At 65.2% G+C, this 115343-nt stretch carries 105 protein-coding genes and 1 pseudogene (1 of these 106 running past the window's edge); 55 read left to right on the plus strand and 51 right to left on the minus strand.

Annotated elements, in window-relative coordinates:
- Window positions 1-407: 407 nt before the first annotated feature.
- Genes terL through HUW53_RS10875 form a run of 3 tightly spaced genes read left to right on the plus strand, consistent with a single transcriptional unit; the run spans window position 408 to window position 5551 of the window.
- Entirely contained in the window at window positions 408-1055 is a 648-nt protein-coding gene (terL, locus tag HUW53_RS10865) for a phage terminase large subunit (protein ID WP_237345783.1), read from the plus strand.
- Window positions 1052-4723 carry an anti-CBASS protein Acb1 family protein gene (locus HUW53_RS10870; protein ID WP_237345784.1) on the plus strand — a complete coding sequence of 1224 codons (3672 nt, stop codon included), beginning with the start codon at window positions 1052-1054 and terminating at the stop codon, window positions 4721-4723. Before terL ends, HUW53_RS10870 begins: the two co-directional genes overlap by 4 nt.
- The gene (locus HUW53_RS10875; RefSeq protein WP_237345785.1) at window positions 4724-5551 is read left to right on the plus strand and encodes a phage head morphogenesis protein; all 828 of its coding nucleotides are present in this window, start codon (window positions 4724-4726) and stop codon (window positions 5549-5551) included.
- Here the strand turns inward: HUW53_RS10875 and HUW53_RS10880 are convergent.
- Window positions 5508-5789: a hypothetical protein gene (locus tag HUW53_RS10880; RefSeq protein WP_237345786.1), complete on the minus strand. Its 282-nt coding sequence runs from the start codon at window positions 5787-5789 to the stop codon at window positions 5508-5510. The two genes, HUW53_RS10875 and HUW53_RS10880, sit on opposite strands and share 44 nt — an antisense overlap.
- Window positions 5790-5883: 94 nt before the next feature.
- Here HUW53_RS10880 and HUW53_RS10885 point away from each other — a divergent pair, with 94 nt between their 5' ends.
- The 15 genes from HUW53_RS10885 (at window position 5884) to HUW53_RS10950 (ending at window position 18437) form a co-directional block, all read left to right on the plus strand.
- Complete coding sequence (locus HUW53_RS10885) at window positions 5884-7170, plus strand: DUF2213 domain-containing protein (RefSeq protein ID WP_237345787.1); 1287 nt, start codon at window positions 5884-5886, stop codon at window positions 7168-7170.
- Between the two features lie 16 nt (window positions 7171-7186).
- The gene (locus HUW53_RS10890) at window positions 7187-8128 is read left to right on the plus strand and encodes a structural cement protein Gp24 (RefSeq protein ID WP_237345788.1); all 942 of its coding nucleotides are present in this window, start codon (window positions 7187-7189) and stop codon (window positions 8126-8128) included.
- 11 nt (window positions 8129-8139) lie between these two features.
- Complete coding sequence (locus HUW53_RS10895) at window positions 8140-9243, plus strand: hypothetical protein (protein ID WP_237345789.1); 1104 nt, start codon at window positions 8140-8142, stop codon at window positions 9241-9243.
- Between the two features lie 66 nt (window positions 9244-9309).
- Window positions 9310-9738 (plus strand): hypothetical protein, encoded by a 429-nt coding sequence (locus HUW53_RS10900; RefSeq protein WP_237345790.1) that lies wholly within the window; start codon window positions 9310-9312, stop codon window positions 9736-9738.
- 1 nt (window position 9739) lies between these two features.
- A complete protein-coding gene (locus HUW53_RS10905) occupies window positions 9740-10150 on the plus strand; it encodes a DUF4054 domain-containing protein (RefSeq protein ID WP_237345791.1) in 411 nt (136 codons plus the stop codon).
- Complete coding sequence (locus HUW53_RS10910; RefSeq protein WP_237345792.1) at window positions 10150-10674, plus strand: hypothetical protein; 525 nt, start codon at window positions 10150-10152, stop codon at window positions 10672-10674. The genes HUW53_RS10905 and HUW53_RS10910 overlap by 1 nt, the downstream gene beginning before the upstream one ends.
- Window positions 10674-11045 carry a hypothetical protein gene (locus HUW53_RS10915; RefSeq protein WP_237345793.1) on the plus strand — a complete coding sequence of 124 codons (372 nt, stop codon included), beginning with the start codon at window positions 10674-10676 and terminating at the stop codon, window positions 11043-11045. The genes HUW53_RS10910 and HUW53_RS10915 overlap by 1 nt, the downstream gene beginning before the upstream one ends.
- On the plus strand, window positions 11042-11626 hold the full coding sequence (locus HUW53_RS10920) for a phage neck terminator protein (RefSeq protein WP_237345794.1): 585 nt from the start codon (window positions 11042-11044) through the stop codon (window positions 11624-11626). The genes HUW53_RS10915 and HUW53_RS10920 overlap by 4 nt, the downstream gene beginning before the upstream one ends.
- Window positions 11626-13107 carry a DUF3383 domain-containing protein gene (locus tag HUW53_RS10925; protein WP_237345795.1) on the plus strand — a complete coding sequence of 494 codons (1482 nt, stop codon included), beginning with the start codon at window positions 11626-11628 and terminating at the stop codon, window positions 13105-13107. Before HUW53_RS10920 ends, HUW53_RS10925 begins: the two co-directional genes overlap by 1 nt.
- Window positions 13108-13121: 14 nt before the next feature.
- Window positions 13122-13556 carry a tail tube family protein gene (locus HUW53_RS10930; protein ID WP_237345796.1) on the plus strand — a complete coding sequence of 145 codons (435 nt, stop codon included), beginning with the start codon at window positions 13122-13124 and terminating at the stop codon, window positions 13554-13556.
- A complete protein-coding gene (locus HUW53_RS10935; protein WP_237345797.1) occupies window positions 13553-14035 on the plus strand; it encodes a phage tail assembly chaperone in 483 nt (160 codons plus the stop codon). The genes HUW53_RS10930 and HUW53_RS10935 overlap by 4 nt, the downstream gene beginning before the upstream one ends.
- Before the next feature lie 14 nt (window positions 14036-14049).
- The gene (locus tag HUW53_RS22080; RefSeq protein ID WP_370877864.1) at window positions 14050-14211 is read left to right on the plus strand and encodes a DUF6889 family protein; all 162 of its coding nucleotides are present in this window, start codon (window positions 14050-14052) and stop codon (window positions 14209-14211) included.
- 1 nt (window position 14212) lies between these two features.
- A complete protein-coding gene (locus tag HUW53_RS10940) occupies window positions 14213-16003 on the plus strand; it encodes a M15 family metallopeptidase (RefSeq protein WP_237345798.1) in 1791 nt (596 codons plus the stop codon).
- A gap of 98 nt (window positions 16004-16101) precedes the next feature.
- Window positions 16102-17880 (plus strand): phage tail tape measure protein, encoded by a 1779-nt coding sequence (locus HUW53_RS10945; RefSeq protein ID WP_237345799.1) that lies wholly within the window; start codon window positions 16102-16104, stop codon window positions 17878-17880.
- Window positions 17880-18437 carry a phage baseplate protein gene (locus HUW53_RS10950; RefSeq protein ID WP_237345800.1) on the plus strand — a complete coding sequence of 186 codons (558 nt, stop codon included), beginning with the start codon at window positions 17880-17882 and terminating at the stop codon, window positions 18435-18437. The genes HUW53_RS10945 and HUW53_RS10950 overlap by 1 nt, the downstream gene beginning before the upstream one ends.
- A gap of 77 nt (window positions 18438-18514) precedes the next feature.
- Here the strand turns inward: HUW53_RS10950 and HUW53_RS10955 are convergent, their stop codons facing one another.
- From HUW53_RS10955 to HUW53_RS10970, 4 genes are all read right to left on the minus strand, one after another.
- Entirely contained in the window at window positions 18515-18820 is a 306-nt protein-coding gene (locus HUW53_RS10955) for a hypothetical protein (RefSeq protein WP_237345801.1), read from the minus strand.
- Window positions 18821-18886: 66 nt separating this feature from the next.
- A complete protein-coding gene (locus tag HUW53_RS10960) occupies window positions 18887-19948 on the minus strand; it encodes a hypothetical protein (protein WP_237345802.1) in 1062 nt (353 codons plus the stop codon).
- 129 nt (window positions 19949-20077) lie between these two features.
- Window positions 20078-20482, minus strand: coding sequence for a hypothetical protein (locus HUW53_RS10965; protein ID WP_237345803.1), 405 nt, complete (start codon window positions 20480-20482; stop codon window positions 20078-20080).
- Between the two features lie 131 nt (window positions 20483-20613).
- A complete protein-coding gene (locus tag HUW53_RS10970) occupies window positions 20614-21138 on the minus strand; it encodes a hypothetical protein (protein WP_237345804.1) in 525 nt (174 codons plus the stop codon).
- 559 nt (window positions 21139-21697) lie between these two features.
- On the opposite strand from HUW53_RS10970, the gene HUW53_RS10975 reads away from it, so the two are divergent.
- From HUW53_RS10975 to HUW53_RS11050, 17 genes are all read left to right on the plus strand, one after another.
- Window positions 21698-21883, plus strand: coding sequence for a hypothetical protein (locus HUW53_RS10975; protein WP_237345805.1), 186 nt, complete (start codon window positions 21698-21700; stop codon window positions 21881-21883).
- Entirely contained in the window at window positions 21883-22506 is a 624-nt protein-coding gene (locus HUW53_RS10980; RefSeq protein ID WP_237345806.1) for a Bro-N domain-containing protein, read from the plus strand. Before HUW53_RS10975 ends, HUW53_RS10980 begins: the two co-directional genes overlap by 1 nt.
- Window positions 22507-22957: 451 nt before the next feature.
- Window positions 22958-23710: a KilA-N domain-containing protein gene (locus HUW53_RS10985; RefSeq protein WP_237345807.1), complete on the plus strand. Its 753-nt coding sequence runs from the start codon at window positions 22958-22960 to the stop codon at window positions 23708-23710.
- A 68-nt stretch (window positions 23711-23778) separates the two neighbouring features.
- A complete protein-coding gene (locus tag HUW53_RS10990) occupies window positions 23779-24099 on the plus strand; it encodes a phage baseplate plug family protein (RefSeq protein WP_237345808.1) in 321 nt (106 codons plus the stop codon).
- Window positions 24096-25061, plus strand: a complete 966-nt coding sequence (locus HUW53_RS10995; RefSeq protein ID WP_237345809.1) for a phage protein — start codon at window positions 24096-24098, stop codon at window positions 25059-25061. The genes HUW53_RS10990 and HUW53_RS10995 overlap by 4 nt, the downstream gene beginning before the upstream one ends.
- 8 nt (window positions 25062-25069) lie before the next feature.
- Window positions 25070-25732 carry a Gp138 family membrane-puncturing spike protein gene (locus tag HUW53_RS11000; protein WP_237345810.1) on the plus strand — a complete coding sequence of 221 codons (663 nt, stop codon included), beginning with the start codon at window positions 25070-25072 and terminating at the stop codon, window positions 25730-25732.
- Window positions 25732-26085: a contractile injection system sheath initiator gene (locus HUW53_RS11005; protein ID WP_474001519.1), complete on the plus strand. Its 354-nt coding sequence runs from the start codon at window positions 25732-25734 to the stop codon at window positions 26083-26085. The genes HUW53_RS11000 and HUW53_RS11005 overlap by 1 nt, the downstream gene beginning before the upstream one ends.
- Before the next feature lie 67 nt (window positions 26086-26152).
- Window positions 26153-27322 (plus strand): baseplate J/gp47 family protein, encoded by a 1170-nt coding sequence (locus HUW53_RS11010; protein ID WP_237345812.1) that lies wholly within the window; start codon window positions 26153-26155, stop codon window positions 27320-27322.
- Window positions 27322-34146 carry a DUF2612 domain-containing protein gene (locus HUW53_RS11015; RefSeq protein ID WP_237345813.1) on the plus strand — a complete coding sequence of 2275 codons (6825 nt, stop codon included), beginning with the start codon at window positions 27322-27324 and terminating at the stop codon, window positions 34144-34146. Before HUW53_RS11010 ends, HUW53_RS11015 begins: the two co-directional genes overlap by 1 nt.
- A gap of 8 nt (window positions 34147-34154) precedes the next feature.
- Window positions 34155-34448 carry a hypothetical protein gene (locus HUW53_RS11020; RefSeq protein ID WP_237345814.1) on the plus strand — a complete coding sequence of 98 codons (294 nt, stop codon included), beginning with the start codon at window positions 34155-34157 and terminating at the stop codon, window positions 34446-34448.
- A gap of 57 nt (window positions 34449-34505) precedes the next feature.
- The gene (locus HUW53_RS11025) at window positions 34506-35786 is read left to right on the plus strand and encodes a glycine-rich domain-containing protein (RefSeq protein ID WP_237345815.1); all 1281 of its coding nucleotides are present in this window, start codon (window positions 34506-34508) and stop codon (window positions 35784-35786) included.
- Between the two features lie 2 nt (window positions 35787-35788).
- Window positions 35789-36301, plus strand: coding sequence for a DUF4376 domain-containing protein (locus HUW53_RS11030; protein WP_237345816.1), 513 nt, complete (start codon window positions 35789-35791; stop codon window positions 36299-36301).
- A 9-nt stretch (window positions 36302-36310) separates the two neighbouring features.
- Window positions 36311-36568: a spike base protein, RCAP_Rcc01079 family gene (locus tag HUW53_RS22085; RefSeq protein ID WP_419836126.1), complete on the plus strand. Its 258-nt coding sequence runs from the start codon at window positions 36311-36313 to the stop codon at window positions 36566-36568.
- A 51-nt stretch (window positions 36569-36619) separates the two neighbouring features.
- Complete coding sequence (locus HUW53_RS11035; RefSeq protein ID WP_237345817.1) at window positions 36620-38872, plus strand: glycoside hydrolase family 44 protein; 2253 nt, start codon at window positions 36620-36622, stop codon at window positions 38870-38872.
- A gap of 63 nt (window positions 38873-38935) precedes the next feature.
- Window positions 38936-39742, plus strand: coding sequence for a peptidoglycan-binding protein (locus tag HUW53_RS11040; protein ID WP_237345818.1), 807 nt, complete (start codon window positions 38936-38938; stop codon window positions 39740-39742).
- A 60-nt stretch (window positions 39743-39802) separates the two neighbouring features.
- Window positions 39803-40117: a Pam3-gp28 family putative phage holin gene (locus HUW53_RS11045; RefSeq protein WP_237345819.1), complete on the plus strand. Its 315-nt coding sequence runs from the start codon at window positions 39803-39805 to the stop codon at window positions 40115-40117.
- The gene (locus HUW53_RS11050; protein ID WP_237345820.1) at window positions 40117-40437 is read left to right on the plus strand and encodes a hypothetical protein; all 321 of its coding nucleotides are present in this window, start codon (window positions 40117-40119) and stop codon (window positions 40435-40437) included. The genes HUW53_RS11045 and HUW53_RS11050 overlap by 1 nt, the downstream gene beginning before the upstream one ends.
- A gap of 3 nt (window positions 40438-40440) precedes the next feature.
- On the opposite strand, the gene HUW53_RS11055 is transcribed toward HUW53_RS11050, so the two are convergent.
- Window positions 40441-40680 (minus strand): hypothetical protein, encoded by a 240-nt coding sequence (locus HUW53_RS11055; protein WP_237345821.1) that lies wholly within the window; start codon window positions 40678-40680, stop codon window positions 40441-40443.
- Entirely contained in the window at window positions 40677-40937 is a 261-nt protein-coding gene (locus tag HUW53_RS11060; protein ID WP_237345822.1) for a hypothetical protein, read from the minus strand. Before HUW53_RS11060 ends, HUW53_RS11055 begins: the two co-directional genes overlap by 4 nt.
- Window positions 40938-41078: 141 nt before the next feature.
- On the opposite strand from HUW53_RS11060, the gene HUW53_RS11065 reads away from it, so the two are divergent.
- Window positions 41079-41369 carry a hypothetical protein gene (locus tag HUW53_RS11065; protein ID WP_237345823.1) on the plus strand — a complete coding sequence of 97 codons (291 nt, stop codon included), beginning with the start codon at window positions 41079-41081 and terminating at the stop codon, window positions 41367-41369.
- Between the two features lie 2 nt (window positions 41370-41371).
- On the opposite strand, the gene HUW53_RS11070 is transcribed toward HUW53_RS11065, so the two are convergent.
- The 4 genes from HUW53_RS11070 to HUW53_RS11085 form a co-directional block, all read right to left on the minus strand.
- Window positions 41372-41764, minus strand: coding sequence for a hypothetical protein (locus tag HUW53_RS11070; protein WP_237345824.1), 393 nt, complete (start codon window positions 41762-41764; stop codon window positions 41372-41374).
- The gene (locus HUW53_RS11075) at window positions 41761-42069 is read right to left on the minus strand and encodes a hypothetical protein (protein WP_237345825.1); all 309 of its coding nucleotides are present in this window, start codon (window positions 42067-42069) and stop codon (window positions 41761-41763) included. Before HUW53_RS11075 ends, HUW53_RS11070 begins: the two co-directional genes overlap by 4 nt.
- 556 nt (window positions 42070-42625) lie before the next feature.
- A complete protein-coding gene (locus tag HUW53_RS11080) occupies window positions 42626-42817 on the minus strand; it encodes a hypothetical protein (RefSeq protein ID WP_237345826.1) in 192 nt (63 codons plus the stop codon).
- A 68-nt stretch (window positions 42818-42885) separates the two neighbouring features.
- Window positions 42886-43974: a hypothetical protein gene (locus HUW53_RS11085; RefSeq protein WP_237345827.1), complete on the minus strand. Its 1089-nt coding sequence runs from the start codon at window positions 43972-43974 to the stop codon at window positions 42886-42888.
- A 395-nt stretch (window positions 43975-44369) separates the two neighbouring features.
- Between HUW53_RS11085 and HUW53_RS11090 the strand changes: the two are divergent.
- A pseudogene (locus HUW53_RS11090) lies at window positions 44370-45320 on the plus strand (IS481 family transposase).
- On the opposite strand, the gene HUW53_RS11095 reads toward HUW53_RS11090, so the two are convergent.
- The 3 genes from HUW53_RS11095 to ssb form a co-directional block, all read right to left on the minus strand.
- Window positions 45317-45928, minus strand: coding sequence for a LysE family translocator (locus HUW53_RS11095; protein ID WP_237345828.1), 612 nt, complete (start codon window positions 45926-45928; stop codon window positions 45317-45319). The pseudogene HUW53_RS11090 and the gene HUW53_RS11095 overlap by 4 nt on opposite strands.
- Window positions 45925-48681: a DNA gyrase subunit A gene (gyrA, locus tag HUW53_RS11100; protein ID WP_237345829.1), complete on the minus strand. Its 2757-nt coding sequence runs from the start codon at window positions 48679-48681 to the stop codon at window positions 45925-45927. The genes HUW53_RS11095 and gyrA overlap by 4 nt, the downstream gene beginning before the upstream one ends.
- Before the next feature lie 172 nt (window positions 48682-48853).
- Window positions 48854-49417, minus strand: a complete 564-nt coding sequence (gene ssb / locus HUW53_RS11105) for a single-stranded DNA-binding protein (protein ID WP_237345830.1) — start codon at window positions 49415-49417, stop codon at window positions 48854-48856.
- 505 nt (window positions 49418-49922) lie between these two features.
- On the opposite strand from ssb, the gene uvrA reads away from it, so the two are divergent.
- The 4 genes from uvrA to HUW53_RS11125 all read left to right on the plus strand — a co-directional run bounded on the left by uvrA (window position 49923) and on the right by HUW53_RS11125 (window position 56770).
- Entirely contained in the window at window positions 49923-53039 is a 3117-nt protein-coding gene (gene uvrA, locus HUW53_RS11110) for an excinuclease ABC subunit UvrA (RefSeq protein WP_237345831.1), read from the plus strand.
- Between the two features lie 758 nt (window positions 53040-53797).
- On the plus strand, window positions 53798-53962 hold the full coding sequence (locus HUW53_RS11115; RefSeq protein WP_237345832.1) for a DUF1127 domain-containing protein: 165 nt from the start codon (window positions 53798-53800) through the stop codon (window positions 53960-53962).
- 294 nt (window positions 53963-54256) lie between these two features.
- On the plus strand, window positions 54257-55657 hold the full coding sequence (gene trmFO / locus HUW53_RS11120) for a methylenetetrahydrofolate--tRNA-(uracil(54)-C(5))-methyltransferase (FADH(2)-oxidizing) TrmFO (RefSeq protein ID WP_237345833.1): 1401 nt from the start codon (window positions 54257-54259) through the stop codon (window positions 55655-55657).
- A 9-nt stretch (window positions 55658-55666) separates the two neighbouring features.
- On the plus strand, window positions 55667-56770 hold the full coding sequence (locus tag HUW53_RS11125; protein ID WP_237345834.1) for a serine/threonine protein kinase: 1104 nt from the start codon (window positions 55667-55669) through the stop codon (window positions 56768-56770).
- Between the two features lie 73 nt (window positions 56771-56843).
- Here the strand turns inward: HUW53_RS11125 and HUW53_RS11130 are convergent, their stop codons facing one another.
- The 7 genes from HUW53_RS11130 to HUW53_RS11160 all read right to left on the minus strand — a co-directional run bounded on the left by HUW53_RS11130 (window position 56844) and on the right by HUW53_RS11160 (window position 63589).
- On the minus strand, window positions 56844-57752 hold the full coding sequence (locus tag HUW53_RS11130) for a phytoene/squalene synthase family protein (RefSeq protein ID WP_237345835.1): 909 nt from the start codon (window positions 57750-57752) through the stop codon (window positions 56844-56846).
- Window positions 57753-57845: 93 nt separating this feature from the next.
- On the minus strand, window positions 57846-58226 hold the full coding sequence (locus HUW53_RS11135; RefSeq protein ID WP_237345836.1) for an Mth938-like domain-containing protein: 381 nt from the start codon (window positions 58224-58226) through the stop codon (window positions 57846-57848).
- A 17-nt stretch (window positions 58227-58243) separates the two neighbouring features.
- Window positions 58244-59374, minus strand: a complete 1131-nt coding sequence (gene secF / locus HUW53_RS11140; protein ID WP_237345837.1) for a protein translocase subunit SecF — start codon at window positions 59372-59374, stop codon at window positions 58244-58246.
- Between the two features lie 13 nt (window positions 59375-59387).
- Entirely contained in the window at window positions 59388-60998 is a 1611-nt protein-coding gene (gene secD / locus HUW53_RS11145; protein WP_237345838.1) for a protein translocase subunit SecD, read from the minus strand.
- 18 nt (window positions 60999-61016) lie between these two features.
- A complete protein-coding gene (gene yajC / locus HUW53_RS11150; RefSeq protein ID WP_237345839.1) occupies window positions 61017-61364 on the minus strand; it encodes a preprotein translocase subunit YajC in 348 nt (115 codons plus the stop codon).
- Between the two features lie 195 nt (window positions 61365-61559).
- Window positions 61560-62831, minus strand: coding sequence for an alpha/beta hydrolase (locus HUW53_RS11155; RefSeq protein ID WP_237345840.1), 1272 nt, complete (start codon window positions 62829-62831; stop codon window positions 61560-61562).
- A 98-nt stretch (window positions 62832-62929) separates the two neighbouring features.
- Window positions 62930-63589 (minus strand): protein-L-isoaspartate(D-aspartate) O-methyltransferase, encoded by a 660-nt coding sequence (locus tag HUW53_RS11160; RefSeq protein WP_237345841.1) that lies wholly within the window; start codon window positions 63587-63589, stop codon window positions 62930-62932.
- A gap of 121 nt (window positions 63590-63710) precedes the next feature.
- On the opposite strand from HUW53_RS11160, the gene recG reads away from it, so the two are divergent.
- Together recG and HUW53_RS11170 are read left to right on the plus strand one after the other, a co-directional pair.
- A complete protein-coding gene (recG, locus tag HUW53_RS11165; RefSeq protein ID WP_237345842.1) occupies window positions 63711-65798 on the plus strand; it encodes an ATP-dependent DNA helicase RecG in 2088 nt (695 codons plus the stop codon).
- Window positions 65799-66063: 265 nt separating this feature from the next.
- A complete protein-coding gene (locus HUW53_RS11170; RefSeq protein WP_237345843.1) occupies window positions 66064-66429 on the plus strand; it encodes a YbaN family protein in 366 nt (121 codons plus the stop codon).
- Window positions 66430-66513: 84 nt separating this feature from the next.
- Here HUW53_RS11170 and HUW53_RS11175 read toward each other — a convergent pair whose 3' ends face one another.
- The 3 genes from HUW53_RS11175 to glmU all read right to left on the minus strand — a co-directional run bounded on the left by HUW53_RS11175 (window position 66514) and on the right by glmU (window position 71234).
- A complete protein-coding gene (locus tag HUW53_RS11175) occupies window positions 66514-67662 on the minus strand; it encodes a GGDEF domain-containing protein (RefSeq protein ID WP_237345844.1) in 1149 nt (382 codons plus the stop codon).
- A gap of 155 nt (window positions 67663-67817) precedes the next feature.
- Window positions 67818-69641 carry a glutamine--fructose-6-phosphate transaminase (isomerizing) gene (gene glmS / locus HUW53_RS11180; protein ID WP_237345845.1) on the minus strand — a complete coding sequence of 608 codons (1824 nt, stop codon included), beginning with the start codon at window positions 69639-69641 and terminating at the stop codon, window positions 67818-67820.
- 246 nt (window positions 69642-69887) lie between these two features.
- On the minus strand, window positions 69888-71234 hold the full coding sequence (gene glmU / locus HUW53_RS11185; RefSeq protein WP_237345846.1) for a bifunctional UDP-N-acetylglucosamine diphosphorylase/glucosamine-1-phosphate N-acetyltransferase GlmU: 1347 nt from the start codon (window positions 71232-71234) through the stop codon (window positions 69888-69890).
- Window positions 71235-71480: 246 nt separating this feature from the next.
- Here glmU and HUW53_RS11190 point away from each other — a divergent pair, with 246 nt between their 5' ends.
- Window positions 71481-71879 carry a hypothetical protein gene (locus HUW53_RS11190; RefSeq protein ID WP_237345847.1) on the plus strand — a complete coding sequence of 133 codons (399 nt, stop codon included), beginning with the start codon at window positions 71481-71483 and terminating at the stop codon, window positions 71877-71879.
- On the opposite strand, the gene HUW53_RS11195 is transcribed toward HUW53_RS11190, so the two are convergent.
- Window positions 71839-73464 (minus strand): glycoside hydrolase family 17 protein, encoded by a 1626-nt coding sequence (locus HUW53_RS11195; protein WP_237345848.1) that lies wholly within the window; start codon window positions 73462-73464, stop codon window positions 71839-71841. The two genes, HUW53_RS11190 and HUW53_RS11195, sit on opposite strands and share 41 nt — an antisense overlap.
- A gap of 216 nt (window positions 73465-73680) precedes the next feature.
- Here HUW53_RS11195 and HUW53_RS11200 point away from each other — a divergent pair, with 216 nt between their 5' ends.
- From HUW53_RS11200 to gltA, 4 genes are all read left to right on the plus strand, one after another.
- Window positions 73681-74169: a hypothetical protein gene (locus tag HUW53_RS11200; RefSeq protein WP_237345849.1), complete on the plus strand. Its 489-nt coding sequence runs from the start codon at window positions 73681-73683 to the stop codon at window positions 74167-74169.
- Window positions 74170-74407: 238 nt separating this feature from the next.
- The gene (locus HUW53_RS11205) at window positions 74408-77116 is read left to right on the plus strand and encodes a glycosyltransferase (RefSeq protein ID WP_370877855.1); all 2709 of its coding nucleotides are present in this window, start codon (window positions 74408-74410) and stop codon (window positions 77114-77116) included.
- 118 nt (window positions 77117-77234) lie between these two features.
- Window positions 77235-77861 (plus strand): molybdenum cofactor guanylyltransferase MobA, encoded by a 627-nt coding sequence (mobA, locus tag HUW53_RS11210; RefSeq protein ID WP_336885713.1) that lies wholly within the window; start codon window positions 77235-77237, stop codon window positions 77859-77861.
- A 102-nt stretch (window positions 77862-77963) separates the two neighbouring features.
- Window positions 77964-79274, plus strand: a complete 1311-nt coding sequence (gene gltA, locus HUW53_RS11215) for a citrate synthase (protein ID WP_237345851.1) — start codon at window positions 77964-77966, stop codon at window positions 79272-79274.
- 422 nt (window positions 79275-79696) lie between these two features.
- Here gltA and lpxB read toward each other — a convergent pair whose 3' ends face one another.
- From lpxB to dnaE, 16 genes are all read right to left on the minus strand, one after another.
- Window positions 79697-80857 carry a lipid-A-disaccharide synthase gene (gene lpxB, locus HUW53_RS11220; RefSeq protein ID WP_237345905.1) on the minus strand — a complete coding sequence of 387 codons (1161 nt, stop codon included), beginning with the start codon at window positions 80855-80857 and terminating at the stop codon, window positions 79697-79699.
- A 14-nt stretch (window positions 80858-80871) separates the two neighbouring features.
- Entirely contained in the window at window positions 80872-81720 is an 849-nt protein-coding gene (locus HUW53_RS11225) for an LpxI family protein (RefSeq protein WP_237345852.1), read from the minus strand.
- A gap of 80 nt (window positions 81721-81800) precedes the next feature.
- On the minus strand, window positions 81801-82607 hold the full coding sequence (gene lpxA, locus HUW53_RS11230) for an acyl-ACP--UDP-N-acetylglucosamine O-acyltransferase (protein ID WP_237345853.1): 807 nt from the start codon (window positions 82605-82607) through the stop codon (window positions 81801-81803).
- A 2-nt stretch (window positions 82608-82609) separates the two neighbouring features.
- Window positions 82610-83095, minus strand: a complete 486-nt coding sequence (gene fabZ, locus HUW53_RS11235; protein WP_237345854.1) for a 3-hydroxyacyl-ACP dehydratase FabZ — start codon at window positions 83093-83095, stop codon at window positions 82610-82612.
- Complete coding sequence (lpxD, locus tag HUW53_RS11240) at window positions 83092-84177, minus strand: UDP-3-O-(3-hydroxymyristoyl)glucosamine N-acyltransferase (protein ID WP_237345855.1); 1086 nt, start codon at window positions 84175-84177, stop codon at window positions 83092-83094. The genes fabZ and lpxD overlap by 4 nt, the downstream gene beginning before the upstream one ends.
- Window positions 84178-84252: 75 nt before the next feature.
- Complete coding sequence (gene bamA, locus HUW53_RS11245) at window positions 84253-86802, minus strand: outer membrane protein assembly factor BamA (protein WP_237345856.1); 2550 nt, start codon at window positions 86800-86802, stop codon at window positions 84253-84255.
- Between the two features lie 185 nt (window positions 86803-86987).
- A complete protein-coding gene (gene rseP / locus HUW53_RS11250; RefSeq protein ID WP_237345857.1) occupies window positions 86988-88145 on the minus strand; it encodes an RIP metalloprotease RseP in 1158 nt (385 codons plus the stop codon).
- A 59-nt stretch (window positions 88146-88204) separates the two neighbouring features.
- A complete protein-coding gene (dxr, locus tag HUW53_RS11255) occupies window positions 88205-89398 on the minus strand; it encodes a 1-deoxy-D-xylulose-5-phosphate reductoisomerase (RefSeq protein ID WP_237345858.1) in 1194 nt (397 codons plus the stop codon).
- A 10-nt stretch (window positions 89399-89408) separates the two neighbouring features.
- On the minus strand, window positions 89409-90203 hold the full coding sequence (locus HUW53_RS11260; RefSeq protein ID WP_237345859.1) for a phosphatidate cytidylyltransferase: 795 nt from the start codon (window positions 90201-90203) through the stop codon (window positions 89409-89411).
- Between the two features lie 53 nt (window positions 90204-90256).
- Window positions 90257-91024: an isoprenyl transferase gene (locus tag HUW53_RS11265; protein ID WP_237345860.1), complete on the minus strand. Its 768-nt coding sequence runs from the start codon at window positions 91022-91024 to the stop codon at window positions 90257-90259.
- Between the two features lie 43 nt (window positions 91025-91067).
- Complete coding sequence (gene frr, locus HUW53_RS11270) at window positions 91068-91631, minus strand: ribosome recycling factor (protein WP_237345861.1); 564 nt, start codon at window positions 91629-91631, stop codon at window positions 91068-91070.
- Between the two features lie 244 nt (window positions 91632-91875).
- A complete protein-coding gene (gene pyrH, locus HUW53_RS11275) occupies window positions 91876-92640 on the minus strand; it encodes a UMP kinase (protein WP_370877854.1) in 765 nt (254 codons plus the stop codon).
- 23 nt (window positions 92641-92663) lie between these two features.
- Complete coding sequence (gene tsf, locus HUW53_RS11280) at window positions 92664-93587, minus strand: translation elongation factor Ts (RefSeq protein ID WP_237345862.1); 924 nt, start codon at window positions 93585-93587, stop codon at window positions 92664-92666.
- A 111-nt stretch (window positions 93588-93698) separates the two neighbouring features.
- Entirely contained in the window at window positions 93699-94700 is a 1002-nt protein-coding gene (locus tag HUW53_RS11285) for a 30S ribosomal protein S2 (protein ID WP_237345863.1), read from the minus strand.
- Window positions 94701-94915: 215 nt separating this feature from the next.
- Entirely contained in the window at window positions 94916-95491 is a 576-nt protein-coding gene (locus HUW53_RS11290) for an arsenate reductase/protein-tyrosine-phosphatase family protein (RefSeq protein ID WP_237345864.1), read from the minus strand.
- A gap of 80 nt (window positions 95492-95571) precedes the next feature.
- Complete coding sequence (dnaE, locus tag HUW53_RS11295; RefSeq protein ID WP_237345865.1) at window positions 95572-99033, minus strand: DNA polymerase III subunit alpha; 3462 nt, start codon at window positions 99031-99033, stop codon at window positions 95572-95574.
- 331 nt (window positions 99034-99364) lie between these two features.
- On the opposite strand from dnaE, the gene glyA reads away from it, so the two are divergent.
- The 7 genes from glyA (at window position 99365) to thiL (ending at window position 105137) form a co-directional block, all read left to right on the plus strand.
- Entirely contained in the window at window positions 99365-100678 is a 1314-nt protein-coding gene (gene glyA / locus HUW53_RS11300; RefSeq protein ID WP_237345866.1) for a serine hydroxymethyltransferase, read from the plus strand.
- 26 nt (window positions 100679-100704) lie between these two features.
- The gene (gene nrdR, locus HUW53_RS11305; protein WP_237345867.1) at window positions 100705-101241 is read left to right on the plus strand and encodes a transcriptional regulator NrdR; all 537 of its coding nucleotides are present in this window, start codon (window positions 100705-100707) and stop codon (window positions 101239-101241) included.
- Window positions 101242-101249: 8 nt separating this feature from the next.
- Window positions 101250-102401, plus strand: a complete 1152-nt coding sequence (gene ribD / locus HUW53_RS11310) for a bifunctional diaminohydroxyphosphoribosylaminopyrimidine deaminase/5-amino-6-(5-phosphoribosylamino)uracil reductase RibD (protein WP_272904199.1) — start codon at window positions 101250-101252, stop codon at window positions 102399-102401.
- Complete coding sequence (locus HUW53_RS11315) at window positions 102402-103013, plus strand: riboflavin synthase (protein WP_237345869.1); 612 nt, start codon at window positions 102402-102404, stop codon at window positions 103011-103013.
- A 132-nt stretch (window positions 103014-103145) separates the two neighbouring features.
- Window positions 103146-103637 carry a 6,7-dimethyl-8-ribityllumazine synthase gene (ribH, locus tag HUW53_RS11320; RefSeq protein ID WP_237345870.1) on the plus strand — a complete coding sequence of 164 codons (492 nt, stop codon included), beginning with the start codon at window positions 103146-103148 and terminating at the stop codon, window positions 103635-103637.
- Window positions 103634-104131 carry a transcription antitermination factor NusB gene (gene nusB / locus HUW53_RS11325; protein ID WP_237345871.1) on the plus strand — a complete coding sequence of 166 codons (498 nt, stop codon included), beginning with the start codon at window positions 103634-103636 and terminating at the stop codon, window positions 104129-104131. The genes ribH and nusB overlap by 4 nt, the downstream gene beginning before the upstream one ends.
- A gap of 1 nt (window position 104132) precedes the next feature.
- Entirely contained in the window at window positions 104133-105137 is a 1005-nt protein-coding gene (gene thiL, locus HUW53_RS11330) for a thiamine-phosphate kinase (RefSeq protein ID WP_237345872.1), read from the plus strand.
- 460 nt (window positions 105138-105597) lie between these two features.
- On the opposite strand, the gene HUW53_RS11335 is transcribed toward thiL, so the two are convergent.
- The 10 genes from HUW53_RS11335 to HUW53_RS11380 form a co-directional block, all read right to left on the minus strand.
- On the minus strand, window positions 105598-106200 hold the full coding sequence (locus HUW53_RS11335) for a hypothetical protein (RefSeq protein ID WP_237345873.1): 603 nt from the start codon (window positions 106198-106200) through the stop codon (window positions 105598-105600).
- Between the two features lie 421 nt (window positions 106201-106621).
- A complete protein-coding gene (locus HUW53_RS11340) occupies window positions 106622-107458 on the minus strand; it encodes an energy transducer TonB family protein (protein WP_237345874.1) in 837 nt (278 codons plus the stop codon).
- On the minus strand, window positions 107455-107955 hold the full coding sequence (gene exbD / locus HUW53_RS11345) for a TonB system transport protein ExbD (RefSeq protein ID WP_237345875.1): 501 nt from the start codon (window positions 107953-107955) through the stop codon (window positions 107455-107457). The genes HUW53_RS11340 and exbD overlap by 4 nt, the downstream gene beginning before the upstream one ends.
- Before the next feature lie 12 nt (window positions 107956-107967).
- Window positions 107968-108684: a tonB-system energizer ExbB gene (gene exbB, locus HUW53_RS11350; RefSeq protein ID WP_370877853.1), complete on the minus strand. Its 717-nt coding sequence runs from the start codon at window positions 108682-108684 to the stop codon at window positions 107968-107970.
- Between the two features lie 757 nt (window positions 108685-109441).
- Window positions 109442-110134: an ABC transporter ATP-binding protein gene (locus HUW53_RS11355; protein WP_237345877.1), complete on the minus strand. Its 693-nt coding sequence runs from the start codon at window positions 110132-110134 to the stop codon at window positions 109442-109444.
- 38 nt (window positions 110135-110172) lie between these two features.
- Window positions 110173-111468: a lipoprotein-releasing ABC transporter permease subunit gene (locus tag HUW53_RS11360; RefSeq protein ID WP_237345907.1), complete on the minus strand. Its 1296-nt coding sequence runs from the start codon at window positions 111466-111468 to the stop codon at window positions 110173-110175.
- Window positions 111468-112790, minus strand: coding sequence for a proline--tRNA ligase (gene proS / locus HUW53_RS11365; protein ID WP_237345878.1), 1323 nt, complete (start codon window positions 112788-112790; stop codon window positions 111468-111470). The genes HUW53_RS11360 and proS overlap by 1 nt, the downstream gene beginning before the upstream one ends.
- A gap of 972 nt (window positions 112791-113762) precedes the next feature.
- Window positions 113763-114035: a DUF1467 family protein gene (locus tag HUW53_RS11370; RefSeq protein WP_237345879.1), complete on the minus strand. Its 273-nt coding sequence runs from the start codon at window positions 114033-114035 to the stop codon at window positions 113763-113765.
- Between the two features lie 10 nt (window positions 114036-114045).
- Window positions 114046-114450: a methylmalonyl-CoA epimerase gene (mce, locus tag HUW53_RS11375; RefSeq protein WP_237345880.1), complete on the minus strand. Its 405-nt coding sequence runs from the start codon at window positions 114448-114450 to the stop codon at window positions 114046-114048.
- Window positions 114451-114501: 51 nt separating this feature from the next.
- A protein-coding gene (locus HUW53_RS11380; protein WP_237345881.1) for a ribonuclease J crosses the window boundary here: on the minus strand, window positions 114502-115343 show its 3' portion. It continues 829 nt past the right edge of the window; 842 of the gene's 1671 nt are visible here — the last part of the coding sequence; its start codon lies off the right edge, out of view — the gene reads right to left on this strand; the stop codon is at window positions 114502-114504.

Genomic DNA, 115343 nt, shown 5'->3' on the forward strand with positions numbered 1-115343 from the left:
GCCCACTGCTCTTCGTTCAACCAGAACAACCGGCTCATGGCGAATCATCCTCCCATGAGCCAATTGAATCATTATTCAGCCGTTGAGTTTAGACCCTAGACCTCGGGATCATCGACGACCCGATAAAGGGACGTGAAGAGGCAAACAGCGAGACGATCCGAGAAAAGACGTGGGACTGGTTCAACGACGACTTCTTCACACGCTTTTCTGAACACGCCGGGCTGCTGTTCATTCTCACTCGTTGGCACATCGACGACCCTGCCGGACGCCTGATAGAAGCGAACCCCTCCGTAAAGGTCCTCAGGTATCCCGCCATTGCCGAGGTGGATGAAGCCCACCGGAGGGCAGGGGAACCGCTGTTCCCGGAGCACAAGAGCCTCGGTTTTTTGATGGATCGCCGGGCGCAGATGACGCCCGCGAGCTGGGAGGCCCTATACCAGCAAAACCCCATTGTCGCTGGCGGCAACCTGTTCAAATCGGAATGGTTCCTGGAGCACGACGAGCCACCTCGGATGAAGTGGCGCGCGATCTACGTGGACACGGCGCAGAAGACCAGGGAACGGAACGACTACAGCGTCTTTGAGCATTGGGGCCAAGGCATGGACGGGAAGGCTTATCTCTTGAGCCTGACCCGAGGCAGGTTTGAGGCCCCTGAGCTGGAGGCCACGGCTATCCGTCTATGGAGTGAAGCCGCCAAGCTCGACCGGGACCGATGGGGCGCGCTCCGCAAGATGGCGGTCGAAGACAAGGTCTCTGGGACTGGTCTCATCCAGGGCCTGCGGCGCAAGGCCATCCCTGTCGTCCCGATCCAGCGGGACAAGGACAAATTCACACGAGCCCAAGACATCGTCCCATCGGTGGCATCAGGGCTCGTGAGCATCCCCAAAACGGCACCGTGGAAGAAGGACTTCATGAGCGAAATTCTGTCCTTCCCCGATGGCGCGCATGATGACCAAGTGGACCCATTCATGGACGCCATTTCCGACATGTGCGGCGCCCCGCAGCTCATCATCCCCGATGGGGCTCTGGCGCGCTCGCGAGGATTCCGCCTGTGACGGAGGCGCAAGAGAAGCGCCGGGAGCGGAACCGGCGCTATTACGAAAATCAGAAGGCGAAGAAAGAAGCCGGCCGGTCCGTGCGCATTGGAGACGTGGCACTCGCGCGATCCAGGCAGAAGCCGGCCCGGATTGTCACGGACATCTTCGCCCCTTATGCCCCGCCGGCAAGCGTCGGCAAAGGCATGGCCCTAGACAGCTCCTATCAGGACACGCTTGGATGGGCATCCGGGGGGTTGACGCAGGACACTGGGAGCACCGGGTTCCTGGGCTACCCCGTCCTTTCTGAGCTTGCCCAGCGTCCGGAGTACCGCCGCATTTCTGAGATCCTCGCGATGGAAATGACGCGTGGATGGGTGCGCTTGAAGGCGGACGGCGACGAGGATAAGTCCGACAAGATCAAGTCTCTTGAAGAGGCCATGGGCCGGCTGCATGTGCGGGACGTCTTCCGCGAGGCAGTCGAGCAGGATGGCTTCTTCGGTCGTGGGCACATCTACCTTGACTTTGGGGTGACGGACGACCGCGAAGAGCTGCGCCAATCCGTGGGAGACGGCTGGAACGACATCAGCCGCCTCAAGGTCAGTAAGGGGTCTTTGCGCCGGCTCCGAGCGGTTGAAGCTGTCTGGTGCTACCCCAACGACTACAACAGCTTCGACCCTCTTCGTCCGGATTGGTTCAAGCCCACGACGTGGATGGTGCAGGGCAAGGAGGTTCATTCCTCCCGCCTCCTGACCATCATCGGGCGAGAAGTCCCGGATCTCTTGAAGCCGGCCTATTCATTCGGTGGGCTGTCGCTGTCGCAGATGGCGAAGCCGTATGTAGACAACTGGCTGCGCACCCGACAATCGGTGGCAGACCTCATTTCGTCGTTCTCGGTCTTCGTCCTCAAGACGAACCTTTCCGACAAGCTGTCGATGGACCCGAATGGGGACGCTTTGTTCGCCCGCGCGGACTTCTTCAACAACATGCGGGACAACCGTGGGCTCATGCTCACGGACAAGGAGCTTGAGGACTTCGCCAACGTCTCCACGAGCCTGAGCACCCTCGACGCGCTCCAGGCCCAGACCCAGGAGCACATGGCCTCCGTTTCGGGCATCCCGCTGGTGAAGCTCCTGGGCATCCAGCCGGCGGGCCTCAACGCCTCGTCCGAAGGCGAGCTGGAGTGTTTCTACACCTGGATCAACGCGCTCCAGGAGTCGATGCTGAGCGAGCCGCTCCGCACCGTTCTCGGGTTCATCCAGCTCTCCCTGTTCGGGGAGGTTGACCCTGCCATCACCTTCTCGTGGGAGCCGCTGAAGCAGGTCACGGAGAAGGAAGCCGCGGAGATCCGCAAGATCAACGCGGAGACAGGGCAGGTGCTCATCGCCGGAAAGGTCATTTCTCCGGAGGAGGAGCGCCAGCGCATCGCTTCGGATGACGACTCGATCTACGACAGCATCGATGTGGCCGCCGCACCGGCGGACCGCCTGACGCCAGTTGAAAAAGCGACGGTCGCGGTTGGCCTCACCGGGGCTATCGTCCAGGCGGAAAGCTCCGGGCTGGTGGATACGCCCCTCGCAATGGAGGAGCTGCGTAAGCTGTCCCAAGCGACCGGAGTGTGGACGTCCATCACCGAAATGGATGTGGTCGAAGCGAAGCTTGCCCCGCCGCCGCCTGAACCAGACTTCGCGCCCCCGACCCCAGGAGGCGAAAAACAGACCCGGCCCCCTTTTGAAGGCGGGCAGGACGAGGGCTTCAGCGAAGAAGACCATCCGCGTGATGACGATGGGCGGTTTTCCGGTGGGGCCGGTGGGGCGTCCCATGGGGACAATGACGAGGACGACGTGGATGGCGCCCCTCCGCCTCCATCCACGCTTTCACCTTCGGAGCGGGCGGCATCCGTCGCGGCAGCTCTTGGGGACCACGCTGACCCATATTCCGCCCTACAAAACGCTATAGGCGATGACCTGAGCGACGTGCTCTCGGACCAGGAGCGCGATCTGCACCGCGCCGCGCTGTTCGAGGCGCGGAACGCCCCGCTTGAGGAGAAGGTCGCTCGCGGGGCGACCATGGTCTTGGACGACTATGCCCCCATAGATCTGAGCGACCGGGATGTGGAGAAGTTGGACCGCTTCGTCGGCGCCCGCTTCACGCAGGATGATATGCGTGATGTCATCGGCACCCCACTGGCGTCTGTCGCTGAACGCCACGCAGATGAGCTGAAGGCATTGGCCCCGGCCTTCCGTGATCGCTTAGGGGGATGGGGGGAGGGGTACACTGGCAAGACGAGCCCGTGGGACCAGGACGATTGGGCGTCCGACCAATGGGCGAAGCACGAAGACGACGAGGATTACGCCGGGCCGACACCGGAAGAAGCTGAGGCCGCCCGCCGTAAGGTGGAGGACCAGTGGTTCGCGAAGACCTTTGGCGACGACCTCTCGCTGGGTCTCAAGGAGGCGATGGCCCGTTTGGTTCGCCCTTATGAGGTGCCCCCGGAGGCGTTCTTGGCGGACCTCCGGCAGATGGTCTCCGGGCTGTCTGGAGCGGACGCGAAATCCAGGATGGGAGCGCCCTTCTTCGACACCCTCGCGGGGATGCGCAGCGTGACGCGGGCGGATCTGGAGCGCGTGCGAGATGAGGGGGGTGAGGAAAGCAATCTCGCCCGCTATGCCCGCCTTGTCACATCCTCCCCCGCTGAGGCTGCGCGTGTCGCCCCGAAGCTGACGGAGCGCCTTTCGGCCTATCTGGAGCGGGCGCGCAAGGAGGGCGCCTCCCGCCCTTTTGATGGCGGCATGGACGCCGAGTGGGAAGAGAGCGATCATCCGCGCGATGACGCAGGCAAGTTTGCGGCCGGCGGCTCTGGCGGTGGAGGCAAGGTGAAGACGCAGGCTGAAACCTCCGCGGCGAACCCGCGCACCGATGGTGTCCCGCGCGAGGCGGGAGAGGTGGTCTCTTCCTTCACCAGCGACGCTGAAATGAAGGCCCACCCCGCCTATGCCGCAGCGAAGGCGGGCGATCCGGACGCGGCTGTGGAGATCGTGCGGGATCTCATGAAGCCAGAGGTGATCGCTAAGGCGGGCAAGAGGTTCGGCCCGGACGCCGTTTATGCTCCAGTCCTCGCCGTCGAGGCGACAGGACGGAACAAGATCCCGGTCATGATGGCCGCCCGCCTAGCCGAAGAGACCGGGGCTCAGGCAGACGCTTTGGTTGTGCAGTCGGTGAGGGCTTTTCACACCGGCGCGAAGGCCATGGACCGCATGATCTCCCGCCCGCTGTTCGAGGGCGAGGTGAAGGCTGGCGCCCAGTATGTGATCGTAGACGACGTGACGGTCATGGGTGCGACGGTGGCGGAGATGGCGCACCATATCCGGGCCGGCGGCGGTGAGGTGGCGGGCGTGGTCGCTCTTGTGAATGCGGGCCGATCCGGTAAAATGGCGGCCGAACCGCATCGTATCCGCGAGATTGAAAGGAGGTTCGGTGATGTCGTCCGAAAAGAACTCCACATCGAGCCCCGCGCTCTCACCGCGGACGAAGCCCAGTTCCTTCTCAACTTCCGAGATGCTGGCGCCCTCCGAGATCGAATCGCTTCGGCGCGAGATGAGCGAAGCGCTCGTCTACGGTCGAAAGATGTTCGCGGCGCCGAAGGCGAAGGAAGCCGACAAGGCGGCCTGACCGGGAAGGGGGCGTGAATGCTCCCCGCCCTGGAACTCGCATTCGACAAAGCCAAGCCGAAGACCCCCGAGCAAAAGGCATTCAAGCGCTCCAGGGTCACGGAGAATCGGTACGTGAAGACGCTGCGTTCCGTGGCGCTGCATGTCCAATCCATCGTCGATGCGTTCAATCCCACGCCAGTCGACCCGGAAGAGCCTGTCGACCCTGCTCTGACGGCACAGATTGAGACGGCGCTCAACCGCTATGCGCAGCAGCTTGACGATTGGGCCTTCGCCGTCGCGGACCGGATGGTCAAGGAGGTCGCGGCGCGGGACGAAAGCTCATGGTTTGAGGTGTCCCGCAAGATGGGCCGGGCTCTGCGCAAGGAAATTGCGGAGGCGCCCACGGGCCGGGTGATGCGCGAGCGCCTGGAGGCGCAAACGGCACTCATCACCTCCATCCCGAGGGAGGCGGCAGAGCGAGTCCGCAAGCTGACCCTGGAAGGCATTGTGCAGGGCACCCGGCCGGCGCAGGTCGCCGAGGAGATCATGCGTTCTGGTGAGGTTGCGGAGAGTCGGGCCATGCTCATCGCCCGGACCGAGGTGAGCCGGACGGCCACGGAGCTGACGCGGGCGCGGGCGGAACACATCGGGTCGCCGGGCTATTTCTGGCGCACGTCAGGCGACACCGACGTGCGCGAAGATCACAAGATCCTCGAGGGGCAATTCATCCCGTGGAACAGCCCGCCTATCGCGGACCGCCGCACCGGAGCGCGGGCGCATGCGGGGTGTATCTATCGGTGCAGGTGCTGGCCCGAGGTCGTTATTCCTGGGGTTCACGACCTATCGAAGTTCCGCGTGGATTGATGGCCAAAAGTTCGGCCTCAAGCTCATCGATACGCTTCACCAGCCGCTCAATGCAGTCTGCGGCGTCCCATTGCAGGGCGTCCTCAATGCGGTGCTTCTTGGCTAGGCCCAGCCTGAAGGCAGCCTCTGGCATGTCCTCGTTCAGCTCGTCTGTTTCATCCTGAGCGGCTTCTCGGAGCATTTCGACGAGGTCTTCCGGCGGTAGGGGTGGCAATCCATCAGTCGCGGGCTTCTGCATTCGTCCTCCTTGCGCGCCGGGGAGGGACGATAGCCCATTTCTCACGAGGTTCAATGGCATGAGCGGTGAGGTATACGCCTTCGACCGAGCATCCGTGCGCGCCTACGATGCAGACGGCCGGCTCCATGTGGAGCTGACGCCGATCAGCAAGGCCAACGTCTGCCCCTACTACGGGAAGGAAATCCCGGACTTCGAAGCCCTCGGGCTCGACCCGGACAAGGTCTATCAGCTCTACCGCGATCCGGATGAGCTGGAGAAGGCCGCCCCAAGCTTCAACAACTTGCCGCTGCTCTCCCGGCATGTGCCAGTGACGGCGGACAGCCACCAGCCCGACCTGGTGGTGGGCTCCACCGGCACCGATGCCGTGTTCGAGGCGCCATACCTGAAAAACAGCCTCGTTATCTGGGCACGCGACGCCATCGGCGGCGTGGAGAGCAGTGCCCAAAAAGAACTGTCCTGCGCCTATCGCTACCGCGCCGATATGACCCCCGGAGAAATCGACGGGGAAGCATACGACGGAGTGATGCGGGACATCATTGGAAATCATCTTGCAATCGTTTCCGAGGGCCGCGCCGGGCCTGATGTTGTAGTCGGCGACTCCAAGGAGAACTCACCTATGGCCAAGACTGTGCTGTCGCGCAAGGCCGTGCTCACGCAGGGGGCCGTGGCGGCATTCCTTGCGCCGAAGCTCGCTGCCGACGAAAAGATTGATATCGCCCCGGCTTTTGTCGGTGTGACCGCGAAGAATTACACGCATAAGAAGCCGTCCATCATCGCCGAAATCACCAAGCGTGTGTCCGGCAAGCTGGCGCAGGATGCCGACCTGGAAAACCTTCCGGGTGTGCTCGACAGCCTCGACAACATGACCCCGGAAGAGGAGCCAGCTCCGCTGCTTTCCGATCCGGTGAAGGACGCGGACCCGGTGGACCCCATCGCGGCCCTGTCCGCGAAGATGGATGCGATGATCGAAGCCATCGGCAAGCTCACGAAGGCGGAATCTGCCGAAGCGCCGGCCGCCCTCGACGAAGACCCTGACACGGAGGAAGACCCGGTGGACAAGCCCGCCATGGACGCGGCCATCACCGCCGCAGTGAAAGCCGAGCGCGCCCATGCGCAGGCGATCCGAGAAGCCGAGAAGGCGATCCGCCCCTATGTGGGCGAGCTGGCCATCGCTCAGGACAGCGCCGACAGCGTCTACAAGTCGGCGCTCGAAATGCTGGGTGTGGATGTGACCGGCGTTCACCCGTCCGCCTATCCCGTGATCCTGCATCACCAGCCCAAGCCCGGCGCCGCCCGAAAGCCCGCCGTTGCCCAGGATTCCGCGGTCGCGAAGGGCTTCGCGGATCGTTATCCGGGCCTCGCCCCCGTCCGCATCATCTGAGCCAGGAGAAATCACCATGGCCAACTTTCAAACCCAGGTGAACGTCGCCCAGGCTCCGGCCGTCGCGGGCGACTTCGCCTCCACCAATCCGCGTGCATCCGTCCTCGCTGGCCCCGGCGGTCTTGTCGCCGGTGTCGGCGGCGCCACCATCGGCCGGTTCGCGTGGCTCTCCTATGGGACGGACGATGCGGACGGCGCCCCGGCGGCGGTGTTCAACACCGGCCTGGGAGCCCCCGCCGGCATCATCCCCCGTGAGCAGCAGGCGCTTTTTACGACCTATCTCCAGGAGGCGGGCGTGGTCGTTCCCGCCGGCTTCCCGATCACGGTCCTGTCGTCCGCTGATCTGTGGGTGAAAAACGAGGGCTCGACTACGGCCCGCCCCGGACAGGTGGCCTATGCCGATCTGTCCAACGGAGCCGCCTCCTTCGCGGTCACGGGGTCGGCCGCGACGGCAAGCGTTACCGGCGCCATCGCTGCCAGCACCGCGTCCGTCACTGGATCGATCACGGACAATGTGCTGACTGTCACCGTGGTGTCGTCCGGCTCCATCGTGCCCGGCGGCACCCTGTCCGGCACCAATGTGGCGTCCGGCACCAAGGTGGTGTCGCAGCTCTCCGGCACCTCTGGTGGCGTCGGTACTTATGCTGTCGATCTCGCGGGGCAGACGGTGGAGTCCACCACCATCTCGGAGACCTACGGCACCCTGACCGTGTCCGCTGTGTCGTCCGGCACTCTGAAGGTGGGCGCTGTCCTGTCTGGATCCGGCGTGACCTCCGGCACCACGATCACCGCCCTGGGTACGGGCACCGGCGGCACCGGCACCTACATCGTGTCGCCCACGCAGACCGCATCCAGCACCACCGTCACCGCCACCTCCAATGTGGAGACGCGGTGGATCGCCCGATCGACCGCCGCCGCTGGCGAGCTGGTCAAGATCAGCACCCACTCGCTCGGCTAAGGAGCACACACATGACCTTCCACAATTTTCAGGACGCGAAGGCCGCGTGGGCTTTCGACGCCGCGCGCTTCGCGGAGGCCGGCGCCGTCCTTCCCGACGTCATGACCTATGTGACTGAGGAGGCCAAGCGCGACTTCACCCTCGCCATAGATGCCCAGCCGACGCTGAGCACCAGTCCGAACGGCGGCATCCCCGCCTTCCTCACCACCATGGTGGACCCGCAGGTCTTCAAAATCCTGTTCGCCCCCACCAAGGCAGCGGAGATCCTGGGAGAGGTCCGAAAGGGCTCCTGGCTCGACCAGACCGCGATGTTCCCGGTGGTGGAGCACGACGGTGAGGTGTCGAGCTATGGGGACCATTCCGAGAACGGGCGGTCCGGCGCCAATACCGCCTTCCCGCAGCGGCAGAGTTATCTCTACCAGACCATCGTCGAGTACGGGGAGCTGGAACTGGAGCGGGCCGGCCTCGCGAAGATCAACTTCGTGAGCGAGCTGGACGCGGCGGCGGCCAACAACATGAACCGCTTCCAGAACCTCAGCTACTTCTTCGGGGTGTCGGGCCTGGAGAATTACGGCATCCTGAACGACCCGAACCTGTCTGCCAGCCTCACCCCGTCCACCAAGGCGTCCCCGGCCTCTGGGAACACCTGGTTCAACAACAACGCGCCGAACTGCACCGCCAACGAGGTCTATAACGACATCCTGGCGCTGTTCACCCAGCTCGTGGCGCAGACTGGCGGCCTGGTGGATGCCTCGACGCCCATGGTGCTGGCTATGTCGCCCGCCTGCGAGGTGGCACTGTCCTTCACCAATTCGTTCGGCATCACCGCGGAGAAGATCCTCAAGCAGTCCTATCCGAACATCAAGGTCGTGACTGCCGTTCAGTACGGCGTCAAGAGCACCTCCAATCCGAATGGCGTCGTGGGCGGCAATCTCATGCAGCTCATTGCAACTTCCGTCGAGGGGCAGGAGACCGGATATTGCGCGTTCAATGAGAAGATGCGCGCGCATTCGATCATCCGCCAGCTTTCGAGCTATCGCCAGAAGCGCACCGGCGGCACCTGGGGAGCGGTCATCCGCCAGCCCATGGCCATCGCATCCATGCTCGGCATCTGAAGCATCCATCTCTCCCGCAACACGGCCGGCCGGGCATCCCGAGCTGGCCTTTCTTTTGGAGGCCCCATGGGCTCGACTGTCACCGTGGCGTGCAAGCTCCCGCATGGGCTCGTGCTGCGCACCTTCATCATGAACAAGCGCTATGAAGCCATCCTCGGCGGCGGCACGCGCGAGGTGGAAGAGGCGGCCCAGGTGGGCCACATGGTCACCATCAAGGGCTATGCGGCGCCCCATGGTCACGCGCCGAATGCGCCGGTCTCCGGCGGCTATGCGCTCACCTCTGGCGTGGACGCCGATTTCTGGGATGAATGGCTGCGCCAGAATGCCGAGCACCCGGCAGTCAAGGCCGGGCTGATCTTCGCCACCGAACGGGTGGACACCGCCAAGAAGCAGGCGGAGGAGCAGGCGGAGATCAAGAGCGGCCTGGAGCCCCTCAACCCGGACGGCGATGCCCGCGGGCGCGGCATCCGCAAAGCCGATCTGAAGGCCGCCTGAGATGGTCGATTACGCCACCTTCGTCGCGGCGTTCCCGGAGTTCGCGAGCACCATGACCTTTCCCGAGGCGCAGGTGGCGTTCTGGCTGGGGCAAGCCCCCAACCAGATCAGCGAGAGGCTGTTCGGCGCGAACTATAATCTCGCCTCGATGCTGTTCGCCGCGCACAATCTCGCATTGGGGGCGAAGGACGCGAAGGCGGCGGCATTTGGTGGAATCGGGGGCAGCTCCTCCGGCCTCACGTCCTCCAAGACCGTGGATAAGGTGACGGTATCCTACGATACCGGGAGCACCACCATCACCGGCGCCGGGGCCTGGAACCTGACCACCTATGGCACCCGGCTCTACAAGATGATGCAGGGCGCCTATTCCGGCCCGTTCTACGCGGCCAATCGCCGGGCGCGGATCACCTGATGACGGTCGAGATCAAGAAGCGCGGTATGCCAAAGGTGCTTGCCGCGCTACGGGGGCTCACCCACAACGAGGCCCTGGTGGGGGTGCCGGCCGAAAATGCCGGGCGCGAGCCGGAGCCGGGGGAGCGGCGCCCGGCTCTGAACAATGCTGAGATCGGCTACATTCATGAATTCGGCGCGACGGTGGATGATGGATATGGCGAGAGCTTCGACATCCCTCCGCGTCCACATCTGCGGCCTGCCATAGCTGGGGCAAGCGACGACATCGCAAAGGCGCTTGGAAATGGGGTACGGGCCGCGCTTCGCGGCGAGAAGGACGCGGCAGACAAAGCGCTCCACGCCGCGGGGATGATTGGTCAGAATGCTGTTCGGGACAGGCTGACCGAAGGACCATTCGAGCCTCTTTCTCCGATCACCCTAGCCAAGCGCCGGGCGCGTGGCCGCACCGGCGAGAAGCCCCTCATCGACACCGGTGCCTACCGGAATGCGCAGACCTACGTAGTCCGCCGAAAGGGAGAGGACTGATGCCGCTCCTTGACGTCTCAGAACTGCTCACCGACCCGGACTTCGCCGACACAATCACAGTCTATCGGCAGGCCGTCACCATCGGCGACACCGGACGGTCCGGGCGCGCGGAGACTGCCACATCCACCGTCGCCGTCGTCACCCCGGACCAGTGGAGCACTCTCCAACGTCAGGCTGAGGGCTCGAACGTCTCCGAGACCATCACCGTCATCACGCAATTCCGCCTCATTGCATCGATGGACGGCTACGACGCCGATGAAATCGCCTGGAACGGCAAGCGCTATGTGGTCCGCGCCGTGGGCGATTGCAGCCGATATGGGGCGGGATTCGTTGAGGCATCCTGCGATCTGAAGGGAATGTCCCCGCCGTGACCGATTCCGCGTCGGGCGGCTACCTCGCGCCCACATCCACTGCCCCGGCCGCCGATGACGCGCTCGAGGACCAGATCCAGGCCGCCATCGTCGGCGTCACAGCACTTCAAGGGAAGATGGTTCGCCCGGCGTGGCAACCGAACCCGCCAGCGAAGGAAGACCTCACCGTCAACTGGTGCTCGTACCGCATCACCACGAGCGATGCACACTGGCTCCCCTCCATCGTCCACCACCCGGATGGGGAGGGCACGGATGAAGCCACCCGCCAGGAAGAGCTGGAAATCCTGGCCTCCTTCTATGGGCCGGATGCCTTCGCTTATGCCACGCGCATGAGGGACGGGCTCGCGATCCCGCAGAACCAGGAGGCGCTGCGGGCGCAGGGGTTCGGGTTCCTGGAATGCTCCCGCATCTGGGCGGCCCCCGATTTTGTCAACAACCAGTGGGTCCGCAGGCAAGACCTGCGGTTCAAACTCAACCGCGCGGTGACCCGCGTCTATGCGGTCCGCAACCTCCTGTCGGCCGAAGGCTCCATCACGGAAGACGGCGGCAATACCACCACCTGGAACACGGAGAACACCTGATGGCTCAGGGTCTTGCCGTATCGGACGTCGTCAACGTCACGGTTACGATTTCCCCAACTGCGGCGACAACTCGGAACTTTGGCGCCGGCCTGCTCATTTCGACGCGAGATGTGGTCGATGTGGGAGAGCGCATTCGCTCCTACTCGTCCCTGGAAGGGGTTGGGGGAGATTTCGGATCGACCGACAGCGAATATCTGGCGGCCTCCAAGTTCTTCTCGCAGAGCCCGCAGCCGTCTCTCGTCTATATCGGGCGCTGGGCAAAGGGTCCAACGCCGGGGACGCTCAAAGGTGGGGTGCTGTCCACATCGGAACGGCGCATGTCGGAGTGGACCGGCATCACGGATGGGTCGTTCACCATTTCGATCAATGGCACCGCGAAGAACGTCACCGGCCTGAACTTTTCGGCCGCGTCCAACCTCCCCGCCGTCGCCGCGATCATCGATGCGGGGCTCACCGGCGCGTCCGTGACTTGGGATGCGAACGCAAACCGGTTCGTCGTCAAATCGGACACGACCGGAACCAGTTCCACCGTCACCTACGCGACGAACTATTCCACCGGGACCAGCGTCGCGACTGCCCTCAAGTTCACGTCGAGCACTGCGTCTGCTCCTGTCGACGGCATCGCGGCGGAAAGCCTTTCCGATGCCATTGAGGCATTCGTGGACACCTCCGGGGACTGGTATGCCGGCATCCTGGTCCAGAATACGGACGACAATCTAGACGACTTCTTCGCGGCGGCGCAGATCGTCGAGGGGCTCGGGAAAGCGCGCATGCTGGGGGGCACTGTGACCAGCAGCACGGTGCTCGACAGCACGAATACGGAGGATCTCGCCTCCCTATGCTCGGATGCTGGCCTCTCGCACACCTTCCTACAGTATTCATCACAGCCCTATGCGGCGGCCTCTTTCTTTGGCCGAGCGGCCACGGTGGATTTCACCGGGAGCGACACCACGCTCACGATGAAGTTCAAGACCGAGCCGGGGATGACAGCTGAGACTCTGACAGAGACACAGGCCTCCACGCTGAAGGCGAAGCACTGCAACGTCTTCGTGAACTACGACAATTCCACCGCCATCATCCAGGAAGGGGTGATGTCGAATGGCTATTTCTTCGACGAAGTGCACGGCCTAGACTGGCTGAAGGACTACATCCAGACTGATGTCTGGAACCTTCTCTACACCTCCACGACGAAGGTGCCGCAGACCAACGCCGGCAACTCTTTGATCGCGACGCGGATCGAGAAGTGCCTTCAGCAGGCGGTCAAGAACGGCCTCGTCGCGCCTGGGACCTGGAACGCGGCCGGGTTCGGGACCCTGAAGCAGGGGGATTACCTGGAGACCGGGTATTACGTCTACCAGCCCGACATTTCGGAGCAAGCGCAGGCCGACCGTGAGGCGCGCAAGTCGGTGTCCTTCCAGGTCGCCGTCAAACTGGCTGGCGCGATCCACAGCGTCGTCATCGCCGTGAATGTAAACCGTTGACATAGGAGGATTTATTGTCCGTATACAGTTTTTCCTCCGCCACGGGCTCGATCGACGGCCCTGGCGGTTCGTTCTCGTTCGGCTACGGCTCGGACAATGACGAGGGGGGCATCACCGTCACCTTCATCGAAGATAAGAACACCATGACCATCGGCGCGGATGGCGGTGGCATGCACTCGCTCCATGCGGGCCGGGCGGGCACCATCACCGTGCGCCTCCTGAAGACGTCGGCCGTGAACAAGTTGTTCACCGACCTCTACCGATACCAGACCTCTTCCCCGGCGAACCATGGGCAGAATACCATTTCCATCCGCGACACGGTCCGCGGGGACGTGGTGACAGCCCAGGGCGGCGCATTCAAGAAGATGCCCGACAACGCATGGGCCAAGAACGGCAATACGTTGGAATGGTCCTTCGACTGCATCACCATTGACCAGAAGCTCGGATGATGAACGCACCTGAAGACTTCGATCTGAACGGCGTGCTCTACCGGGCGCGCAAGCTCAACGCCATGGATCAGCTCTTCCTGGTGCAGAAGCTCACCCCGCTCGCGGCCTCGCTGGTGCCTGTGATCCAGGCCGCCGCGCGGGAAGCGTCGAATGGGCCGCTGGCCGGTGCGCTCCTGAAGATGGAGGTGGGCGACCTGATGCCCCTGGCGCAGGGCATCGCGAGCCTGCCGGAGGCGGACACCAAGGCCATCCTTGCCCGGTGCCTCTCCCATGTGCAGCGCGGCGTGACGAGTCAGGCCGGGACCTCCTGGGCCAATGTGTGGTCCACCTCCGCCGAAGCGCCGATGTTCGACGACCTCGACCTGTTCACCATGCTCACCATCGTCGCCCATGTGGTGAAGAAGGACCTCGCGCCTTTTTTCGGCGCCCTGTTCTCCGGTTCGACCGGAGCGGGGCTGCTCCGGACTGCGACCTCGTAAGCCTGCCGGACGGCATGGACTGGCTGCTTCAGCCTGTCGCGAGGGGCTGGTGCAAGTATGAGAGCTTGAAGGACGGGACCTTGGACCTCTGCGATATCGCGCTCATGAATGAGGCAATCGCGGCTGAGGCGGAAAACACCCGCCGCGTTCAGGCGACTATGAAGCAGGGGCAGTGACATGGCACAAACCATTGAGGAATATGTCATTGCCCTTGGCCTGAAGGTGGATAAGGCGCAGGAACAGCGCTTCAATTCTGCCCTGGACAATCTGGGCAAGACATTTGCATGGATGGCCGCCGGTCTTACAGCTGCAGCGGCCACGATTCAGGCCACGGTGGTCGCGGTATCCAAAAGCTTCGACAACCTCTATTTCGCGGCGCAGCGGACCAATTCGACGGTCGCGGGCATCAAATCGCTCAGCTATGCCTTCACGCAGATCGGCGGGACGGCAGATGAGGCAATGGGCGCCATCAGCGGTCTCGCGAAGGCGATGCGCACAAACCCCGGCGTTGAAAAGTGGCTCAACGCCCAAGGGATCAAGACGGCGGGTAAGGACGTCAAGCAGATCCTGATGGATGCTGCGGACGTGTTCGCGAAGAAGGACTATGCCATCTCGAACCAGTTTGCCGAGATGATCGGCATTCCGGAGGAGACATGGAACAAGTGGGTCAAGAACAAGGACCAGATCCGAAAGTTTGAAGCGGAGCAGGAGGCGGCCCAAAGGCGGTTTGGTGTCGATCCGAAAAAGGCGGCGGAAAGCTCCAACGAGCTGATGACGAGATTCCGCGGCCTCAAGATGGAACTCTGGGTCCTGTTCGAGAAAATCACTGTCGCGCTTCAGCCGCAGCTCAACCAGTTGATGGCGGACATCGCGAAATGGTTCGAGGAGCACCAGGAGCAGATCGTCAAGATCTTGAACCAAGTTCTGGAAGCGGTGAAGGGGCTAATCGCCGACTTCGGTGAGCTGCTTAAGGCCCTCCGGCCCGTGGTGGACAAGTTCGCGGAGATGGTGAAGCTCCTCACCGGAGATGAAAATAGCCTGAAGGTCGCGCTTGAGGTGCTCACTGGGGTGACCTTGGCCGCCTTCATCGCCAAGTGGGCGCTTTTCTTGGCGTCGCTCGCCGGGAGCTCTACATTTTTAGCTCTTGTCGCGCTCACTGGGGCGGGGGCCTATGGATATCTCATGGTGACGCGGCCTCAGCAGGAAACAATTGGCGCCTCAATCGGCGGCCCCGCGACAGAAATCGAGGGAGGAGGCACGCTATGGGGCAAATACGGACCGGGGGGATGGTATTGGAAAGGTAAGGGGAGCCCGACGAAGAGGAACCGAGGGCTGCATGGAGACGGGGGCGGTTCTGCGCCGCGTGCCGGGCTCGCGCCGGTCAAAACGAAGGATGGGCGTGTTGCCTGGGTTGATGAAAAATATCAAGGTCAATTCCAAGGGTTTGTCAATGACCTGGAGGAGACCGGCTACCAGATCAAGGACATCGGTGGATTTGCCGACCGCGCCAACGTGAACAACCCTAGCCAAAAGTCGAAGCACGCCTACGGCATGGCCATCGACATCAATCCAGATGCCAACCCAAATGGGAGCACGCGCACCGACCTCCCCTCAGGCACGGGGGCTCTTGCAGAAAAATGGGGTCTTGGCTGGGGGATGAATTGGAAGTCGACCAAGGACCCGATGCACTTTTCGACGGCACCCAACGAGGGCGGTCGTCAGATGAGCCCGGATGAATTGAAGGCTCTCCAGGACGAGCAGGCCACCCGCCTGAAGGACAAGCAGTCCGAACTTTTCGGCGCCCCCGCCCTCGGAGCGTCTTCAGCCCGGATGGCCTCGATCAACAATCGCACGTCGATCACGGTCTATGGGTCCTCTGACCCGGCCGGAACGGCCGCAAACCTCAATGGAGCGCAGAGCCGCGTTGCATCTGAATTGATCCGCAATGGGCAATCGGCGTTCGTCTGATGGAGACTATCCAAGAGTTCATCGTCTCCCTGGGCTACGAGATCAAGGAGAGCGAGGCGTCCGCCTGGGAGCGAACGGCTGAGAAGGCCCATGCCGCCGTGCTGAAGGCCGGGGCCTTCCTCGATCGGCTGGAACATAAAGCGAAGGAACTGTTCGCTTCCACGACGACGGATCTTGACCATCTGAACGCGGTCGCGAACCGAGCGGGCACCTCGATCGAGGAGGTTCGGGCTCTGGCTTATGCCCTCCAACAGACGGGCGTAAGCGGGGGGCGGGCTGAAGGCATCCTTGACAGCTTCGCCTCGCACCTGCGTCGGTTCCCGGCACTCACGGGTGTGCTGCACAATCTCGGGGTCAAAACGAGGCAGAATGGGCAGATCCGGGACACCGCAGAGGTGTTTGCGGATACCATCAAGGCCATCAACAAAATCCAGGACTACCCGACAGCTGTGCGCACCGCCGACCTCTTCGGGATCACGGAAGAGGACTATTACAACCTCCGGACCAATGCCGCCAAGATCGAGAAGTTCAAGGCGGACCAGAAAGACGCCTACAAGCGCTATGGCGTGAACGGCAAGGAGGCCGGCATCAGCTCCACCCTCGTCATGCAGGGCTGGCGCCGGATGCTCATGAACTTGGACGCCATGCTGGGGAAGATCGCCTTGGCGCTCGGGCCGGCGCTCATGCCCATTATCGACGACCTGAAGGCATGGCTGGAAAAGCACCAGGACAAGATCGTCGCCGTGTGCGTGGCTTTGGTGGCGGCCCTGTCCGATCTGGTCACCAAAGTTCAGGAATGGTCTGTGGCCGTGTTCGGGAGCGGGCAGGGGCTCTTGGATTTTCTCGAATGGATGACCAGCGGGAACGGGCTCCTTCGCGCAATCGAGATCATCGGGGGTGGCTGGATGGCGATGACCGTCGCCGGCATACTCGGGCCTCTCGGCCTGGTCATCGCGGGCATTGTGGCCCTTATCGCGGCGCTGATGCCCGGAAAGGCTGAGGCTGCACCGGCGGGAGGTGGTCAGGCCCAAGGCGGGCAGGCCCAGGCCGCGCCGCAGAAGCAGGGCTTCCTCGGCCGGGCGAAGTCCTTCATCGGCAAGCTGTTCGGCTATGGTGGCGCGGAAGGCGAGGGTGGGGCCGGCGGCGGCACGGATCAGGCAGCAGCGCCCACCTCCACCGAGCCCGCCATGTCCCTGTCCGACGCGCGCAAGCGGTTCGCCAAGGAGATGGAAGACCCAGAGGTGGCGGCGCGGTTTGCCGGATATATCGAAGCCGAGACGGGCGGTAATGGAGCCAAGGCGCAGCAGGCATTCGCGGAAAGCGTGTTGAACCGTGCCGCGTCGCGGCGCCAGACCCTCCGCCAAGCACTCGATGAAGGGTATTTTCCAGGCACGACCCATCGCCGGGCCAGCGGATATATGCGCGATCCGCGTTATCTCCAAAAATACCGCAAGATCATGGATGCAGTACTGGGAGGCTCGAACATCTCGAATTACGCCACCGGCAATGCCTCGGAAGATGTGCAATTCAACAAGGGCTATCAGACCCTCGAATCCGGGGGCGAGCGGTTCGGCGTTGAGGGGCCTGATCGCGGCTGGGTCGGGCGCATGAAGGAGTTCGACGAGAGCACGAAGACCAAGGAACCGGAGCGGCCGAAGATCATCATCGACAAGCCCTTCGCGGCACCCGACCAGAAAAGCCTCTACGCGCCGCCGCTCGGGTCCACCACGGACACCTTCGCCTTGGCCGCCGACCAAGAGACGGAAATCGTGGTGCATGGTGATCCGGACCCATCACGGACCACCAGCGAGGTCAGTGCGGCGCAGCTCAGGGTGAACAGAGGCCTGACGGATCAAGTCGAAAGGGCTGTGGCCTGATGGCAAACATCGTCGAGGCCGTGCTCGGCACCGTGGACCAAATCCTGGTGTCGGCCGGCGCCTCCATCGGTGGCATCGTCCCCAATGTGGTGGTTGAGGAGATCAGCCGGGACAGCCTGTTCATCACCAACCATCCGGTGGAGAAGGGGGCGGCCATCTCCGATCACGCCTTCATGATGCCGAAGGAAGTAGAATTGCGCTGCGGCTGGTCGGACTCGGGCAATTTCCAGGGCTACTCCAGGCTCATCCAGGAGGGATTGCTTGCCCTCCAGGCGCAGCGGGAGCCCTTCACAGCGGTCACATCGAAGCGCGTCTACTCCAACATGCTCATCACCGGGATTGAGGTGAGCACATCGGCCGCCACGGCTTACGCCCTGTTCGCGCGGGTGATGCTGCGCGAGGTGCTGATTGTGAGCACCAGCACGGTGGCGACAAATTCGTCCAGCACCCAGGCAGACCCGGCCCGGACATCGGGGACGACGAATGCGGGGACGAAGCAGGCAACTGAATCGTCTGCTGGATCAACCTATGTGCTGGAGAACTGGTCGAATGAGTGACGATCTGGAAGATGAACGTTTGCGTCATTGGGCGGGTGACCCCGCCGAGACCAAGAGGCTTTTTGCTCAGCTGGATATCATGCTGATTGAGGCCCGAAGCCTTCGCTTACAAGCAGGGCACCCAGCTCGCGAGCGCACACTCCGGTCATTAGGACCACGGTATGCTGGTGGTTATCTCTTGCAAGGACGAGAACAAAAGAATCAATCCCGGTCTGCCGACCGGAAAGACTGATGACCTCATCGCCAGTGCCGAAAGCTTGGGCGGCCTCCAAGATCGTCAATTCGGTCACTTTGGGCTGGTACTTGGCGAAATTCTCTTCGTCCGACATGGCTATCAGCCCCCATTCTGCCGCAGCGGCGCCGCCGCGTATGGAAGCTGCCATACCCTCCTTGACACTTCGTAAGCGGGAGGCGTGGTGACGGCGGGGCGAATGTGGGGAGAGAATGCTCTATTTTGTAGAAATTGAGCAGTCCTGCAAGATGAGCATTCCAAAAGTGTGATCGTCGATCCTCCCCTTTACGTATACACTGTCGCCTTTATTTATTGAGTATATAATCTTCATAGTATCCGGCGTCAGAGAATTGCACATCACATCAATGTTTGATTTTTCGCCTAATGCCACATGGAACTCCCCACGCTCAAACATCGCCTCACGGATGCCGAGGACGGACATGCTGGCACCAAATGTTTTGTTCCGGTAATCTCTAACAAAACGGGCTTGATTATCACCGTACGTCTGGTGGATTAGCGGTAGATCTTTCATCGCGAAGTCTGATGCGATGAGTTCACTTGGCAGGGCTGGGGGTTCTAAGCCGCGACCTGGGCCGGCAGCATTCGAATGGGGTGGAACTGGCGTGGAAGCTGAAGCTGGTGCGGTTGTGGGCGTGGGCGCTGCAGGTGGGGCTCCCGTCGCAATGGGGGCGGCAGGCTTGAATCGTCCTGATTGGATCCGCTCCGTGACTGCGCGAGGTAAGTCTGCCCCGTATGGGCCTTCGACGAATTCCTTACCCTTCCCCGTCCCGTAAACTCTGTCATAAATTTCGCTCATCGCATCCAGTTGAGTGTGGCAGCGGTCTGCATAAAGCGGGGTGCGGCGGTAGAGAATGCCATCTCGGATCAGGTCCAGGATGTCAGGGTCTTTTGCCGCCTCTGCCGCGATGCAATCCGTGGATAGCTTTATAGCTGGCAGGACGATTTTGCGGCGCTGCGCATCGGTGAGGTTGTTAGGTGACCGGGCTGTGCTTTGCGCCAAGCGCTGTTCGATGGTGTAGATTATGCCATCGCCGAAGTCGCCTTCACCAAAGGCTCTCTCGTCTCCCACGAATTTGCACTGTACGCCTGCCAGTTCCGATGCCCGTTCAGCGGAAACCCCCAGCTTTCGAGCGATCACGACGCCCCGTTCAACGAGGCAATCTCCGTATTTCTGCGGGTCGCGAAAGGTTTCCGCCCCGCACGCCGCTCCCCCGAGCGCCAAGATGACGCAGATTGCAACCGCGAACTGCCTAACCATTCCATTCCCCCACAGGTTGAGCGGGGACGGTAACACCAGCCGGGGCTTAAACGGAAGCCCCGGACCATCATGAAGAGGAGAACGACATGGACGTTCAGGCTCCCGCGCCCACTCGCCGTGTTCCGCTGCTTATTGCGGCGTGTCTGTTCGAGACGCGAACGCCGTGGGTGGCACCCCAACCACCGAGCCGAGTACTTCTACGAGCCGCTGCGCCACATCCTTCGAAATCTCCAGGGGAATGACACCACCCCCAGAAAGCCAAAATCTCAGAAGCGCCCCGGTCGTTGTCTCATTTACATAAAAGCGGTTCGTTTTCAGAGCTTCGACTGCGACGATCCCGCCACCCTCTGGGGTCTCCTGCACCGCTGAAGCTGCGATCATAGAGCTGATGACCTGCAACAGGAGCGCATGGGGAATGGCTAGAGCAAATTCGGCGCCTTCGGCCTCTTGGAACCCGATCAAGGCATGCTGGCCATCGTCAGAATTCATGTGCCCGAGTACGCCGGAAACAGAAACTGCGGAAACCTGAGTCATTAGTGTCCCCCCCCCCAAATGAGGCGGGCACCATAGCCCAAGCTCAATCGCGAGTGGAGTCATCCCTGCCGAGCATATGAAGCCCGTCTTCCGCGAAGGCGCGAATGGCGGCAGGTCGGGATGTGGGGGCTCTATTCCTGGCCGCACTTGATGAGCTTGATGAGGCCGAAGTCGGCGCCGTGCAATTCCATATTGGCGGTACCCGATGGGCGGAAGGTGACAGCTCCCGTTGCGGGGCGTGCCGGATAGTCCTTCACTTGGCACTGCGCTGAGATGTCGTATTTCCCGCGTTCTAGGTTGCCGCTCAGGGATATTTGGCACCGAATCGGACTGGCCCACATTTCAAACTTGCCGTTCTCGAAAGTGGCGACGCCAAATCGGCTTAGCGTCGCCGTGTCGTACCCAGGCTTATCTAATTCTCCCGACTTATAGAGATCGCAGGCTTTGCGGTCCCGCGCCCAATCGCCATTAAGGCGAGCGCTGATATCCTTGGGTGCCGCAGTAGCGGTAGATGGCGGCGTGTCGCACTTGGAGAGCGTTTCGTTCAGCCCGTCAAAATCGACGTCAATTTGCGTCGGCGCCTTCTTTTGTACGAGAAAATGACCGGCACTTATTCGACCTTCTGTTGAACACGCGAGTGGTGAATACCAGCCCACTACGGTATTCTTCCAATCAACGAAGATGCAGTGGCGATCTCCGAGTTGGACGCTGTCTATGTCGACATGAAACGTCTCAGTGATTGGCAGCTTTCGGCAATTCGTTGACCAAGTCCCAATGATGTCAGGGTCATCCGCCCCGCACGCCGCTCCCCCGAGCGCCAAGATGACGCAGATTGCAACCGCGAACCGCCTAACCATTCCATTCCCCCACAGGTTGAGCCTCGCACCATATCCCAATCTCAGTCGGGAGCGGAGCCGGGCTTAACCGGGATCAGCCCATCCGCGACAAGGCGGTCACGGACGATGGCGCGGATGGCCTCTGACAAGGTGGGTTTCTCTTGCTTGAGAGAAACCCATTTCTCCAATGGGTCCAATAGGTCGGGATGCATCCGGACCGCTACGTGCTTCCCTTGTCCTGTAGGAAGCGGGCCACGGCTTCCAGGCCGGCGAGAAGTTTGTTGCACAGCGCGATAAACTCCGTTACACGTAGTTTGTCGAGCCGAGGGGAAGGTCAGATCTCCCCGCCCGGCTCTAACCCCAGGCAAGGACCGTTCCCATGCCCAAGGCTACCGATGTGTCTAACACAGTTTCCCGCCGCGCCGAAGATGCGGCGACCATTACCCTCATGCTGCTGAAGGCGACCATTCTCGGCCCGCGCCACGGCGGCGCGCTGGCCGAGGCGGAGCCCAAGCGTCCGGTTCTGGCCGGCGGCGCGGCTCACAAGGTGAAGGAGGGCATGTGATGGGCGCCCTTATCACCGTCTCCGATTTGGAAGTGATCAATGGGGTGGCGCGTGTCAAAGATACCCGCCTTGCTGAGGCTTTGGGCTTCGTCCAAAAGCAGATGATCCGGCCGCTTATCAAGCGGCATATCGAGGCGCTGCAACAGTTTGGTGAGGTTTATTTCATGCGAAATAAACCCGGTTCCAAGGGTGGCCGGCCTTCGACGGTCTATTCCCTGAACGAGGAACAGGCGATCTACATCACCGCCAAGTCGGACACCCCGAAGGCGGCGGAAATCACGGTGGAGATGGTCCGGGTGTTCCGGGACTATCTCAAGGGCGAGTTGAAGCCCGTGAAGGTGAAGGCGCACCGGCGGTCTCTCCCCAGGCCCGAGTTGCAGCCAGATTCTGACCTCCCCTTCGGCTTTACTCTCGCGCGAGAGCTGTATCGAGCGATCATGGGCGCGAATGTCCGGGTTGAGCGGGGCCTGGAACCCGACTTCGGAAAGGCTCTGGAAGGCGTGTTCGCGGACATCGTCACCCGGCACTATGGTGGAGACCCATCGTGGGGCCGCGTGCTCATGGGCACAAAGACGCACCGTGAGCGTGCCGAGTGGGCGAAGCCTCTCCTGGGGAAAAACTGATTATCCACGCATCTAGTGATTATAGCTTGTGGATAATGGTAATTATGGGGATTGTGGGCGAAATGCGTTAATCGCCCGACCCTTCACCGGCCTCTTCTTCGGCTCTGTGTGAATATGCCCCATATTGGATAGAGCACTGCGTAACACCCCGCGACGAACACGGGCGTCGCGGTGATGGGCGGACCCGCCGGGCACCACTCTTCAGGGTCCGCCCATCCCCCACGTTTCGGCTGGCTGTGAATGGCGGCGGGCGGCCGGAGTATAGAGGGGAAGCCCCTCGACTTGCCGCCGCGTCTGTGCGTCTATTCTTGATATGTTCTCATTTGGTTCGGCTGAGTAAGCCGGCGACGGCGGGGTTCGGTTCTCTAGGCCAATGGACCCCGCCGTCAATCCGAAACGCCGCGTTCCAACGCGCGGCACCTCTCATCACCAAGGCAATGAGGTTGCCCAGATGACCACTCATTATATCGCAGTTCCCGCCCTCACGTTCAATGGTGTCGAGATTCACGACCGGGATGAGATGCTGTGTCTCACCGATATGTGGAAGGCGGCTGGCGAACCGGAAAGCAAGCGCCCGGCGGAATGGCTCCGACACGATGCCACTAAGGAGTTTGTCGAGTGCGTGGCCGGCTCTTTGGAAGTGGGCAAGGCCCATATCCAAACGCAGAAGGGAGGGCGTGGGATCGGTGGCGCCACCTTCGCTCACTGGCAAATCGGCCTTGCCTACGCGAAGTACCTCTCTCCAAAGTTCCACATGTGGTGCAACACCGTCGTGCGTGAGCGCATGGAGGGGAAGCCGAGCGCCATTTCGATGCCGGACTTCTCGGACCCAGCCGCAGCCGCGCGGGCGTGGGCGGCTGAGTATGAGGCCCGGCAGATCGCAGAGCGCACAAAGGCTGAGATCGGCGCCCGCCGCGAGGCGACGGCCATGAACACCGCGTCGCAGGCGATGAAGCGGATAAAGCATCTGCAAATCGAGCTGGATCGATCCGGCCAATGGGCGAGCGTCAAGCGGATGGAGAAGCTCTATCCCGATCGCAAGTTCGACTGGCGCGTGCTCAAGCGCGTCTCCGTCGAAGTGGGGTTCAGCCCCTTGGACGTGCCGGACCAGAATTACGGCACCGTCAAAGCCTACCATGCCGCCGCATGGGAAAGGGCCTATGGGGTCGAGGTGCCTCTGCCCACGAAAGTGGAGGCCGCCTAGGCCCGCCACCACGTTCGAGCAATCAAACAAGCCGCCCCTCACCGGGCGGCTTTTCTATGGGAGCCGACATGGCCGCAACCTATGAAATCCCCATCACCCCCGCGTCTAATCAGACGTTTTCAGTGGTCCTAAACGACGTTGCCTATCAGCTCACGCTCCAATGGCGCGCCGCGACCGATGCCGGGTGGGTCTTGGACATTGCTGATGAAAGCGGGACGGCCCTCGTCTGCGGCATCCCGCTCGTGACCGGCATCGACCTTTTGGGGCAGCACCAGCACCTCGGCATCGGCGGATCGCTCTATGTGGCAACGGACGGCGACCAGGACGCGGCGCCGACCTTCGACAGCCTGGGCGACACGTCCCACCTCTACTGGGTTTCGGCGGCATGACGCGGCAGTGGATACGGCAGTGCCGGCTCTATGTGGGAACCGGTAGCGAGGCGATTGATGTTTCGGATCTGCGGATCAGGTTCAATGTAGAGATGGCAACACGTTCAACACCATGGCGCGCTGATGTCACCATATCCAACTTGTCCAATGAGACGGCGAACAAGATCAGCAAGAATGAATATGCCAAAGTTACGCTACAAGCTGGGTATGACGGAAATTTTGCAACCATATTTGATGGCCAGATCGTTCAGAAGCGCGGCCCAGCTCGAGAAACCCCTGTTGATACATATTTCAACATTCAGGCCAGAACCGAGCAGACAGCCTATTCCTATGCGGTGATGTCCAAAACGCTCGCATCTGGTCATACTTTCCGGGATCAAGTGGACGCGTGTCTGGATGCGTTGAAGCCATATGGGATCTCCGCTGGGAATATACCTGACCTCGGCTCTGTGAAGATGCCGCGCGGGCGCGCGATGTTCGGCATGGTCCGCCACCAGCTCCGAACCATCGGCCAAGCTGTTGGGGCATCCTGGTGGATCAAGGGCGGTAAGCTCCAAATCGTGAAGTACGGTGAGACTTTGAGCGGCAACACAGTCGTCCTGAACTCTGGGACTGGCATGATCGGGATGCCCGTCCAGACCATGGATGGTGGGGTGGAGGCGCGCTGCCTATTGAACCCCAGGCTGGAAGTCGGCGGCGTCGTCCAAATCGATGAGTCCAGCATCCAGCGGACCAAACTCACATTGACATCGACAGAATCTGAAAAAGTCCAACAGAGTTGGCTCCAGAATAGCATCGCGGCGGATGGGCTCTACAAGATCGTGTTCCTCTCCCACATCGGGGATACGCGCGGAACCGAGTGGTATTCGGACATCGTCGGAATCCCTCTGAGCGGAAAGTTCATTCCAAAGCGAGTGTCTCAGGAGACGTTCGCAGATGTAACCGGATATATTGCGCAATAGGTTTTGACATGGACAGCAGAACACGCTACGAAGACATCCGCGAGGCGGTGGAAACCATCGTGGAATCGCGCCTTGCGGAGCTGCACACGGCCGAGCCCTGCACCATCGTCAAGATGAACTGGGAGACTCAGACGGCTGATCTCCAGCCGACCACCAAGTCGATCATCCGCAAGCCGGACGGCACGACGGAGTGGATTTTCAAGCCGGTGATCCCGGACGTAAAAGTCCACTTCCCCTCCGGCGGCGGCCTCTCCCTCACCTTTCCTTTGAAAGAGGGCGACGAGGTGCTGGCGGTCATGGCCTCCCGATCTCCCGACGTGTGGCAGCAGAACGGTGGAGAACAACAGATCATCGACACCCGGATGCATGACCTCTCCAACGCCTTCTGCATCCCCGGCTTCCGGTCCGACAAGAACGCGCTGTCTGACGTCTCGGAAACCTCCACCCAGCTCCGCTCGGATGACGGGAAGACGGTGTTCGACTTCAAGTCCGGCACCGCTTCCCTCACGGTGGAAGACGCCTCCGTGACCATCACGACGGAGTCCGCCACCCTTCAGAAGGGGGATTTGAAGGTGATCGTCACCAGCTCCAAGGTTCAATTGGGAGGGGAGGGTGGGTCTCCTGTCCTGACCCAGGCGGGGCCATCCACCAAGGTCTATGCGGTGATCTGATGCGCTATCGGAAATTGACATCTTCGGGGGACATGACCTTCGGTCACAGCGCTGCGGACTTCTGGCAAGATGTTCCCGAAGCGCCGGCCCAGGCCGTCAAGACCCGCCTCGCCCTTTGGCTTGGAGAATGGTTTCTCGATACGACGGACGGGACACCCTACAACACCAAGATCCTCGGCAAGCACACGTCAGGAACGCGTGACGCGGCGCTCCGGGAGCGCATCGTGGGCACCGAGGGCGTGACCTCGCTCGATGCCTATTCCTCGACCTATGATCCGGACACACGGTCTTTCACCGTCTCCGCGACGATCACGACCGACTATGGCGCCACGACGGTGACCGCGCCGCTCTGAGCGGCATTTCTCTTCCTTTGGTCTTCTTGGGCTGGCTCACGCCGGCCCGCTTGCGTTTGGAGCGACGATGGCGATCACCTGCACCATCGACTCGACCGGCATCACCGCGCCCACTTTGACTGAAATCCGGGCGTGGCTGGTCGAGCAATACCGGTCCATCTATGGGTCCGACATCTATCTTGGCTCGGATTCCCAAGACGGGCAGTGGATCGGCATCCTCGCGACCGCGTTGCATGATGCAAATGCCATGTGCGTGTCCGCTTACGAGGCATTTTCCCCTGCGACGGCACAGGGTGAAGGCTTGGCCCGCATGGTCAAGATCAACGGGATCACCAAGCAATCGGCCTCGAAATCATCGGTTGATCTTCTCCTCGGTGGGACAGTCGGAACTATCATCTCGAACGGCTATGCGACCGACGACGCCGGCACCAAGTGGATGCTGCCCACGACGGTCACCATCCCCTCGTCCGCACAGATCACGGTGACGGCCACGGCTTCGGAAGCTGGCGCCATTTCAGCAGCCGCGAAGACCATCACCACGATTGGCACGCCGACCCGTGGTTGGCAGACCGTCACCAATCCGACAGCCGCCGACAAGGGGGATGCGGTCGAGACTGACGCGGCGTTGCGGCGCCGGCAGGCGACATCCACCGAAATCCCATCCAAGACCGTGTTCCGGGGCCTGATTGGGGCGATCGCAGATCTCGACGGAGTCTCCCGCTACGGGGGGATCGAGAACGACGGGGATGGAGAAGATACCAACGGCATCCCCGGTCATTCCATCGCTGTCGTGGTGGAGGGCGGGGTGTCTCAAGACGTCGCGGACACGATCTACGCCAAGAAAGGGCCGGGCTGCGGCACTTATGGCACGACTGCCATGACCGTTACGGACATTTACGGTGTTCCGCACCGGGTGGAGTTCTCCAGGCCGTCCTATGTAACGGTAAAGGTTTCCCTCCATATTATAGCGCTTTCTGGATATTCGAGCGCTATCGCCGGCAAGATCCGGTCCGCGATTGTCAGCTACATCACGGGGTTGGATTTCGGTGCTGAGGTGTATATCGCGCGTCTCTACGTTCCGGCCAACCTTTCAAACACCAGCAATGGCGAGACTTTCGAAATCACATCTCTGAGGATCTCCCGCGCGGGTGGGACCCTCGGCACGGACAGTTTGTCCATGGCGTTCGACGAGGCGCCGACCTGCACCACCTCCGATATCGCGATCACGGTGAGCTGATGTCCGACGCCCCCTTCACGACCTCGGATTACTCCGGCCTCATCACGTCGGAGCATCGGGGAAAGAGCAAATTCGTCGCGACTGTTGAAGCGACCGTTGAGCCCGCTGTTCAGGCTCAATCGTTCCTCCAGACGCTCCCGGAAGCGTTCGATCTCGACACCGCGGTCGGGGTGCAGCTTGACGCGGTCGGAGCCTGGGTGGGCGTGTCGCGCACCATCTCCACCTGCCTGATCTCGGTGTGGTTTTCGTTCGACTCCGAGGGCCTTGGTTTCGACCAGGGCATTTGGAAGCAGGATACGGACCCGGAGACCGGCCTCTATGAGCTGGATGACGACACCTACCGGGCTTTGATCCGGCTCAAGATCAAGGTCAACACCTGGGACGGGACCATCGGGACCGCGCGCGCCGCGATCCTCGACTTCTACGGCACGACGGACAGCTTCCCCTTCATCCTGGACAACCAGGACATGAGCATGGTCGTGTGCATTTCCGGCGCCCGGCCGATCATGGTCATGTTCTCGATTTATGCCGGCCGCTACGTGGAGTTCAAGCCGGCCGGCGTGACCCTGCATACGGTCGTTCCCTCGATCGAGTACACCCCTGCTTTCGGGTATGATGCCAGCAGCTCCTATGTGGGCGGCCTGGACGCGGGGTCCTGGGTGGTGGACGCGGACAGCGTCCTGTGCGTGGACGACGCCGAATACGAAGTCCTGCTCGACCGCTTCGCCCCGGCCTATTGGACCATCGACCTGCCCTTGACGGCATCGGCCGCCCTCATCACCACCAGCACCTATGGGATGACGCTCTACGCCACCCTGCGGTCGTATTCCGACCTTGTGGGGCTGAAGTGGGCTTCAGAGGACAAATGGAGCCACAGGGGCCTCGGCTATTACACCTCTCCCAATTACACAGGCTGCATCCTCGATTTCGATTTCACATTGACTGGCCTTGATGGGTCGACCAGTGGCAGCAAGTCGAGCGCGGCGGGCCTGACCATGACCGTCACCGATGATGATGGCGATGTCTATTACATCCGCCTTGCCAATTACTTGACATCCGGGACGATCAACGCGGGCCATATCCGGATCGATTTTTCAGGCGCTCCAGTTCTCGGTGGATTTGACCCGGACGATGCGGCGCAGCGCGTCATCATCCCCTGGCACCGGATTACGGAGTTTTCCGTGGGCTTCGCCCCCGATGCCTATGACAAGGACAGCACTGCCCCTCTCTCCGAGAAGATTGATGTGGTCTTCACCGTCACCAACATGAGGGTGTCGGGCAAAAACACATCCATGATCCAGCGGCTCCTGGCGACGCCGGGCCACGCCGTGCGCATGTGCGATGGTGGAGACGACGCTTATCCCCTGACCCCCGAGCGGATTGTCACGGGTCTGCTCCAACTCGGTTATTCCGGCCAATATGTCATCTATATCGGCGCGTCGCATCTCCACGAACTGACCTGGGACGACACTGCGGAATCCTTCCTGGTGGATCCATCTCACCCGGTCTCAACGCCGGTGCGCATGTGGTACCGCGACCTGTTCGAGCGGCTCGTAGAGGCCGGGTATGACCCGGTGATCTCGCAGTCCTATGAGATTTTTGCGGCCATGTGCCCGGTGGAGTGGCAGCAAAAGGACTACACCGGCGCCGGCGCACGCACGGGCTGGGAACCGCCGTCCACGCTGATCGCCCCGACCGTCTCCGACGCCATGAATTACTTGAAATCCGTGGCCTTGTGGATGTGCGCGGCGCTGAACAATGCCGGGGGTTCCGTGCGCTATCAGGTGGGCGAGCCGTGGTGGTGGGACGGCACTTACACCGATGGCGGGCCGTGCATCTACGACGAGACCACGACCGCGCTCTATGTGAGTGAGACCGGGAATGCGGTCCCCACGCCCTACCTCCAGAGCATCTATGGGTCTGTTGGCGTGCATGGGGACTATCTGGATTGGCTCGCTGAGAAGCTCGGAGATTCGACCCTCTGGCTGAGGGACCAGGTCAAGGCGGTTCACAGCTCCGCGACCTGCTACGTGCTCCTGTTCACGCCGCAGATCCTCGCGCCCACCTCGGAAATTGTCACCCGTCTGAACTTCCCCATTTCCTCTTGGATTTACCCCGCGTGGGATGTCTTGCAGCTTGAGGATTACGATTGGGTCATCGACGGAGATTGGGAGAACCATTCCCGGACTTTGTCCGCTGGCACCGGGGACCTCAACTACCCCCTGGACAAGATTCAGTATTTCGGCGGGTTCAACCTTTTGGCCTCCACCGCTTCGACCGTGTGGCCACGCATCAATATGGTCATCAACGAGGCCCTGGGGTGGGGTATCCAAGACGTGTGTGTGTGGGCGAGACCCCAGGTCTGGCGTGATGGGTGGATTCCGATTTCCGGCCGGCTGATCGGAGCGCTCGGGGACAGCAGCGATGCCGGCCCGGACCCCATCACCTGGGTTTTCCCGACAGACCTGGAGATGGTCGCGAACTCGTGGGGCGATGTCGTCCTGTCGTTCAACCCGAACCAGAATCCGTCTGGGCACACCTATACCATAGAAATCATGAACGGGAGCGCGATCAAGCGCACCATCACCGTGTCGAGTCCGACGCGCGTGGATGGCCGCGTGCTCGTGGATTACCCGGTCGAGATGTCCGCCCCGGATTGGGGCTTCCCGCCCACCTATCTGAAGTGGCGGGTGCGGGTGGATGGCGGCACCGTCAAGACCGTGATGAACGACGATGTCCCGGTGGACAATGCGGCAATCGTCAAGAAAGCAATCGCATTCGCCGGTCAGTCCAATGCGCTCGGTCACTTCACGACGCTCTCTGGAGCCAGCGCGCGGCTGGATCTCGTTTCTGCCGCGGATCTTCGCCAAAATGTCGCTGCTCAACTCGGGCTCCGCACCGTCGAGGTCATCCCCGTCCAAATGGCATGGGGGTCAAGTGCTGCTGATAAACTGGCGGACGACGACCCGGCGGACGGAATCAACTATTGGTGGGATGTCGATGGAGGTGTCGCGGGCCCGCGCCTGACGCAGGCTATCGGGATCATCGATGGTCTTGGTGTGCCTCTCGCGGCCATCGTGTGGGCTCAGGGAGAAAACGACGCTTCGGCGATGGATCCGGATGCCAGCCCGCGTACATCCTCCGTGACTCGCTACACCACGGCGACGCGACGGGTTTTCTCTGCGCTCCGATCCGCCGCTTCGAACCCGAACCTGCCGATCTATCTCCAGACCATCGGGCGGGGATGGTGGGGTGATCTGCCTGACGTCCCGGAAGTCGGGGGGGCTTATTACAAGGCGGTCCGCGATGCTCAGGTGGCCATTGCCGTGGCGGACAAGGCGGTGCGCATCGGCACTTGGACGCCGGGGGTGGAGACCATTGACGGCTATGTGCAGGAGACGAGCAACGTCGGCTGGATTCACTATAAGAGCGCAGTCTACCATACCGCCGCAGCCGAACTTGCGGAAGCCATTGCGACACCTCTTGACCGGATCGGGGACCGGCCGGCGTGGACGTTGATCGAGGCGCCATCCGGGTTCGGAGCATCCCGGAAGTCGAACGACGACATAGTGGTATCTTGGTCTTCAGATGTCGGACTTTCCTATGTCGTGCAGAACATGAACGTTCTGACGAATGTTGTCATCAGCACGAGCACGGTCGAGTCGACGGGAGACACCGCCTCATTCCTGTTCAGCGCGGATGAACAGGAAGACGTTTATGACGGGGATCATGCGGGAGCGATTTACGTCCTCGTGTATCAAGTCGTCGGAGGGGTGCAGGGCCCAAGCGCAAAATACTATGCGACGGAGATCATAGATACTCTGGCTCCGACATCCCTATTGATGCAATCAAATTCATGGGGCGATATCGTCTTTTCGTTCGTCCCTGCGGAGAACCCGTCCGGCCGCACTTATTCCGTGCAGATCATGAATGGGAGCGCGATCAAGCGGACCATTTCAGTCACATCTCCGACGCTCGTGTCCGGCCACATCTTGATCGACTATCCTGTTGAGTTGTCTGTCCCGGATTGGGGATGGGCGCCATCCAGTCTGTCCTGGAAAGCTGTCCATGGGAGCCACCTGAACAGCGCATCAGGGGTGCCTGTCCTGAACAACGCGGCGATCGTCAAGAAGACGGTCGGATTTGGCGGGCAATCCCTGGCTTTGGGGCATTTCACCAGCCTCTCAGGGACCGGGGGCCGCAAGGATTTGGTCTCGGCGGGGGCTCTGCGGCGGGCTCTCGCCGCATCTTGGGGATTGCGCGATGTCGAGGTCATCCCAGTCCAAATGGCTTGGGGTTCCGCCGCTGCCGATAAGCTGGCGGACGATGACCCGGTAAGCGGTGTCAACTACTGGTATGACCTCGATGGAGGAACCGCCGGGCCGCGCCTGACACAGGCCGCGGCGATCATCACCGAGCTTGGCGTGCCCTTGGATTACTTCATCTGGGCACAGGGCGAGAACGACGCTTCCGCGATCTATCTTTCGCAGTGGGAGGCTGGGTCGGATGAAAATCCCGATGGGCGCACCTCCACTCTGGCGCGGTACAAGTCGGCGACGCAGGCGATTTTCGCCGGCATTCGCTCGGCCGCCGGCAACGCCAGCCTCCCGATTTACCTTCAGCCAATCCAGCGTGCGTTTTGGAGCCTGTACCCAAATGACACGAACCCGATGGAAGTCATCGGGGACACATATGCCCAAGTCCGGGCGAAACAGTTGGAAATCTCCGCCGCTCAGACCTATACTTATGTTGGAACGTGGTGTCCCGGTGCTGAAAAGTTCTCCGGATATTTCCCGGACAGTGGGGAGAACCCGAACACCGGAACTATGCAGTACCAGTGGCTGCATTTCGATGAGACGACCTATCACGCTACGGCGGCTCAACTGGCAGGGGCCATTTCGACGCCTCTCGATCGGATCGGATCGCCTCCGGAATGGACGCAGACGCCGGCCCCGGTTTTGACTGCCAGCCTCGACGGCTATGATGAAATCGTGACGTGGCCAGGAACAAATGGGGACGATTACGAGGTCATCAACGTCAACATCAACACGAATGAGACCATCGGGACCGAGACCATCACGGTCACTGGTGGCGTGGGGTATTGGGACTTCACCCTTGCGGAACAGCAGGTAATCTATGGTTCCGGATACTCCGGAGTCATTGCCTACATCGTGGCCTACAAGGTGATCGACGATGACGTGCACGGGCTCTCGACATCCCTCATCATCGACCCAAGCACCATGTCCGGCCTGCCGGCGGCGCCCACCGGTTTTTCTGCCGCAATCGGCAGCTCATGGGACGTGGTGGTGAGTTGGGATGCGACGTCTGGCGCCACCTATGAGGTCACGAATTACAATGTGGAGACGGGCGCGGCCATGAGCACGTCCACGGTCGTCGCCAGCAGCAGCACCGCCTCCTGGACCTTCGCGACGGCGGACCAGATCACCGCCTACGGCGCGCCCGGAGGCTATGTCAGTGTCTCCGTCACGCGGATCTATGCCAGCGGCGCCGGGCCGGCGGGGGCCTATAGCTTCGACAGCAGCACGCTTGCCGGGCGGCCCTCCGCACCATCCAGCGTCACGGCGGCATGGGCCGCCGACGGCGCCTGGGATATCGTTGTGTCGTGGGCATCGACTTCGGGGAAGACCTATCGCGTCGTCAACCGCGATGCCTCCACCAATGCGATCATCAGCACGACCGACGTCACCGCCACCGGGACGACCGCCACATGGACGTTCACCGGCGCGGCTCAAGCGGCCCGCTACAGCGGAGCGCATGCGCGGTACATCGTGGCGAGCGTCGCGGAGGTCTGGCGTTCTTATCCCGGCCCGACGTCGTCGCCGACGTCGGATCTTTGGACGCCGCTTCTGGTCGATTCGACCGCGCCGGCCCTATGGTCCGACGCGGTGCGGCAGCAGTCGATCCTCAGCGCCAGCGAGACCACCCACGAGACGCTGTTCCCGCGCTCCGGCGCCGCCAAGACGATCACGCTCTCGGATGGGACATGGGGTACGGCGGCGGCCAATGCGGTCGCCTATGACTATTCGGGGGGCAGGCGGCGGGATGTGCGGGAGGGCGCTGCGACCAATCTGGCGCAGGGAAGCGCGACACAGACCCTCACCGTCACGGCGCAGACCTATACGGTCAGCCTCACCGGCACCGGCTCGGTCATCCTGTCTGGGGCCGCGACCGGCACCCTGACCGGCACCGGCACCAACGACAAGGTTTCTCTCACCGTCACCTGCACCGCCGGATCGCTCACGGTGACGGTCTCCGGGACGGTCACGCGGCTCCAGGTCGAAGCCGGCGGGATCGCCACCAGCTACATCACCACAACGACGGGCGGTGGAGCTGTTACCCGCACGACAGATGTCAATGCCTGGAGCGCTGCAGCCACCGCGTTGGTGTCCACAAACGGGCCGATCACGACCGCGCTTCGCGGGAAGCTCAGTCACGCCACATCGACCACGTCGACGAGCATCCTTAACACCTCAGCAGCCCACATCGCCCGCGTCGAGAGTGCGGGCACGGTGCGCATGTACATGGCGGCGTCGAGTCTGAACTCCGGGCGGAGCATCACGGCGGGCACGACAGCGGAGGAGGGAGTCTGCATGGCCTGGGATACGGCCGGGCGGCGCATCGCCGTCAATGGCAGCACGCCTGTCTCGGACGCGACTGCACCCACAACGACCATTGACACCGTCTATATCGGCACTTCTGTCGGCATGAATACAGGTGAACGCTTCGAGATCGATGAAATCCTGGTCTGGTCCGTCAAGGGCAGCACGAGCGCGGTCCAGGCGCAGGCCCGTGTGTGGGCATGAGGGACGACATGAATACGATCTATCTGCGCTTTCCCGACCGCGCCGAGGCGCTCGCCACGCTCAGCGCCGTGCTCGGCTTCGATGGTGAACAGGACGCGGCGGGGCGCCAGCTCTGGTCGCTCTGCTGGCGCGAAGGCGCGCGCATCGACCTGTGCTTCCTGGCGGATGCCGGCGTGGGGGTTTCGGCGGAAGGCGACCACGTCAATTTGCTGTGCCCTGACGATCAGGCGGATGCGCTAGCGGCGGACCTTGCACCGTATGTGCTGCCGGCGCCTGCGACGCCGGACTGTCGCTTCGCCTGATCTCTTTCCCCTGACACAGCCGCCCGGTGAGGCGGCTTTTCTATGCCTGGAGCAATCATGGCAAATTCAAATCAGTTTTTGGCTTTTGGCACCGCGACCGGGGCCAATGTCCTAGGCCAGAGTGCATATAGCGCCCTCACAGCCCGGTCCACCGGGTTCCAATCCGGCGTTGCGTTGAGCCAGCAGGTCAACAAGACGCTGCGTCAGGCAACAAGCATGACCGCTATGCTTGGAGCATTCATCGCGGCTTATGGTGGCGATGCTCTGGATGATGGAGATCTGACGACGCTCCGCGCAAATTTCGAGGCGGCGCTCGCCTACATCATCGACCAGAATTTGCCCGCTGAAACCGATTTGTCTGGATACCTCCAGAAGGCCGGCGGCGCCATGACCGGCCATTTGCGGGCCGGCGAGGGATTTTGGTCGGATGCCCGCATTTTGACCTCAGGCGCGACGCTCACCACGGACGACGCGGGCCAACTGATCGAGATCACGGCATCCTCCAATGTGATCGTCAATCTCCCGTCCCCGGCATATCCGGGGAATGTCATGTATTTGTGGAACAATTCGGTCGCGAACCACTCGATCAAAACCCCAACAGCAGGGGCTTTCCAGGGGCCCAATCAGAGCGGCGCCGAATCTTTTGCCCTGAAAGCCGGGGCAACCGCGACGATGATTTCGGACGGCTACAATTGGGTGGTGTCGTCGATCACCATCGATGAAACGGCAACGACCGCCGTTGCCCCAAGGCTTTCGTGGTTCACGACGAGCGACACCTACACTCCGCAGGATGGGACGTCCTATGCTTTGGTCATCGCGGCTGGTGGTGGTGGTGGTGGTGGAGACGGCTCTTCTTCCTCCGGGCGAGGGGGTGGCGGTGGAGGCGGTGGGGAATCCGTCATCCGCCTCCTTCCCCTGGCCTCGATATCCTCCGCATCCGTGTCCATCGGGGCCGGGGGCAGCAATTCGGACGGGGATTCCCAAGCCGGGAACGGCGGGACGACCACGTTCGGCAGTTATGTGAGCGCGGCCGGCGGGAGTGGTGGATACGCCGGGACATCCGCAGGTGATTATGGCAGTGCGGGGAACGGGGGGTATTCGTCGGGTGCCGGCACGATCCATCTGAGGGGTGGGACGGGGGCGCAATCGAGCGATGAATCCGGCGGCCCTGGTGGGGGTGGGTTCCTTGGCCTCGGAGGTGGGAAAAGCTCCGGATATTCCTCTGGCACTAATGGGACAAATGGCTTCCGCGGTGGCGGTGGGGGGGGTGGGCATGGCCCCTCCGCGTCGAGTGGTGGAACTGGCGGCTCCGGCTGCTGCATCGTAGTGGAGTGGTGACAATGCCGCAGATCGCGATCATCGAAAACAACGCCGTCAGCAACATTCTGGACGCTGATGACGGTTGGACAACGACCTTCCCTGATGCTGTTCTTGTTGTCGGTAAGGTGAAAATCGGGTATTCTTACAATGGGTCTACATTTGCGGCCCCAGAACCATCACCATCAACATCTTCGGAACTTCTCGCTTATGCGAGTGTGAAGAGGTACCGCGTCGAAACGGGAGGAGCAGAGGTCTTTGGCTTCCCGGTTAAGACCGGGCGAGATGACCGGACCCTGATTTATGAGGCTGAGGCGACCTCGAAAGCTGATTCAGCTTACATCACCACATGGTTTGATGCCGCCGGAGTAGGGCATGAGCTGAATGCTGAAATGGTGATCGCTCTGGCGAACGCCGTGCGCGCTCATGTGGCTGCGTGTTTCTCCACCTATACTTCCGTCATCGCCAGCATCGCGGATGGAACGATCACGACCACCGGCGCCATTGATGCGGCGTTGTGGCCTGAGAATAGCTGAGGAACCGACATGACAGACACTTTCGGACGTTTCTCGCGCGATCCCACCGGCCCGGCGAATTATGCCGCGACCGTGACACCTGACGATGTCTTGGACCTCGACACCCCAACCCGCGCACTATGGGTTGGAACCGCTGGGGATTTGGCCTTGACCATGTGGGGAGGGCAGCAGGTAACGCTTGTAAACGCGAGCGGCCTGCTTCCTGTCTCAGCCTCGCGCGTGTGGGAGAGTGGGACAACCGCAGCGGACATCGTGGCGCTGTGGTAATGATCGGGCTGTCCCTCTCTCTCGCCCCGCCGGGCCGGCACCGCCCCGCCGATGCTCGACGGCACGTCGGGCGTGTTCGCGGCCTACGGCCTGCGCCGGCTCCTGTCGTCTTATTCCGGCCCGCTGGTCCGGGTGCTCCGGTCCTCGGACAGCGCGGAGCAGGATTTTCCGGCAAGCGAAGACGGCTGGATCGATGCCGCCGCCCTCGCCACCTTCGTCGGGGCCGGCGATGGCCATGTGGTCACATGGTACGACCAATCCGGGAGCGGCCGGGATGGGGCGCCGGCCTTCGATTGGGCGCGGCCGATCATCGCCCTGTCCGGGGCGCTTCAGCGTGCGCCCAATGGCCGCCCGTGGCTGAATTTCGATGGCGTCCGCAGCCTGGAACGCACCATCCCGGACGGCGCGACGGGGGCGGATTTCAACACGCTCTGCGCCGTGGCGCGCTTTGACGGAACCGAGGGTGACGCGCCGGCCCTGTCCGTCAACAATATCCGCTACATCGGCGCGGCCGATGGGGTCTTCACCGCCTCCGCCGGTGGGGATGTGGCGGTGACATACAAGGACGGGGGCCGCCTGTCGTCCATCTTCGGCGTCTTCGGCGGCAATTCGCTCTCGCTCACCATCAACGGCGCCAACAAGCGCGGGCCGGCGGGGTTCGGCACCACGGCCAGCAAGATTTACATCGGCAAGGACGATTGGGGGCGGAACTGGACCGGCGGCATCGCTGAAGCCTTCGTGATCGCGCGCGCGCTCACCAACGCGGAGGTCGCGACCCTCACCGCCCGGCACCTGAGCGCCTGGGGCACGGTCGCCGAGGCAGAGACCGCGACCCTCACCCTTGGCACCACGGGCGACCCGATCAGCCCTTATGTCATCGGCTCCAACGAGCACGGGGTGATGGAGACGGCGACGCCGACCTCGGGCTGGGACGCCGGCGCGGGCGTCACCATCCGGCGCCTTGGTGGCGTGATGATGAGCACCTACAATTGGACCGGAAATTTCGACAATTCCGGGATCGAGGCCGGCAATATCAACGGCCGGACCATGGCGGGCCAGCTCGCCCTGACGGGCGCGGCGGCGGAAGCGCCGCACGCGGTCATCGACGCCTTCCACGCCAACAGCCGAGCGCTGGGCGCCAAGAGCATCGTGCAGCTTCCCTTGGTGCCCTATGTGGCGGCGGATGCGGCCGGCGCCGTGAGCACGCAAGAGGCCGCGCCGTCGTCCCGCTGGGTGCCGGTGGTGTGGAGCAGCAGCACGGCCGCGAGCGACCCTGTCAACACCTCCGAGGCGGACATGCCGCACCTCATCCGCCGGCTGATAGCAACCCACGGCACCGCCGGGAGCGGCGGCATCCATGGCTATATGCTCGACAATGAGCCGGGCCTGTGGGAGACGATTCTGCCGCTTACCGTGGGCGCGCACGTCACCATCGCCGACCTCATCGCCCGGTCTATCGCCGCCGCGACGGCCATCAAGTCGATCGATCCGAGCGCCGAGGTCTTCGCCCCCGCGTGTTGGGGCGTGAACGATTTCATCGATCTCACCAGCGCCCCGGACTGGTCCGACTATTCTTCGACCTACGACTGCTTCCTGGCCGCCTTCCTCGCGGCATTTTCGGACGCGTCGATTGCCGCCGGCATCCGCCTGTTGGATGGCCTGGACGTGCATTTCTATCCACAATCTTGGGGTGGCGGACTCTGGGACAGCGCGGACAGTGAGAAAGCCGAATTGCTGTTGCAGGCGCCGCGCACCCTCACCGAGCCCGGTTATGCGGAAGACAGTTGGGTCGCCTACACCCTCGATGCGGCGATGGACGGGGGCCTTGCCCGGCCGCTTATTCCCGCGCTGCGCCGGCTCATCGCCGCCCACTATCCCGGCACCGAGATTTTTGTCTCCGAATGGGAGTTCGGTGGTCCGGGCGCGCTGGTCACGGGCCTCGCCACGGCGGACATGCTCGGGCGGCTGGCGGCGGGCGGCATCAGCTATGCCACCCATTGGGGCGACATCCGGGGGTGGATCGCCCCGGCCTTCCAGCTTTTCCAGCACTTCGGCGACACCGCCGTGGAGGTGGAGAACACCAACCCGGACGCGCTCGCGGCCCATGCCGCCATGGCCGACGAAGCGCTCACGCTGCTACTGGTGAACAAGAGCCGGAAGGGGATCTCGGTGACGCTGCCGGGGGCGGCGACAGGCCTCTACGGATTCGACGCCGTAAATCCGGTTGTCCATGCTCTTACGCCCCCCGCCGGGAACACACTCCCCATGCCGGGGCGCTCCGCCCGGCTTGTGGTTATCGCTTAATCCGCCACCCCACCCCACCCACAGCCGCTCCATATCCGGGGCGGCTTTTTTATTGGAGGCACCATGTCCGCCTATTCCTACTCACAGTGCGAAATCGACTATGAGGAGCGCTGGGCCGCGATGACCATCACTCCCGGACGCCTCTCCGCGATCGATGCCATGGCGCGCAAAATCATCGCCGGCACCCCCCGCTATCAGGCCGCCCAGGCGGCGACCGGCGTGCCGTGGGCTTTCATCGGCGTGCTGCATTCGCGGGAAGCGTCCTGCGATTTTCGCGGCGTGCTCCACAATGGCGAGACCATCCTCGGCACCGGGCGCAAGACCCGGCTCGCACCGGCCGGGCGAGGCCCCTTCTCGACCTGGGAGGAAGCGGCCAAGGACGCCCTGGCGATCAAGGGCTATTCGCCCGGCTCTCTGGTCTGGTCCATCCCCCGCTGCCTCTACGAGGGCGAGCGCTTCAACGGCTTCGGCTATCGCATGCGCGGTGTGCCCAGCGCCTACCTCTGGTCCGGCTCCAACCAGTACACGCGCGGCAAGTACATCGCCGACAGCGTATGGAGTGCGACTGCAGTCGATCAACAGATGGGCATCGCGCCGCTCATGGTGCGCCTGATGCAGCTCGATCCCGGCGTGTCCTTTGGAGCACCGGCCGGAACTGCTCCGGCCTCTGTCGTGGTTGATGACGACAGCATGCAGATCCAGCGCGCGCTGAATGAGGCGGGCGGCTACGGCCTCACGGTTGACGGCGATATCGGCCCCAAGACGCGCGCGGCGATCAAGGATTTCCAGCGGCGCCACGGGCTCAAGAGCGACGGCATCGCCGGCCCCCTGACGCTGGCCAAGCTCACCGAGGCGCTACGCGCCGTCTGACACCCCGTCTCTCGCACCCGGCGCGCCCGGCCGGGTTCTCCTCCTGCTCATGAGGCCCCCATGTCCCTGCTCACCACTGCGATTTCCCAGGCGGTGCAGTCCGCCGCCGACAATCCCTCCGTGCCCCTAGACCCCGCCGCCGCGCCGCAGGTGGCCGCCGCTATCACCGCCGCACTGCCGGCCCCGGCCGCCGTCGAGCCGCTTTGGCCGCAGCTCGCGCGCTACGGCGTCTCCATCCTCGGCTCCATCCTGGTCGGTCGCGGCCTGGTGGCGGAATCGGATTGGCCGGTCATCGCTGGCGCCATCCTCGCGCTCGCTCCCCCGGTCTATCGCTCGCTCACCACATGGGCGGCGCGGCGAAAGGCGGCGGCGTGATGGCGTGGCCTGACCCTGATTCGACCATGTGGGGGGCCAAGCTCTCCACCATCATCGCGGGTGTAGGCGGCGGAATCGTCCGCGCCATCCTGCTGCGTCACGGCTGGGTAAAATCCTGCCTCGGTGTGGTGGTCGGTCTCGTGGCCAGCCTGCAAGGGACACCCATCCTATCGGCTCTCGTCGATCACTATGGCTACGATTATCTGCCGGATGCCGAGGTGGAGTGGCTGCTGTCGTCCCTGCTGGGCATGACCGGTCTCACCATCGCGGAGGTGCTCCTGGCGCGGGTCAAGTCGTTGGCACAGGTCGCGGCGAAATGATCCCTATCCGCGCTTCACCGTGGGGAACGGCGACATCACGTGGAGGCGCCTGTCAAAGTGCTCGATCAAAGAAGGCGCGAGCACCTCCGACTGATCGTTGCCATAGTGAATGACTTTACGGCCATTTAGCGCAACGAGCTTCGTCACCGGAATCATGCCGATGGCGTCATCGGGGCCAATCCCGGTGCTGCAATGTCCGCCCTGGGATTGCAGCCAGCGCATATATTCGCCGAGCGTTGTCACGCAGCGGCAAGTTCGATCTGGTCGCGGCGCACTTCGAGGTCGTCATAGAACGCCTGCACCGTTGCCGGTGCCGGGCCGATATCGAAGACCGATCCTCCGGCTTCCTTCGCTTCGTGATCTTCAAGCCTGACAAGCGCGCTCAACTTCAAAATAGCGTCGTCAGCAGTGCGACCTTGAGCGGCGATATCGACCTCAAGCGCCTGGGCAACGAAGAGGTCGCCTTCCTTGAAAACGATGACCCTGATGGTGCTGCTCATGATGCACTCTCCGAGTGTGGACGTACCACACGCCCGGGCAATTAATGTACCCTTGATCATGCACGTGGTGATAACTGCGTCAACATGGTTGATCGTCAAAGGTTTCGTGAGTGTCGCTCAGACGCGTCTAGCGGTGCCGCGATGATGCGCACCTATGTCCGCATCGATTGGGAGCGCGGCGCAGATGGCGCGTTCTCGCCCTACCTCTCCATCGCCCGTCATGACCAGCCGGTAGAGCGCATCCCGCTCACCTGTCAGGACGTGGCGCGGCTCGTGGCGGATGGGGCGTACCTGTGGAGCGTGGTGGAGGGCTCTATGCAAAATCTGCATAATGCTGGCCAGAACCATTTTGTTGGCTCCAACAAAATGGTTCGTGGGGACTGGAGTGCCGACCATAGCCCGCCCCATTTTATCGGGGCGTGGGGGGAGTAGTGCTATAGCCCGTGACGGTCCGCCGCGGCTGCGGTCCCGGCTGTCGCCCCGCGCGGGACCAGGGTGATCGGGGCGGTTGTCGCTGCGATTACACGCGCGGCCATCCCGCGCCACGCGCCCACGCAGGGCCAGCCGAGCGCCTGCGCCTCGTGGTCGTCGGCTGGGTATCCCAACTCGATCTCGGACGGCCCCATGTGGGCGATCTGCGCTATCGCCTGGGCCGCGGCCTCGTCTTGCCGCTCGATCAGGTCACGCATCTCCCGCATCACCCCGGCTGAGGCGGCGCGGGTTCCGCGTGTCATCTTGTCGATCATGGATGGCGAGATGACAAGGAACGCGCCGGCCTCTCGCTGGGAGAGGCCGGAGAGCTGGAGCAGCAGGCCGAAGGGCGTCATTGCGCGCCCACGTGCAGCGTGGCGCGGCGCGCGATGTCGGACAGCTTGGCCTCAAACGCAGCCATGTCATCTCCGATCTGCGCATAATGCTGCACTCGCCCCTGGTCCGCCTCGTAGCGGGTGGAACCGACCGCGTGGTCAGAAACGCGGGCTCCGAAGCGGGCGAACCGCTTCCCATTTGTGGCTGCGGCGAAAATATAGGACGAGTGCCCAACGCTGTTGGTGCTGTGCTCGACAGTGACGGTGACCCCCTCTGCACGGAGGGTGGCGGCAATCTGCTCAGCAATGGTGCGGATATCGGTCATTTCAGAGCTCCATCCCTCTTGCGTCGGGCTATCCCGTCGCGATGACTAATGTGTACGATTTTTCCGGACAAATGTCAATAGGTTCGGTCACGACATGCGCGCGCGATCCGGGATGCGGACCGGGGCGCTTGGCGCCATGGCGCGGAGTCGAGCGACGCGATCAAGCGCGGCGGATTCGGTCATATCGGCGTCCCATGTGTAGCGCTGCCGCGCGCCATCCGGATTTCCGGGCGTGCTCACCACTGTGAGCCACGGCCACCCCGCTTCAGGCGGGAGGTATAGCGCGATAAAAATATCGCCTACACTGGTAGATGAAGTGGCCGCGTCCGGACCATCGCGGAAATTGAGGGCGCCACTAGCGCGTGGCACGGGGCGCGCAAGGGCGGTGTCAAGCGCCTCGCGCTCCGATGGCGTCTCGACGAACCACGCCTTCCACCGATCAGGACCGGTCCGAGGGATCTCAGGCGGCCACCGCCCGACGACGAGATCAGGCAGCCCAGGGAGGAACCCAGGGTAGCAGGTGATGGGCATCCATTCTCGAATGGGCGCTGAGAAATCAGTCATTTTTCGCCACACTGGTGCGTGGGTCCACGATTTCAGATAGCCGGGATGTGATGGGGTCACCGCCCAGCATGAACGCGAGTGATACAGCCACGGGGCCGCTCACGCGGTTGCGCGTCTCCCAATCGCGCACGGTGGCGCCGGGATCGCGCCCCTCGAGCTGGAGCGCGCGGCCCATCTCGCTCATATGCAGTGGCCTACCGAGGCCCCATCGCTCCCCCAGGGTGCGGCGTGCCGCCCGAAGTTCCGCGCCAGTCATGCCTGTCCCCTGATTGCTGCCACAAGGTCGTCACGCGCCGGGACGCGAGTGCCCTGTGAGTTGTATCCGCAGTTGTAGTCGCCCCACATCGCTCCATCCGACCCGTCATAGGTGATGTGCCAGAGCCACCCGTCTGCGGTGAGCACGACCCAGCGGCGATAGCCGGTGACAGCATGGCGGTCGTCGCGCCAAATCACCTCGCCCTCAGGAGCATGACCAAGCTCCGGCGCATCCGCCGATGCGGCTACGGTATGGATGGCCTCTGCCTGTGCCCGCGCGATCCGGGCCGCCTCGGCTCGCTTGGTCTCGGTCGCCTCAAGAACCGCCATCTCCGCAGCGGTCGCATCGCGATAGTACGCGTAACGGACCCACTCGCCTTCCGCACCGATCGGGCCGCCACGCGACGAAAGCTCATCGTCAGCCCTAAATAATTTGCCGAGACTCTCGACCGTTACCGGATTACCGTACAGGCGCACGGTGGCGCCGACTACGGGGGCCTTACTGGCGAGAACCACATAGCGGTGGGCGCGGACGCGGGCAAGGTGCTCGTCCTGCTCCTGACGGGCGGCGGCCTCGATAGCCTGCGCCTCGGCTTTACGGGCCGCCTTGCGAGCGGAATCCCGAGCACTAGCCGCCGCAGCCAGCCGGTCGATTCCCGGCGTCGCCTGGATGAGCGCGGCCAAATTGGCGCCTGGGATGACCCATATCTTTTCGTCACGATCGAACGCACCGCCCAACTTGCGGCAAATGGCGACGATCTCCTCATCATAGGCGGTGCGGACGATGGATTGAGCGGTGCCCAGGCGCACGTATTTGCTGACCAGACCGTCGAACGCGGCCGAATCTATGAGTTTTTGGCGGTCTACCACCCCATTGCCGGAGGCGATGCGCTCCGCCCACTGGCAGGCGCGCTTGTAGCCCAGCTTTCCAGGGATCCCCCAAACCCGCGTAGTGGGCGCCCATCGGACCTTCGGGAAGGATACTTTCAGGTCGTCCGCCCATTCCGCGTTTTTTGGAAATTCCAGCGTGGCACCGTCTGAGCCCAGATCGCGCACCGTGATGTCGCCGAATTTGCTGATGGTCATCGGGTCGTCTCCCGTGGAGTGGGGCGCTGCCCCGTCGATATGGATATTGATACAGCCATTTCCTGTATCAGTCAAGCGGGGATTTCACCCCAAGGCGTCGGCTGCGGGCCGCATCCGTGCCAATGAAACGCCAATGAAACGGCAGGACATAACGCGAACGATCGCGTCGTGGCTCACGCATAAATGGCGAAAGCGCACACTCTAGAGGGCCGACCATAGCGCTCATAACGGTCTGGTTGGGGGTTCGAGTCCATCCAGGCCTACCAAATTATGGGTCATGTTCGCTCATCCAAGCTCACCAGTGCACACGAGATGCGTGGCGGAGCAAAGGGTCTTAGGTGTTTGGTCCCGGCATTTGATGGTGCATCATCCATGCAAGGGTGGAAGGATGCACTATGGGACAGATTCTGCACGGGAGCGCCCGCACGACAGAGGCAGTCCGTCGCGCGATACAACATAGTCAAGAGAGCCTGAGGGTTCTGGCTAAGCGGTACGGGATCAACCAGAAGACCGTCGCCAAGTGGAAGAAGCGCACGGCGGTCAAGGACTTGCCGACCGGTCCCAAGGATGCCCATTCGACGGTACTGGGTATCGAGGACGAGGCGATCATTGTCGCCTTCCGCAAGCACACCCTGCTGCCGCTGGATGACTGCCTCTACGCCCTGCAGGCGACGATCCCGCACCTGACCCGATCATCCCTGCATCGCTGTCTGCAACGGCACGGAATCAGCCGACTACCGGAGGTGACCGGCGACAAGGAGCCAAAGCGCAAGTTCAAGACCTATCCGATCGGCTACTTCCACATCGACATCGCCTAGGTGCAGACTGCCGAGGGCAAGCTACGGCTGTTCGTGGCGATCGACCGAACCTGCAAGTTCGCTTTTGTCGAACTGCACCGGGAGGCCGGCGAGATGATCGCTGCCCAGTTCCTGCGCAACCTGATCGCTGCCGTGCCTTATGTCATCCACACCGTGCTGAACGATAATGGCATCCAGTTCACCAATACGGCGCACCACAAATACGCCTTCCACCATATCTTCGACCGGGTCTGCGATGAGCACGACATCGAACACCGACTCACCAAGATCAAGCATCCCTGGACCAACGGTCAGGTCGAACGCATGAACCGCACGATCAAGGAGGCCACCGTCAAACGCCATCATTACGACAGCCATGCACAACTGACCGCACACCTGCACGACTTCATCAATGCCTACAATTACGGCCGTCGGCTGAAGATACTGCGCGGCCTCACACCCTTCGAATACATCTGCAAATGCTGGACAATCGAGCCGGAACGCTTCAGCCTAAACCCGCACCATCAAATGCCGGGACCAAACAGCTAGCGACGCCCCGCTGCCAGCAGCACCGCCGCCCCGCCTACAAGGATGCCGGCCGACACCCGATCCGCGATCTGCGCGAAGCGGCCCGACAGCGCCGCGCGGGCGCGGTCCGCCGCCATCGCCCACAGAACGTCCCCGGCCAGCGCCACCGCCGCGAAGACCACGGCCAGCACCGCGATCTGGGCCAGCGGGTTGGCGGTGTCGGTCACGAACTGCGGCAGGAACGCCGCATGGAACAACAGCGTCTTGGGATTGGCAAAAGCAACCGCCAGTCCCCGCCCGAACGCGGCATGGGCCGAAGGTGCGGACGTTGCCGGCCCGGCGCCAGCGCTGCGCCATTGGCGGACCGCAAGCCACACCAGATAGGCCGCGCCCCCATAGCGCACCAGATCGAAATGATGGGAAAAGGCTTCCACCAGATAGGCCAGCCCGGCCGCCGCCACCGCCAACTGAGCAATCAAGCCCACATTGACCCCGGCGGCGGTGAGAAGCCCCGCCCGGCGACCATACCGCAAGCTGGTGCCGACGATGAGAGCCACGTTCGGTCCGGGCGTCGCCGCCAGCGCCAGGCAGGCGAGCACGAATAGAGCAAGGCTCTCCAGCGGGATCATGCCTCTGGCGCGCCCGCGTCGCCTTCGGCCTCGTCGCCCAACCCGGCGTCTTCGCCGGTCGTATCCTCGCTGATGTGCTCCACCGAGACCACCCGCTCACCATCCGCGGTGTTGAAGACGATCACGCCCTGGCTGCTGCGCCCCACGATCCGGATGCCGTCCACCGGGCAGCGGATGAGCTGCCCCCCATTGGTCACGAGCATGATCTGGTCCGCATCCTCCACCGGGAAAGACGCCACCAGCCGGCCATTACGCTCATTCACCGCCATGGCGGTGATGCCCTTGCCGCCGCGGCCGGTCACCCGATACTCATAGGACGAGGTGCGCTTGCCGTAACCATTCTCCGACAGCGTGAGGATGAACTGCTCCCGCGCGCTCATCTGCGCATAGAGCTCCTGGCCGAGCTGCCCGCTGCCGCCGGCATCCTCATCCGTCTCTCCGTCGCCGCTATCCGCCGCTTCTCCGCGCAATGCGCGGCGCATCTTGATGTAGGCCAGCCGGTCCTCGGCGGTCGCATCCACATGGCGAATGATCGCCATGGAAATGATGCTGTCCTCGGGTTCGAGCCGGATGCCACGCACGCCGACGCTGTCGCGCCCCTTGAACACGCGCACATCAGTCACCGGGAAACGGATGCAGGTACCGCTCGCGGTGGTCAGCAGGACGTCATCGTCTTCCGTGCACAAGCCCACGTCGGCGATCGACTCGCCGTCACCGAGCTTCATGGCAATCTTGCCGTTGCGGTTCACCTGCGCAAAATCGCCCAGCGCATTGCGCCGCACGGTGCCCGAGGTCGTGGCGAACATGATCTGCAGGCGCGCGTTCTCCGCATCGTCCTCCGGCAGCAACACCACAGACGTGATGCGCTCATCGGCTTCGAGCGGCAGAATGTTGATGAGCGCCTTGCCCCGCCCCTGCGGAGCCGCCGCCGGCAGGCGCCACACCTTCAGCTTGTAGACCTGCCCCTTGGAAGAGAAGAACAGCACCGGCGCGTGGGTGGAAGCGACAAACAGGCGGGTGACGAAATCTTCGTCCCGCGTCTGCATGGCGGAGCGTCCCTTGCCGCCGCGCCGCTGTGCCCGGTAGGTCGAAAGAGGCACGCGCTTGATGTAGCCCGCGTGGGAGACGGTGACCACCATCTCTTCCCGCTGGATCAGATCTTCGTCGTCGAGATCCCCGAAACCTTCCACGATCTCGGTGCGGCGCGGCGTGCCGAACTCCGCCTTGATCGCGAGCAGTTCATCGCGAATGATCCCGCGCATTCGCGCCCGGCTCGCGAGAATGTCGAGGTAATCGGCGATTTCCGCCGCCAGCTTGTCCAGTTCTTCGGCGATCTCATCGCGCCCCAGGGCCGTGAGGCGCTGCAGGCGCAGATCCAGGATCGCGCGCGCCTGTTCGAGCGAGAGCCGATAAGTCCCGTCCGCGTTCAGCTTGTGGCGCGGATCAGCGATCAGGGCGATCAGCGGCGCCATGTCCTTGGCCGGCCAATCACGCCCCATCAACGCTTCGCGGGCACTTGCCGGGTCCGGCGCGGTCCGGATGAGGCGGATCACCTCGTCGATATTTGCGACCGCAATCGCCAAACCCACCAAAACATGAGCCCGATCGCGCGCCTTGCGCAGGAGAAACTTCGTCCGCCGGCTCACCACCTCTTCCCGGAAGGCGATGAAGGCGGTCAGAGTATCATGAAGCGTGAGCACCCCTGGCTTCCCGCCGGACAGTGCAACCATATTCACGCCGAACGACGTCTGCAGCAGCGTCAGACGAAACAGATTGTTGAGCACGACATCGGCCTGAGCATCGCGCTTGATCTCGATCACGACGCGCATACCGTCCCGATCGCTCTCGTCGCGGATCTCGGAGATGCCCTCCACCCTCTTGTCCCGCACCAGCTCGGCGATCTTTTCGATCATGGTCGCCTTATTCACCTGGTAGGGAATCTCGGTGACGATCAGCGCCTCCCGGTCCTTACGCAGACTTTCGATGGCGACCTTCGCCCGCATCAGGACCGAACCACGGCCGGTGAGATAGGCCTGACGAATGCCACTGCGCCCAAGGATCAGGGCACCGGTGGGAAAATCAGGTCCCGGCAGCAACTCCAGCAACACCTCCGGCTCCATGGCAGGATCATCCATGAGAGCCACCGTCGCATCGATCACCTCGCCGAGGTTATGCGGCGGAATATTGGTCGCCATGCCGACGGCGATGCCGCCGGCCCCATTCACCAACAGGTTCGGAAACTTGGCGGGAAGAACGCTCGGCTCTTTCTCGCTACTGTCGTAGTTCTCCTGGAAATCGACGGTCTCCTTGTCGAGATCGTCCAGCAGGGAACCGGTAACCTTTTCGAGCCGCACCTCGGTGTAGCGCATGGCCGCCGGGGCATCGCCGTCGACCGAGCCGAAATTGCCCTGGCCATCCACGAGCGGCACCCGCATCGCGAAAACCTGCGCCATGCGCACCAGGGCGTCATAGACCGACTGATCGCCATGCGGGTGATATTTACCGATGACGTCGCCCACCACGCGCGCAGACTTACGATACTGCTTGTTCCATTCGTAGCCATTCTCGTGCATCGAAAACAGAATTCGGCGATGCACCGGCTTCAGACCGTCACGCACGTCGGGCAAAGCGCGCGCGACGATGACGCTCATGGCATAGTCGAGATAGGAGCGCGACAGCTCCTCGGTGATGGAAACCGGCGTGATGTCCGAAGGCAGATCGTCGCTGGGCTTCGGCGTCTCGGGATCAGCCAAAAGTCGATACTCTCAATAATGATCTGAGCTGTCGACTTTTAGCCGATTCACGCGCCAGACGCCAGCAAAACCCGGGCGCGAGATGGATTTTTTCTCATTCCATTTCAATGAGTTAGAGCACCCCTCCGCGAGCCGACCTCAAACCAGGGCAACAACAGGCCGACAGCGGCCTTCAGAACGGAATCTCATCATCAAGATCATTGGAGGGGCGCCCGCCGCCACCGCCAGTTCCGCCACCGCCAGTTCCGCCACCGGCACCACCGCCCCCCGAGCGCCGACCGCCCGTACCGCCGCCGTATCCGCCACCGAAGCCTCCGCCACCCCCCATCGGACCCTGCGACCCGAAGTCGGAGCCACCGCCTCCCTCGTCTCCCCCCTCACCACCGGAACGACCGTCAAGAAGGGTCAATTCCCCACGGAAAGGACGCAGCACCACCTCCGTCACATAGACGTCGCGCCCATCCTTTTCATATTTGCGCGTTTCAAGCTGGCCCTCGATGTAGACCTTGGAGCCCTTCCTGAGGAAGCGCTCCGCCACGCTCACGAGGTTTTCGTTAAAGATCGCCACCTGATGCCACTCCGTGCGATCCTTGCGCTCTCCCGTCGCTTTGTCGCGCCAGCTTTCAGACGTGGCGATGCGCAGGTTGCACACCCGCCCACCGCTCTGAAAGGACCGCACCTCCGGGTCGCGCCCCAAATTGCCGACAATAATTACTTTATTGACGCTGCCGGCCATCGCCACGCCTCCCGTCCTGCATGTCACCCCGGAAGGGGCATTCTGGCGCGCACCCTAGCGACCGCATCGCGACATGGGAGCCCCACACCACGTTGTCCACCACAAAGACAGCGCAGCAACTTAAGCCCTGCCACGGAGCCGCCCATATGTTCTTGCTCCGTTCTATCCACGCGCGCCTTCGGAGACAAGTCGATTTTTCCCGGCCCAAGACAATTTTTGACTCGCCGCCCCCTAAAGTTCTCGATATGTTCCCTATCGCAATGCACCCGCTCCGTTACAGTCCGACCTCGACGATGACGGAGCGAGCCGGATTTTGAGTGACAGGGATGCCCTGGCCCAAGCGGAGCGGATCAGCTTGGGCACCCGTACAGGCGGCTGCGGCAACCTGACTATTCGAGTAGCTTTCGTCACGAAAAGGCCAACGCTTTCGCCTCGTCGGGAGATGTTGGTTGACCAGCCCTGACTTTTTTCGCGCCGGCCGCTTGCCGCGCGTGGTTTGGATTTTATGTCGGATCGCGCTTCTTCCCCCCGGGGCACGGCCCCTTCTTCTGAGCCAGCCGTAGAGGCCAAGGGCGCTAGCCGAAGGGACGCCCGGGTGCTGTCCGTTCGCGGCGCCCGCGAGCACAATTTGAAAAATGTGGATCTGGAGATCCCACGCGACGCGCTGGTCGTGTTCACGGGCCTCTCCGGTTCGGGCAAGAGTTCACTCGCGTTCGACACGATCTATGCGGAAGGTCAACGCCGCTACGTGGAGAGCCTTTCGGCCTACGCCCGCCAATTTCTGGAGATGATGCAGAAGCCGGACGTGGACCAGATCGACGGCCTCTCTCCCGCCATCTCCATTGAGCAGAAGACCACCTCCAAGAACCCGCGCTCCACTGTCGGCACGGTAACAGAGATCTACGACTACATGCGCCTGCTCTGGGCGCGCACGGGGGTGCCCTATTCGCCGGCCACGGGGCTGCCCATCGAGAGCCAGACGGTTTCGCAAATGGTGGACCGCGTCCTCGCCCTGGCCGAGGGCACGCGCCTCTATCTGCTGGCGCCGGTGGTGCGCGGACGTAAGGGCGAGTACCGCAAGGAGCTGGCCGAATGGATGAAGAAGGGCTTCCAGCGGGTCAAGATCGACGGCGTCTTCCACGAGATCGCCGAGGCCCCCGCGCTCGATAAGAAATTCAAGCATGACATCGACGTGGTGGTGGACCGCATCGTGGTCCGGGGGGATCTCGCCCAGCGCCTCGCCGACAGCTTCGAGACCGCGCTGGGCCTCGCCGACGGCATCGCGGTCGCCGAGTTCGCGGAAGAGAAGGACCAGACCGGAGCGCCGCGGCGCATCCTGTTCTCGGAGAAGTTCGCCTGCCCCGTGTCGGGCTTCACCATTCCCGAGATCGAGCCTCGCCTGTTCTCCTTCAACAATCCCTTCGGCGCCTGCCCGGCCTGCGATGGCCTCGGCGTCGAGCAGACCATCGACGCCGATCTCGTGGTGCCGGACAAGATGCGCTCCCTGAAGCAGGGCGCGATCGCGCCCTGGGCGAAGTCCACCTCACCTTATTACGGGCAGACGCTCGACGCGCTGGCGAAGCATTACGGCTTCAAGCTTTCTGTTCCTTGGAGCGACCTGCCGCAGAAGGCGCGCGATGTCCTGCTCTACGGCTCCGAGGGGGAGAAGATCACCTTTGCCTATAACGACGGAATGCGTGCCTATGAAACGGAGAAATCCTTCGAGGGCGTCGTGCGCAATCTGGAGCGACGCTGGAAGGAGACGGACAGCGACTGGGCGCGCGAGGAAATCTCCAAGTATTTCTCCACGGTGGCGTGCTCCGCCTGTGGCGGCTATCGCCTGAAGCCGGAGGCGCTGGCGGTGAAGGTGGCCGGCAAGCACATCGGCGAGGTCGGGGAGCTCTCCGTCAAGGCGGCCGCGCGCTGGTTCGAGGCCTTGCCGGCGGACCTCTCCGACAAGCAGAACGAGATCGCGGGGCGTATTTTGAAGGAGATCCGCGAGCGGCTGCGGTTCCTTTTGGATGTCGGCCTCGAATATCTGACCCTGGCGCGCGCATCCGGTACCCTCTCGGGCGGAGAAAGCCAGCGCATCCGCCTCGCCTCTCAGATCGGCTCAGGCCTCACCGGCGTGCTTTATGTGCTGGACGAGCCGTCTATCGGCCTGCACCAGCGCGACAACGCGCGGCTGCTCGACACGCTGAAGCACCTGCGGGATCTCGGCAATACGGTGATCGTCGTGGAGCATGACGAGGATGCCATTCTGGCCGCCGATTATGTGGTGGATGTCGGCCCCGGCGCCGGCATCCACGGCGGACGCATCGTCGCCCAGGGCACGCCCGCTGAAATTCTCTCCGATCCGGCGTCCCTGACCGGGCAGTACCTTTCTGGCGCGCTTTCGGTGGGTGTGCCGGCGCGGCGGGCGCCGGACCCCAGGCGCATGCTCCGCCTCGTCGGCGCGCGCGGCAACAATCTGAAGAATGTCACGACCGAGATCCCGCTCGGCCTGTTCACCGCCATCACCGGCGTGTCGGGTGGCGGCAAGTCCACGCTGCTGCTGGAAACCCTGTACAAAGCCGTGGCGCGGCGGCTCAACGGCGCCTCGGAGGCCCCCGCCCCGTTCGACCGGCTGGAAGGGCTCGAACATCTCGACAAGGTCATCGACATCGACCAGTCGCCCATCGGCCGCACCCCGCGCTCCAACCCGGCCACCTACACCGGCGCCTTCACCCCCATCCGCGAATGGTTTGCGGGGCTGCCGGAGGCCAAGGCGCGCGGCTATGGCGCCGGGCGCTTCTCCTTCAACGTGAAGGGCGGGCGTTGCGAAGCCTGCCAGGGCGACGGCGTCATCAAGATCGAGATGCACTTTCTGCCGGACGTCTATGTCACCTGCGACGTCTGCAAGGGCAAGCGCTACAATCGCGAGACCCTGGAGGTGACATTCAAGAACAAGTCCATCGCCGACGTTCTCGACATGACAGTGGAGGAAGGCGCCCAATTCTTCAAGGCGGTGCCCTCTGTGCGCGAGAAGCTGGAGACGCTGGAGCGTGTGGGCCTCGACTATGTGAAGGTGGGCCAGCAGGCGACCACCCTCTCCGGCGGCGAGGCACAGCGGGTGAAGCTGTCCAAGGAATTGTCCCGCCGCGCCACCGGGCGCACCCTCTACATCCTCGACGAGCCCACCACGGGCCTGCATTTCCATGACGTGAAGAAGCTTCTGGAGGTGCTCCACGAGCTGGTGGAGCAAGGCAATACGGTGGTGGTGATCGAGCATAATCTCGAGGTCATCAAGACCGCGGACTGGGTCATCGACCTCGGCCCCGAAGGCGGTGACGGCGGCGGCGAGATCGTGGCCGTCGGCCCCCCCGAGGCCGTGGCGGCCAACCCGCGCTCCCACACCGGCCACTTCCTGGCGGAGGTGCTGGCCCGCCGCCCCAATCCGGATGGGGGCAAGCCGATCGCGTCCGCCAAGCGCGGGCGAGCGAAGAGCGTTGCCCAAGGACCCGTGAGCGACGACGCGCCCGTGAGCGATAATCCGCCTGCAAAAGCCGCATCCACCACGTCCGAAGAAACCACGGACACCAAGGCTCAGCCCCCCCGCCGACGCATCCGTCGCACCTCCTGACGCGAGGGGGCGAGCCGCAGCCAAGGTGGGGGGGGGGATCGCACTCAACCGCCGCCAGACGGGAGGGGCCGTGGATTCGCGCCGAGCCCCTGCCGCTCTGAGACCGCCGCTCTGAGATAGGACGCGAGCGGCGCCGATGTTTGAGCCACGCCGTGGCGGCGGGCTGGCCATGCGGCGATCACCTTCCGGCAATCACCGTTTCCCGCCTGAGAGCATACACCCAGGTCCAGCACTCCGACCCTCTGTGTTCGTGAGCCCGCAGCGGGCGCGCACCGCACCGAAGCGCCTTCGCGCGCCACGGTCACGCGGGAAGGCGCTTCGGATGCGCCGACTATCGGCCGTCTTGACCGGTGGCGAGTGGGGTCACTCAAGAGCCGCGCGGGCTTTGCAAAAGGCCCATAGGTCCAACTGACGTGCCTTTGACGAGGGCCGTGGATCGGCGCCCATAGGGGGGTCCTCAGCATCGGGCCGCCCCCACCACTGAACGCCGGCCGCGACACATTGGACCGCGGCCAGAACGCGCACCGATCCGCATAAGATATAGGCACAACGCTCTATCTTGCGCCATGCTACCCATAACACATTGAAAATAGACCATCGCATCAGCGGCCCAGGGAAGCGCACTGCATGTGACTTACGCAGTGCTGCAATGCACGCGCCCCCATTTTGCAGCCCGTCATACTCGCTTATGTTGCCTCCAATGATCGGGGGACGCCCCTGCTGGGTCGGTCCCGCTCAAATCGTCAAGGAGATGTATCATGTTCCTCTGGGGCCTTCTCGCGCGCCAGATCCGTCGGTGGCAGGTGTATAATAGTACGGTGTCAGAGCTCGCCGAGCTCGACGACCGCAGCCTTGCCGACATCAACGTGTCGCGCAGTGAAATCCGGGCACTGGCCCGCGAAGCGGCGCTCCGCGCGGCCTGAGCCGGCGCAAACCCTCATACAAAACGCTCAAGATGGCCCCATGCGGGGCCATTTTCCGTAACTGGAGCGTTTTCCGCTCGCACCGGCTCCCATCATCCGCTCTCCGCTTTTGCGTTGACGCATTTTCAAACGCAGCGGAGCTTCGCCCGCCTTCGGACGCAGCTTGAACGCCATCGCACTTGAAGCCGCCGTCCCGCCTGTGGCACACCCCGGTCTACGCGCCCCTTGCGGCCGGACATTCCGGCACCCGCACGACGCGTGCTCCCGGCCAGCGACACAGAAGGAAAGACGCGCATGGAACCCGTTCATGTGATCGGAGCCGGGCTTGCGGGATCGGAAGCCGCCTGGCAGCTCGCCACGCGCGGCGTTCCGGTGGTGTTGCACGAGATGCGCCCCACCCGCACCACCGAGGCGCACCAGACCGATGGCTGCGCCGAGCTGGTGTGCTCCAACTCGTTCCGCTCCGACGATGCGGCGGGCAATGCGGTGGGCGTGCTGCACGCGGAGCTGCGCCGTGCCGGCTCGCTCATCCTCTCTGCCGCCGATGCCCATCAGGTGCCGGCCGGCGGCGCGCTGGCCGTGGATCGCGAAGGGTTTTCCCAGGCCGTGACACGCGCGCTGAGCGAGCATCCGCTCATTGAGATCCGGCGCGAGGAGATCACGGCCTTGCCACCCGCGGAATGGGACCAGGTCATCATCGCCACCGGCCCCCTCACCTCCCCCGATCTTGCGGCGGCGGTGCTGGAGCGCACGGGCGAGGATGCCCTCGCCTTTTTCGACGCCATCGCCCCCATCGTCCATTTCGACAGCATCGACATGGATCAGGCGTGGTTCCAGTCGCGCTATGACAAGGTCGGTCCCGGCGGCACCGGTGCGGACTATATCAACTGCCCCCTCAACGAAGCGCAGTACAACGCCTTCGTGGACGCCCTGTTGGCCGGCGAAAAGGCGCCGCTGCGCGATTTCGAGCGCAAGACCCCCTATTTCGACGGCTGCCTGCCCATCGAGGTAATGGCCGAGCGCGGCCGCGAGACCCTGCGCTTCGGCCCCATGAAGCCGGTGGGGCTCACCAATCCCCATGCCCCCGGCGTGAAAGCCCATGCCGTGGTGCAGCTGCGGCAGGACAACAAGCTGGGAACGCTCTATAATATGGTGGGCTTCCAGACCAAGCTGAAGCATGGGGATCAGGTGCGGGTCTTCCGCACCATTCCGGGCCTGGAGCGCGCGGAGTTCGCCCGGCTCGGCGGGCTCCACCGCAACACCTATCTCAATTCCCCGCGGCTTCTGGACGAGACCCTGCGCCTGAAGGCGGAGCCGCGGCTGCGGTTCGCCGGGCAGATCACCGGCTGCGAGGGCTATGTGGAAAGCGCGGCGGTCGGGCTGATGGTGGGGCGCTTCGCGGCCGCCGAGCGGCGCGGCGCGGCGGTGGTTCCGCCGCCGCCGACCACGGCCTTGGGCGCTCTGCTCGGCCACATCACGGGCGGCCATCTGGAAGCGGAGGGCGAAGGCCCGCGCTCGTTCCAGCCTATGAACATCAATTTCGGCCTGTTCCCCCCGCTTGCGGAGACACCCAAGGGCGAGGGCGGCAAACGCCTGCGTGGCGCGGAAAAGACGCTCGCCAAAAAGAAGGCCCTCGCCGACCGGGCGCTGAGCGACGTGGCCGTCTGGCTCGACACCACGGCCACGGCGGCTTAAGAGGCGGGCATGGCGCGCACCCTTCGTCCCGTTCCTCCCGTCGCTTACAATGCTGATCCGTCCCGCTTCGCAGTGGACACGGTCTTGAAGCGCGACGTGTTCTCCACGGTCGAGCGCGGCACCTGGACCGACCCTTCCGGCCGCGCGTGGCCCGCCGTGCGCCGACGCTGGAACGAGGTGTCGCCGTGGCTCGCCCCGCTTGCGCGCCAGCTCGCGCTGCACGAGGTGAAGGCGCTGGAAAAGGTGACGCGCACCGGCGTCACCACTCCGCTGCTGGCGGTTGGCCACCGCTTTCTTGTGCGCGGCTGGATCGAGGGGGTGCCGCTGCAAATCGCCCGACCGGTGGGCGACAGCCATTTCTTCCATTCCGCCCGCAAGGCGCTGCGCACATTGAATGCCGCCGGCTATGTGCACAACGACCTCGCCAAGCAGCAGAACTGGCTGCGGGGCGCCGATGGCGAAGCCTGGCTCATGGACTTCCAGCTCGCCTTGCCCATCAGCCGGCGCTGGAAGCTGGGGCGGGTGCTGGCCTATGAAGACCTGCGCCACCTTCTGAAGCACAAGCGCACCTATTGCCCCGACGAGCTGACCCCCCGCGAGCGGGCCATGCTGGCCAAGAAAAGCGTGCCCACCCGGATCTGGATGGCCACCGGTAAGAAGGTGTATCGGTTCGTGACCCGGCGCCTTCTGTCCTATTCAGATACCGAAGGGCGCGGCCCGCGCGTGACTCAGGTGGGTCCGCGCATCATCGCCGCGCTCAAGACCCATCCCGCCATCGCCGACGCCCACATGGCCGATTTCCAAACCCTTGGCGGCAAGGTGGGCCTTTATGCCTTCGTCGAGCCAAAGGCGGCGGTGACGGTAGCGGAACTGCGCGCCCATCTGGCCGACGCGCTGCCTGACCGCCCCCATCTCGACCATCTCCAGATCGTTCCGGCCTTGCCCCGCGCCGCCGATGGCATGGTACGCGACGACCTGCTGTTGCTGATCGCCCGCAACCAGATCGAGATGCTGGACACCCTCGCCGGTTCGGAGACGCTCCGGGCCCAGGCGGCCGAGATCGCCCGCGCGCGGCTGAACCTCACCGATCGCATCACCCGCCCCGCCGCGTGACGGGCCGCCGCTTCCGGCGCGCGGACCGTCTCTCAGCCCCGCCTCACCTCTGATCTTTGCGGGAAGCCCCCTCTCAGAGGCTCTTCACCCAGGCTTTGCCCGCGGCGGCCCGCCGCCCCGCGCGCCAGACGGTGAACGTGCGCCACAGCGCCCCGAGCCCCGCGATCTCCCGGAGAGGCTCGCGCACCCGCGCCAGCGCCTTCAGGTCGCCCGGTACGAGGGATAGCGCGAGATAAGGCGTGGCGAGCGTCCGGCGTGTGGCCACCGGAAGTCGGCCGAGCGCGGCGCCGGCCTGTGCCAGATGGTGACGCGCCACCCCTCGCAGTTCCGCAAGCGCCGCCCGCAGGGCCGGCGCATCCTGTGCCGTCACCACCGCGTCGCGATCGAGCCCATGGCGGGCCAAAATGTCCAGCGGCAGATAGCATTGGCCCCGCGCCGCATGGATGGGAAGGGACCGCATCAACCCGGTTAGCGCGATGGCGACACCGCCGTGCCCTGAGGCCTCCGAAGCTGCACTGGCCGCCGCCCCCCCTAAAAGCAGCGCCGAGAGTTGCAGCAAGGCGCCCGCGGTCTCGCCCGCATAGCCTTCCAGGTCGCCAAGGCTGGGCATGGGATCGTCGTAAAGATCGAAGATGCGCGCATCCACCAGATTGATGAGGCTGGCCTTCGGCAGATCGAAGCGCGCCACCGTGTCGAGCAAGGCGAAAGCCACCGGATGGGCCTCCACGGCGCCCCGCCCCTCCCCTTCGATCACCTCGCGCCACCAGGCCAGGCGCACTTCCCCCGGGAGCGGCTCGCGCACCAGTTCGCGCACCCGCGCGACATCCAGGTTGAAGGCATACAGCGCCATCAGGTGGCGGCGCACCGGCTCGGGCGCGAACAAGGACGCGAGGAAGCGATCGCGATCCTGGCCCCGGACCACATCCGCGCAATAGGCATAAGCCGCCGCGAGGCGGTCGTCGGAGGAAGCTTCGGCAGACATGGGCGTTGGATACGCCGAGATCCCATCCAACGCCAAGAGCCAATGGCGGGACACGAAACCGCAACGCGCTGGAAGCGGGGCTCCGCATCCGCCCTAAAGGGCGATGAGCGCCGCCCCGACCAGGCGGCCCTCTTCCAGCAGAACATTGTAGGTGGACGCGGCGGCTCCCGTCGGCATCAGCTCGAAGCGCAGGCCGGCGTCACGCAGGAGCTGTTTCAGCGGCGCCTTCAAATGGGCCGGGTCGCGGCCGGTGCCGATGAACAGCAACTCGAACGCCGCCGCTTCCGCCAGGATTGGCGCGAGCGACGACGCATCAAGCTCGTCCCAGGTGGCCGGCGCCCAGGGCCTCAGGCCCGAGGGCAGAGCCAGCAGCGATCCGGCATGGGACATGCCCGCGAAGTGGAAGAACTTCGCCCCATAGCCATCGATGGGCACCTGCCGCGGCAGGAAGGATTCATCCGGCCGATCGCTCATGGCGCCCTCCCCATGGCTCAGCCTCTTCGCTTGCCACCCCGGGAGCCGCCTTTGCCGCCGCCCTTGCCACCCTGGGTGGAGGACTTGCCACCCTGAGTGGAGGACTTGGCCGTGCTCTTCGGCGCCGGAGCGGGAGCCGACTTGCCTTCCACGGTTTCCTCCGCCTCGATGAACTCGGCGGCCTCTTCCACGTCGAGCACGTCTTCCGGACCCGGCTTGACGGGCGCCTTGGCCTCTTCCTTCGGCTCCGCCGCGCGTGAGCGCAGCCCGAGGTGGATGAGAATGGGCGCCGCCACGCAGATGGTGGAATAGGTGCCGATCACCACGCCCACCGTCATGGCCAGGGAGAAGCCCCGCAGAACCTCGCCGCCGAAGAAATACAGGGCAAGGGTTGCGAAGAAGGTGGTGGTGGAGACGATGATGGTGCGCGAGAAGGTCGCGTTCACCGCCGTGTCCAACAGTTCCGGCAGCGGCAGCTTCTTATAGCGGCGCAGCATTTCGCGGATGCGGTCGTACACCACCACCGTGTCGTTGAGCGAATAGCCCATGATGGTGAGGATCGCGGCGATGGAGGTGAGATCGAAATCGATCCCCAGCAGCGAATAGATCATCAGCGTGACGAAGATGTCGTGCACCGTCGTCACGATGGCGCCCACCGCGAACTGCCACTCGAAGCGGAACCACAGATAACCCAGTACCGCCACCGCGCCGAGCACCATGGCCAGAATAGACTGGCGCACCAGCTCAGACGAGACGCTGGGCCCCACCGATTCCACGCGGCGGATGGTGTAGTCGGACCCGAGCGCGGCCTTGACCTCGTTGACGATGGTCTGCTGCGCCTGCTCCGTCTCGCCCACCTGGCCAAGCCGGATCAGCACGTCACGCGGGGAGCCGAACTCCTGGATCTGCACATCACCGATCTCGATGTCGATGAGGTGCTCGCGCAATGCCCCCACATCCGCGGAGGCCTGAGAGGTCTGCGCCTCGATGAGCGTGCCGCCGCGGAAGTCGATACCGAGGTTGAAACCCACGGTCATGAACAGGACCACGGCGAACACCGACATGGCCGCCGAGAAGGGGAAGCTGAAGCGGCGCAGCTTCATGAACCCGATATGGGTGTGCGCCGGAATGTAATCGATCAAAGGCATGGGCGGCGCACCTTCAAATGGGCAGCTTGGCAGGACGCTGCCACTTCACCCACCAGGCGATCATCAAGCGGGTGAGGGTGTAGGCCGTGAACATGGTGGTGAGAAGACCGAGGATATAGGTGACGGCGAAGCCGCGCACCGGACCCGATCCACCCATGAGGAACAGGATGACGGCCGTCGCGAGCGAGGTCACGTTGGCATCGAGGATGGTGCCGAGCGCATTCACGAAGCCCTTGTCGATGGCCGAGATGGCCGCCCGCCCTTCGCGCGCCTCGTCACGGATGCGCTCGAAGATCACGACGTTGGAGTCCACCGCCATGCCGATGGTGAGCACGACGCCGGCGATGCCGGGCAGCGTCAGCGTCGCCCCCAGCAGGGATTGCAGCGCGAACATCAAGGTGACGTGCACGGCCAGCGCGATCAGCGCGAATCCGCCGAACAAACCATAGACCGCGATCATGAACACCGCCACCAGGCCCGTCGCCACATAGGCCGCCACCTTGCCGGCCTCGATGGAATCGGCACCGAGGCTCGGGCCCACGGTGCGCTCCTCCACCACCTTGAGCGGCGCCGGCAAGGCACCGGCCCGCAGCAGTATGGCGAGGTCGTTGGCCTGCTGCACGGTGAAGGCGCCGGAGATCTGGCCCGATCCACCGAGGATGGGTTCGCGAATCACGGGCGCCGAGATCACCTGATTGTCGAGTACGATGGCGAATGGCCGGCCCACCGCATCCTGTGTGGTGGCGGCGAAGCGCCGGGCTCCATTGGAATTGAAGCGGAAGGAAACGATGGGTTCCCGGTTCTGCGGATCAAAGCCCGGCTGGGCGTCCACCAGATCCTCGCCGGACACGCGCACTTGCTTTTCCACCAGATAGGGGCGCCCGTCCTGGCCGTACAGCACGTCCGATTCTGGTGGCGCGCGGCCCTCCAGCGCCTGTTCCGGCGACATGGACTGGTCCACCATGCGGAACGAGAGCTTGGCGGTCTGGCCCAGCAGCGCCTTCAGGCGCTGCGGGTCTTGCAGGCCCGGCACCTGCACCAGGATGCGATTGAGCCCCTGGCGCTGGATGTTGGGCTCCACCGTGCCGAGCTGATCGATACGGCGGCGGATGATCTCGATGGACTGGTCCACCGCCGAGCGCATCCGCGCCTCAAGCCCCGCCTGGGTGAGCTGAAGGGAGAGCGCGCCCTCGGCACCCGAGGACACCGTCAGGTCCATTTCCCCGCTGTTCCCGCCCCCGAACATGGCCGTGCTGACCGGCGCGGCGAGCTTGCGCAGCTCGACCAGGGCCTTGTCGGTGTCGGCGGGATCGCGCAGGCGTAGCGAGATGGTGGTGTCTCGCACGGCGAGGTTGCTGTAGCCGATCTTCTGATCGCGCAGCACACGCCGCACTTCGTCACGCACCTGCTCCACGCGCTCCTTGCGCAGAGCATCGCCATCCACCTCGAGCAGGATGTGGGAGCCACCCTGGAGGTCGAGGCCGAGGGTCACACGGCTCGACGCCAGCCAATTCGGCAGGTGCGCGCGCACGCTCTGCGGCAGCACATTGGGCAGCGCAAACAAAATGCCGAGGGCGACCGTGATGAGGATCGCCGCCGTCTTGATTCGGGAAAAATGCAGCATGTCGCGCGATCTATGGAATCAGGAAGCCGCCGGCTCGTCTTTCGCCGGCTCACCCTTGGAACGGACAGTCGCGATCTGCGAACGCATCTGGCGGACGCGCACATTGTCGGCGATCTGCAGCTCAATCTCGTTCTCGTCCACCACCCGCGAGACCTTGCCGACAAGACCGCCGGCGGTGACGATGACGTCGCCGCGACGCAGCGCCGTCACCATCTCCTGGTGCGCCTTGGCCCGCTTCTGCTGGGGGCGCAGGATCAGGAAATACATGACGACGAAGATCAGCAGGAACGGGGCGAGCTGAATGAGCATGTCGGCCCCGCCGCCGGCTGCCGGAGCGCCCTGGGCGAAAGCAGGCGTGATGAACATTTGCGTCCTCGTTCGTCTGGAAGTCGAAAGACCAGGACCGATCCGGAAGGATGGCCCCTGCGATGCCGATGGCGGCGAAGCCGGCGGACTATACCCACCGGCCCGGATATTGCAAACGCGACCTCGTGCCAACCGGCGAAACATACCCCAAGGTCACGCGCCCCGCCCCACGCGCCCCCACCGAGCCGCCAGGGATTACTTCGACACCGGCGCGGAAACTGCTTGCGAACCGGACGCCGCGGTATCCGAGATGCTCGTGCCGAGATGGTTCATCTGGCTCGAATAATGCTCGCGGGTATTGGAATCCACCACCGCGACCGGCGCGGCGATGACGAGGCCGGCGGCGGTGCCCACGGTGGACGCCGCATCCGTGGAAAACTGCACGATGCGGTCGCCGATGCCGACCCTCTGATCGGTCATGGTCTGCCCCTCGGCAAGGCGCGCGCCGATGGACTGCACCACCTCCGGGCTCGCCGCGAACTTGCCGTGGTTCAGCGGATCATCGGTCTTCAGCTTGGTGAGATCGAGCACGGTGATGTGGTTCTTCTCGAACTCGCTGCGGTAGGGCTCCTGGGTAGGGTCCACCTGCCCGATGCGCGGCACGTCGCCCCACACCCGCTTCGAAACCGCGAGCGCCTTGTCGTCCTGGGACACGAACAGGGTGAAGTTGGGCCGCGGCTTGCCCAATTCGTCGAAGATGACGCGGAACACATCCGAATCCACATCGGGCGCCGCCAGCATCACATTCTTGATCTTCGGCAGGATGCGGCCATTGCGGATGGCCATCTGCCGCAGCGCCTCGAGCGTCACCACATTGCCCATGGAGTGGGCCAGAATGGAGATCTCGCCCACATTCGGGTCCTTGGCCATGAACGTCAGAAGGCGCTCCAGCGCATCCCGGGAATAAGAGGTGCTCTCGCGATCGTAGCCATAGGCCAGCAGGCTCCCGCGCGACGGCCAGGTGAACAGCACCGGCGTCACGTCCGCCCCCGAATCGTGGACGATCTGGGCAAAACGGAACACCGCGTCGTCGAACCGCTGATTATAGCCGTGCACGAACACCAGCGCCTGCCGGCCGGGCGTGCGCTTGATGCGGGCGTTGAACCACTTGACGGCCTGGTCCGAGGTCAGGTCCTCCAGGCGCGTGGTGACGAAATCGGTGGCCGGATTGCCCGGAACGGTCTTCGGCCATTGCACCTCGCCCATCGCGCGGGTGCCGTCCGGCGGAATCGAGACGTCGATCTCCATGAAGGTCGGCGTGCCGCCGCGCTCGCCGGTATAGACGTCCGGCCCATCGGTGCGGGCGCGCACGGTCGCGACGATCATGTTGACGCGGGACGTGCCCGGAGCCTCGTCGGGAACGGGAATAAGAACCCCGTCCGGCCGCCCGCCGCATCCCGCCACCAGGAACACCACCACTAGGCACGACACGATCTCGCGCCACCGAAGCGCAGCCAGAATCCGCAACGTCTCACCCCGCATAAAGTCCCTCAAGTGGATATGGCAGCCGCACCGCGTCCGCAATCGGAGTTCGCGGGGAAAGCCCGCCGGTCCGCGCGAATCTTCTAGAGTGTGGCGGCCACGCCCGGAATGAGCGGCAGGAAACGCACCGGCATCAGCTCCCGCACCTGGTTTCCGGACTGCTCCTTCACCACCCGCACCAGCACCTGCACCTCGTCCCCTTTTCCAATGGGAATAAGGAGAACGCCGCCCAACTTGAGCTGATCGAGCAGCGCGGGCGGAATCTCGCGCGCGGCGGCGGTCACCATGATGCGGTCGAAGGGGGCCCGCGACGGCATCCCCAGCATGCCGTCGCCCACATAAGCGGTGAGGTTGCGCAAGCCCAGCACCTCGTACCGGGCCAAGGCCTCCGACACCAGGGTACGGTAGCGATCCACCGTCACCACGCGGGCCGCGAGATGCGACAGCACGGCGGCCTGATAACCGGAGCCGGTCCCCACCTCCAACACCGCATGCTCGGCAACGACGCCCAGCGCCTCCGTCATGGCGGCGACAAGGGATGGCTGGGACATGGTCTGCCCGCAGGGAATGGGCAGCGAGACATCGTCATAGGCAAAGGCGCGCAGCTGCGGATCCACGAACAGCGGACGCGGCACCAGCTCCATGGCGCGCAGAACCGCCACGTCGCGAATGCCGTGCTGGCGCAAGGCCAGGATGAAGGCCATTCGCTCGGCCTTCTCGCCCTCGCTGTCGCCCCCGCTCATGACCCACTTCCACAGCTATCTATGACCTATTGAAATAATAGGAATTTTCGCGATATCTCAAGTTGAACTTTAACTTTAAGTTTGCGCACCACTTTAAGAGACAGGCCCCCTCCCCTTCCCCATGCGCCCGGCTTCGCTCGATCCGCTCTTTTCTCCCCTCGACAGCCTCCCCGGCATCGGGCCGAAGCTGCTGCGGCCGTTCGCGCGCCTGCTGGGGCGCGATCCCCCGCGGGTGCTGGACCTTCTCGCCCACATGCCGTCCCATTTCGTGGACCGGCGGGCACGTCCCACCATCGCCGAGGCGGTTCCGGAGACGGACGTGACCCTCGAAGTGCATGTGGACAGTCACCAGCACCCCCCTGAAGGCAGCCGGGCACCGCACCGGACCTATGTTTCGGACCCGAGCGGCAGTCTCGTGGTGGCCCATTTCAAGATGGATCGGGGCCGGCTGGAGCACATGCTGCCGGTGGGGGCGACCCGCTGGCTGTGCGGGCGCATCTCGCTTTATGACGGCATGCGGCAGATGACCCATCCGGACCGGGTGCTGGACGCCGCCGGCCTTGCCCGCCTGCCGCAGGTGGAACAGGGGTATCCGCTGGTGGAAGGCCTCGCCGCCGGCTACCTGCGGCGCGCCATCGAGGCCGCCCTCGGCCGGGTGCCGGAGCTGCCCGAATGGATCCCGCCGGACCTGACCGGGCCGTGGCCATCGTTCCGCGACGCCCTCGCCCGCCTCCACCGCCCGGCGACCCCGGAGGAGGCGGTCCCCACCGGCGCGCCCTGGCGGCGGCTCGCTTTCGACGAATTGTTCGCCCACCAGCTCACCCTCGCCTTCATCCGCGCGCGGGAAGAACTGGCCGGCGGCCGCGTGACCGTGGGCGATGGCCAGCTCTCGCGGCTCATCCTCGCCGCCCTGCCGTTCGCGCTCACAGGCGCGCAGCAGCAGGCGCTCGCCGCCATCCGCGCGGACCTTGCGGCGGAAACCCGCATGCTGCGCCTGCTTCAGGGCGACGTGGGATCAGGCAAGACGGTGGTGGCCCTGCTCGCCGCCGCCACCGCCATGGAGGCGGGCCGGCAGGCGGCCCTGATGGCGCCGACCGAGATCCTCGCCCGCCAGCATCACGAGACCATTGCCCCCCTGGCGGAAGCGGCCGGCATCGAGGTGGCGGTGCTCACCGGGCGGGAGAAGGGCAAGGCCCGCGCCGCCTTGCTCGCCGGCCTCGCGGAGGGGCGCACGCGGCTCGTCATCGGCACCCATGCGCTGATCCAGGACGACGTCGCCTTCCATGACCTTGGCCTCGCGGTGGTGGACGAGCAGCACCGGTTCGGGGTGGAGCAGCGTCTGGCGCTGGCCCGCAAGGGGCATGGGGTAGACATGCTGGTGATGACCGCCACCCCCATTCCGCGCACCCTGGTGCTGACCCTGTTCGGCGACATGGACTCCTCGGAGCTGCGGGAGAAGCCGCCGGGCCGGCAGGAGGTGGACACCCGCGCCTTGCCCATGGACCGCCTCGACGAGGTGGTGGCCGGCGTCGGCCGCGCCCTGGCCAAGGGCGCGCAGGCCTATTGGATCTGCCCGCTGGTGGAGGAAAGCGAGGCGAGCGACCTGACCTCGGTCACCGAGCGGTTCGAGGACCTGAAGGCCCATTTCGGCGACAAGGTGGATGTGGTGCACGGGCGCCTGTCGGGCGCGGCCAAGGATGCGGCCATGGCCCGCTTCGCCGCCGGCGAGACCCGCCTTCTGGTGTCCACCACCGTCATCGAGGTGGGCGTCAACGTGCCCAATGCCACGCTCATGGTGATCGAGCATGCCGAGCGGTTCGGCCTGGCCCAGCTCCACCAGTTGCGCGGGCGGGTGGGGCGCGGCGAAAAGGCCTCGACCTGCCTGCTGCTCTATCGCGGGCCCCTGAGCGAAACCGCCAAGGCGCGCCTGTCCATCCTGCGCGAGAGCCAGGACGGCTTCCGCCTCGCGGAGGAAGACCTGCGCCTGCGCGGCGAAGGCGACGTGCTGGGCACCCGGCAGAGCGGCATGCCCGGCTTCCGCATCGCCCGCATGGAAGTCCACAGCGCGGAGATGGAGGCCGCCCGCGCCGCCGCGGCCGCGGTCATCCGCGCCGATCCGGAGCTGACAGGGCCACAGGCGCCGGCGCTGCACACCCTGCTGTATCTCCACGAGCGGGATGCGGCGGTGCGCCTTTTGTCCGCCGGCTGAGCGCCGCGCCCGCGGACGCTCGGTCAGCCCGCCGCCGACGCGCGCCCGCGGCCTTCCGGCCCTTGCCCTTCTGCCGGGGAGCCGGCATGGTCGGGCCATGACACGCCCATCGCGCCTGCCGTCCACCCCCTCGGCCCAAAGCCCGAGCACAGGCCCGAGCACGGGTCCGAGTGAAGACCCCGCCCGCGGCGCGGCGCGGGATGCTGGCGCAGCGGGGCGGCCCAACGGCCGATCGGGTGGACGCCGGCGGCCCGATACCCGCGCCATGCGGGCGACGCTCTACCGGCAAACCCTGTTCGCGGCGGGCGTGGTGTTCCTGGTGGTGGGGTGCATCGGCATGGTGGTGCCCATGATGCCGGGCACCGTGTTTCTGATTCTCGCCGCCTGGTGCTTCACCCGCTCCTCGCCGCGCATCGAGGCATGGCTGCTCAACCACCGCTATCTCGGCCCCAGTGTCCGCCGCTGGCGGGAAACCGGCGCCATCCCGCTCGTGGCCAAGGGATTCGCCCTGACGAGCTTCGTCGGTTCCTTCAGCGGCGCCTGGTATTTCGGCGCGCCGCAGCCGGTGCTGATCGCCCTCGGCGTCTTGTTCGCGCTGCTGACCGTGTTCATCGTCACACGGCCCAATTGATGGCCTGCGTCACCTTTCAGCAGCCGATAACAGACATCAGGGTGTCTCTGTAACGCATTGTTATTCAATAATTTTTAACCACATTTAAAGTTGAGCCGAAACCGCCTGGAGGTGCCGGCGCGGCGCGCAGACAACGCGGTTGCGGCCCCCCTCCTTGGCCTCGTAAAGCGCCGCGTCGGCGCGGGTGATCGCGGCTTTCATCTCATAGGGCGGACCGATCTCCGTCACGCCGATGCTCACGGTGAATGCCGGCGCCCCGTCCTCGGCGCAGGTGGCGGTGGCGAGGCGGAGCGTCTCGGCGTGCAGCTGTGCGGCCTCTTCACCGGTGCGGTCCAGCAGCACCGCGAACTCCTCGCCGCCGATCCGCGCCACCAGGGCGGATGGGGGCAGCGTGCGCATCAGCATCGCACCGAAGGCGCGAATGGCCGCGTCGCCCGCGCCGTGCCCATAGGTGTCATTGATCGCCTTGAAGCGGTCGAGGTCCAGGATCAGCAGCGAGACCGGGCGCCGCTGCGGGGCGGCGCCCGCCAGCATCCGTTCAGCCCGCATGTCGAACCCACGGCGGTTGGCGACGCCGGACAAGGGATCGGTCTCGGCATCCGCCTGTTTTTCCAGGATCACGCTCTGCAACGCCTTGATGAGCAGCACCAGCCCGGTGGCCACCAGCATGATGCCGGAACTGACCTGAGAGATGAGCGCATAGGTGCTGTCGATGTAGTTGGTGACAGCCGCGCCGGTGCCGATCCGCACCGCCACCACCGCCTTCACCGGGAAATGCAGCGCCAGCAGCGCAAACATGGCCGCCAGCAGCAGATCGCTGGTCCGCCGCCGGCTCCGGTGCAGAATGACCCCCACGCACGCCAGCATCGCCAGCATGTAGGGCGACTGGTAAAGCAGCTCATACGCCCAGGAATTGCGGTGGAGCTGGCTCAGCACGGCCACGGTGAAAAACGTGTAGCTGGCGATCGCCGCCAACAGACGCCACGGGGGTGACTGGCGATAGAACACCGCCAGTGCCGGCACCATCAGCAGCAGCGCCAGCGCAAAACTGAAATAGACCAGGAAGCCGAACGGGGTGGTCCAGCCGCTATAGGCAAGCCCGAGCTGCGCCATCGGCGTCAGCATGCCCACGCCGTAGCTGGCGGCGAACCAGATGGGGGCGCGATTGCCGGGGTTGAGCAGCGCAATGGTCACATAGCTCGCCGCGAACAGCACGGCGACCGCCATGTTCATGACGAGAGTGAATCCAGCGGGCTGCATCCGGTGGCGACTTCCCCTCCGCGCAACGACCGTGCGACTGCTTTGAACACCCGCACTTACGGTAGGATATGCAGCCACGCGCCCGATAGGGCAACCACAACAATCCGCAACCTTTACGCGATCCCCTGCTATTCCACCGTGACCGACTTGGCGAGGTTGCGCGGCTGGTCCACGTCCGTGCCCATGATGACCGCGGTATGATACGCAATGAGCTGCACCGGAATGGCATAGACCATCGGACACACGGCCGGGGACATCTCGGGCAGGATCAGCTTTTGCACCGCGTCCACATGGGCCGCCTCGGCGCCCTTGGGATCGGTCACGAGAATGATCTTGCCGCCGCGCGCCGCCACCTCCTCCATATTGGAGACGGTCTTTTCGAAGATGCGGTCGTGGGGCGCGATGACCACCACCGGCATTTTCTCGTCGATGAGGGCGATGGGGCCATGCTTCAGCTCGCCGCCGGCGTAGCCCTCGGCGTGGATGTAGGAGATTTCCTTGAGCTTCAAGGCCCCTTCCAGCGCCAGCGGATAATTGGTGCCGCGCCCGAGGTAGAGCACGTCCCGCGCCTTGGCGAGGGTGCGGGCCAGCACCTCGATCTCGGGCGCGAGCTTCAGCGCCTCGGTCATCAGCCGCGGCACCTCCATGAAGGCGCGCACAAGGCGCCGCTCGTCGTCCTCCGCCAGCCGGCCGGAGGCGCGGCCGAGGGCCACGGCAAGGCACGCGAGCGTGGCGAGCTGGCAGGTGAACGCCTTGGTGGAGGCAACGCCGATCTCCGGCCCGGCCAGGGTCGGCAGCACCATGTCCGCCTCGCGGGCGATGGTGGAGGTGGGCACGTTCACCACCGCCACCACCTTTTGCCCGCACGCCTTGGCATAGCGCAGGGAGGCGAGGGTGTCCGCCGTCTCGCCCGACTGGGAGATGACGATGGTGACACCGCCCGGCTCCAGGGGCGTCTCGCGATAGCGGAACTCGGAGGCAATGTCGGTGGAAACCGGAATGCGGGCGAACTGCTCGATCCAGTATTCCGCCACCGCCCCGGCATAGAGCGCGGTGCCGCAGGCGGTGATGGAGATGCTGCGCACGCTGTCGAGATCGAACGGCAGCTCGGGCACCGCGACCTTCTCGTTCGCGAGGTCGAGATAATGGCCGAAGGCATAGGACATGACCTCCGGCTGCTCGTAGATCTCCTTGGCCATGAAGTGGCGGTGGTTGCCCTTGTCCACCAGCAGGGCGCCGGCGGGCACCTTCTGCACGGTGCGCTTCACCTGGGCGCCGGTCTCGTCGCGGATGGTGACGCCCTCGCGGGTGAGCACCGCCCAGTCGCCTTCCTCAAGATAAGCGATACGGTCGGTGAGAGTACCAAGGGCGATGGCGTCGGAGCCGAGGAACATCTCGCCCCGCCCGTAGCCGATGGCGAGCGGCGAGCCGCGCCGCGCCGCGACCAGCAGATCGTCCTTGCCGTCGAACAGGAAGGCGAGCGCGAATGCGCCCTTCAGCCGCGGCAGCACCGCCGCCACCGCCGCCACCGGATCACGGCCGGCGAGCAGCTCGCGGTCCACAAGCTGGGCCACGACCTCGGTGTCGGTGTCGCTCCGGAACGACACACCGAGGTCGATCAGGTCCTGCTTCAGCTCGCGGAAGTTCTCGATGATGCCGTTGTGCACCACCGCCACGCGCTTGGTGGCGTGGGGGTGGGCATTGCGCTCGGAAGGCTTGCCGTGGGTGGCCCAGCGGGTGTGCCCGATGCCGATGTGACCCTTGAGGGGGTGCTTCTGCAGCTTCTGCTCCAGATGCCGCAGCTTGCCCTCGGCCCGGCACACTTCCAGGTGGCCATCTTCAAGGGTGGCGACGCCGGCCGAATCGTAGCCCCGGTATTCGAGGCGCCGGAGGGATTCCAGAAGGTGATCCGCGACCGCGCTCTTGCCCAGGATGCCGACGATGCCACACATGCACAAAAGCTCCACGTTCCGTTAGGCGCCCGGTTCCCCGCCGAGAATCAGGGTGCACCGCAAAACTGAACCTTTCCTACCGCTGCCGGGCGGCAGGGGCGGAATCACTTCCGCTTTCGGTTCTTATCCGTGTCCCGGTTCTTATCCGCGGCATGGAGACGCCAGACGGATCGCCCGGCAGGCGTCTCGCCGCACCCATCTTCAGGCGAAGCGGTTCCGGTCGGCGTGACGAAAATGCGTCGCCGCTTAAGCCTTGTCCTTGGCGTGGCGGGCGCGGAAGGCACTGGCCCAACCTTCCTTCACCACCTGGCGGCTGCGGGCGAGAGCGAGGGCATCGGCCGGAACATCGTCCGTCACCACCGCGCCGGTCCCCACGAACGCCCCCTTGCCGATGGTCACCGGCGCCACCAGGGCGGAGTTGACCCCGATGAAGGCGCCCTCCCCGATCTCGGTGCGGTATTTGCCGAAGCCATCGTAATTGCAGGTGATGGTCCCGGCGCCCAGATTGGCGTTCGCCCCCACATGGGCATCGCCCACATAAGAGAGGTGGTTGATCTTGGCGCCCTTTTCCACATGGGCCGCCTTGGTTTCCACGAAATTGCCGATGCGCACCCCGCTTTCCAGCCGGGTGCCGGGCCGCAGCCGGGCGAACGGGCCGATGCTCGCGCCGGTGTCCACCATTGCGCCCTCCAGATGGCTGAAGGCATGGATGGTGACATCGTCGCCCACGCTGACGCCGGGGCCGAACACCACATGGGGTTCCACCACCACGTCCCGGCCGAGCCGGGTATCGGCGGACAGGAACACCGTTTCGGGCGCCACCAGGGTCGCGCCCGCCGCCATGGCCGCGCGCCGCAGCCGCTGCTGGAAGATGGCCTCCGCCTCGGCGAGCTGGAGGCGGCTGTTGACCCCCGCCACTTCGTCCACATCCGCTTCCGTAGCCACGGTGGTCCGCCCGTCGGCACGGGCAAGCTCCACCGCGTCGGTCAGGTAATATTCGCCCTTGGCGTTGGCATTGCCAATGCGCTCCAGGAGCGCGAGCGCGCCGGTGCCGGACAGCGCCATGAGACCGGCGTTGCAGAAGCCGACGGCCTTTTCCTCGGCGGTCGCATCCTTGTCCTCGCGGATGGCGAGCAGCGTGTCCCCCTGCGTCAGCAGGCGGCCATAGCCGGCCGGGTCCTCAGGCCGGAAGCCCAGCACCGCCACCGCCGCCCCTTGCGCCAGCGGCGCCCGCAGGCGGGACAGGGTTTCGGAGCGGATCAGCGGCGTGTCCGCATACAGCACCAGAATGTCGTCGGCGCCGGCCTCCAGGGCGGCGCGCGCCGCCAGCACGGCATGGGCCGTGCCCAGCCGCTCGCGCTGCACGAACACCTCCGCCTCCGGGCTCACCCGGCGCGCCTCGGCGGCCACGTCGTCGCGGTCGGGGCCGATGACGACGGCGGTGCGGGTGGCGCCGGCCGCGCGGGTCGCCTCCAGCACATGATGCAGCATGGTGCGGCCGGCGATCTTGTGCAGCACCTTCGGGATGCGCGACGCCATGCGGGTGCCTTCACCGGCGGCCAGCACCACCACGAGGAGTTTCCGTTCACCCATGATGCTCTCTCCTTGAGCCCTGTCCCTTATCGCGCCCGCCGCCGCCGGGAAAGGGTGCGGGAGCAGAGCGGCGATGCCGATCGAACGTGGCCTCTGCCACGGGATTCAAGCGTGCGCCCGGCCGACAGGCGGCGCGGGCAAGGGCCGGATCGCCCGCGCCGCAGGCCCCCCATCCCCCTTGCCTCTGGACGGCGCAGCCGCCACCTCTTAAGCCTGCCGCGCCAACCAAGGTCCGGATCATCCGCCATGCCCGAAGTTCCCTATGCCGACCGGCCTCAGTTCCGCCCCGGACCCAAGAGCCTCAACTGGCTGATTCCGCTCGGCATGGGCGCTGTCGGCTGGGCGCTCTACATGCGCTACATGGTGGTGGAGCCGGCCCTGGTCGGCCTCGCCTGCGAGGCGGGGCTCGAAAGCATGGGCTGCTATGGCCGCGCCGCCGTGCTCACCTTGTCCTTGTGGAACGTGTTCGGCGCGCTGGCGCTGGGCGGCGCCCTGATCCAGCTCGTCGCGCCCTCGCTCGCCGCCTTCGCCATGGCGCTGGTGTTCAGCGCTTTCGCCCTGGTGTTCCACAACGAAATCGCCGGCGCGCTGGCGGCGATGGGCCTCATCCTTTCCTTCGCACGGCCTGGACCCGCCACAGCGTGAAGGCCAGCACCAGGCACAGCGCGCCGAACCAGGCCGCCTGCCAATTGGACAGGCCCTCGTTGAGCGGAACATAGATGCCGCCGACGAGCATCACCCATGCGGCCACCGTCTCGCCCAATCCCGCCCCCTCCCGCTCGGCGCGCCGCACCAGCAGCGGCGCCAGCAGGGCGGCGACCACGCCGGTGAGGGAAAACACCGGAAAATCCTTGTAGCGCGGATCGAAGACCAGCTCGAACGCCACCGTGCCGACCGCCACCACGCCCAGCACCAGCACCAGGGCCGAGGCGATGGTGCTGGCGTCGGAACGCGCGCGCAGCCGCCCATCCAGGGCCGCCGCGAAGGGGGCGAGCCCCCGCCCCGCGCCGATCACCGCCGGCATCACCACCATCGCGGCGGCGGCCACCGCCAGCAACAGGCCGTTGCGCAGCCAGCCGACAAAACCGAGGCTCTCCAGGGGCAGCGCCGAAATGGCCGCGCCAAGGGTCGCCCCGCCGAACAGGGCCGCCAGCGCAACCGCCCCCCACTCGGCCGGCGTCACCCCATCGGCGCGATCGCGCCCGGCGCGCCAGGCCGCTCCGAAGGCGGCGGCCACCACCACAAGGCCGACCGCGATGTGCATCTTCCAGCCTGGAAAATCCTCCACCGGCCGGCCCCACTCGAACTTCGGGGTGCGGGTGGAGGCGTCGATAAGGCCCCAATGGCCACCCACGGTGCCTTCACTGCGGCGCTTCCAGGGTTGGTCGAACGCTTCGATGACGTTCACCCGGTAGCCCCGCTTCTTGGCGAGAGCCACCACGTCATGCATCACCCGCGCCTGATTGGAGGGCGAGGGCAACGCCTCCTCACGCATGCGGCCGGCGCTGGGCCAGCCGGTCTCGCCGATCAGGATCTCCTTGCCGGGGAAGGCCTCCGCCATTTTCTGGCGAATCTCGTCCACATGGGGACCGGCCTCGGCGGCGGAAACGGGCAGGTCCTCCCAATAGGGCAGGATGTGGATGGTGACGAAATCCACGTTCTGGGTGAGCCCCTTGTTGCGCTCCCAGAACTCCCACACGTCGGCATAGGTCACTGGCACCGCGCCCACCTGCGACTTGACCCAACGCAAGGTTGAACCGAGATCGGTCGCCGACATCTCGCCGCGCAGCAGCACCTCATTGCCCACCACCACGGCCTTCACCACGTCGGGATTTTCCTGTGCGAGACGCACGCCGGTGTCGAGCTCCACCCGGTTGCGATCCACGTCCGGCCCGAGCCAGATGCCGAGCAGCATGGTGAGCCCGTGCTTGCGGGCGATGGCCGGCGCCTTGTCGAGCCCCTTCTCGACCGCGTAGGTGCGCACGCAGCTCGTGATCTTGGCGAGTTGGGCGAAGTCCTCGTCGATCTGGGCCTCCGGAATCATCAGCTCCTTCTCGAACGGCGACTGCCCGTCGCGGAACGGGGCATAGGACACGCACGGCAGCGTTTCGCCGGCCGCCAGCGGCGAGGGCGGCATCGCCACCGGCCGGCCGAGCCAGGCCCAGAGGCCGCAGATGACAATGGCGACGATGAACGCGAGAGCGAGCGGCAGCCGCACGGATCGGGACATCGGAACTCCAGGGCAGCAAGGCGGCGGGACGCCGGAGGATCAAACGCAGGCCCCGCGCCACATAGAGCCTCGCGACCGCGGTGTGAAGCCTTGCGCCACGCGACCAAAGACCGGTGGTTGCCGGTTCCCGCGCCGTCATGCTGACAAATTCAACGCCTTCACCTAACGTGTCGCGGCGGATCGCACCGCGCCTTCCTTCTGAAGATCATGGCCCTCATGCAACGCTTTAAGATTTCAGCCCTGGCGGGCGCCTTCGCCCTCGCGTGCAGCTTCGGCGCCGGGCTCGCGCCGGCGGCGGCCCAGCAGTCCGCCCCCCCCGACCAGAAGCCGGCCGCCCAGGAGCCGCAGTTGACCCCTGAGCAGAAGGCCGCCCAGGAGGCGCAGCGCCGCTCGGTGGAGGAGTTCAACGAAGCCGCCAAGCTTCCGGGAACCGCAGGCTTGCCCGAATGCGTCTGGACGGGGCGGCGGATTGCCGCACTACTTTGGAACGACGACATCGACACCGCGCGCCGGCATATGGAAATCTACGAGCGTTTCGGGTGCCCGAGCGAGCACCTGAAGCTCGCCTTCCGCTGCCTGGTGCGCCAGGGCAAGCTTGACCCTAAGGCCCGCGAGCGTGTGGACGCACGCGTCCACCAGTGCTGGGTGAACCCCGACTACATCGCGGCCCCGCCCGCCGCCGCCCCCGCTCCGGCGCAACAATGAGATCATCGGCGGGTCACGGGGCTGACGCAACGGCGTCCCAGGCCCGCCACGATCAGGATTTATCTTCAAAGCTGAGCATGTTAGTGTCTCGACGCATTGCAGCGTAGGGTTACACCCGCGCCGCAATGCCGACCGTGGGGCAGGTCGAAACGGTGTTCCACGTCCAGGTTTTCCAGAACCCTTCGCCGCAACAGGGCGTTGCAGGTTCAAGATATCCCCGATTTGGGTGGGCATCGCCATGCGTCCCGGTCTAGCTGCTGCGGCGGCGGTCATTGCGGTTGTGACATCGATCCACGCCGCGATGTGGATTTCCTTGCGTCCCGAGGTCAGCGCTCCGAACATCACGGATCGCTTCCAGAGCCTGTCGTTCGCGCCCTTCAGCCGAAGCATGAGCCCCGAGGGCGAGGCCCTGACCAATGCGGGGCAGATCCGCGCCGACATGCAGGTGGTGGCGCCCTACACCCGCGGCGTGCGCACCTATTCCTCCACCAACGGCAAGGAACTGATTGCGCCCATCGCCGGCGAGCAGGGCATCAAGGTCACCGCCGGCGCGTGGCTGAACCGCGACAAGGACAAGGACAGCGGCGCGGTCATCGAGAAGGCGAAGACGGGCAACGAGCGCGAAATCGCCGGGCTGATCGAGGTCGCGAAGAAAAATCGCAACGTACAGGCGGTGGTGGTCGGCAACGAAACCCTGCTGCGCGGCGACATGGACGATGCCGAGCTCGCCGAGCTGATCCGGCAGGTGAAGCGGCAAGTGAACGTGCCGGTGACCACCGGCGAGATCTGGAACACCTGGCTCGACCATCCCGAGGTGGCCGCCTCCGCCGACTTCATCCTCGCCCACATCCTGCCCTATTGGGAAGACGTGCCGGCCGACCGGGTGGTGGACTACACCATCAACGCCTACAACCGCCTGCGCACCGCCTATCCCGGCAAGCGCATCGTGATCGGCGAGTTCGGGTGGCCGTCCCACGGTTTCAACCGCGGCGCCAGCGTGCCCGACCCGATCGAGCAGGCCAAGATCATCCGTGATTTCGTTTCGCGCGCGGATGCCCTGGGCATCGAGTACAACATCATCGAGGCGTTCGACCTGCCTAAGAAGCAGAACGAAGGCTCGGTGGGTCAATACTGGGGCGTGTTCGACGCCGACCGGAACCTGAAGTTCCCGCTCACCGGCCCCATCTACGAGCACACCTACACCCAGACCGCCGTTCTGGCCCTGCTGCTGGGCGTCCTGTTCACCCTGCCACTGCTGCGCATGCGCGAGCTCACCGTGTCCCAGGGGTTGGTGCTGGCCGGCACCGCCAACGGCGTCGCCGCATGGCTGGCGACCGTGGTCGACTATTGGATGAACCATTACGTGACCGGCGGCGACTATGTCACCCTCGCGCTCAGCGTGGTGATGCTGGTGCCCCTGGTGTTCGTGCTGCTGTACCGGGTGGAGGAGATGGCCGCCATCGCCTTCGGCAACGGTCCGCAGCGGCTGGTGGAATCGCTGAAGCCGGGCACGCCCTCACGCTTTCCCAAGGTCTCCATTCACGTGCCCGCCTATCGCGAGCCGCCGGAGATGCTGAAGGAGACCATCGACGCGCTGGCCAAGCTCGAATATCCGAACTTCGAAGCCATCATCATCGTCAACAACACCCCCGACCCGGCGATGGTGGAGCCGGTGCGCGAGCACTGCGCCAAGCTCGGCGACCGCTTCAAGTTCATCAATGCGGAGAAGGTCGCGGGCTTCAAGGCGGGCGCCCTGCGCATCGCGCTCGAGCACACCGCGGCCGATGCCGAGATCATCGGCGTCATCGATGCCGACTATGTGGTCACGCCCGATTGGCTGAAGGATCTCGTGCCGGTGTTCGAGGACCCGACGGTGGGCCTCGTCCAGGCGCCGCAGGACCATCGCGACGCCGGCCGCAGCCCCCTGCATGAGGCCATGAATGCCGAATATGCCGGCTTCTTCGACATCGGCATGGTTCAGCGTAACGAGGACGACGCCATCGTGGTGCATGGCACCATGTGCCTGATCCGCCGCGCCGCCATGCTGGAGGCGGGCAACTGGTCGTCGGACACCATCTGCGAGGACACCGACCTCGGCCTGTCCATCGCCGAGAACGGCTGGAAGACCCATTACACCCGCAAGCGCTACGGCTATGGCCTGCTGCCGGACGATTTCGAGGCGTTCAAGAAGCAGCGTCACCGTTGGGCCTACGGCGGCTTCCAGATCATCAAGAAGCACTGGCCGCGCTTCCTGCCCGGCCGCTCGCGCCTGACCACGGCCCAGAAGCGGCACTTCGTCCTGGGCTGGATCTCCTGGCTCGGCTCGGAATCCGTGGGCGCGCTGATGGCGGTGGCATCCCTGGCCTTCGTGCCGTTCGTGCTGCTGCTCGGCGTCTCGGTGCCGGCCTATGTGCTCACTCTGCCGATCCTGATGACCTTCCTGGTCTATCTGATGCACTTCGTGAGCCTTTATCGGCTGCGGGTGGAAACCACGCCGCTGCGCATGGTGGGCGCCGCCGTGGCGGCGAGCGCGGTGCAATACACCGTGGCCAAGGCGGTGCTGGACGGGTTCCGCTACAAGGACCTTGCCTTCGCCCGCACCGCCAAGGGCAAGAACTGGCTCGCCGGCGCCGCCCGCCACTTCCCGGCCCTGCCCGAGGCCACGCTCGGCGGCCTGCTGCTGGTGGCCGGCATCGCGCTCATCGTCTTGAACAACCTGCCGGGCGTGGCGCTGACCAAAAACGACTGGCGCCATATCCGCGAGATCAACCTCTATGGCATCGCGCTGATGGTGCAGAGCCTGCCCTTCATGGCCGCGGCTCTGATCGGCTGGTTCGAGGGCTCCCGCTTCAACGACTTCGCCCTGTGGCGGGCCATCACCGCTCGGGTCTCGGCGGTGCTGCCGCGCCGCGTGACGTCCGATCGCCCCCCGGCACTGGTGGATTGACCCCGGCGGGCCTGCCCCCGACCCGAAAGCCCGGCTTCATAGCCGGGCTTTTCCCCGTTTCCCGCATCGCAGCACGCCTTCGTTCCCGCATGCGCGCAAGGTACACCCCGTGAGCGCCGTGGGCCGCCCCTTCGGCCTCATCCTGGCTGGCGGGCATGGACGCCGGATGTCGGCTGCCGCCAGCCCCTCCGGCGCGCTGCCGAAGCCCCTGATGCCCCTCTCCGGCCGCCCCTTGATCGCCCATGTGATCGCGCGCATGGCGCCGCAGGTCGCGGGCCTTGCCATCAATGCCAATGATCCGTCCGAGCTGTTCGCAGCGTTCGGCCTGCCGGTGATTCCCGACACGGTGGCCGAGCGCCCTGGCCCGCTGGCCGGTGTTCTGGCGGGCCTGGAATGGCTGGAGCGGGAATCGCCCGGCACCCCCCTCGTGACGGTGGCAGCCGATACGCCCTTTCTCCCGGACGACCTCGTCTCCCGACTCATACATCGGTATGCAGAGACTGCAGAGGTGGTCTGCGCAGGGTCCGCAGGGCAGATGCATCATGTCATTGCGGTGTGGCCGCAGGCCGCGCGCGCCCCCCTCGCCGTGGCCCTCGCTGCAGGGCAGCGGAAAGTCGGGCTTCTCCTGGCAACGCTTGGCGCCGTAACAGAAAGCTGGGATACGGCGAACGGCGACCCGTTCTTCAACGTGAACACCCCGGAAGACCTTGCCGCCGCTGAATCCCGCTCCCCTGCCTCTCGGTGAAGCATGGTCATGCTTGCGGCAGGAATGGGGAGGGTTTAGGACTGCGCTGCGGCGGCTTCGCATTCGCGAAGGCGCCCAGTCCGCCCAAAGGATGAGGGATCCATGGACGCCACCAACAACTCCGGGGCCAAAGCCGCCAAGTTCAGCTTGGGCGAAAAGAGCTGGGATCTGCCGATCCGCGGGGGAACTATCGGGCCTGACGTAGTCGACATCTCGAAGCTCTACGGCCAGACCGGGATGTTCACCTACGACCCTGGCTTTACCTCGACGGCCTCGTGCGAAAGCAAGATTACCTATATCGATGGCGATGAGGGCGTGCTGCTCTACCGCGGCTACCCCATCGAGCAGCTCGCCGAGAACGGCGACTTCCTTGAAACCTGTTATCTCCTGCTTTACGGCGAACTGCCGACCGCCGCCCAGAAGGCGGAGTTCGACCAATCCGTGACTCATCACACGATGATTCACGATCAGATGACCCGTTTCTTCAACGGTTTCCGCCGTGACGCCCACCCGATGGCCATCATGGTGGCTTCGGTCGGCGCTCTGTCGGCCTTCTATCACGACTCGACAGACATTTCTGATCCGAACCAGCGCCTCATCGCGTCCATCCGCATGATCGCGAAGATGCCGACGCTGGCGGCCATGGCCTACAAGTATTCCGTGGGCCAGCCCTTTGTTTATCCCAAGAATGAATTGGATTACGCGTCCAATTTCCTGAACATGTGCTTCGCAGTTCCTTGCGAAGACTACAAGGTGAGCCCGACGCTCTCCCGCGCCCTGGATAAGATCTTTATCCTCCACGCGGATCACGAGCAGAACGCCTCCACCTCCACGGTCCGTCTCGCCGGTTCGTCGGGTGCCAACCCGTTCGCCTGCATCGCGGCCGGCGTCGCCTGCCTGTGGGGTCCCGCCCACGGCGGCGCTAATGAGGCGGCCCTCAAGATGCTCGCCGAGATCGGCAGCGTGGACCGCATTCCCGAGTTCATCGCCCGCGCCAAGGACAAGAACGATCCGTTCCGTCTCATGGGCTTCGGCCACCGGGTCTACAAGAATTACGACCCGCGCGCGAAGATCATGCAGCGCACCTGCCATGAGGTCCTCACCGAGCTCGGCATCAAGGACGATCCGCTGCTCGACGTGGCGGTGGAGTTGGAGCGCATTGCGCTTCACGATGAATACTTCATCGAAAAGAAGCTCTATCCGAACATCGATTTCTACTCCGGCATCACCCTGAAGGCGATGGGCTTCCCCACCACCATGTTCACGGTGCTGTTCGCCCTGGCCCGCACCGTGGGCTGGATCGGCCAGTGGAAGGAAATGATCGAGGATCCGAGCCAGCGCATCGGCCGTCCGCGTCAGCTCTACACCGGCGCCGACCGCCGGGACTATGTGGCGATGTCGCAGCGCAAGTGAGCGCGCGCGGCTCCGAGCCGATCGCGTTCGGGCTGCCAGACACAGCAGAAGGGCGAGGCCATGGCGGCCTCGCCCTTTTTCTTTTGGCTGACGCCTCCGCTGGCCGCCGGCGGGCCCTTCTCCCTTGCTTGCCGCACCCTCTCCCGCGATGCACCACGGCAGACGCGCACATCTCTCTGCCGAGACCGGAGAAGCGCGCGCGTGGAGCTCAAGGGGCCTTGCTCCGGCACACGTGGCCTGTCGGCGGGGCAGAGGGCGCACCGCAAGCGGTCGAGCCGCATCGTGGTATGGAGAAGAATGGGGGACGCCACCCGAGGCCAGCCAGACTGAGCGGGCCGACGGGACCCTCCCTTGGCGGCACTTGGTGGCACCTCGTGGCAACCCAGAGGCCCTTGCCTGCAGCGCCTGCGATGAAGCCCCGGCTATTCCGGTGCCGGGAGCGCCGCGGTGCGTCCGCTCCGCGCCAGACGCAGCACCACCTCTGCCGCCCGCGCGCTGGGGCTGAGCCCGGTGATGCCGAAGATCTCGTCGAGCCGCGCAAACGCCTCTTCCTGCCGGCGCCGCGCGGGTCCCTCCGCGATCACATCCCCCAATGCGCCCACCAGTGCCGGAACGGTGCAATATTCCTGTAGGAACTCCGGCACCACATTCTGACCCAACACCAGATTGGGAAGGATGACCGTGGTGCCCTTCAGCACCCGCCGCCCGATCTGGGCCTCCAGCCAGCCGACCCGATAGGCCGCCACATGGGGAATGCCCGCGAGAGCAAGCTCCAGCGTCACCGTGCCGGACGCGGCCAGCGCCGCCCGCGCGGTGCGGAAAGCGGCATATTTTTCCGCCTCGCCGACAATCACGCGCGGACGCACGGGCCAGCTTGCGACCGTCTCTTCGACCAACCCCTGCAGGTGAGGCAGGGTGGGCAGCACCAGATCCAGCGTCCGCGCGCCGGCGACCTGCCCGAGCGCGGCGCCGAAATCAGCTCCCAGCCGCACGATCTCCCGCCGGCGGCTCCCCGGCAGCACAAGAATCCGAGGCGGCGCGCCGCGACGGCGCGCGGCTTCTTCCGGGTTTGGACGCAGTTCCGCCAGCCGCTCCAGCAGCGGATGCCCCACGTAGAAGGTGGGCGGCCCGCCGAGCCGCCGATGCACCTCCGGCTCAAACGGCAGCACCGCCAGCAGTGCATCCACATAAGGCCGCATCGCGCGCGCGCGCCCCTCGCGCCACACCCAGACCGTGGGCGACACGTATTTCACGATCGGAATGCGCGGGTTGGCCGCCCGCACCCGCGCCGCGACCCGGTGTGTGAAATCCGGTGCATCGATCAGCACCAGCACATCGGGCGGATCGGCCAGGACCGCCGCCACGGTCTCCTTCAGCCGCCGCAGGATCGTCGGCAGCTTGGCCATCACCGAGGTGATGCCGATGGCGGTCAGGTCCTCCATGGGATAAAAGCTGTTCAGCCCCGCCGCCGCCATGCGCGCGCCGCCCACCCCAGTGTAGGCGATACCCTCCGGAGCGGCATCCCGCAGGGTCCGCATGAGCGCCCCGCCGAGTTGATCGCCCGACTCCTCCCCCGCCAGCATGAAGATGCGCAGGGTCAAGACAGGCCCTCATCCACGCCCGCGACGAACAGGCCAAGCCGGTCCGCCACCGCGATCAGCGCCGCCGCGTCCGGCACGATGGCGCCCCCGGCTTCGAATGCGATACCCGCCAATCCCGCCTCCGCCGCCCGCTCCACCGTGGCCGGGCCGAGCGAAGGCAGATCGACACGCCGGTCCTGCCCCGGCTTCGGCGCCTTCACCAGAACTCCGCGTCCAGCCGGAAAGCGAAGCCGGCCGCTGCGCCGCAACTCGCCATAGCGAGCCAACATCTGGTCCGTGCCTTCCGCCGCCTCGACCGCGGCCACCAGGCCATCCACCACCACCACCCCTTGACCCACATCGAACGGACCAAGGGTCTGCACGAGCCCAAGTCCCAGCGCGATGTCGCGCCGCGCCTGCGCGCTGGGACCATGACTGCCGAGCACGCCCGCCGGCAACAGCAGCCTCGGCGCCACCTCGTGCGCGCCACAGAGCTGGAAGCCCTGCTCGGCCACCAGACCCAGCACGCCCGAAAGAAGATGATTGTCCCCGCCGCGAAACAGCCGGGCGATGCGTGGCAAAAGGCGCACCATGGTCCAGTCGAGGCCGAGATCCCGCACCCGAGGCCGTGTCAGGCCGCCGACCATCACCACCTGCTGAATCCCGCGCGCCTTCGCCTTGGCCGCCACGCTGCCCAGCGAGCCGAGACGGAACCAATGGTGCTCGTAGCGCTCAAGGGCCGGATCCGCGAAGCCGCGAATGAGGAACAGGACCACGTCGCGCCCCTGCGCCCGCACGGCATCCGCCACAGCCGCCGGAAATGCGCCGTTGCCGGCTACGATACCGATCGGCCCGCCCGCGGACATGCCATTGACGCCTTTGCCGGCTGACCGCGCGCTCCCGTCGCCAGCGCCGCGTACCTCAGTCGGCGGCGTGGCAGCCAAGATCACGCCTCCCCACTCACGCCCCGCGAGGGATGGCAGAGCGCGCGCTTGCGATCGGCATCGATAAACGCCATCACCTGCGCCACGAACGGCGAGCTCTCCACCTTTTCCCGGAGCCGCTCCAGTCGCTCGTCGAACGTACCCGCGCCGAAGAACAGCTCGCGATACACGGCCCGCGCCTCGTGCAGCTGGGTCTTGGTGAAGCCGCGCCGCTTCATCCCCACCACGTTGAGCCCGACGAGCTTGCCGGCCTGGCCCAACACATTGGCGAAGGGAATGACATCCTCACGCACGCCGGTGAGGCCCGAGATCATGCATTGCGCCCCGATGCGCGTGAACTGGTGAACCGCGCACTGCCCCCCGAGGAAGGTGAAGTCACCCACGCTCACATGGCCGCCCAGCACCGCGTTATTGGCGAAAATTACATTGTCGCCGACGATGCAATCGTGGCCCACATGGGAGCCCGTCATCATCATGACGTGATCACCGATGCGGGTGACGCCCCTGCCCCCGGCAGTCCCGATATTGGCGGTCGCATGCTCCCGCAGCAGGCAATCGGAGCCGATCTCCAGCCGCGTGGCCTCGCCCTTGTAATGCACCGATTGCGGCGCCGTCCCCAGCGACGCGAACGGATAGATCTCCGTGCGCGCGCCGATGGTCGTGTCGCCCTGGATATTCACATGAGCATGCAGCCGGACTCCGGCGGCGAGCTTCACATCAGGGCCGAGGATGCAATAGGGGCCGATCACCACATCGTCGGCAAGACCCGCCGCGTTTTCAACGCGGGCGGTGGGGTCGATCCTGGACACGCTCAATTCTCCACGATCATGGCGCCGACCTTGGCCTCGGCCACCAGCTCGCCCCGCACTTTTGCCTCGCCCCGATACCACCACATGTTCCTGCGCCGAGAAATGCGCGTCATATGGTATTCCAGCACGTCACCCGGGACCACCGGTCGACGAAACTTCGCCTCGTCGATGGTCATGAAATAGACCAGCGACGGCTTTTGTCCGTTGTCCTTCCCCATCACGCAGATGACGCCCGCGGTCTGCGCCATGCCCTCGATGATGAGGACGCCCGGCATGACCGGATTGCCTGGGAAATGACCCTGGAAGTGCGGCTCGTTGGCGGTGACATTCTTGACGCCGACGCACGAGCGATCGGCATCGATCCGCTCCACACGATCCACCATCAAAAACGGATAGCGATGCGGCAGGCACGCCAGGATGCGCTGAATGTCGACGCATTCCAGCACCTTTTCCTCGGGCGATGCGTCCTGCGTCAGCGTCTCGCTCATGCGTTCGATCCTTCCCCGTCGTCGTCAGCGGTTCGGCGCGCGGCCAACTTCTTCAGGGTTGTCACCTCGCGGAACCACTCCCGCACCGGCTTCGCCGGCGAACCGCCCCAGCGCACCCCCGGCGGCACATCGCCCTTCACGTTGCTGGAGGCCGCGATCTGCGCGCCGTCGCCGATGGTGACGTGACCCACCACCCCCACTTGGCCACCCAGCATGACGAAATCGCCGAGCCGCGTGGAGCCGGAAATACCGGTCTGCGACACCACGATGCAATGCCGGCCGATCACCACGTTGTGGGCAATCTGCACCAGATTGTCGATCTTGCTGCCCTCGCCGATCACGGTATCGGACAGCGCGCCGCGGTCGATCGTGGTGTTCGCGCCAATCTCCACATCGTCCTGGATCACCACCCGCCCAAGCTGCGGCACTTTCTGATGACCCTTGGGGCTCGGCTGGTAGCCAAAGCCATCGGTACCGATGCGCGCGCCCCCGTGAATGATGACATTGTTGCCGAGCAGCGCGTGGATGACGCTGGCACCCGGCCCAACCGCGCTGTTGCGCCCGATACGAACCTTCGGTCCGATGATTGCGCCGGCGCAGATCACCGTACCCGCACCCACTTCCACATCCGGCCCCACCACCGCGCCCGGATCCACCGTGACGCCGGCCTCGAGCCGCGCCGAGGGATGAACCAACGCACCGGGCGCGATGCCCTCCTGCCCAAAAATCGGCAACGGGCGCAGCGCCGAGGGAAACAGAGTCCGGGTCACCGCCAGAAACGCCGCCGCCGGCCGCGCCGAAATGAGCAGCGCCAGCCCGTCCGGGGCCTTGTCCGCGAACCGCTCCGACGTGATGCAGGCGGCCGCGCGGGTTGCACCCATCTTGTCCGCGAACTCCACCGAGTCACAGAACGCAAGCTCGCCCGGCCCCGCGGTCTCCAGGGTCGCGACGCCGGTGATGACCCGCGCCCCCAGACCCACATCGCCGGAGCCATCGGGAACCAGCAGGCGCGCGCCGCTCGCCTCGGCCACATCATTCAACGACAACGGCGCCGGCAGTGGGAAGAAGGAGGTCTCAGTCATGGCCAAATATGTTCAGGCGCCGGAGGGTCGCGGCATCAAGCCTTGACCCGCCGGCGCCTGCCTCAAGAAGAGAGATCAGAAGCGCGTTCCGCCCGAGAACCGGAACTCCTGGATCTGGTCGTAGCTCGCCTTCGATAGCGCCCAGGCATAGTCGAAGCGCAAGGGGCCGAAAGGAGACTGCCAGATCAAGCTCGCGCCAATCGACGAGCGGATAACATTATCATCCGCGACGCACACGTTACCGATCGCATTCTTCGTTGTATAGCCGGTGGTCTTGCAGAACACGACATTCGGGCTGTTATAGGCATTATTGCCATTCCAGCCAGCCACGCCCGGAAACGAGTAGTCCCCATTGTAATCGTAGACTGAGCCAGCATCGGCAAACACGGCCATCTTCAAACCGATGTCCTTCGGCAGGAAGGCGAGCGGAAACTGGACCTCGCTCGACACTCCCCAGTAGAGCGTACCACCAAGCGCAGTGGTCGTATCACTCTGACAGTTCAAATAAGCCGGGGCGAGCTTGTTCGTCGGCATCTTCCCATACACGCCATTGTCGTCTGGCCCGTACCCGGTCTTCGCGCAGCCCGAAACATCGCGAGGACCGATACCCGACGGAGCAAAACCACGAACAAGGTTCGGACCCATGAAAAAGTTATTCATCATGGACGAGGAGTCGCCCCAGGAGTCCACATAGCCAGCCTGCCCGCGCAGGATCAGCACAGCGTCGCCAAACATCAGAGGAGTATAGTGGCGCACGTCCGCAGTGGTACGAAGGAAGTTCACATCCCCCCCCAGCCCCGCAAGATCCTGCTTCAGCTCCGCATACAGACCCTGAGTCGGGCTCTGATTGTTGTCGAGGCCGTTGAACGACAGGGTATAACCCGCCACCGACGTAATCGTTGAGCCATCCGCCGCCGCCTGACGCACCGCCCAAGAGGTGGTCGTGTAGCAATACTCCTGCTGGTAGGCCAGCGGATAACTGCTCTGATCGCAGATGGAGATGTCACGCTGATAGAGGTTGTAACGCAGCGCGAACGTGATCTCGTCGGTAATCGGCAGACCCAGGCGGAGACCGCCACCCACCATCGTGGTGCCATAAGGCGTGTAGCTGGTGGCCTGCGTCTCCTTCCAATAGAGGTCGAAGCCGGCCGCGAGGCGATAGCCCAGGAAGTAGGGCTCGGTGAAGGAGAACTCGGCGCCCTGGGCATTCTGCCCCCAGGACCCGGACACCTTCACATACTGACCGCGACCGAGGAAATTCTTCTCACCCAGCGACACCTCGCCAATGATGCCGTCCGAGGTGGAGTAGCCACCAGAGACCGCGAACTCACCCGTGGGCTGATCCTCGACGTCCACCACCAGGATCACGCGGTCCGGCGCAGAACCCGGCTCGTTGGTGATCTTGACAGTCTTGAAGTAGCCGAGGTTGCGCAGCCGACGCTCGGCACGATCCACCAGCACCCGGTTGTACGCATCCCCTTCGCCGAGGTCGAACTCGCGCCGAATGACCCAGTCGCGTGTACGTGTGTTGCCGCGGATATCGATACGCTCGATATAGACGCGCGGCCCCTCCTCCACCACGAACAGGACGTTGATCTTCTTGCTCTCGAAGTCACGATCGCCGCGCGGACGAACCTGAGCGAAGGCGTAGCCGTTCTTCGAGACCTCGATGGTGAGGTTCTCAACCGACTTCTCGACCATCTCGGCGTTGTAGACCTGCCCATCCACAGCGCGCACCGCGCCCTTCAAAGAGTCGCTCGGCACGTCCTTGATGTTCGAGACCACGTCGATCTTGCCGAACTTGTAGGGCTCGCCTTCATCAAGCGTGAAGGTGATGATGTAGCCCTTGCCGGCCGGATCGAGCTCGGCCGTCGCCGCCAGGATGCGGAAGTCGGCATAGCCGTTCTTCAGGTAGAAGCGCCGCAGCAGCTCCTGGTCCGAATTCACCCGATCCGGATCATAGACGTCGGTCGACTTCAGGAAGGACAGCCAGTTGGTGGTGGTCGTCGAGATGACGTCCTTCAGCTTCCAATCCGAGAAGGCCTTGTTGCCGACGAACTTGATGTCCGCGACCCCGAGCTTGTCGCCTTCGTTGATCTCGAACACCAGATCCACGCGGCCGTTACCGCGATCGATGGTGACCGGATTGACCCGCACGCCCATGCGGCCAGACCGACGATAGACGTCGATGATGCGCTGGGTATCGGCCTGGACGGTGGCCTTGGAGAGCGGAGCGCGCGCCTTTGACTGCACCTCTCCGGACAGCACCTCATCCTTGATCTTTTTGTTGCCCTCGAAGGCAACCTTGTTGATCACCTCATTCTCGGAGACGCGAACGATGATGCGCCCACCCGACTGAGTGACCTGAACATCCGAGAAGAGGCCGGTGGCGTAGAGCGCCTTCCAGGCCTCATCGATCTTCGCGGCCGAGTAAGGAGCGGACCCGAAGTAGGAGCGGACGGTATCCGCATCTACCCGGCGATTTCCTTCCACGACGATGGTGCTGGATTGGGCCACCGCCGGCCCTGCCACCACGAGGGAACCGGCACCCGCCGACACCGCCACGCACGCAGCGATGCCCACGGCGGCGGCCAGCTTTCTCAACACCCGGAGCGGAGCAGTCATATGGCGCGCAACCCTGCAAAATTTCGACGAACGCAAACCCGCAACGGACCCGTCGCGGATTCTCACCCTGTGGTGCCGCTTGTACAAGCTTTTCGCCGTGCTGCAAACCGAGCCCGGCGTTTCGCCCGCCTTTTTGCCGGTACCGTTGCGTTCCCGCCACGACTCCCAGCGACCCCACAAACCCCTTACATCGCAGCGATATGCAGGACATCGTTCCAGGTCGCGAAGATCATCAGCATGAGCACCAGCGCAAGCCCGATCCGAAACCCGATGTCCTGCGTGCGGGCGCTCAACGGCCGACCGCGCACTGCCTCGAAAGCGTAGAACAGAAGATGTCCCCCATCCAACATCGGAATGGGAAAGAGGTTAAGAAGCCCGATCGAAACCGACAGCACCGCCGCCAGCGACAGCAGCGCACCGATTCCGAAGGTCGCCACCTGCCCCGACACCTGCGCGATGCGGATGGGACCGCCGAGCTGATCGGCCGATTCCCGCCCGGCGATCAGGCCGCCGAGGTAATCGAAAGTCCGCGCCACCACGAACCAGGTTTCCTGCACCCCCATCGCCACCGCCTCGACCGGGCCGTAGCGGTGAACCGTCACATCGCCCTCCGCGAGGGAGCGGGAAATGCCCAGCAGGCCGGTGCGGTGGACGTTGCCGAATCCGTCCTTCACTTCCTTCAGCTCGGGAGTCGCGGTCAGCGTCACATCGGCGCCGCCCCGCTCCACCCGGAACATGAGCGGCTGGCCGGCATGGATGCCGACAATGCGCTGCATGTCGGCGAAGCTCTCCACCTTGGCGCCGTCGATCTCCAGCACGAGGTCGCCCGGCTTGAAGCCCGCCACCTCGGCGGCGCTGCCAGCCGTCACCTGATCCACGCGCGGGGCCGAGACCGGACGGCCGAACACCATGAACACGAATGAGAAGATCACAATCGCCAGAATGAAATTGGCGATCGGCCCGGCGGCCACGATGGCGGCCCGCCACTTCACCGGCTGGAAGAAAAAGCTCTCGCGCCGCTCGGCCGGCGTCATCCGGGCCAGCGAGGCCTGATCCGGCACCGATGCCGCATCCTCGTCCCCATAGAATTTCACATAGCCGCCGAGCGGAATGGCGGACAAGCGCCAGCGGGTGCCATGCCGGTCATTGAAGCCCGCGATCTCCGGCCCGAAGCCCAGAGAGAAGGTGAGGATGCGCACCCCGGCCCGCCGCGCCACCCAGAAGTGACCGAGCTCGTGGAAAAACACCACCAAGGTCAGCACGAACAGGAATGGAATGACGTAGCTCAGCAGGGATGTGCCGAAACCGGTGACTGTCGCCCCGAATGCCGAAACTGCGTCCATCGTCCTTACGTCCTCGCGCGTGGCGGCGGAGCCATTGCCGCAAATCGCCGATGCTGTCCTTAGGATGCCTTTGCGGCAAACTTAGGCAAGAGTCCTTCGCTGAGGCGCCGCGCCTCGGCATCCAGGGCGAGCGCGTCGTCCACCGAAGCCGGCGCCGCCGCCCCATCCAGCCGCGCCAGCGTCTCTTCCACCAGATCGGTCAGGCCATAGAAAGAGAGGCGCCCATCCAGGAAGGCGGCCACCGCCACCTCATTCGCGGCATTGAGACGGGTGGGCGCCGCGCCCCCCTCCGCCATTGCCGCGCGCGCCAGCCGCAGGGCCGGAAACCGCGCCTCGTCCGGCGCCTCGAACGTCAGCTTGCCGGCGGCAACCAGGTCCAGCCGCCGGCTGGTGGTGACGAAGCGGTCCGGATAGCTGAGGCAATGGGCGATGGGGACGCACATGTCCGGCACCGCCAGCCCCGCCACCACGGCCCCGTCCACGAAAGACACCAGGCCGTGCACCACCGATTCGGGATGCACCACCGCGTCCAGCCGCTCCGCCGGCAAGGCAAACAGATGGTGGGCCTCGATCAGCTCCAGCCCCTTGTTCATCATGGTCGCCGAATCGATGGTGATCTTGGCGCCCATGGACCAATTGGGATGCTTGAGCGCGTCGGCGGGCGTCGCCCGCGCGATCTCCTCTCGCCGCTTCAGGCGAAACGGGCCACCGGAGGCGGTGATGGTCACCTTCTCCACCGCCCGCGCGGGCGCGGCCGACAGCGCCTGAAAGATGGCATTGTGCTCGCTGTCCATGGGCAGCAGTTCAACCCCACGGCGGGCGGCCTCCGCCATGAAGAAGGCGCCGGCCGCCACCAGGCATTCCTTGTTGGCCAGAGCCATCCGCCGCCCGGCGCCCAGCGCCGCCACCGATGGGGCCAGGCCCGCCACGCCGACGATGGCGCTGACCACCAGGTCGCACGCCCGCGCCGCCGCCTCCAGCACTGCCGAGGGACCGGCGCCGGACGCGATGCCGCTGCCGGCGAGCGCATCCGCCAGGGCTGGCCCGGCCTTGGGGTCGGCGACCGCCGCGAAGCGCGCGCCCAGGGCGCGGGCGGTTTCGGCCAGCGCCGCCACATCCCGCCCCCCGGCCACCGCTTCCACCTGGAAGCGGCCGGGCGCGTCCGCGAGCACCTTGGCCACGCTGCGGCCGATGGAGCCGGTGGCGCCGAGCAGCGTCAGGCGTTGGCGAGGGTGATCCGAAGCATGTTCCATGGATCCCTTCCTACCACAACAGGAGGGCGGCCGCCGGGTCCATGCCACCGTGCAGCTCGGCGAGCAGCAGCGCCGCGAGCGCGGCGGCGGCAAAGCCGTCGAGCCGGTCCAGAATGCCGCCATGACCGGGGATGAGGCGGCTTGCGTCCTTCACGCCGCAGCGCCGCTTCACCGCCGATTCGGCCAGATCGCCGGCCTGGCTCACCGCGCTGAGGGCCAAGGCGATGACACCCGCCGGCCAGAGATCGGCCACCCCGCCGACCGCCACCACCACAACCCCGGCGACGACCCCCGCCACCGCGCCGCCGATGGCGCCCGACCATGTCTTGTTCGGCGACACCCGCGGCCACAGCTTGGGGCCGCCGAGGGCCCGGCCGACGAAATAGGCGAAGATGTCGGTGGCCCACACCACCGCATAAATGAAAAGCACCGCCAGCAGCCCCAGCGGCCCCTCCCCCCGCAGAGCGATGATGGGCAGCGCCGCGGCCGCCGCCACCAGCACGCCCGAAAGGCTCCACACGCTTTGGCGCGGCACCAGCAGCGCCGCCACCGCCGCGCAGCCGAGGACCGTGCCGAGGGCCGAAGACCGGCTCCCGAAGACCAGCATCCCGGCGCCGACCACCACCGCGACCGCCCCCAGCGTCAGCCAGAGGGTGCGCTTGCCGAGCCGCGCCATGGCGGACCATTCATAGAGAATCGCGAGGCCAGCGAGCACCCAGAGCGCCGCGAACGGCCAGCCGCCGAACACGGTCAGGCCCAGCACCAGCGGCACCAGCACCAGGGCCGACAGGGTACGATGCCTCAAATCGCTGCTGACGCGCGCGGGAGACGGGCGAGGGGCCGGATCTTCAGCCGGCATCAGCGCGCCGGAGACGGCACCACACCGCCGAAGCGGCGCTCGCGCCGCGCAAATTCATTGACGGCCGACACCAGCGCCGCCTTGTCGAAGTCCGGCCAGTAGATGGGCAGGAACACGAATTCGGCGTAAGCCGCCTGCCACAGCAGGAAATTCGACAGCCGCTGCTCCCCGGAGGTGCGCACGATGAGATCGGGATCGGGGATGCCCGCCGTCTCCAGCCGCTGCGAGATCAGCTCGACCGTGACGTCCTCAGGCCGCAGGCGCCCGGCCACCGCGTCGGCGGCGATGGAGGCCGCGGCTGCGGCAATCTCCTGCCGCGCGCCATAGTTGAAGGCCACCACCAGGGTGAGCCCCTGATTGCCACGCGTCAGCGCCTCGGCCTCGTCGAGCAGGGCGCGGATGTCCTTGGAAAGGCCGGCGCGTTCGCCGATCACCCGCACCCGCACGTCCTGGGCGTGCATGTCCGCCAGATCGTGCCGGATGAAGAACTTCAGGAGCCGCATCAGCTCCGACACCTCGGTCACCGGCCGCGACCAGTTCTCGTGGGAGAAGCTGTAGATGGTGAGATAACGAATGCCGATGTCGCGGGCGGCGCGCACGCATCGGCGCAGCGCCTCCACTCCCCGCCGATGCCCCTCCACCCGCGGCAGCTTGCGCGAGGTCGCCCAGCGCCCGTTGCCGTCCATGATGATGCCCACATGCACCGGCACCACCGCCGGCACCTCCTCGGCACCGGTAGCGTCGCGCGTGGCGGCACGCAGGGACATGGCTTGCTCAGGGCTCAAAAACGTGGGCTCCTTGCCGGGCGGCTCAGACGGACAGAATTTCCTTTTCCTTGTGGGCCACCACCTGATCCACCTCGATAATGGCTTCGTCGGTGGCCTTCTGGACGTCCTTCGAGAGCCGATCCAGATCATCGGCGCTCATCTCGGCGTCCTTCTCCAGCTTCTTGAGCTGGTCCATGCCGTCGCGCCGCACATGACGCACCGAGACGCGGGCCGCCTCCGCATATTTGTGGGCCACCTTCACCAGCTCCTGGCGCCGCTCCTGGTTCAGCTCCGGAATACGCAGGCGCAGCACCTGCCCCTCGGTGGCCGGGTTGAGGCCCAGGTTGCTGTTCTGGATGGCCTTTTCCACGGCGCTCACCATGCTGCGGTCCCACACCTGCACCTGGAGCAGCCGCGCTTCCGGCACCGAGACCGTCGCCACTTGGTTCATGGGCATGCGGGACCCATAGGCCTCCACCATGATGGGCTCCAGAAGGCTGGCGGAAGCCCGGCCCGTGCGCAGGCCCCCAAGCTCGTCCTTGAGCACGCCGATGGCGCCCTGCATGCGGCGCTTGATGTCGGCCAGATCGAAGGAAGCGGTGGTCATGGCAATCCTCTGTGCTGTCTCGTCTCGGCGCTTGCGGCCGAACCTTTTAGCCTTTCGCCCCGCCAAGAGCGACGGCGAAGTGAAGAAATCTGCGTGATGGTCCCGCCTGTGATCCGGAGCCCTCGACAAACTAACGAAACCGGGGCGCGACGGAAGCGGTCAAGATCAAACGCGGGCACAATTCCCCACCCCTCGCCACCCGCACAACGGAAGCCGCCGCCCGCGAGGCGCGGCGCCTTCCCTCTCAGGGCGCCACGACGGTCACCCGGCCGGAACCCGTGGCCGCCCGGACAATCGCCCCCGGCTCGCGAATGGAGAACACGATGATCGGCAGCGCCGCCTCCCGCGCAAGGGCGAAGGCAGCCGCGTCCATCACCTTCAGATCATAGGCCAGAGCCTGATCGTGGGTGAGCCGGTCATAGCGGGTCGCGGAAGGATCCGTCTTCGGATCGGCGGTATAGACCCCGTCCACGTTGGTCGCCTTCAGCACCGCGTCACAATCGAGCTCCGCCGCGCGCAGAACCGCCCCCGTGTCGGTGGTGAAATAGGGATTCCCGGTCCCGCCCGCGAGCAGGACGATGCGCCCGCGCCGCAGATGCCGCAAGGCCGGCTGGCGGGCGTAGGGCTCGCACACGGTCGGCATGGGAACCGCCGAGAGGGTACGGGCCGGCGCCCCCGCCTTCTCGATGGCCTGCTCCAGGGCAAGGCCGTTCATGACGGTGGCGAGCATGCCCATGTGGTCGGCGGTGGCCCGGTCGAGGTCTTCGCCCGCCACCCGCGCGCCGCGCAGGATGTTGCCGCCGCCCACCACCACCGCCACCTCGCAGCCGAGCGCGCGCGCCGCCACGAGGTCGCGGGCGATGGCCGCGACGGTCGGCGGATGAAGGCCGAATGGCTCCGGCCCCATCAACGCCTCCCCCGACACCTTCACCAGGATGCGGGGATAGGGGAGCCCCGGCGCCGCATACGGCATCCGAGGCTCGGGAACATCCGAATCGTCGAACGACATGGGGACGCCCCCTCCCCGTTCGCTCAGGACTGGCCGGCGGCGGCGGCCACCTCGGCCGCGAAGTCGGTCTCTTCCTTCTCGATGCCCTCACCGAGGGCATAGCGCACGAAGCCCTTGAGCGTGATCGGCGCGCCGACCTGGCCCTCGGCCTCCTTCAGCACCTGGGCCACCGACTTGGAGCCGTCATGCACGAAGGCCTGATCGAGGAGGGTGTTCTCCTTGAAGAAGCTCTTCATGCCGCTCTCGGCGATCTTGTCCTGCACGTTGGCGGGCTTGCCCTGGTGCTTCTCGAGCAGGATCGCCTTCTCGCGGGCGACCGTCTCGGCCGGGATGCCGGAGGCGTCGAGCGCCAGCGGGTTCAGCGCCGCCACATGCATGGCGATCTGACGGCCGAGGGTGGACAGCTTCTCCACATCGCCGGTCGATTCGAGCGCCACCAGCACGCCGATGCGGCCCTGACCATCAGCCACCTGGCCATGGACATAGGTGGCCACCACGCCCGCGGACACCGTGAGCTTGGCGGCCCGGCGCAGGGTCATGTTCTCGCCGATCTTGGCGATGAGGGCGGTGAGCTTGTCGGCCACCGTCAGATCCTCGCCGGGGAACTTGGCGCAGGCCACGGCCTCGAGGGTGCCCTCGGTGTTGAGGGCCACCTTGGCCGCCTCGCGCACGAACGCCTGGAAGTCGGGGTTGCGGGCGACGAAGTCGGTCTCCGCATTCACTTCCACGGCGGCGGCATAGTGGCCGGAGGACTCGACGGCAACGAGACCCTCGGCGGCCACGCGGCCGGCCTTCTTGGCGGCCTTGGCGAGGCCCTTCTTGCGCAGCCAGTCCACGGCAGCTTCGATGTCGCCGCTCGTCTCGGTGAGCGCGGACTTGCAGTCCATCATGCCTGCGCCGGTCTTTTCGCGCAGTTCCTTGACGAGCCCGGCGGTGATCGCAGCCATGTTCAATCCCTTCTTCTCGCACCACGGCCGGCCAGGGTTATCCCGAGCCGGCCGCCGGGGACGCCCCGCGCCCCCAATTATCCTTGATTCGTTTTCAGCCTCGCGACGAGATCATTCGGCCTCGGCGGAGAGCTCCTTGGCCTGGGCGATCCAGCCGTCCACGCGGCCGGGCAGACCCACCTCGTCGCCGATGCGGTCGGCGTCGATCTGATCGAGGCCGGCGATCTGCGAGAAATGGAACACACCCAGTTCGTTCAGCTTCTGCTCGATCTCGGGGGAGACGCCGGTGAGCTTCTTCAGGTCGTCGGCGACGCCGCGCGGACCGGACAGAGGCTCGAACGTCATCCACACGCCTTCAGCCGGCAGCTCCTCGGCCAGCGGCACGTCCTCGGCACCGATGTCGATGCCCAGATCGCTCTGGCTGCGGCCGATGCCGTCGATGGCGGCGCGGGCGATGAGATCGCAATACAGCTGGATGGCGCGACCGGCGTCGTCATTGCCGGGCACCGGGAAGGCGATGCCGTCCGGATCGCAATTGGTGTCGAGGATGGCCGCCACCGGGATGCCGAGGCGCTGGGCCTCCTTCACGGCGATGTCTTCCTTGTTCGTGTCGATCACGAACAGCAGATCCGGCAGGCCGCCCATGTCGCGGATGCCGCCGAGAGCCTTCTCCAGCTTCTCCTTCTCACGCGACAGCGTGAGACGCTCCTTCTTGGTGTAGCCGGAAGAGGCTTCCGGCGCCGCCAGGGTCTCTTCCAGCTTCTTCAGCCGGGCGATGGAGTTGGAAATGGTCTTCCAGTTGGTGAGCATGCCGCCGAGCCAGCGGTGGTTCACGAAATACTGGGCCGAGCGGCGGGCGGCGTCGGCCACCTGGTCGGCCGCCTGGCGCTTGGTGCCGACGAACAGCACGCGGCCGCCCTGGGCCACCGTGTCGGACACGGCCTGAAGCGCGCGATGCAGCGCGGGCACGGTCTGCGACAGGTCGAGAATGTGGATGTTGTTGCGAACGCCGAAGATGTACGGGGCCATCTTGGGGTTCCAACGGTGGGCCTGATGGCCAAAGTGCACGCCAGCTTCCAGAAGCTGACGCATCGAATAATCGGGAAGCGCCATTTTATCTCTCCGGTTGAACCTCCGCGGACGTACCCCCGATCCGACAGGATGCGAGGGCACCGGATGGCCATAGGGCCGAATGTCCGCGTGCGGGATGGCGCGGCTTATAGGGGAAGGCGCGCGAAAGGGCAAGGGCACGCAAACGGCAGGCGAAAAGGCTGGGGCGACCGCGCTGGCGCCGCCGTCCCCTCCCCTTCGCGCACCGGTGGAGCCTCTCAGGGCTTGGCCTTCTGGGCGGCGGCGGCCACCGCCTTGTCGACCACGCGCGGCACCATCGCATTCAGCTCGGCGAGCATGTTCTCATAGACCGGCAGGGGTTGCTGCCAGGCATCCGCGACGTCGTGGGCGCCGTTGCCGGCATATTCGGCGATGGTGAAGGTCTTGCCTGCGGCCTGGGGGAACATCTCGATGATGTGGGCCTTGTGCTCGGCCGACAGCGCCAGGATCAGATCGGAATGGGTCACGTCCTGCACGATGAGCTGCTGCGCCTCATGGGCCGACAGATCGACGCCGCGCTGGGCCCAGAGCATCTGGGCATAGCCCTCCACCCGCACGAAATACGGGTTCACGTTCACGCCGCGGGAGATGAACCGGGCGTCGACATCATGGGAGAGCGCATAGATCCGAGCGATGGTCTCGGCGGAAATGGAGCGGCCGGTATTTCCGGTGTCCACGAAGGCGATCTTCAAAGGCCCGGCGGCCGCCCAGCCGCCACCCAGAACCATCAGCGCCAGAGCCAGCGCACTCGTCCGTCCGAACCGTTTCCAGTGAAGCACAATTCCCTCCGCCATGGCTGCATCACAGATGCGGTGCCGGTATCACCGCATCGGGAACAGTGATGTGACGCCGGCGGGTGCCCACCCCGCCGAAATCAGGCCGCTTCCACCGCCACGACGCCGGGAATCGCCTTCAGCGCCCCCGCGATCTGCGGCGACACCGCATATTTGCCATCGAGCCGCACCTCGACCTCGGCCTTGCCGTCGTCCATGAGCAAGACGAGACTGACGTCACCGTCCCGCTTGGCGCCCCCCACGCCCGCCTCCAGGCGCTTGGCGATGCCGTCGAGGGGGTCGGGCGAACGCACGAAGATGCGCAGCGCCTTGTGGGCGCGGGCGGCCACCTCATCAAGGCGCTCGCAGGAATTGATGCGCACCCGCACATCCTCGCCGTTCAGCTCCGCGCCCACCATCATCAGCAGCGGCGTGCCCGGCTCCAGCAGGTCGCGGTTGTGGGCCAGCGCCTCGGAGAAGATCACCGCCTCGAAGGTGCCGGAGGGATCAGACAGGCCGATGATGCCCATGCGGGTGCCCGACTTGGTCCGCTTCTCCTGGCGCGACACCACGGTGGCGGCGAGCCGTCCGGCCGCCGCGCCCGCGCGCACCGAGCGGGAAAAATCGGCGAAGGTCTGCACCCGCAGCTTCTTCAGCGCCTCCGCATAATCGTCGAGCGGATGGCCGGTGAGGAAGAAGCCCACCGCGTCATATTCCTTCTGCAGCCGCTCCGCCGGCAGCCAGGGCGCCACCTCCGGAATGGGCAGCTTCGCCGCCACCGGGCCGGAGCCGAACATGTCGTTCTGGCCGGACTGGGCATCGGCCTCCACCCGCTGCGCTTCCGCGACGATGGAATCGAGGGCGGCGAAGGCCCGCGCCCGATTCTTTTCCAGCTCGTCGAAGCAGCCGGCGGCCATCAGGCTTTCCAGCGTGCGCTTGTTCAGCATCTTCACCGGCAGCCGCGACGCGAAATCGGCGAGGCTCTTGAAGGGCCGCCCGGCGCGCGCCGCCACCAGCGCATCCACCGCCGCCCCGCCCACGCCCTTGATGGCGGCCATGGCGTAGATGATCTCGCCCTGCTCCACCGCGAACTCGCGGAACGAGCGATTGACCGAAGGCGGCACCACCTTGATGCCGAGCCGCTGCGCCTCCTGGCGGAATTCCGCCAGCTTGTCGGTGTTGCCCATATCCATGGTCATGGAGGCGGCAAGAAACTCGTTGGGGTAGTTCGCCTTCAGCCAGGCGGTCTGGTACGCCACCAGCGCATAGGCGGCCGCGTGGGACTTGTTGAAGCCGTAGTCGGCGAACTTGGCCAGAACATCGAAGATCTGGTCCGCCATCGCCTTCTCGACGCCCCCCTTCATGGCGCCATCCACGAAGCGCGCCCGCTGCTTGTCCATCTCGGCGCGGATCTTCTTACCCATGGCGCGGCGCAGAAGGTCGGCTTCGCCCAGGGAGTAGCCCGACAGCGCCTGGGCGATCTGCATCACCTGCTCCTGGTAGATGATGACGCCGAACGTCTCCTTCAGGTAAGGCTCGAGCTTGGGGTGGATATAGTCGGGCTGGGCGCGCCCGTGCTTGCAGTCGCAATAGACCGGGATGTTGGCCATGGGTCCCGGACGATAGAGGGCCACCAGCGCCACGATGTCCTCGATGCGGTCGGCCTTCATGTCCACGAGGGCGCGGCGCATGCCCGCGCTTTCCACCTGGAACACGCCCACCGTCTCGCCCTTGCCCAGCATGGCGTAGGTTTTTTCGTCGTCGAGCGGGATCTTGGAGATGTCCAGCTCGATGCCGCGCTGGTGGATGAGCTTCACCGCCTTGTCGATGGTGGTCAGGGTCTTGAGGCCGAGGAAGTCGAACTTCACCAGACCGGCCTGCTCCACCCACTTCATATTATATTGGGTAACCGGCATGTCCGATTTCGGATCGCGGTAGAGCGGCACCAGCTCATGCAGTTTGCGGTCACCGATCACGATGCCCGCCGCGTGGGTGGAGGCATGGCGGTTGAGCCCCTCCAGCTTCACGGCGATGTCGAAGGCGCGCTTCACCACCTCTTCGCTGTCACGCGCGGCCTGAAGCCGCGGCTCGTCTTCGATGGCCTGCTTCAGCGTCACCGGGTGGGCGGGATTCTGGGGCACCAGCTTGCAGAGCTTGTCCACCTGCCCGTAGGGCATCTCCAGCACGCGCCCCACGTCGCGCAGCACGCCGCGCGCCTGGAGCGTTCCGAAGGTGATGATCTGCGCCACCTGGGCCCGGCCGTAGCGCTCCTGCACATAATGAATCACCTCGTCGCGGCGCTCCTGGCAGAAGTCCACGTCGAAGTCGGGCATGGAAACGCGTTCGGGGTTCAGGAAGCGCTCGAACAGCAGATGAAAGCGCAGGGGATCAAGGTCGGTGATCTGGAGCGAATAGGCCACCAGCGATCCGGCGCCCGAGCCACGCCCCGGCCCCACCGGAATGCCATGGGCCTTGGCCCATTTGATGAAGTCCGACACGATCAGGAAGTAGCCGGGAAACTTCATGCGGTTGATGATGGACAGCTCGTAGGCGAGCCGCTCCTCATAGGCGGCGACGTCGAGCCCCTCCGCCGGCCCGTGCTTGGCGAGCCGCTGGACAAGCCCTTCCTTGGCCTGGCGCTCCAGCTCGGCCGCCTCGGCGGCCTCCGCGTCCATGCCCGCCTCTTTCTCGTCGGCGGTGGTGAAGCGCGGCAGAATCGGCTTCACCGTGCGCACCCGATAGGCGCAGCGCTTGGCGATCTCGATGGTGTTGGCGGTCGCCTCGGGCAAATCGGCGAACAGTTCCAGCATCTCCGCCTGGGTCTTGAAGCGGTGCTCCGGTGTCAGCCGCCGGCGGTCGCCGTCCGCCACGATCTTGCTCTCGGCGATGGCGATGAGGGCGTCGTGGGCCTCGTAGTCCGATTGGGCGGCGAAAAAGGGCTCATTTGCCGCCACCAGGGGCAGGCCGTGGTCATAGGCCAGATCGATCAGGGCCGGCTCGGCAAGCCGCTCGGCGTCGGTGGCGTGGCGTTGCAGCTCGATATAGAGCCGGTCGCCGAAGATGCCGCTCAGCCTGTCCAGCCGCTCCGTCGCCACATCGAGTTGGCCGGCGGCCAGCGCGAGGTCGAGCGGACCCGCCGGCCCGCCGCTGAGGGCGATCAGCCCGCCCGACGATTCGGCCAGCCAATCGAGGAGAATGCGCGGCTCCTCATCGCTCGGGGTCTCGAGATAGGAGCGGGAGACGAGGCGCATCAGATTGCGCCAGCCCTCCTCCTTCTGCGCCAGCAGCACGAGGCGGGGCTTTCGCGGACGGATGACGCCGCGCGATCCCGGCAGATCCGGCAGGTCCACCGCCAGCGACACGCCGGGAATGGGCTGGATGCCCGCGCCCGCCATCTTTTCCGAAAACTCCAGCGCGCCGAAGAGGTTGCCGGTGTCGGTGAGGGCCACCGCCGGCTGCGCGTCGCCCTTCAGGAAGTCCGCCAGCTTGCCGATGGTCAGCGCACCCTCGAGCAGCGAATAGGCCGAATGGACGTGCAGATGGACAAAGCCCAGGTCGGACATGGCGGACGCATTCTCTCGGCGGGACAGGGATGGGACCTTGAAGAAGACACCCGCCGACCGGGACCGGTCAACAGAATCGCACGGGTCATTCCCTCCGCGTGACCACCCATGAAGAAAATTCATGAACTGTGACGAAAACCTGACGGCACCACTGCCCGCGCGCCTGAAGCTTTACCTAATTACCACCCGCAGCACGACCCTCACGCCCAATCGACTTTGGACAGCGCGCGAGCCGTGTGATAAGCGCAGGAACCCGTTCGGCCGGGGCTCTTCTCGTCAGACACCTCCCCGCCGATAGACCGTAGTACCCCGACATCATCGGAGACCTGCCATGGCCTCGCAGGACGCGAACCCCGCCTCCATTTCGGAGGAACACAACCGCTTCTTCACCGCCTCGCTCGCCGAGACCGATCCCGAGATCGCCAGCGCGGTGGACGCGGAACTGGGTCGCCAGCGCGATGAGATCGAACTGATCGCGTCGGAGAACATCGTTTCGCGCGCGGTGCTCGAAGCGCAGGGTTCGGTGCTCACCAACAAGTATGCGGAAGGCTATCCCGGCAAGCGCTATTATGGCGGCTGCCAGTTCGTGGATGTGGCCGAGAACCTCGCCATCGCGCGCGCCAAGACGCTGTTCGGCTGCGCCTTCGCCAATGTGCAGCCCAATTCCGGCAGCCAGGCGAACCAAGGCGTGTTCTTCGCCACCATGCAGCCCGGCGACACCTTTCTCGGCCTCAATCTGGCGGCCGGCGGCCACCTGACCCACGGCTCCCCGGTGAACATGTCCGGCAAGTGGTTCAAGGCGGTGCCCTACACCGTGCGCCAGGACGACCAGCACATCGATTATGAAGAGGTCGCCCGCCTCGCCGACCAGCACAAGCCGAAGGTCATCGTGGCCGGCGGCTCGGCCTATCCGCGCATCATCGACTTCCCCAAGATGCGGCAGATCGCCGACAGCGTCGGCGCCCTGCTGATGGTGGACATGGCCCATTTCGCGGGCCTCGTGGCCGGCGGCGCGCACCCGAGCCCGTTCCCCCATGCCCATGTGGTGACCACCACCACCCACAAGACCCTGCGTGGCCCGCGCGGCGGCATGATCCTGACCAATGACGAGGATCTGGCCAAGAAGATCAATTCGGCCATCTTCCCCGGCATCCAGGGCGGCCCGCTGATGCATGTCATCGCCGCCAAGGCGGTGGCCTTCGGCGAGGCGCTGCGGCCCGAATTCAAGCTCTACGCCAAGAATGTCGTGGAAAATGCCAAGGCGCTGGCCGAGACCCTCAAGGGTCACGGCTTCGCCATCGTCTCCGGCGGCACCGACACCCATCTCATGCTGGTGGACCTGCGTCCCAAGCGCCTCACCGGCAAGGTGTCCGAGGCGGCGCTGGGCCGCGCCCACATCACCTGCAACAAGAACGGCATTCCGTTCGACCCCGAGAAGCCGTTCGTGACCTCGGGCGTGCGCCTCGGCACCCCGGCGGGCACCACCCGCGGCTTCGGCGTGGCGGAGTTCCAGCAGATCGGCGACCTGATCGCCGAGGTGCTGGGCGTGCTCTCGCAGAAGGGCGTGGACGAGGATTCGCTGGTGGAAGCGGCGGTGCGCGAGAAGGTTTCGGCATTGCTGAAGCGCTTTCCCATCTACGCCTGAGTCGTGACGCCGGAGGCGGATGATAGATGCGGTGCCCCTATTGCGGGAGCCTGGACACCCAGGTGAAGGACTCCCGTCCCACTGAGGACAACACCGCCATTCGCCGCCGGCGCATCTGCCCTGACTGCGGCGGGCGCTTCACCACCTTCGAGCGCGTGCAATTGCGCGAGCTCATGATCGTGAAGCGCTCCGGCCGCCGGGTGCCGTTCGACCGCGACAAGCTCGCCCGCTCGGTCCAGGTGGCGCTGCGCAAACGCCCTGTGGACGCCGAACGGGTGGAACGCATGATTACCGGCGTGGTCCGCCAGCTCGAAAGCCTGGGCGACACCGATATCCCCTCCGAAACCATCGGTGAACTGGTGATGGCGGGCTTGAAGCAGCTCGACGATGTCGCCTATGTGCGCTTCGCATCCGTCTACCGCGATTTCCGCGAGGCGAAGGACTTCGAATCCGCCCTGGCGGAGCTGTCCGCCGATGGCGAGGCGCTGGCCGCGGGGGCCTCTGAAGGCCCAGGACGCGGGGACGCCAAGAGCGGCGCCCGCCCCGCCCGCGACATGGAATGACCGGCCCGATGGCATCCCCGTCGCCCGTTCCCGTTCAGGTCGCTTCCCCAGAGGAAGACGAGCGTTTCATGGCCGAGGCCCTGACGGTCGGACAGACCGGGCTCGGCCGCACCTGGCCCAATCCCTCGGTCGGGGCAGTGGTGGTGCGGCATGGTCCCGATGGCCCCCGCGTGGTGGGCGCCGCCGCCACCGCCGCTGCTGGCCGCCCCCATGCCGAGCCGCAGGCGCTGGCTCAGGCCGGCGCGGCCGCGCGCGGCGCAACCCTCTACGTCACGCTGGAACCGTGCTCCCACCACGGTCGCACCCCGCCGTGCGCCGATGCGGTGATCGCCGCCGGCGTCAGGCGCGTGGTCGCCGCCATCGAGGACCCCGACCACCGGGTGAAAGGGCGGGGCGTCGCCCGGCTGCGCGCCGCCGGCATCTGGGTGACGGTGGGCGTGGGCGCCGAGCAGGCCCTCGCCGACCACGCCGGCCACATCCGCCGCGTCACCGAAGGCCGGCCCCATGTCCTGCTCAAAATGGCGGTGTCGGCGGACGGCAAGGCGGCCTTGCCCGGCCCGCGCCCGGCGATCATCACCGGGCCCCAGGCGCGCGCGCGCGCGCATCTCCTGCGCGCCCATGCCGATGCCATCCTGGTGGGCGCCGGCACGGTGCTTGCCGATGACCCCATGCTGACCACGCGGCTGGAAGGCTTCGAGGGGCGCTCTCCGGTGCGCATCGTACTGGACAGCGCCCTGGCGCTGCCCCTCGATTCGGCACTGGTGCGCACCGCCTGCGAGGTTCCGGTCTGGGTCATCACCGCCGAGGACGGTCCCGCCGACCGCGCCGCCGCCCTCGCGGAACGGGGCGTCGAGGTGCTGCGCGTGCCCCGTGGCGGCCCCGAGGACCGGCTTTACCTGCCTGCCGCGCTGAAGCTCTTGGGCATGCTGGGCGTCACCCGCCTGATGGTGGAAGGTGGCCCCACCACCGCCACCGCCTTCCTCGATGCGGGCCTGGTGGACGAGGTTGCCGTGTTCACCAGCCCGGTCGTGCTCGGCGCGGACGCCGTCCCCGCCCTGGCGGGCCGCCCGCTGAACCGCCTTTTCGCCCCGGTCGGATTTGCCGAAGTCGAGCATGAAGACCTGGGTCCCGATCATTTCATGCGCTTGTGGAGACGCTGAATGTTCACCGGCATCATCACCGACGTGGGCGACATTGTTGCAGCCGACGCCCGCGGCGAGGTCAAGACCCTCTCCATCGCCACTGATTTTGACGCCGCCTCCATCGCGCTGGGCGCCTCCATCGCCTGCTCCGGCGTGTGCATGACGGTCACCTCGGTCACCGCTTCCGGCCCGCGCAAGACCGTCTTCACCGTGGATGCCGGTCCCGAGACCCTTGCCATCACCACCGTGGCCTCGTGGCAGCCGCGCCGGCGCATCAACCTCGAGCGCTCGCTCAAGATCGGCGACGAGCTGGGCGGGCACATGGTCTCCGGCCATGTGGATTCGACCGCCACCGTGCTGAAGCGCGAGGATCTCGGCGCCACCACCCGCTTTGAATTCCAGGTGCCGGATGCCCTCGCCCGGTTCGTGGCCACCAAGGGCTCGGTCGCGCTCGACGGCACCTCTCTCACGGTCAACACCGTGGAGAGCAACGCCTTTTCCTGCCTGCTCATACCCCACACCCTGGCCGTCACCACCTGGGGTGGCGCCATGCCCGGCGACAAGGTGAATTTCGAGGTGGACCTCATGGCCCGCTATGCGGCACGGCTTGCCGAGTTCCCCCGGATGTGATCCCGCCCAACACCGGCGCGCGGCGTATATTCAAGAAGCGGGGGTGAGGTCTGCGCCCGAGGCGCAGGCGGCGCGCTTGCGCCGCGCGGCGCGCTCGAGTACGCCTCGCGCCTCAGTTCGGAGACGAAGCACATGGTGACGACGCGCAGAGAAGGCTCTCAGGACAAGGACGAGCTGCTCGAAGGCGCCCGCGTTCTCATCGTGGAGGCGCGCTATTACGAGGCGCTCGCCGACGAGCTTCTGGCCGGCGCCCGCGCGGTGCTGGAAGCCGCGGGCGTGGAGGTGATTGTCATCACCGTGCCCGGCGCGCTTGAAATTCCCATCGCCGCCGAGATTGCCCTCGATGCCGCCGAGATGTCGGGCGAGACGGTGGATGCGGTGGTGGGGCTGGGCGTGGTGATCCGCGGCGAGACCTACCACTTTGAGATCGTGGCCGGCGAATCGGCGCGCGGGCTGATGGATCTCGGCCTCGGCCGCGCCCTGGCGGTGGGCAACGGCATCCTCACCGTGGACACCGAGGCCCAGGCCTGGGAGCGCGCCCGCGTTTCCGAGGGCGACAAGGGCGGCGGAGCCGCCGCGGCGGCGCTCTCTCTGGTGCGCCTGCGCCGGAGGCTGGAACGATGAGCGACGCCGCCTCGGGTCCCGCCACCTCCTGGCCCATGAAGAAGAGCGCGGCCCGCCTCGGCGCGGTGCAGGCGCTCTATCAGATGGATCTGGCGCAAACCCCCATCCACGACATCCTCGCCCAGTTCGAGAGCCATTGGCTCGGCCAGGAGGTGGAGGGCACCCAGCTTCCGGAAGCGGACATCAAGCTGTTCCGCGCCGTGGTCGAGGGGGTGCTCTCCGAACAGCGCGCCATCGACCCGCTGGTGGACAAGGCGCTGTCGCGCGGCTGGCCGCTGCGCCGGGTGGAGGCGGTGCTGCGCGCGGTGCTGCGCGCCGGCGCCTTCGAGCTTCTGGCGCGGCCCGATGTGCCGGCGCGGGTGGTCATCGCCGAATATGTGAACGTCGCCGGCGCCTTCCTCGACCGCGACGAGACCGGCATGGTGAACGCGGTGCTCGATGCCCTCGCCCACGAGCTGCGGGCGCGCGAGTTCTCCGGTCCGGGAGCCGCGTAACATGGCGGGCGGCGCGCGGGCGGACTCGGGAGAGGACCGCTTCATTGCCCGCTTCTTCCGTCCCGTGGCCGGCGCTCCGGAAGCGCTCGGCCTCCAGGACGACGCCGCCCTGCTGACGCCCCCCGATGGCACGGATCTGGTCCTGACCACCGACGCGCTGGTGGCCGGGGTTCATTTCTTCCCGGATGACGCACCCGCCAGCGTGGCGCGCAAGGCACTGCGCGTGAACCTGTCGGATCTCGCCGCCAAGGGGGCGCACCCGCTCGGCGCGCTGCTGACGCTGGCGGTGCCGAAGGACATTCCCGAAGCCTGGATGGAAGCATTCGCCGACGCGCTCGGCGCCGACGCGACCGCCTATGGCTGCCCGCTGCTCGGTGGCGACACCGTATCGACACCCGGTCCGGTCACGCTCTCCATCACCGCGTTCGGCGCCGTGCCCAAGGGGGCGTTCGTGCCGCGCACCGGCGCCCGGCCGGGTCAGGCGATCCTGGTGTCCGGCACCATCGGCGATGCCGCGCTCGGCCTGCTGCTGCGCCAGGCGCCGGAGCGGGAGGCCTTCGCTCGCCTGTCCGACGACAAGCGCGCGCACCTGCTCGACCGCTACCTCCATCCGCAGCCCCGCCTCGCGCTGGCGCCGGCCTTGCGCGCCCATGCGGCGGCGGCCATGGATGTCTCCGACGGGCTGGTCGGCGACCTTGCCAAGATGTTGGCGGCGTCCGGCTGCGGCGGGCGCATCGAGGCCCATCGCGTGCCGCTGTCGGCGGCGGCCGCCACCGCTGTCGGCCACGACGCGGCCTTGCGCGTGACGGCCCTGACCGGGGGCGATGATTACGAAATCCTCGCCTGCGTCCCCCACACGGCGGTGCATGGCTTCGTGCTGGCCGCAGCCCGGGCCGGCGTTCCCGTGGCGCTGATCGGCGAGACGCGAACCGAGGCCGGTCTCGACGTGCTGGACGCGAGCGGCCGTCCCCTCGACCTTGGTGTCGGCAGCTACAGCCACTTCTGAAGCTGGCGGCCCCAAGGTCGAGGGCGACCACCTGCACCGGCACGACGCTCAGCGTGTCCACGGGCGCGACCCGCGCCGCCTCCCCCGCCTTCAGGGTGCGGAGATAACCCAGTGAGGACACACCCGTCGCAAGGCCAGGCGGGACCGAGAACAACAAGGCGCCCCGAGAGATCGCCGGCCGCCACCATCGCCGCGATCAGCGCCAGGATCGCCCGCACCCGAATCAAGGTTGAGCGCCCTGCAGGAACGCTGGAAACGCCAACCTTGCCAAAAATGTCGGTCGACGGGGCCAACGGCCGCGCCCTGCACTACCCCCATTTCGGAAGGCGAGCCATGAGCCGCAGGCGCCTTTCCCATGGCCTTCGCGGAGTCGCACGCGTGTGGGCGACCGCTCGCCGGCCGCACCCGGGGCCAGGATTGGATCACCCTCTCGCCCTCTTTTGCGGCGCGGGTGATCGGCTCATACGACCCGCTCGCCGGTCTGCCGCATGAAGGTGGGCAGATATTTCACCTCGATCTGCCGCGCGGTGGCCTTCATGTCGTCCGTCACCGCGGCTGCGCTGGCGTTGAGCTGAAGCTGCCGCAATTCTCCGAGCCGTGCCGGCGCATCGATGGCGCGCATGAACTCAGCGATGATGCCCCGTTCCGATGCCGCAACGTCATAGGAGCGGATCCGCAGCTCCCCTTTCGTCGCCGCCCGCCATTTGGCGACGAACAGGTCGTAATCCAAATGGAGCACATGGTTATGGCGCGAACGATAGGTGCCGCGCGCCAGCACCTCATCCGAGAACGCGCTGAAATGCACCGGATTGCGATGTCGAAGCAATTCCTGAAACACGGAGAGGCTGTAGCTGCCCGGAGAACGCAAGAACAGCAGATAGATGGGCGTCCACCCCGCGCTGAGAATCCGCCCTTCGAAGCGCATGAGATCGCTCGGCCGATCCGCCAGAAACTCGAAGTCTTCCGAGGACATAATCGCCCGCGTGGCGCGGCTCCCCTCGAGCTCGGACAGAAGCGTATCGAGGCTGCCGTGGTGCGGTTGAGCCCGGATATCGCCAAGCACGCTCCAGGCCACATTATGGTGCCCCGCAAGACGGGGGGCGATCCGGCCCGCGCGCGGGACATGAAACCCATAGCCCTTGAGCGTCCGCGCATGCCGGTGGAGGTACCACTGAATGGATGTGGTCCCGGTCTTATGCATGCCTATGTGGATGTAGAGCAGCCGCATCGCAAACCAGCGCCTTGGTCACAGATGTGAACCGCCCTTGATGCGAACCGATATCAGACGGGCTTCGGCCGGTAAAGGGTCACTGCCCCAGCGTCGCGCGTGCCGCTGCCACACCGGAAACGGCACGCCCCCACAGGCCGCCGCGCTTGCCGAAGCCATCGGATGCGCCGCACGGAGCCACCAGCGCAAAGAGGAGACGTCCACGGTCCGCCATCGGCCGCCGCGCAGGTCGCGAATCGGCCGATGGTTGTGGCCCTCAGCGACGCGTGAAGTTCACCGGCACGCTGAAGCTGGCCCCTCGGCCATCGGGCGGCGCCGGGAAGGGCGAGGCGCGGCGCACGGTGGCGACCGCCTCGTCGTCGAGCACGGACGAGCCCGAAGAGCGGATCAGACTGACCGAGGTGACCCGCCCCGAGCCATCCAGCGCGAACCGCACCGACGGACGGCCGGTGATGCCCTCCGCGCCCGATGGGTAGCGCTTGAAGCGGTTGAGGTGGGCGGAGATCATGGCCGCCCAGCTCGCCCGCGCCTGCGAGTTCGAGGCCTCCACACCCGGCGAGGGGGCCGCCGTGCTCCGCGAAGGAGCCGCATCCGAACGGGGCGCCGCCGAGGTCACCGGCGCCTGTTTGCGACGGGTGGGCTTGGCCTCCTTCTTCGGTTTTTCTTCCGGCTTGGGCTTCGGCTTCTCCACCGGCTTCGGCTCCGGCTGGGGCGCCGGCAGCACCACCTCGGACGGGGCCGGCGTCGGCGGCAGCTCGGGCACGTCCTGCGCCACATCCTGCTTCACCGGATCGGATGGGGGCGGCGCATCCTCCTTCTTGTCGGGGGCGTCCGGCGTGGTCACCGGCGCCTGCATCATCTCGGGACCGGGCGCCACGTCCTCGGTCTGGGAGGGCGCGCTCACGGGCATGGGCGCGAGCTCGATCATGACCGCGGCGGGCGGGGCCGCGGCGGACTCCACCTTGTGCCAGAACAGGGCCAGGTAGACGAAGACAGCGTGGGCACCGACGATCAACAGCCCCGCGGCCAGCCAGCGGAGGACGGAATCGCGAAGGTGATTCCGGTCAAGGTCGTGCCCATGCACCGCGCTCACCGCGCCGTGCCTGGGGCCGCCGTGGCGGCCGGCAGGGTCGCGGGCACCGACGGAGCGCCCGCCCCGGGAGCGCCCGGCCCTGGAGGCCCTTCGAGCCCCACCAGGGCAACCTTCAAATAACCGGCGGCGCGCAGCAGGTTCATCACCTCCATCACCGCGCCGTAGTCCACCGCTTTGTCGGCGCGCACGAACACCCGCTGCTCGCGGTCGGCGTTGCTGGCCTTGTCGAGGGCGAGCCCGAAGGCCGCGCGGTCCACCGGCACGTCACCGATGGCGAGGGTGTGGTCGGCCTTGAGCGACAGATAGATCGGCTTGTCGGGCCGGGGCTGCGGCTGGGCGTTGGAGGTGGGTAGATCCACCTTCACGTCCACCGTGGCGAGCGGCGCCGCCACCATGAAGATGATGAGCAGCACCAGCATCACGTCGATGAACGGCGTGACGTTGATTTCGTGATTCTCGGCGAGATCGTCGCCGCCGTGGTCGAGCTTCGCGGCCATGGGGTGCGCCCGTCACTCGGCCGCGGCGCGCAGATCGCGCGCGGAGCCGGCTTCGTTTGCCCGGTCGAGATCGCGCGACAGATGCCGCATCACCTCGGCCGAAGTGTCGGCAAGGCGGGCCTTGTAGGCGGAAATGGCGCGCGCGAACAGGTTGTAGATCACCACGGCCGGAATCGCGGCCACGAGACCAATGGCGGTGGCGAGCAGCGCCTCCGCGATGCCCGGCGCCACCACGGCCAGATTGGTGGTCTGCGCCTTCGAGATGCCGATGAAGGCGTTCATGATGCCCCACACGGTGCCGAACAGACCCACGAATGGTGCCACGGCGCCGATGGTGGCGAGCACGCCGGTGCCGGCGGACATGCGCCGCCCGGCCCCCGCCTCGATCCGGCTCAGGGAGATCGCGACCCGCTCCTTGATGCCGTCGGCCGGCAGTCCTTCGGACATCTCGCACTCGTCGAGGGCCGCATGCACCGTGGCCGGCGCTGGGCCGCGCCCCTTGGGCAAGGCCCGCGACGCCGCCACCAGGGTCGAGGCCGAGCGCAGCGCCTTCAAGGTGCGGCTCACCTGCCGGCGCGCGAGCACAAGTTCCAGCGACTTGGCGAACCATACGGTCCAGGTCATCACGGAGGCCAGGGCCAGCCCCACCATCACCGCCTTCACCACCATGTCGGCGGCCATGAACATGCCCCAGGGGGACAGGTTGTGGGGCAGGGTCGAGGGCGCCATGTCGGGCGGCATCGTCTCGGTCGGAGCGTCGGCATGCTCCACAGGATGCGCGCCAGCTCCCGACTCGGGGTGCACCGCCGCATCACCGGCGAGAGCCGGGACGGCGGGCGCAGGAGCGATCGGGGACGCCGTAAGGGGGGGGACGGCCACCGAAGCCGCCGGCGCCGCGCCGCCAGCCGGCGCGGCAGCCGCCTCGGCCGACTGAGCGGTCGCGGGCGCGGGCGCCAGAACGAGGCACGCGAGCAACGCAAGCGCCACGCCGAAACCAGAACGAAGGACAAACGCCGCCTTAGGCAGCGAGGCGAAAATGCAATGGGGCATCGCGCGTCACCGGAATTGCTTCAACTATCAGGGGTCGCTGGCGATCCCGCAATCGGGAAATGGCTCGCAACAGCCTCTATACCCCCATTTGCCGCATTCGCTAAGCCCCCGCGCTCACGGAACCGCAACTTACACCTGAGACACGTCGCGCGCTCGCCCGGCGTCAAGGCCGCGAACTGAACCGGAGCGCGCGCGAACTGAAGGAGCATAAAGCGGAAAACGCCCGCGAGCAGCCGGTTCACCCTATAGCGGTACGAGCATAGCGAAAATCTCGACCAGTGCCAGCGGCAGGTTGGTACCAGTGCCGGCATCCCGCAACCGCGGCACCCTTATGCAGACGTCACGGCGAAGGAAAGTCAGCCTGCGAGCGACACAACGCGACACTGCGCCGCATGAGATCGCCCCACCCCGGATAGCCGGGCCGCAGACCAACCCCTCAGGCCAGTTCCACCAGCTTGCCATCCCGCAAGGTCACCCGCCGATCCATGCGCCCGGCCAGCTCCAGATTGTGGGTGGCGATGAGGGCGGCCACGCCCGTCGCCTGCACCAGTTCGGTCAGGGCGCCGAAGACATGGTCGGAGGTCTTGGGGTCGAGGTTGCCGGTGGGCTCGTCGGCCAGCAGCAAGCGCGGCGCGTTGGCGAGGGCACGGGCGATGGCCACCCGCTGTTGCTCGCCGCCGGACAATTCCGACGGCCGGTGCGTCAGCCGCGCGGCGAGGCCGAGATAAGTCAGAAGATCTTTGGCGCGGGCGTTGGCCTCCTTGTGGGACAGGCCGCGGATCATCTGCGGCATGGCCACATTCTCAAGCGCTGAGAACTCTCCGAGCAGGTGGTGAAACTGATAGATGAAGCCGATGTGCTGCCGCCGGATGCGGGTGCGCTCGGCATCGGCGAGGCGCGCCGTGGGCCGACCGGCGATAAAGACCTCGCCCTCATCCGAATGCTCCAGCAGGCCGGCGATGTGCAGCAAGGTGGACTTGCCGGAACCGGACGGTGCCACCAGGGCCACCGACTGGCCCTGGGAAATGGCGAGGTCCACCCCGCGCAGGATTTCAAGCGCGCTCTCGCCCTCCGAATAACGGCGGACGACACCGGCGAGGGCAAGGGCATAAGTCGGTCGAGGGGGCATTCCGGGCGAGCCTGTGACACGGCGGGCGGGTTGGTCCATCACTCGTATCTCAAGGCTTCCACCGGATCGAGCCGGGCGGCCCGCCACGACGGATAAAGCGTGGCCAGAAGGGAAAGCACCAGCGCCATCACCACCACCGTGGCGGTTTCGCTGAAGTTCATCTCCGCCGGCAGCTTCGAGAGGTAATAAAGCTCGGGCGAGAACAGCTCGGTGGCGGTGAGCCAGGAGATGAACTGGCGGATACGCTCAATATTGAGGCACACCACCACGCCCAGCAGCAGGCCCGTGAGGGTGCCCACCACGCCGATGGAAGCACCGGTGATGAGGAACACCCGCATTACCGCCCCCCGTGTCGCACCCATGGTGCGCAGGATGGCGATGTCGTGGCCCTTGTCCTTCACCAGCATGATGAGGCCTGAAACGATATTGAGCGCAGCCACCAGCACGATCAGCGTGAGGATGAGGAACATGACGTTCCGCTCCACCTGCAGCGCATTGAAGAAGGTGGCGTTGCGCCGCCGCCAGTCCACCAGATAGACGGGCCGCTCGGCGGCAGCCTGGATGGCGCCGCGCAATTCCTCCACATCATCCGGCTTGTCGATATAGACCTCGATGGCGTTCACATCGCCATTGCGGTTGAAATAGGCCTGGGCCTCGGGCAGCGGCATGAAGACGAAGGCGCTGTCGTACTCCGACATGCCCACCTCGAAGATGGCCGCCACCTTGTAGACCTTGATGCGCGGCGAGGTGCCCATGGGCGTCACCGCCCCGCGCGGCGCCACCAGCGTGATGTTGTCGCCCGCGCGCAGTGACAATTGGTCGGCCAGGCGCTTGCCGATGGCGAGCCCCTGCCCGGTGTCGAAGCCCTCCAGGGTGCCCGAGCGGACATTGTGCGCCACCGAGGGCAGGCCGCGCAGGTCCTTCTCGGTCAGGCCCCGCACCAGCACGCCCGAGGCGCCGAACTGGGAGGAGGCCAGCGCCTGGCCCTCCACCAGCGGCACCGCGAGGCGGACGCCATTGAGCTTGGCGATACGATCCGCGACGGCCTGATAGTCGGTCAAGGGCGTCTCCAGGGGCTGCACCAGCACATGGCCGTTGAGCCCGAGGATCTTGCTCAGCAACTCCTGGCGGAAGCCGTTCATCACCGCCATGACGATGATGAGGGTGGCCACGCCCAGCATGATGCCGAGGAAGGAGAAGCCGGCAATGACCGAGATGAAGCCTTCCTTGCGCCGCGCCCGGAGGTAACGCAACGACAGCATCCACTCGAACGGGGCGAACGGCCGCGTTCCAGTGGGTTCGTCGCTTCTGGCCCCCGAGGACGCGCTCGCCATCATGCCTTCAGCCTCTCCAGAATGTCACTCGGCGCGATGAGCTCGCGCTCGCCGCCGCGGCGACGCTTCAGTTCCACCTTGCCGTCGGCGAGGCCCTTGGGGCCCACCAGGATCTGCCACGGCAGGCCGATGAGATCGGCGGTAGCAAACTTGGCGCCGGCGCGCTCCTCCGTATCGTCATAGAGCACGTCATAGCCGGCTGTGGTCAATTCCGCGTAAAGCTTCTCGCAGGCCGCATCGGTGGCGCTATCGCCGGTCTTCAGGTTGAGAATACCCACCTGGAACGGAGCGACCGCGTCCGGCCAGATGATTCCCGCGTCGTCATGGGAGGCTTCGATCATGGCGGCCACGAGGCGCGAGGGGCCGATGCCGTAGGAGCCCATGTGGACCGTGTGCGCGTTGCCGTCCGGTCCCTGCACGGTCACGCCGAACGGCTCGGAGTACTTGGTGCCGAAATAGAAGATGTGGCCCACCTCGATGCCCCGCGCGGCCAGGCGCTTGGGCTCGGGAATGGCATTGTAGGCCGCGTCGTCGTGCTTTTCGGAGGTCGCCGCATAGAGCGAGGTGAAATCGTCGAACACCTTCTGCAGGCCGGCCACATCGTCGAAATTCACATCCGCCGGGGGCGGCGCCATCTCCAGATAGTCGCCGTGGCAGAACACCTCGCTCTCGCCGGTGGAGGCGAGGATGATGAACTCGTGGGAGAGGTTGCCGCCGATAGGGCCGGTATCCGCCACCATGGGAATGGCCTTGAGCCCCATGCGCGCGAAGGTGCGCAGGTAAGCCACGAACATCTTGTTGTAGGAATGCCGCGCACCGGCCGCGTCGAGATCGAAGGAATAGGCATCCTTCATCAGGAACTCGCGCGAGCGGTAGACGCCGAAGCGCGGGCGCACCTCGTCCCGGAACTTCCACTGGATGTGGTAGAGGTTCAGCGGCAGTGCCTTGTAGGACTTCACATAGGCGCGGACGATGTCGGTGATCATCTCTTCATTGGTGGGGCCGAACAGCATCTCTCGATCATGCCGGTCCCTGATTCGTAGCATCTCCTTGCCATAATCGTCGTAGCGCCCGCTCTCGCGCCACAGATCCGCCGACTGGATGGTCGGCATCAGCATCTCGATGGCGCCGGCGCGGTTCTGCTCTTCGCGAATGACGGCGCAGATTTTGTTGAGCACGCGGTGGCCGAGCGGGAGCCACGCGAAGATCCCCGCCGCCTCTTGGCGGATCATGCCCGCGCGCAGCATCAGGCGGTGGGAGACGATGTCCGCCTCCCGGGGCACTTCACGCAGGATCGGCAAAAAATAACGGGAAAGGCGCATCGCTAGGCTCGACGGCTATGGGGATCGGTGACGGTCGCGCGGAGTGAAAGCGGAAGCGTCGGCAAAACACAAGAGCGCTCCCGAAATGGGCTCCAACACGCGGCCATGTTGCGTCGCAACGTATAACTTATTGCGGCGCAAGGATGACAAACGACAGAATCTTGTTCTAGGTTGTGCCCGCACAAGAAAGGGGATCGTCGCCAGCCCGGCTTGCCGGGCGGGACACGCGGTCCGGGTCTCGGGAGGAATCGAAAAACAACAGCCGACCGAATGTGCCCGCAGACGGCATTCACGGAATCGGCATCACGGATTGGCCGTGCCGCACAAGAGTGGGCAATAGACCCGCAAGTGGCATAGAAGCCGTGGGATTGAAAAAAGGCGAGACCACCGGGTCTCGCCTTTTCTTTTTAGACCAAAGCCCTACGCCCCCGCCGCTGGCGCGACTTCGCAAGCCGCCCCTCCACCGACCCGCCCGCCGCCACCGCGCCCCATGCGCGCTCGACCGGGGAGATCCGCTCCCCTCGCCGCACCCCGCGCACGCCCTCCGGAGCGACCCACCGACGCAAAAGCCCTTCCGTCAGGCACGCACTATATATCAATACATTGCTATTATAAAACCTGCGCGAGTCGCGGGCCATGGGACTTTTTGCGCCATCCTTGTGCCGCCGACGCCTCCCGCACCGCAGCATATGGCGCCAATTGCCCCCTTCCGGCGGCAGAGGTGAAAAATAATTTGACGGTATTTTAGTGGGTATACCTTGGGACCCGGAGCGGCCCCACTCGGCCTTCCGCCCTCCGCTTGACGGCATTCGCCATTGCCGTGGCTCCGGCCCGCCAGGCCATCGCGATCGGTGCCGACACCGCAGCTTGCGGCACGCGCGGATGCTGCGGTCGCCAGGACCCACGTCCAACGCAATCGGCCTTACCGCATGTGCGTCAACGCGAGCCGGAACGACGCCGGTTGAAAAGGCTCTAACCGCCCTTCGTCTCGAACGGCATGGGCAAATCGTCGAGCGTGACCGCGCCGCTCGTCAGGAGATAGACGAGACCGCCGGTGACGACCGCAGCCAGCACCGTGGTTGCCAGCATCTTGCGCCCGAGGCCGGGGCGCGCGGGCGCCCCGGGGTCTGTGCCCGGAACCCTGTCCGCGGTGTCCCCCTGCGCGCGCACGCCCCACGGGAGCACCGCGAACAGGGTGATCCACCAGACCACGAAATAGATGGCGACGACGGCTCCGACCGACATCGCCGCCGCCTCACGCCTGCTCGAGTTCGACCAAGGTACCGGTGAAGTCCTTGGGGTGCAGGAACAGCACCGGTTTGCCGTGGGCCCCGGTCTTCGGCTCGCCAGAGCCCAGCACCCGCGCACCCTTGGCCTTCAGCTGGTCGCGCGCCGCGATGATATCGTCCACCTCGTAGCAGATGTGGTGGATGCCGCCATCGGGGTTGCGCTCCAGGAACTTGGCGATGGGCGAGTTCTCACCCAGCGGCTCCAGGAACTCGATCTTGGTGTTGGGCAGCGTCACGAACACCGTGGTCACGCCATGCTCTTCCTGCGGCACCGCCGCCGAAACCTCGGCGCCCAGCGTGTCACGATAGAGCTGGGAGGCGGCGGCGATGTCGCGCACCGCAATGGCCACATGGTTCAGCCGTCCGATCATGTCGTCCTCTTTTCTCCGGCCGGCCGTGACAGCCGCCAACAGTTCCACCCATCACACTTCCAGAACGTGGACGTGGCAAACGGGCTTTTTGCCCCACACCGCGTTCACGGCCCCGCGCACCGCCCGCTCCAGCGTCTCCGCCAGCGCATCCGGATCGCGCCGGCGCGCCTTGGGCAGGCCCTCCAGGGTCGCCACCACCGTATCGAGAACGTGGTCCAGCATGTCCACATTGCCCTCGCCGCGCTCAGGCACCCCCGACAGCTCCACCGAGGGATCTCCCGCGATCACCCCGTGCTTGTCGATGGCGACCGCCACCGATATCACGCCGACGTAGCTGAGCTTCCGTCGCTCCGGCAGGGTGCGCCCGCCTTCGCCCAGCAACAGCCGCGCATCCTTGTAGAGGCGGCCGAAGGGCACCTCCCCCACCCGCTCCGTGGGCCCCGGCGCTAAGCGTAGCATCTGGCCATCGTAGCAGTTCACCACCTCGGGCACGCCGAGGCTGCGGGCGAGCTTGGCATGCTCATGCAGATGCAACGCCTCGCCGTGTACCGGAACCGAAACCTGCGGCCGCACAAGGGCGTACATCTTCTCCAATTCGCCCCGACGCGGATGCCCCGAGACGTGCACCAGCCCATCCCGATCCGTCATCACCTCGATGCCGCGCTTGATCAACGCGTTCACGATGTGATTCACCACCTTCTCATTGCCGGGGATGGTGCGCGACGAAAACACCACCAGGTCCCCTGGAGAAAATGCAATCTCCGGATGGTCGTCATCGGCGATGCGCTTGAGCGCCGCGCGTGGCTCGCCCTGGCTTCCGGTCAGAATGGCGACCACCCGCTCCCGCGGCATGTAGCCGAAGAAATCCGCGCTGCGAAAGGCGGGAATGCCCT

Source organism: Xanthobacter agilis (genome assembly GCF_021730435.1).
GTDB classification, from domain to species: domain Bacteria; phylum Pseudomonadota; class Alphaproteobacteria; order Rhizobiales; family Xanthobacteraceae; genus Xanthobacter; species Xanthobacter agilis.

Coding starts and splice junctions, on each gene's coding strand:
- terL (WP_237345783.1), top strand. CDS start 408: ATGACGCCCGCGAGCTGGGAGGCCCTATACCAGCAAAACCCCATTGTC.
- HUW53_RS10875 (WP_237345785.1), top strand. CDS start 4,724: ATGCTCCCCGCCCTGGAACTCGCATTCGACAAAGCCAAGCCGAAGACC.
- HUW53_RS10880 (WP_237345786.1), bottom strand. CDS start 5,789: ATGCAGAAGCCCGCGACTGATGGATTGCCACCCCTACCGCCGGAAGAC.
- HUW53_RS10890 (WP_237345788.1), top strand. CDS start 7,187: ATGGCCAACTTTCAAACCCAGGTGAACGTCGCCCAGGCTCCGGCCGTC.
- HUW53_RS10895 (WP_237345789.1), top strand. CDS start 8,140: ATGACCTTCCACAATTTTCAGGACGCGAAGGCCGCGTGGGCTTTCGAC.
- HUW53_RS10900 (WP_237345790.1), top strand. CDS start 9,310: ATGGGCTCGACTGTCACCGTGGCGTGCAAGCTCCCGCATGGGCTCGTG.
- HUW53_RS10905 (WP_237345791.1), top strand. CDS start 9,740: ATGGTCGATTACGCCACCTTCGTCGCGGCGTTCCCGGAGTTCGCGAGC.
- HUW53_RS10910 (WP_237345792.1), top strand. CDS start 10,150: ATGACGGTCGAGATCAAGAAGCGCGGTATGCCAAAGGTGCTTGCCGCG.
- HUW53_RS10915 (WP_237345793.1), top strand. CDS start 10,674: ATGCCGCTCCTTGACGTCTCAGAACTGCTCACCGACCCGGACTTCGCC.
- HUW53_RS10925 (WP_237345795.1), top strand. CDS start 11,626: ATGGCTCAGGGTCTTGCCGTATCGGACGTCGTCAACGTCACGGTTACG.
- HUW53_RS10935 (WP_237345797.1), top strand. CDS start 13,553: ATGATGAACGCACCTGAAGACTTCGATCTGAACGGCGTGCTCTACCGG.
- HUW53_RS22080 (WP_370877864.1), top strand. CDS start 14,050: ATGGACTGGCTGCTTCAGCCTGTCGCGAGGGGCTGGTGCAAGTATGAG.
- HUW53_RS10940 (WP_237345798.1), top strand. CDS start 14,213: ATGGCACAAACCATTGAGGAATATGTCATTGCCCTTGGCCTGAAGGTG.
- HUW53_RS10950 (WP_237345800.1), top strand. CDS start 17,880: ATGGCAAACATCGTCGAGGCCGTGCTCGGCACCGTGGACCAAATCCTG.
- HUW53_RS10955 (WP_237345801.1), bottom strand. CDS start 18,820: ATGGCAGCTTCCATACGCGGCGGCGCCGCTGCGGCAGAATGGGGGCTG.
- HUW53_RS10960 (WP_237345802.1), bottom strand. CDS start 19,948: ATGGTTAGGCAGTTCGCGGTTGCAATCTGCGTCATCTTGGCGCTCGGG.
- HUW53_RS10965 (WP_237345803.1), bottom strand. CDS start 20,482: ATGACTCAGGTTTCCGCAGTTTCTGTTTCCGGCGTACTCGGGCACATG.
- HUW53_RS10975 (WP_237345805.1), top strand. CDS start 21,698: ATGCCCAAGGCTACCGATGTGTCTAACACAGTTTCCCGCCGCGCCGAA.
- HUW53_RS10980 (WP_237345806.1), top strand. CDS start 21,883: ATGGGCGCCCTTATCACCGTCTCCGATTTGGAAGTGATCAATGGGGTG.
- HUW53_RS10985 (WP_237345807.1), top strand. CDS start 22,958: ATGACCACTCATTATATCGCAGTTCCCGCCCTCACGTTCAATGGTGTC.
- HUW53_RS10990 (WP_237345808.1), top strand. CDS start 23,779: ATGGCCGCAACCTATGAAATCCCCATCACCCCCGCGTCTAATCAGACG.
- HUW53_RS10995 (WP_237345809.1), top strand. CDS start 24,096: ATGACGCGGCAGTGGATACGGCAGTGCCGGCTCTATGTGGGAACCGGT.
- HUW53_RS11000 (WP_237345810.1), top strand. CDS start 25,070: ATGGACAGCAGAACACGCTACGAAGACATCCGCGAGGCGGTGGAAACC.
- HUW53_RS11005 (WP_474001519.1), top strand. CDS start 25,732: ATGCGCTATCGGAAATTGACATCTTCGGGGGACATGACCTTCGGTCAC.
- HUW53_RS11010 (WP_237345812.1), top strand. CDS start 26,153: ATGGCGATCACCTGCACCATCGACTCGACCGGCATCACCGCGCCCACT.
- HUW53_RS11015 (WP_237345813.1), top strand. CDS start 27,322: ATGTCCGACGCCCCCTTCACGACCTCGGATTACTCCGGCCTCATCACG.
- HUW53_RS11020 (WP_237345814.1), top strand. CDS start 34,155: ATGAATACGATCTATCTGCGCTTTCCCGACCGCGCCGAGGCGCTCGCC.
- HUW53_RS11025 (WP_237345815.1), top strand. CDS start 34,506: ATGGCAAATTCAAATCAGTTTTTGGCTTTTGGCACCGCGACCGGGGCC.
- HUW53_RS11030 (WP_237345816.1), top strand. CDS start 35,789: ATGCCGCAGATCGCGATCATCGAAAACAACGCCGTCAGCAACATTCTG.
- HUW53_RS22085 (WP_419836126.1), top strand. CDS start 36,311: ATGACAGACACTTTCGGACGTTTCTCGCGCGATCCCACCGGCCCGGCG.
- HUW53_RS11035 (WP_237345817.1), top strand. CDS start 36,620: ATGCTCGACGGCACGTCGGGCGTGTTCGCGGCCTACGGCCTGCGCCGG.
- HUW53_RS11040 (WP_237345818.1), top strand. CDS start 38,936: ATGTCCGCCTATTCCTACTCACAGTGCGAAATCGACTATGAGGAGCGC.
- HUW53_RS11045 (WP_237345819.1), top strand. CDS start 39,803: ATGTCCCTGCTCACCACTGCGATTTCCCAGGCGGTGCAGTCCGCCGCC.
- HUW53_RS11050 (WP_237345820.1), top strand. CDS start 40,117: ATGGCGTGGCCTGACCCTGATTCGACCATGTGGGGGGCCAAGCTCTCC.
- HUW53_RS11060 (WP_237345822.1), bottom strand. CDS start 40,937: ATGAGCAGCACCATCAGGGTCATCGTTTTCAAGGAAGGCGACCTCTTC.
- HUW53_RS11065 (WP_237345823.1), top strand. CDS start 41,079: ATGATGCGCACCTATGTCCGCATCGATTGGGAGCGCGGCGCAGATGGC.
- HUW53_RS11070 (WP_237345824.1), bottom strand. CDS start 41,764: ATGACGCCCTTCGGCCTGCTGCTCCAGCTCTCCGGCCTCTCCCAGCGA.
- HUW53_RS11075 (WP_237345825.1), bottom strand. CDS start 42,069: ATGACCGATATCCGCACCATTGCTGAGCAGATTGCCGCCACCCTCCGT.
- HUW53_RS11080 (WP_237345826.1), bottom strand. CDS start 42,817: ATGAGCGAGATGGGCCGCGCGCTCCAGCTCGAGGGGCGCGATCCCGGC.
- HUW53_RS11085 (WP_237345827.1), bottom strand. CDS start 43,974: ATGACCATCAGCAAATTCGGCGACATCACGGTGCGCGATCTGGGCTCA.
- HUW53_RS11095 (WP_237345828.1), bottom strand. CDS start 45,928: ATGATCCCGCTGGAGAGCCTTGCTCTATTCGTGCTCGCCTGCCTGGCG.
- ssb (WP_237345830.1), bottom strand. CDS start 49,417: ATGGCCGGCAGCGTCAATAAAGTAATTATTGTCGGCAATTTGGGGCGC.
- uvrA (WP_237345831.1), top strand. CDS start 49,923: ATGTCGGATCGCGCTTCTTCCCCCCGGGGCACGGCCCCTTCTTCTGAG.
- HUW53_RS11115 (WP_237345832.1), top strand. CDS start 53,798: ATGTTCCTCTGGGGCCTTCTCGCGCGCCAGATCCGTCGGTGGCAGGTG.
- trmFO (WP_237345833.1), top strand. CDS start 54,257: ATGGAACCCGTTCATGTGATCGGAGCCGGGCTTGCGGGATCGGAAGCC.
- HUW53_RS11125 (WP_237345834.1), top strand. CDS start 55,667: ATGGCGCGCACCCTTCGTCCCGTTCCTCCCGTCGCTTACAATGCTGAT.
- HUW53_RS11130 (WP_237345835.1), bottom strand. CDS start 57,752: ATGTCTGCCGAAGCTTCCTCCGACGACCGCCTCGCGGCGGCTTATGCC.
- HUW53_RS11135 (WP_237345836.1), bottom strand. CDS start 58,226: ATGAGCGATCGGCCGGATGAATCCTTCCTGCCGCGGCAGGTGCCCATC.
- secF (WP_237345837.1), bottom strand. CDS start 59,374: ATGCCTTTGATCGATTACATTCCGGCGCACACCCATATCGGGTTCATG.
- secD (WP_237345838.1), bottom strand. CDS start 60,998: ATGCTGCATTTTTCCCGAATCAAGACGGCGGCGATCCTCATCACGGTC.
- yajC (WP_237345839.1), bottom strand. CDS start 61,364: ATGTTCATCACGCCTGCTTTCGCCCAGGGCGCTCCGGCAGCCGGCGGC.
- HUW53_RS11160 (WP_237345841.1), bottom strand. CDS start 63,589: ATGAGCGGGGGCGACAGCGAGGGCGAGAAGGCCGAGCGAATGGCCTTC.
- recG (WP_237345842.1), top strand. CDS start 63,711: ATGCGCCCGGCTTCGCTCGATCCGCTCTTTTCTCCCCTCGACAGCCTC.
- HUW53_RS11170 (WP_237345843.1), top strand. CDS start 66,064: ATGCGGGCGACGCTCTACCGGCAAACCCTGTTCGCGGCGGGCGTGGTG.
- HUW53_RS11175 (WP_237345844.1), bottom strand. CDS start 67,662: ATGAACATGGCGGTCGCCGTGCTGTTCGCGGCGAGCTATGTGACCATT.
- glmS (WP_237345845.1), bottom strand. CDS start 69,641: ATGTGTGGCATCGTCGGCATCCTGGGCAAGAGCGCGGTCGCGGATCAC.
- glmU (WP_237345846.1), bottom strand. CDS start 71,234: ATGGGTGAACGGAAACTCCTCGTGGTGGTGCTGGCCGCCGGTGAAGGC.
- HUW53_RS11190 (WP_237345847.1), top strand. CDS start 71,481: ATGCCCGAAGTTCCCTATGCCGACCGGCCTCAGTTCCGCCCCGGACCC.
- HUW53_RS11195 (WP_237345848.1), bottom strand. CDS start 73,464: ATGTCCCGATCCGTGCGGCTGCCGCTCGCTCTCGCGTTCATCGTCGCC.
- HUW53_RS11200 (WP_237345849.1), top strand. CDS start 73,681: ATGCAACGCTTTAAGATTTCAGCCCTGGCGGGCGCCTTCGCCCTCGCG.
- HUW53_RS11205 (WP_370877855.1), top strand. CDS start 74,408: ATGCGTCCCGGTCTAGCTGCTGCGGCGGCGGTCATTGCGGTTGTGACA.
- gltA (WP_237345851.1), top strand. CDS start 77,964: ATGGACGCCACCAACAACTCCGGGGCCAAAGCCGCCAAGTTCAGCTTG.
- lpxB (WP_237345905.1), bottom strand. CDS start 80,857: ATGCTGGCGGGGGAGGAGTCGGGCGATCAACTCGGCGGGGCGCTCATG.
- HUW53_RS11225 (WP_237345852.1), bottom strand. CDS start 81,720: ATGTCCGCGGGCGGGCCGATCGGTATCGTAGCCGGCAACGGCGCATTT.
- fabZ (WP_237345854.1), bottom strand. CDS start 83,095: ATGAGCGAGACGCTGACGCAGGACGCATCGCCCGAGGAAAAGGTGCTG.
- lpxD (WP_237345855.1), bottom strand. CDS start 84,177: ATGACTGAGACCTCCTTCTTCCCACTGCCGGCGCCGTTGTCGTTGAAT.
- bamA (WP_237345856.1), bottom strand. CDS start 86,802: ATGACTGCTCCGCTCCGGGTGTTGAGAAAGCTGGCCGCCGCCGTGGGC.
- rseP (WP_237345857.1), bottom strand. CDS start 88,145: ATGGACGCAGTTTCGGCATTCGGGGCGACAGTCACCGGTTTCGGCACA.
- dxr (WP_237345858.1), bottom strand. CDS start 89,398: ATGGAACATGCTTCGGATCACCCTCGCCAACGCCTGACGCTGCTCGGC.
- HUW53_RS11265 (WP_237345860.1), bottom strand. CDS start 91,024: ATGTCCCTGCGTGCCGCCACGCGCGACGCTACCGGTGCCGAGGAGGTG.
- frr (WP_237345861.1), bottom strand. CDS start 91,631: ATGACCACCGCTTCCTTCGATCTGGCCGACATCAAGCGCCGCATGCAG.
- pyrH (WP_370877854.1), bottom strand. CDS start 92,640: ATGTCGTTCGACGATTCGGATGTTCCCGAGCCTCGGATGCCGTATGCG.
- tsf (WP_237345862.1), bottom strand. CDS start 93,587: ATGGCTGCGATCACCGCCGGGCTCGTCAAGGAACTGCGCGAAAAGACC.
- HUW53_RS11285 (WP_237345863.1), bottom strand. CDS start 94,700: ATGGCGCTTCCCGATTATTCGATGCGTCAGCTTCTGGAAGCTGGCGTG.
- HUW53_RS11290 (WP_237345864.1), bottom strand. CDS start 95,491: ATGGCGGAGGGAATTGTGCTTCACTGGAAACGGTTCGGACGGACGAGT.
- dnaE (WP_237345865.1), bottom strand. CDS start 99,033: ATGTCCGACCTGGGCTTTGTCCATCTGCACGTCCATTCGGCCTATTCG.
- glyA (WP_237345866.1), top strand. CDS start 99,365: ATGGCCTCGCAGGACGCGAACCCCGCCTCCATTTCGGAGGAACACAAC.
- nrdR (WP_237345867.1), top strand. CDS start 100,705: ATGCGGTGCCCCTATTGCGGGAGCCTGGACACCCAGGTGAAGGACTCC.
- ribD (WP_272904199.1), top strand. CDS start 101,250: ATGGCATCCCCGTCGCCCGTTCCCGTTCAGGTCGCTTCCCCAGAGGAA.
- HUW53_RS11315 (WP_237345869.1), top strand. CDS start 102,402: ATGTTCACCGGCATCATCACCGACGTGGGCGACATTGTTGCAGCCGAC.
- ribH (WP_237345870.1), top strand. CDS start 103,146: ATGGTGACGACGCGCAGAGAAGGCTCTCAGGACAAGGACGAGCTGCTC.
- nusB (WP_237345871.1), top strand. CDS start 103,634: ATGAGCGACGCCGCCTCGGGTCCCGCCACCTCCTGGCCCATGAAGAAG.
- thiL (WP_237345872.1), top strand. CDS start 104,133: ATGGCGGGCGGCGCGCGGGCGGACTCGGGAGAGGACCGCTTCATTGCC.
- exbD (WP_237345875.1), bottom strand. CDS start 107,955: ATGGCCGCGAAGCTCGACCACGGCGGCGACGATCTCGCCGAGAATCAC.
- exbB (WP_370877853.1), bottom strand. CDS start 108,684: ATGGCGCCCTCGACCCTGCCCCACAACCTGTCCCCCTGGGGCATGTTC.
- HUW53_RS11355 (WP_237345877.1), bottom strand. CDS start 110,134: ATGCCCCCTCGACCGACTTATGCCCTTGCCCTCGCCGGTGTCGTCCGC.
- HUW53_RS11360 (WP_237345907.1), bottom strand. CDS start 111,468: ATGGCGAGCGCGTCCTCGGGGGCCAGAAGCGACGAACCCACTGGAACG.
- proS (WP_237345878.1), bottom strand. CDS start 112,790: ATGCGCCTTTCCCGTTATTTTTTGCCGATCCTGCGTGAAGTGCCCCGG.
- HUW53_RS11370 (WP_237345879.1), bottom strand. CDS start 114,035: ATGTCGGTCGGAGCCGTCGTCGCCATCTATTTCGTGGTCTGGTGGATC.
- mce (WP_237345880.1), bottom strand. CDS start 114,450: ATGATCGGACGGCTGAACCATGTGGCCATTGCGGTGCGCGACATCGCC.